General features: G+C 74.7%; 54 protein-coding genes, 1 tRNA gene and 2 pseudogenes (2 of these 57 only partly in view). 22 read left to right on the plus strand and 35 right to left on the minus strand.

What is annotated here, in order from left to right; translation table 11 throughout:
• The 3 genes from AC5WAM_RS07320 to AC5WAM_RS07330 form a co-directional block, all read right to left on the minus strand.
• Positions 1 to 12565, minus strand: partial view of a type I polyketide synthase gene (locus AC5WAM_RS07320; RefSeq protein ID WP_495522032.1) — the 5' portion only. It extends 2456 nt beyond the left edge of the window; the window shows 12565 of its 15021 coding nt (coding positions 1-12565); its start codon is at positions 12563 to 12565; the stop codon falls past the left edge of the window.
• A gap of 40 nt (positions 12566 to 12605) precedes the next feature.
• Entirely contained in the window at positions 12606 to 22289 is a 9684-nt protein-coding gene (locus AC5WAM_RS07325) for a type I polyketide synthase (protein ID WP_495522033.1), read from the minus strand.
• 124 nt (positions 22290 to 22413) lie between these two features.
• Entirely contained in the window at positions 22414 to 38058 is a 15645-nt protein-coding gene (locus AC5WAM_RS07330; protein ID WP_495523525.1) for a type I polyketide synthase, read from the minus strand.
• 326 nt (positions 38059 to 38384) lie between these two features.
• Here AC5WAM_RS07330 and AC5WAM_RS07335 point away from each other — a divergent pair, with 326 nt between their 5' ends.
• Both AC5WAM_RS07335 and AC5WAM_RS07340 read left to right on the plus strand, forming a co-directional pair.
• Positions 38385 to 39329, plus strand: a complete 945-nt coding sequence (locus AC5WAM_RS07335) for an ABC transporter ATP-binding protein (RefSeq protein ID WP_212767850.1) — start codon at positions 38385 to 38387, stop codon at positions 39327 to 39329.
• Positions 39326 to 40141: an ABC transporter permease gene (locus tag AC5WAM_RS07340; protein WP_172382403.1), complete on the plus strand. Its 816-nt coding sequence runs from the start codon at positions 39326 to 39328 to the stop codon at positions 40139 to 40141. Before AC5WAM_RS07335 ends, AC5WAM_RS07340 begins: the two co-directional genes overlap by 4 nt.
• A 112-nt stretch (positions 40142 to 40253) precedes the next feature.
• Here AC5WAM_RS07340 and AC5WAM_RS07345 read toward each other — a convergent pair whose 3' ends face one another.
• Positions 40254 to 41882, minus strand: a complete 1629-nt coding sequence (locus tag AC5WAM_RS07345) for a flavin monoamine oxidase family protein (RefSeq protein WP_495522034.1) — start codon at positions 41880 to 41882, stop codon at positions 40254 to 40256.
• A gap of 558 nt (positions 41883 to 42440) precedes the next feature.
• Between AC5WAM_RS07345 and AC5WAM_RS07350 the strand changes: the two genes are divergently transcribed.
• Positions 42441 to 43187: a P-loop NTPase family protein gene (locus tag AC5WAM_RS07350; protein WP_366790566.1), complete on the plus strand. Its 747-nt coding sequence runs from the start codon at positions 42441 to 42443 to the stop codon at positions 43185 to 43187.
• A 105-nt stretch (positions 43188 to 43292) separates the two neighbouring features.
• On the opposite strand, the gene AC5WAM_RS07355 is transcribed toward AC5WAM_RS07350, so the two are convergent.
• A complete protein-coding gene (locus AC5WAM_RS07355) occupies positions 43293 to 46142 on the minus strand; it encodes a helix-turn-helix transcriptional regulator (protein ID WP_366790567.1) in 2850 nt (949 codons plus the stop codon).
• A gap of 1263 nt (positions 46143 to 47405) precedes the next feature.
• On the opposite strand from AC5WAM_RS07355, the gene AC5WAM_RS07360 reads away from it, so the two are divergent.
• A complete protein-coding gene (locus AC5WAM_RS07360) occupies positions 47406 to 48683 on the plus strand; it encodes a glycosyltransferase (protein ID WP_495522035.1) in 1278 nt (425 codons plus the stop codon).
• The gene (locus tag AC5WAM_RS07365; protein ID WP_495522036.1) at positions 48680 to 49426 is read left to right on the plus strand and encodes a 4'-phosphopantetheinyl transferase family protein; all 747 of its coding nucleotides are present in this window, start codon (positions 48680 to 48682) and stop codon (positions 49424 to 49426) included. Before AC5WAM_RS07360 ends, AC5WAM_RS07365 begins: the two co-directional genes overlap by 4 nt.
• A gap of 198 nt (positions 49427 to 49624) precedes the next feature.
• Here AC5WAM_RS07365 and AC5WAM_RS07370 read toward each other — a convergent pair whose 3' ends face one another.
• Positions 49625 to 50194 carry a TetR/AcrR family transcriptional regulator gene (locus AC5WAM_RS07370; protein ID WP_495522037.1) on the minus strand — a complete coding sequence of 190 codons (570 nt, stop codon included), beginning with the start codon at positions 50192 to 50194 and terminating at the stop codon, positions 49625 to 49627.
• A gap of 173 nt (positions 50195 to 50367) precedes the next feature.
• Between AC5WAM_RS07370 and AC5WAM_RS07375 the strand changes: the two genes are divergently transcribed.
• Entirely contained in the window at positions 50368 to 50964 is a 597-nt protein-coding gene (locus tag AC5WAM_RS07375; RefSeq protein WP_495522038.1) for a dihydrofolate reductase family protein, read from the plus strand.
• Positions 50965 to 51039: 75 nt separating this feature from the next.
• Here AC5WAM_RS07375 and AC5WAM_RS07380 read toward each other — a convergent pair whose 3' ends face one another.
• Entirely contained in the window at positions 51040 to 52923 is a 1884-nt protein-coding gene (locus AC5WAM_RS07380) for an ABC transporter ATP-binding protein (RefSeq protein ID WP_495522039.1), read from the minus strand.
• Between the two features lie 166 nt (positions 52924 to 53089).
• Between AC5WAM_RS07380 and bglX the strand changes: the two genes are divergently transcribed.
• A complete protein-coding gene (gene bglX, locus AC5WAM_RS07385; RefSeq protein ID WP_495522040.1) occupies positions 53090 to 55366 on the plus strand; it encodes a beta-glucosidase BglX in 2277 nt (758 codons plus the stop codon).
• 12 nt (positions 55367 to 55378) lie between these two features.
• On the opposite strand, the gene AC5WAM_RS07390 is transcribed toward bglX, so the two are convergent.
• Positions 55379 to 56266, minus strand: coding sequence for a GNAT family N-acetyltransferase (locus AC5WAM_RS07390; RefSeq protein ID WP_366790574.1), 888 nt, complete (start codon positions 56264 to 56266; stop codon positions 55379 to 55381).
• Between the two features lie 190 nt (positions 56267 to 56456).
• Here AC5WAM_RS07390 and AC5WAM_RS07395 point away from each other — a divergent pair, with 190 nt between their 5' ends.
• Both AC5WAM_RS07395 and AC5WAM_RS07400 read left to right on the plus strand, forming a co-directional pair.
• A complete protein-coding gene (locus tag AC5WAM_RS07395; RefSeq protein WP_495522041.1) occupies positions 56457 to 57548 on the plus strand; it encodes a medium chain dehydrogenase/reductase family protein in 1092 nt (363 codons plus the stop codon).
• A 298-nt stretch (positions 57549 to 57846) separates the two neighbouring features.
• Complete coding sequence (locus tag AC5WAM_RS07400; RefSeq protein WP_366790576.1) at positions 57847 to 59808, plus strand: ABC transporter ATP-binding protein; 1962 nt, start codon at positions 57847 to 57849, stop codon at positions 59806 to 59808.
• Here AC5WAM_RS07400 and AC5WAM_RS07405 read toward each other — a convergent pair.
• From AC5WAM_RS07405 to AC5WAM_RS07420, 4 genes and pseudogenes are all read right to left on the minus strand, one after another.
• Positions 59789 to 61717, minus strand: coding sequence for a helix-turn-helix domain-containing protein (locus AC5WAM_RS07405; protein WP_495522042.1), 1929 nt, complete (start codon positions 61715 to 61717; stop codon positions 59789 to 59791). The genes AC5WAM_RS07400 and AC5WAM_RS07405 overlap by 20 nt on opposite strands.
• A gap of 304 nt (positions 61718 to 62021) precedes the next feature.
• Positions 62022 to 63339 (minus strand): annotated as a pseudogene (locus AC5WAM_RS07410) (MFS transporter); the annotation flags it as partial.
• Between the two features lie 92 nt (positions 63340 to 63431).
• Complete coding sequence (locus AC5WAM_RS07415) at positions 63432 to 64229, minus strand: 3-hydroxybutyrate dehydrogenase (RefSeq protein ID WP_366790579.1); 798 nt, start codon at positions 64227 to 64229, stop codon at positions 63432 to 63434.
• 113 nt (positions 64230 to 64342) lie between these two features.
• Positions 64343 to 65365, minus strand: coding sequence for an extracellular catalytic domain type 1 short-chain-length polyhydroxyalkanoate depolymerase (locus AC5WAM_RS07420; protein WP_495522043.1), 1023 nt, complete (start codon positions 65363 to 65365; stop codon positions 64343 to 64345).
• Between the two features lie 299 nt (positions 65366 to 65664).
• Between AC5WAM_RS07420 and AC5WAM_RS07425 the strand changes: the two genes are divergently transcribed.
• Positions 65665 to 66096: a VOC family protein gene (locus tag AC5WAM_RS07425; protein ID WP_366790581.1), complete on the plus strand. Its 432-nt coding sequence runs from the start codon at positions 65665 to 65667 to the stop codon at positions 66094 to 66096.
• Positions 66097 to 66218: 122 nt separating this feature from the next.
• Here the strand turns inward: AC5WAM_RS07425 and AC5WAM_RS07430 are convergent, their stop codons facing one another.
• Together AC5WAM_RS07430 and AC5WAM_RS07435 are read right to left on the minus strand one after the other, a co-directional pair.
• The gene (locus tag AC5WAM_RS07430) at positions 66219 to 67043 is read right to left on the minus strand and encodes a S1 family peptidase (protein ID WP_366790582.1); all 825 of its coding nucleotides are present in this window, start codon (positions 67041 to 67043) and stop codon (positions 66219 to 66221) included.
• A gap of 207 nt (positions 67044 to 67250) precedes the next feature.
• Positions 67251 to 68138 (minus strand): hypothetical protein, encoded by an 888-nt coding sequence (locus tag AC5WAM_RS07435; RefSeq protein WP_366790583.1) that lies wholly within the window; start codon positions 68136 to 68138, stop codon positions 67251 to 67253.
• Between the two features lie 193 nt (positions 68139 to 68331).
• On the opposite strand from AC5WAM_RS07435, the gene AC5WAM_RS07440 reads away from it, so the two are divergent.
• The 4 genes from AC5WAM_RS07440 to AC5WAM_RS07455 all read left to right on the plus strand — a co-directional run bounded on the left by AC5WAM_RS07440 (position 68332) and on the right by AC5WAM_RS07455 (position 72809).
• Positions 68332 to 69288 carry a metallophosphoesterase family protein gene (locus AC5WAM_RS07440; RefSeq protein WP_495522044.1) on the plus strand — a complete coding sequence of 319 codons (957 nt, stop codon included), beginning with the start codon at positions 68332 to 68334 and terminating at the stop codon, positions 69286 to 69288.
• 131 nt (positions 69289 to 69419) lie between these two features.
• On the plus strand, positions 69420 to 70667 hold the full coding sequence (locus tag AC5WAM_RS07445) for an MFS transporter (RefSeq protein ID WP_495522045.1): 1248 nt from the start codon (positions 69420 to 69422) through the stop codon (positions 70665 to 70667).
• The gene (locus tag AC5WAM_RS07450; RefSeq protein ID WP_495522046.1) at positions 70667 to 71665 is read left to right on the plus strand and encodes a TolB family protein; all 999 of its coding nucleotides are present in this window, start codon (positions 70667 to 70669) and stop codon (positions 71663 to 71665) included. The genes AC5WAM_RS07445 and AC5WAM_RS07450 overlap by 1 nt, the downstream gene beginning before the upstream one ends.
• 58 nt (positions 71666 to 71723) lie before the next feature.
• Positions 71724 to 72809, plus strand: a complete 1086-nt coding sequence (locus tag AC5WAM_RS07455) for a S1 family peptidase (protein ID WP_366790587.1) — start codon at positions 71724 to 71726, stop codon at positions 72807 to 72809.
• Positions 72810 to 72852: 43 nt separating this feature from the next.
• Here AC5WAM_RS07455 and AC5WAM_RS07460 read toward each other — a convergent pair whose 3' ends face one another.
• The gene (locus AC5WAM_RS07460; protein ID WP_495522047.1) at positions 72853 to 73317 is read right to left on the minus strand and encodes a hypothetical protein; all 465 of its coding nucleotides are present in this window, start codon (positions 73315 to 73317) and stop codon (positions 72853 to 72855) included.
• Positions 73318 to 73631: 314 nt separating this feature from the next.
• Here AC5WAM_RS07460 and AC5WAM_RS07465 point away from each other — a divergent pair, with 314 nt between their 5' ends.
• Positions 73632 to 74774, plus strand: a complete 1143-nt coding sequence (locus tag AC5WAM_RS07465) for an alpha/beta hydrolase family protein (RefSeq protein ID WP_495522048.1) — start codon at positions 73632 to 73634, stop codon at positions 74772 to 74774.
• A gap of 68 nt (positions 74775 to 74842) precedes the next feature.
• Here the strand turns inward: AC5WAM_RS07465 and AC5WAM_RS07470 are convergent, their stop codons facing one another.
• Complete coding sequence (locus tag AC5WAM_RS07470) at positions 74843 to 75328, minus strand: phospholipase (protein WP_495522049.1); 486 nt, start codon at positions 75326 to 75328, stop codon at positions 74843 to 74845.
• A gap of 376 nt (positions 75329 to 75704) precedes the next feature.
• Positions 75705 to 76244, minus strand: a complete 540-nt coding sequence (locus AC5WAM_RS07475) for a heme-binding beta-barrel domain-containing protein (protein ID WP_495522050.1) — start codon at positions 76242 to 76244, stop codon at positions 75705 to 75707.
• 376 nt (positions 76245 to 76620) lie between these two features.
• On the opposite strand from AC5WAM_RS07475, the gene AC5WAM_RS07480 reads away from it, so the two are divergent.
• The 3 genes from AC5WAM_RS07480 (at position 76621) to AC5WAM_RS07490 (ending at position 80838) form a co-directional block, all read left to right on the plus strand.
• On the plus strand, positions 76621 to 77046 hold the full coding sequence (locus tag AC5WAM_RS07480) for a nuclear transport factor 2 family protein (protein ID WP_495522051.1): 426 nt from the start codon (positions 76621 to 76623) through the stop codon (positions 77044 to 77046).
• 70 nt (positions 77047 to 77116) lie between these two features.
• The gene (locus tag AC5WAM_RS07485; protein WP_138963004.1) at positions 77117 to 77455 is read left to right on the plus strand and encodes a nuclear transport factor 2-like protein; all 339 of its coding nucleotides are present in this window, start codon (positions 77117 to 77119) and stop codon (positions 77453 to 77455) included.
• Between the two features lie 95 nt (positions 77456 to 77550).
• The gene (locus AC5WAM_RS07490; protein WP_495522052.1) at positions 77551 to 80838 is read left to right on the plus strand and encodes an AfsR/SARP family transcriptional regulator; all 3288 of its coding nucleotides are present in this window, start codon (positions 77551 to 77553) and stop codon (positions 80836 to 80838) included.
• Between the two features lie 35 nt (positions 80839 to 80873).
• On the opposite strand, the gene AC5WAM_RS07495 is transcribed toward AC5WAM_RS07490, so the two are convergent.
• Genes AC5WAM_RS07495 through AC5WAM_RS07520 form a run of 6 tightly spaced genes read right to left on the minus strand, consistent with a single transcriptional unit; the run spans position 80874 to position 85185 of the window.
• Positions 80874 to 81191, minus strand: a complete 318-nt coding sequence (locus tag AC5WAM_RS07495) for an AzlD domain-containing protein (protein ID WP_366790594.1) — start codon at positions 81189 to 81191, stop codon at positions 80874 to 80876.
• On the minus strand, positions 81188 to 81916 hold the full coding sequence (locus tag AC5WAM_RS07500; protein WP_366790595.1) for an AzlC family ABC transporter permease: 729 nt from the start codon (positions 81914 to 81916) through the stop codon (positions 81188 to 81190). The genes AC5WAM_RS07495 and AC5WAM_RS07500 overlap by 4 nt, the downstream gene beginning before the upstream one ends.
• Complete coding sequence (locus AC5WAM_RS07505; protein ID WP_495522053.1) at positions 81913 to 82842, minus strand: branched-chain amino acid transaminase; 930 nt, start codon at positions 82840 to 82842, stop codon at positions 81913 to 81915. Before AC5WAM_RS07505 ends, AC5WAM_RS07500 begins: the two co-directional genes overlap by 4 nt.
• A complete protein-coding gene (locus AC5WAM_RS07510; RefSeq protein WP_366790597.1) occupies positions 82839 to 83273 on the minus strand; it encodes a nuclear transport factor 2 family protein in 435 nt (144 codons plus the stop codon). Before AC5WAM_RS07510 ends, AC5WAM_RS07505 begins: the two co-directional genes overlap by 4 nt.
• Before the next feature lie 35 nt (positions 83274 to 83308).
• The gene (locus AC5WAM_RS07515; protein WP_495522054.1) at positions 83309 to 84607 is read right to left on the minus strand and encodes a DUF6421 family protein; all 1299 of its coding nucleotides are present in this window, start codon (positions 84605 to 84607) and stop codon (positions 83309 to 83311) included.
• Positions 84604 to 85185, minus strand: a complete 582-nt coding sequence (locus AC5WAM_RS07520) for a type 2 periplasmic-binding domain-containing protein (protein WP_495522055.1) — start codon at positions 85183 to 85185, stop codon at positions 84604 to 84606. Before AC5WAM_RS07520 ends, AC5WAM_RS07515 begins: the two co-directional genes overlap by 4 nt.
• Before the next feature lie 525 nt (positions 85186 to 85710).
• Between AC5WAM_RS07520 and AC5WAM_RS07525 the strand changes: the two genes are divergently transcribed.
• Positions 85711 to 86640 (plus strand): alpha/beta fold hydrolase, encoded by a 930-nt coding sequence (locus tag AC5WAM_RS07525; protein ID WP_495522056.1) that lies wholly within the window; start codon positions 85711 to 85713, stop codon positions 86638 to 86640.
• Between the two features lie 109 nt (positions 86641 to 86749).
• Here the strand turns inward: AC5WAM_RS07525 and AC5WAM_RS07530 are convergent, their stop codons facing one another.
• From AC5WAM_RS07530 to AC5WAM_RS07560, 7 genes are all read right to left on the minus strand, one after another.
• On the minus strand, positions 86750 to 88687 hold the full coding sequence (locus AC5WAM_RS07530) for a DUF2264 domain-containing protein (protein ID WP_495522057.1): 1938 nt from the start codon (positions 88685 to 88687) through the stop codon (positions 86750 to 86752).
• Positions 88684 to 89664 (minus strand): hydroxyacid dehydrogenase, encoded by a 981-nt coding sequence (locus AC5WAM_RS07535; RefSeq protein WP_495523526.1) that lies wholly within the window; start codon positions 89662 to 89664, stop codon positions 88684 to 88686. Before AC5WAM_RS07535 ends, AC5WAM_RS07530 begins: the two co-directional genes overlap by 4 nt.
• Before the next feature lie 23 nt (positions 89665 to 89687).
• A complete protein-coding gene (locus AC5WAM_RS07540; protein ID WP_495522058.1) occupies positions 89688 to 90566 on the minus strand; it encodes a carbohydrate ABC transporter permease in 879 nt (292 codons plus the stop codon).
• The gene (locus AC5WAM_RS07545; RefSeq protein ID WP_495522059.1) at positions 90563 to 91561 is read right to left on the minus strand and encodes a carbohydrate ABC transporter permease; all 999 of its coding nucleotides are present in this window, start codon (positions 91559 to 91561) and stop codon (positions 90563 to 90565) included. The genes AC5WAM_RS07540 and AC5WAM_RS07545 overlap by 4 nt, the downstream gene beginning before the upstream one ends.
• Positions 91562 to 91677: 116 nt before the next feature.
• On the minus strand, positions 91678 to 93033 hold the full coding sequence (locus AC5WAM_RS07550; protein ID WP_495522060.1) for an ABC transporter substrate-binding protein: 1356 nt from the start codon (positions 93031 to 93033) through the stop codon (positions 91678 to 91680).
• A gap of 257 nt (positions 93034 to 93290) precedes the next feature.
• A complete protein-coding gene (locus AC5WAM_RS07555; RefSeq protein WP_495522061.1) occupies positions 93291 to 94385 on the minus strand; it encodes a substrate-binding domain-containing protein in 1095 nt (364 codons plus the stop codon).
• A gap of 144 nt (positions 94386 to 94529) precedes the next feature.
• Positions 94530 to 94603 (minus strand) — tRNA-Pro (locus AC5WAM_RS07560).
• A gap of 137 nt (positions 94604 to 94740) precedes the next feature.
• Here AC5WAM_RS07560 and AC5WAM_RS07565 point away from each other — a divergent pair.
• The 3 genes from AC5WAM_RS07565 to AC5WAM_RS07575 all read left to right on the plus strand — a co-directional run bounded on the left by AC5WAM_RS07565 (position 94741) and on the right by AC5WAM_RS07575 (position 98201).
• A complete protein-coding gene (locus AC5WAM_RS07565; RefSeq protein ID WP_495522062.1) occupies positions 94741 to 95271 on the plus strand; it encodes a DUF309 domain-containing protein in 531 nt (176 codons plus the stop codon).
• A gap of 12 nt (positions 95272 to 95283) precedes the next feature.
• Positions 95284 to 96060 (plus strand): precorrin-6A synthase (deacetylating), encoded by a 777-nt coding sequence (gene cobF, locus AC5WAM_RS07570; protein ID WP_495522063.1) that lies wholly within the window; start codon positions 95284 to 95286, stop codon positions 96058 to 96060.
• 77 nt (positions 96061 to 96137) lie between these two features.
• Positions 96138 to 98201, plus strand: coding sequence for an MDR family MFS transporter (locus AC5WAM_RS07575; protein ID WP_495522064.1), 2064 nt, complete (start codon positions 96138 to 96140; stop codon positions 98199 to 98201).
• Positions 98202 to 98581: 380 nt separating this feature from the next.
• On the opposite strand, the gene AC5WAM_RS07580 is transcribed toward AC5WAM_RS07575, so the two are convergent.
• The 5 genes and pseudogenes from AC5WAM_RS07580 to AC5WAM_RS07600 all read right to left on the minus strand — a co-directional run.
• Positions 98582 to 99769, minus strand: coding sequence for a thiolase family protein (locus tag AC5WAM_RS07580; protein ID WP_495522065.1), 1188 nt, complete (start codon positions 99767 to 99769; stop codon positions 98582 to 98584).
• Positions 99770 to 99938: 169 nt separating this feature from the next.
• The gene (locus AC5WAM_RS07585) at positions 99939 to 100640 is read right to left on the minus strand and encodes a class I SAM-dependent methyltransferase (protein WP_366790611.1); all 702 of its coding nucleotides are present in this window, start codon (positions 100638 to 100640) and stop codon (positions 99939 to 99941) included.
• A gap of 57 nt (positions 100641 to 100697) precedes the next feature.
• Positions 100698 to 107534: pseudogene (locus AC5WAM_RS07590) on the minus strand (type I polyketide synthase); the annotation flags it as partial.
• A gap of 83 nt (positions 107535 to 107617) precedes the next feature.
• Entirely contained in the window at positions 107618 to 114199 is a 6582-nt protein-coding gene (locus AC5WAM_RS07595) for a type I polyketide synthase (RefSeq protein WP_495523527.1), read from the minus strand.
• A 19-nt stretch (positions 114200 to 114218) separates the two neighbouring features.
• Positions 114219 to 115343, minus strand: the 3' portion of a protein-coding gene (locus tag AC5WAM_RS07600) for a type I polyketide synthase (protein ID WP_495523528.1). It continues 9759 nt past the right edge of the window; only the last 1125 of its 10884 coding nucleotides appear in the window; the start codon falls outside the window, past its right edge; the stop codon is at positions 114219 to 114221.

Genomic DNA, 115343 nt, shown 5'->3' on the forward strand with positions numbered 1-115343 from the left:
TCAGTGCGTTGAGGCCGTCGTGGAAGCGCACCGCCTCGCGGATGTGGCGAACCCAGTACTCGGGGTCCTTCAGCTCGGCAGGATCCGCCAGTTCACCGGTGAGGTTGGAGACGACAGGGAGAGTCGGATCCTGGTACGTCAGCTTGGCCGCGACCTCGCGGAAGGCATCGAGGGCCGGATCCATCAGGGGCGAGTGGAAGGCGTGCGAGACCTTCAGCCACTTCACCTTCCGGTCGTCACCGCGCAGGATCTCCTCCAGGCCTTCGAGGGCACCGCGCTCGCCGGACAGCACGATCTGGGACGGGCCGTTCACGGCGGCCACGCCGACGCGGTCCGACAGGCCGTCGAGCAGCGACAGCACATCGGCTTCCGCAGCCTGCACCGCCAGCATCGCGCCACCCTCGGGCAGCGCCTGCATCAACCGGCCACGCGCAGCCACCAGTTGAGCCGCATCCTCAAGCGACCACAGCCCCGCCACATACGCCGCAGCCAGCTCACCGATCGAATGCCCGCCCACGATCTCCGGACGGACCCCGAAGGACTCGGCCAGGCGGTACAGCGCCACCTCGACGGCGAACAGGGCGGGCTGCGCATAGCCGGTCTGCTCAAGCAGCTCGGCGTCCGCACCGAACATCACGCTCTGGAGCGAACGTTCTATCCATGGATCGATATGGGCACACACCTCGTCCAACGCGTCCGCGAACACCGGGAACGCCTCGTACAGCTCACGGCCCATCCCGATCCGCTGGCTGCCCTGACCGGTGAAGACGATGCCGAGGCGGCCCTCGACGACCGAGCCCGTGACGGCCCCGCGCCCGCCGGACGCCAGGGTCTCGAGGCCCGCCAGGAGCTCCTCCCTGCTCCGGCCCAGGACCACGGCCCGGTGCTCCAGCGGCGACCGGCCCGACAGGAGGGACCAGCCCAGGTCCACGGCGTCCAGGGTGCTGTCGTCCGTGATGTGGTCCCGGAGGCGCTCGGCCTGCGCCCGCAGCGCCTCCGCGCTCCGCGCCGACACCAGCCACGGCACGTTCGTCACCGGTGCGACCGGCTCCCCGGGCTCCGCCGACTCCTCGACCGGCGCCTGCTCCACGATCACGTGGGCATTGGTGCCGCTCACGCCGAAGGACGAGACACCCGCGCGGCGCGGCGCGTCCCCGCGCTCGGCCCACTCACGGGCCTCCGTCAGCAGCTCGACGGCACCCGCCGACCAGTCCACATGCGTGCTCGGCTGATCCACGTGGAGCGTCTGCGGCAGGACGCCCTCCCGCATGGCGAGCACCATCTTGATGACACCGGCGACGCCTGAAGCGGCCTGGGTGTGGCCGATGTTGGACTTCACCGAGCCCAGCCACAGCGGCTGGTCCACCGGCCGGTCCTGGCCGTACGTGGCGAGCAGGGCCTGCGCCTCGATCGGGTCACCGAGAGTGGTGCCCGTGCCGTGGGCCTCGACCGCGTCCACATCACCCGCGGACAGCCCGGCGTTGGCGAGGGCCGCGCGGATCACCCGCTGCTGCGAGGGCCCGTTGGGAGCGGTCAGGCCGTTGGAGGCGCCGTCCTGGTTCACGGCGGAACCCTTGACCACCGCGAGGACCTCGTGGCCGTTGCGGCGCGCGTCGGACAGCCGCTCCAGGAGGAGCAGGCCGACGCCTTCACCCCAGCCGGTGCCGTCCGCGGCCTCGGCGAACGGCTTGCACCGGCCGTCGGCGGCGAGGCCCTGCTGCTTGCTGAACTCGTCGAAGGCGGTGGGCGTCGACATCACGGTGACGCCGCCCGCGAGGGCCATGTCGCACTCGCCCTGGCGCAGCGCCTGCGCCGCCAGGTGCAGGGCCACGAGCGAGGACGAGCAGGCGGTGTCGACCGTGACCGCCGGGCCTTCGAGCCCGAACGCGTACGACAGACGGCCGGAGACCACCGCTCCCGCGCTGCCGGTGAGCAGGTAGCCCTCGACACCCTCGGGCAGGTCCTGGACGCCCTCGCCGTAGCCCTGGTAGCCGGAGCCGATGAAGACGCCGGTCTGGTGGCCGCGTACGGAGGCGGGGGCGATGCCCGCGCGCTCGAACAGCTCCCACGACGCCTCCAGGAGGAGGCGCTGCTGGGGGTCGATGGAGAGGGCCTCGCGCGGCGAGATGCCGAAGAACGCGGCGTCGAACTCGGCGGCGTCGTAGAGGAAGCCGCCCTCCGCGCGGTATGCCGCCGCGCCGGTGGTCTCCCAGCCCCGGTCGGCGGGGAACACCGAGATCGCGTCCGTGCCCTCGGACACGAGCCGCCACAGCGCGTCCGGGCTGGTGGCGCCGCCCGGGTAGCGGCAGCTCATCGACACGATGGCGATCGGGTCGTCGGCGGGCGCGGGCGCGACGGCCCGCGTGCCGGTGGTGCCCGGCGCGTCACCGAGCGCCTCGCGGCGCAGATGGGCGGCGAGCAGCCGGGCGTTGGGGTAGTCGAAGACGAGGGTCGTGGGCAGCTTGAGGCCGGTCGCGGCGGTGAGCCGGTTGCGGACCTCGACGGCCGTCAGGGAGTCGAAGCCGAGCTCGCGGAAGGCGCGGTCGGGTTCGACGGCCTCCGCGCCCGCGTAGCCGAGCACGGCCGCGGCGTGTGCCCGTACCAGGTCGAGGGCCACCCGCTCGCGCTCCGGCACCGGCAGGTCGGCGAGCCGCTCGGCCCACTCGGAACCCGCGGCCGCGTGCGCCGCGGCGGGCGCGGCGGCCGTCTCCGGTCCTTCGAGGGCGCGCCGCACCTCGGGCAGTTCGGCGAGGAACGGGCTGGGCCGCACGGACGTGAAGGCGGGCGCGAACCGCTCCCAGTCCACGTCCGCGACGGCCACGAACGTCTCGTCGTACGCCACCGCCTGGGCGAGCGCGGCGACCGCGAGCCCCGGCTCCATGGCAGTGACGCCGACGCGCCGCAGCGCTTCCTCGGCCTCGGCACCAGCCATGCCGCTGCCGCCGCCCCACAGGCCCCACGCCACGGAGGTCGCGGTCAGGCCGCGGGCGCGGCGCTGCTCGGCGAGGGCGTCGAGGTGGGCGTTGGCGGCCGCGTAGGCGCCCTGGCTGCCGCTGCCCCACACCCCGGCGTTGGAGGAGAACAGCACGAACGCGTCCAGCGAACCGGTGTCGAGGAGCTCGTCGAGGTGGGCGGCGCCCGCGACCTTCGCCTCCAGGACGGCGGCGATGTCCGCCGTGGTCATCGTGTGCAGCGACTGCTCCTGACCGGCGCCCGCCGCGTGGAAGACGGAGCGCAGGGTGCGCCCGTCCGCGGCCAGCTCGTCGAGGAGTCCCGCGACCGCGTCCCAGTCGGCCACGTCGCAGGCCGCGACGGTGACCTCGGCACCCAGCTCCTCCAGTTCGGCCTTCAGTTCGGCCGCGCCCGGCGCCCGGAGGCCGCGGCGGCTCGTCAGGACGAGGTGCTCGACGCCCTCGCGGGCCAGCCAGCGCGCCACGTGCCCGCCGATCGCACCCGTGCCGCCGGTGATCAGGGCGGTGCCGCGCGGCGACCACTGGGGCTCCGCGCCCCGGTCCTCGGGCAGCGGGGCGTGCGCGAAGCGGCGCACGAAGACGCCCGTGCCGCGCACCGCGAGCTGGTCCTCGCCGCCGGGCCCCGCGAGCGCGGCGGCGAAGCGCGCGCCCGTACGGGTGTCGTACGACGGCGGGAGGTCGACCAGACCGCCCCAGCGGTCCGGGTGTTCCAGGGCCACGACCCGGCCGAGGCCCCACAGCTGCGCCTGGTCGGGGCTGACGGCACGGTCGCCGCGGCCGGTGGCGACGGCGCCGTGCGACACCGTCCACAGGCGCGCGCCGATCCCGGCGTCGCCGAGGGCCTGCACCAGTGCGACGGTCCCCGCGAGCCCGGTGAACACGGCCTCGTGCCCGTCGACGACGGTCTCGTCGAGACCGAGGAGCGAGACCACACCGGCGAGGTCCCCACCAGGGAGGTCCCCACCGGGGAGGTCCCCACCGGGAAGGTCACGCAGCCGCTCGGCCAGCGCCTCGCGCGTCAACTGGGCGGGGGTGAGCCACAGTTCGGCCACCTCCGCACCGGCCCGTGTCAGAGCCGCGACGGAGCCCGCGGCCCACGGGTGCTGCGCGGCGTTCTCGGGCAGCACCACCAGCCACCGGCCGGTGAGCCCGGACGTCGGCAGGGCGCTGCTCGCCAGCGGCTTCCAGGTCACGCGGTAGCGCAGGGCGTCCAGGGCCGACCGCTCGCGCCGCTGCCGCCGCCACGACGACAGGGCGGGCAGCACGGAGCCGAGCCCCGCGGCCGAGTCCTCCGCGATCTCCAGCTCCGCCGTCAGCTCCGCCAGGTCCTCGCGCTCCACGGCTTCCCAGAAGCGCGCCTCGACCTCGTCCACGGCGCGTACGTGCGCCGCGCCGGGCACCTCGTCCTCGGTCAGCCAGTAGTGCTGGCGCTGGAAGGCGTACGTGGGCAGGTCGACGACGGTTCCTGCGCCCGGGTAGAACGCCTTCCAGTCCAGCTCGGCACCGCGCGCGTGCGCCTCGGCGACCGAGGCGAGCAGCCGTGCCGCCCCGCCTTCGTCGCGCCGCAGCGACCCGAGGGCGACGGCCGCCCCTTCGCGCCCGGCGGCCTCGATGGTGGCCTGCACGGGGACCGTCAGGACCGGGTGCGGGCTCATCTCCAGGAACAGACCATGGCCCTCAGCGAGCAGGCCACGGGTGGCGTGCTCGAACAGGACCGTCTGACGCAGGTTGCGGTACCAGTAGCCGCCGTCCATGGGGACGTCCAGCCAAGCGCCGGTCAGCGTGGAGAACACCGGGACCTGAGCCTCCTGCGGGCTCACACCCTCAAGCGCCTCCAGGATCTGCGCCTCGATCTGCTCCACGTACGACGAATGCGACGCGTAGTCCACCGGAATCGTACGAGCACGGACGTCACGGGCCACGCACTGCGCGACCAGCTCCTCCAAAGCCTCCGGCTCGCCGGAAACCACCACCTGAGCCGGGCCGTTGACAGCCGCGACCTCGATCCGGCCCTCCCAGCCCACGATCAACTCACGAACCTCAGCCTCGGGCAGCGGCACCGACACCATGCCGCCCTTACCCGACAGCTCACGAATCGCCAGGCTCCGCAAGGCCACCACACGAGCCGCATCCCGCAGCGAGAGCGCACCCGCCACACACGCGGCAGCGATCTCACCCTGACTGTGACCCACCACAGCCGCAGGCTCCACACCCGCCGCCTGCCACACCGCAGCCAACGACACCATCACCGCGAACAACACCGGCTGAACCACATCCACCCGGTCGAACCGGTCGCCGCCCAGCTCCTCCAGCAAGTCCCAGTCCACGAACTCGGCGAGAGCGTCCGCGCATTCACGCATCCGCTCCGCGAAGACAGGGCTGGACTCCAGCAGGTCCACCGCCATCCCGGCCCACTGCGAACCCTGCCCCGGGAACACGAACACCGCACGACCCGCACCACTCACCGCACGACCCGTGACCACACCACCCGCCGCGGCATCGCCCTCAGCAAGCCGCTCAAGGGCCGCGAGGAGCTCCTCGCGGTCACGGCCCAGGACGACACCCCGGTGCTCGAACCGGGAGCGGGTCATCGTCAGGGACCAGCCGAGGTCCGTCAGGCCGATCTTCTCGGTGTCGTCGTGGTCCGCTTCGGCGAGCAGGCGCTCCCGGAGGCGGTCCGCTTGTGAGCGCAGAGCGTTCTCGCTCTTCGCCGACAGGGCCAGCGGGACGAGGCCGGGGACCACCGACGGTGCGGGGGTCGGTGCGGGCCCGTCGCCGGCGTCGGCGGGAAGTGCTTCCTCCACCGGTGCCTGCTCCACGATCACGTGCGCGTTGGTGCCGCTCATGCCGAAGGAGGAGACGCCCGCGCGCCGCGGCCGTCCCGTCTCCGGCGCGGTCCACTCGCGCTCCTCGGTCAACAGCTCGACGGCCCCTTCGGACCAGTCGACCTCGGTCGTCGGCGTCTCGGCGTGCAGCGTCTTCGGCAGGATGCCGTGCCGCATCGCCATGACCATCTTGATGACGCCCGCGACGCCCGCGGCCGCCTGGGCGTGCCCGATGTTGGACTTGACGGAGCCGAGCCACAGGGGCTCCCGGTCGCCCGGCCGGTCCTTTCCGTACGTGGCCATGAGGGCCTGGGCCTCGATGGGGTCGCCGAGCGACGTGCCCGTGCCGTGGGCCTCGACCGCGTCCACGTCGGCCGCGCCGAGCCGGGCGTTGGTGAGGGCGGCGCGGATGACGCGCTGCTGGGAGGGCCCGTTGGGGGCGGTGAGGCCGTTGCTGGCGCCGTCCTGGTTGATGGCGGAGCCGCGAACGACCGCGAGCACTTCGTGGCCGTTGCGGCGCGCGTCCGACAAGCGCTCCAGGACGAGCATGCCGACGCCCTCGCCGACGCCGAAGCCGTCGGCGCCCTCGGCGAACGGCTTGCAGCGGCCGTCCGCGGCCAGGCCGCGCTGGCGGCTGAACGCGACGAGGGTGTCAGGTGTCGACATGACCGTGGCGCCGCCCGCGAGGGCCAGTGAGCACTCGCCCTGGCGCAGCGCCTGCGCCGCGAGGTGCAGGGCCACGAGCGACGACGAGCAGGCCGTGTCGACGGTGACGGCCGGGCCTTCGAGGCCGAAGGAGTAGGCGAGGCGGCCGGAGATGACGCTGGTGGAGTTGCCGGTCATCAGGTGGCCTTCGAGGCCGTCGGGGACCTCCCGGAGGCTTTCGCCGTAGCCCTGCGACGAGGCGCCGACGAAGACGCCGCCCGCGCTGCCGCGCAGGGTCGCCGGGTCGATCCCGGCACGCTCGAACGCCTCCCACGCGGTCTCCAGGAGGAGCCGCTGCTGCGGGTCCATCGCCAGGGCCTCGCGCGGGGAGATCCCGAAGAACGCGGCGTCGAACTCGCCCGCCTCGTGCAGGAATCCGCCGCCGCGCGAGTACGTGGTGCCCTGGTGGTCGGGATCGGGGTCGTACAGGTTGGCGGTGTCCCAGCCGCGGCCCTCGGGCAGTCCGGAGGTGGCGTCGGCGCCCGCGCCGACGAGCCGCCACAGGTCCTCGGGGTTCGCCACGCCGCCGGGGAAGCGGCAGCTCATCGCGACGATGGCGATGGGTTCGTCGGTGTGCCCCTGGGTGGGCGCGGGCAGCGCCGCGCCCGTCGTCGTGGTGGCCGAGGCCTCGCCGTCGGTCAGTTCGGAGGCGAGGTGGCGGGCGAGGGCCAGGGGGTTGGCGTAGTCGAAGACGAGGGTCGCGGGCAGCCGCAGGCCGCTCGTCTCCTTCAGGCGGTTGCGCAGCTCCACGGCCGTCAGGGAGTCGAAGCCCAGGTCGCGGAAGGCGCGCTCGGCGTCCACGTCGTCGCCGGAGGCGTAGCCGAGGACGGCGGCGGCCTGGCCGCGCACGTGGTCGAGGAGCGCGCGCTCGCGCTCGTCCGCCGCGAGGCCGCGCAGGCCGCGGACCAGGGCGGGCGTGTCGCCGTCCGCGCCGCCCCGGTCGGCGACGGCGCGCCGGGCGGGGCCGTGGACGAGGCCGCCGAGCAGCGGCGGCAGGTGCGGGCCGTGCGCGGTGCGCAGCGCGGCGGTGTCGAGGCGCACCGGCACGAGGGCGGCGGCGCGGAGCCCGAGCGCGGCGTCCAACAGGCCGAGGCCCTGCTCGGTGGCGAGCGGGGCGATGCCGGAGCGGGTCATCCGGTCCAGGTCGTCGGCGGTGATCTGCCCGGCCATGCCGCCGCGTTCGGCCCACAGGCCCCAGGCGAGGGAGGTCGCGGGCACGCCCTGGCCGCGCAGGGCGTGCGCGTAGGCGTCGAGGAAGGTGTTGCCCGCCGCGTAGTTGCCCTGTCCCGCGCCGCCGAGGACGCCGGCGACGGAGGAGAAGAGGACGAACGCGTCGAGGTCGGCGGCCGCGGTGAGCGCCCGCAGGTTGACGGCGGCGTCGACCTTGGGCCGCAGGACGCGGTCCAGCTGCTCGGCGGTGAGCGAGGAGGTGATGCCGTCGTCGAAGACGCCCGCGGTGTGGACGACCGCGGTGAGCGGGTGCTCGTCCGGTACGCGGGCCAGGGCCGCCGCGAGGGCGTCCCGGTCCGCGGCGTCGCAGGCGACGATGTCGATGCCGACGCCCGACTCCGCCAGGTGCGCGGCGAGTTCGGCGGCGCCAGGGGCTTCGGGGCCACGGCGCCCGAGGAACAGCAGGTGCCGTACGCCGTGCACGGCGGCGAGGTGCCGGGCGACGAGGCCGCCGAGACCGCCGGGGGCGCCGGTGACCAGGGCGGTGCCGGACGGGTTCAAGGCGGCGTGGTCGTCGGCGGGTTCGCCGAGGTCGCGGGTGAGCCGGGGGACGAGCACGGCACCGGCGCGCACGGCGCACTCCGGCTCGCCGTGCGCGACCGCGGCGGGCAGCGCCCGCAGCGACTCGGGCGCGTCGTCCACGTCGGCGAGGACGAACCTGCCGGGCTCCTCGGACTGCGCGGAGCGCAGCAGACCGAGCACGGCGGTGTGGGCGAGGCCGGGCACCGGCTCGTCGGGGGTGACGGCGGCGGCGCCGCGCGTCAGGACGACCAGGCGCGCGTCGGCGAGGTGTGCGTCGGCGAGCCACGCCTGGACGAGGGCCAGCGCGTCGCCGGTGGTGGCGTGCACGGCGGCCGCGATGTCGTCGGCGGCCGTGGGGGCGCCCGGGGCCACGGTGTCGTCGGCGGTCGCCGTGAGGTCCGGGGCCGCGACCACGACGCCGGGCGCGGGCGCGGTGTCGTCGGCGACCGCCGCGGCCAGGTCGGCGAGGGCCGGGTACGCGGTGACGTCGGCGCCGTCCTCGCTCAGGGCGCGGGCCACACGCTCGGCGCCCGCGCCGAAGACGGCCCACGCGTCGGCCCGGACCGCGCCGCGGGCCTGCGCGGCCACCCAGTTGACGCGGTACAGGTGCGGTGCGCGGGTGCGCTGCGCGGCGAGGCTCCGGCGCGCGTCGACGGCACGGGACACCAGCGCCCCGATCCGTGCGACGGGCGCGCCGGATGCGTCGGCCAGCAGCACGGAGACGGTGTCGCCGTCGCTTCCGGAGCGGGTCAGGCGTACGCGCAGGGACTTCGCCCCGGTCGCGTACAGGGAGACGTCGCTCCAGGAGAACGGCAGCCGGGGCGCGGCGCCTTCGTCACCGTCCGGCCCGTCCGAGCCGCCCTGTGCCAGGTGTGCCGCCTGGAGGGCCGCGTCGAGGAGCACGGGGTGCAGGCCGAAGCGGCCCGCCTCGTCGCGCCGGTCCTCGGGGACGCTCACCTCGGCGAACACCTCGTCGCCGCGCCGCCAGGCGCCGCGCAGCCCCTGGAAGGCGGGGCCGTACTGGACGTCCGCCGCGGCGAACTCCTCGTAGAGGCCCTCGACGCCGACGGCCTCCGCGCCGTGCGGCGGCCACTGGGCCAGGTCGGATGTGCCGGGTGCCGCGTCCGCCGTGCTGACGGCCAGTACGCCGGTGGCGTGCCGGGCCCACGGCTCGGCCTCCGCGCCGCCCGCGTCGGACCTGGCCTCGGGCCGCGAGTGGAAGGCCAGCGACCGCCGCCCGGAGGCGTCGGCGGAGCCCACGGTCAACTGGAGCTGTACGCCGCCCGTTCCGGGGACGACGAGCGGTGTCTCCATGGTGAGTTCTTCGACCAGGTCGCAGCCGACCTGGTCACCCGCGCGCGTCGCCAGCTCCACGAACGCCGTCGCGGGCAGCAGCACGGCTCCCGCCACGGCGTGGTCGGCCAGCCAGGGGTGCGTGCGCAGCGAGAGCCGCCCGGTGAGCAGATGCCCGTCGCCGTCGGCCAGCGGCACCGCCGCACCCAGCAGCGGGTGCCCCGCATCATCGAGCCCCGCCGCGGTGACGTCACCGGCGCCGGAGTCGCCGCGCAGCCAGTAGTGCTGCCGCTGGAAGGCGTACGTGGGCAGGTCGACGGTCTTGCGCGCGCCGGGGAAGAGGGCCTTCCAGTCCAGCTCGGCACCGTGCACGTGGGCTTCGGCGAGCGAGGCCGCGAGGCGATCGGCGCCGCCCTCGTCACGACGGAGGGAGCCGAGCGTGGCGGCCTGGCTGTCGGTCGCGTCGATCGTCGCCTGCACCGGGACGGTGAGCACCGGGTGCGGGCTCATCTCCAGGAACAGGCCGTGCCCCTCGGCGAGGAGCCCGCGCGTGGCGTGCTCGAACAGGACCGTCTGACGCAGGTTGCGGTACCAGTAGCCCGCGTCCATCGGCGTCCCGTCCAGCCACGAGCCCGTCAGCGTCGAGTACACCGGGACCCCAGCGGCCTGTGGGCTCACACCCTCAAGAGCCTCCAGGATCTGCGCCTCGATCTCCTCCACGTACGAGGAGTGCGACGCGTAGTCCACCGGGATCGTACGAGCACGGACGTCACGGGCCACGCACTGCGCGACCAGCTCCTCCAACGCCTCCGGCTCACCGGAAACCACCACCTGAGCCGGGCCGTTGACAGCCGCGACCTCGATCCGGCCCTCCCAACCCGCAACCAGCTCCCGGACCTCGGCCTCGGGCAGCGGCACCGACACCATGCCACCCTTACCCGACAGCTCACGAATCGCCAGGCTCCGCAAGGCCACCACACGAGCCGCATCCCGCAGCGAGAGAGCTCCCGCAACGCACGCGGCAGCGATCTCACCCTGACTGTGACCCACCACAGCCGCAGGCTCCACACCCGCCGCACGCCACACCGCAGCCAACGACACCATCACCGCGAACAACACCGGCTGAACCACATCGACCCGGTCGAACCGGTCGCCGCTCAACTCCTCAAGCACGTCCCAGTCCACGAACTCAGCGAGCGCGTCCGCGCACTCGCGCATCCGCTCCGCGAACACCGGGGACTCGTCGAGCAGTTCGCGCGCCATCCCGGCCCACTGCGACCCCTGCCCCGGGAACACGAACACCGGACGGACCGTCCCGCCCAGTACGCGGCCCGTGACCACACCCTGAGCGGCGCCCTCGCCCCCGGCGAGGTGTTCGAGCCCGGCGAGGAGGCCGTCACGGTCGCGGCCGAGGACGACGCCCCGGTGCTCGAACCGCGAACGGGCCGTGGCGAGCGTCCAGGCCAGGTCGTCCGCGCCCACCTGGGTGTTCGCCAGCAGGTGCGCGTGCAGCCGGGCGGCCTGGGCCCGCAGGGCGTCGGGCGTCTTTCCGGACAGGGCGAGGGGCACCACACCCGGGACGACGGGCGTCGCGGAGGCCTCCTCGGCCGTCGGCTCCTCCGCGGGCGGCGCCTGCTCGACGATGACGTGGGCGTTGGTGCCGCTCATGCCGAAGGAGGAGACGCCCGCGCGGCGCGGGCCGCCGCCGTCCCGCTCGGCCCAGTCGCGGGCCTCGGTCAGGAGCTCGACGCTCCCGGTCGACCAGTCGACTTCGGAGGTCGGGGCGTCCACGTGCAGCGTCTTGGGCAGGACGCCGTGGCGCAGCGCCATGACCGTCTTGATGACGCCCGCGACGCCGGCGGCGGCCTGGGTGTGGCCGATGTTGGACTTCAGCGAGCCCAGCCACAGCGGCCGCTCGGCCGAGTGCTCCTTGCCGTACGTGGCGAGCAGCGCCTGCGCCTCGATCGGGTCGCCCAGCGTGGTGCCGGTGCCGTGGGCCTCCACGACGTCCACGTCGGCGGCGGTCACGCCCGCGTTGGCGAGGGCGGCGCGGATGACGCGGCGCTGGGACGGGCCGTTGGGGGCGGTGAGGCCGTTGCTCGCGCCGTCCTGGTTCACGGCGGAGCCCCGGACGACGGCCAGGACCTTGTGGCCGTTGCGGCGCGCGTCGGACAGGCGCTCGACGAGGAGCATGCCGACGCCCTCGCCCCAGCCCGTGCCGTCCGCGCCGTCGGCGAACGCCTTGCAGCGGCCGTCCACCGCGAGGCCGCGCTGACGGCTGAACTCCACGAACGTCTCGGGGGACGACATGACGGTCACACCGCCCGCCAGGGCCATGGTGCACTCGCCCTGGCGCAGCGCCTGCGCCGCCAGGTGCAGGGCCACGAGCGACGACGAGCACGCCGTGTCGACCGTGACCGCCGGGCCCTGGAGGCCGAGGACGTAGGAGAGGCGACCGGACATGACGCTGGTGGTGTTGCCGGTCAGCAGGTGGCCCTCGACGCCTTCGGGGGCCTGCCGGACGCCTTCGCCGTAGCCCTGGTAACCGGAGCCGACGAACACCCCGGCGCGGGTGCCGCGCAGCGTGGCCGGGTCGATCCCGGCGCGCTCGAAGGCCTCCCACGCCGTCTCCAGGAGGAGCCGCTGCTGCGGGTCCATCGCGAGGGCCTCGCGCGGCGAGATGCCGAAGAACGCGGCGTCGAACTCCCCGGCGTCGCGCAGGAATCCGCCCTGGCGGGCGTAGAAGGTGCCGCGCTTGTCGGGGTCGGGGTCGTAGAGCGCGTCGACGTCCCAGCCCCGGTCGTCGGGCAGGTCGCCGATGGCGTCGGCGCCGTCGGCGACGAGCCGCCACAGGTCCTCGGGGCTCGCCACGCCGCCGGGGAAGCGGCAGCTCATGCCGACGATCGCGATCGGCTCCCGGGAAGCCGCCGCCAGCTGCTGGTTCTGCCGTCGCAGCCGCTCGGTCTCCTTCAGAGACGCGCGCAGCGCATCGACGACCGTGTCCGAAGGCCTCGTCATGTCCGGCTCCACATTTCGTGCTGCGTCAGGAATCGCTGCATCAGGAATCACTGTTGTCCAAGGCCATCTGGATGAGGTTGGCCACGTCCATGGCGTCGATCGAGGCATCCGCGTCGTCGTCCGGCGCGGCGCCGGCCGGGGCCGCCGCCGGGTCCGGTGCGGCGAGCCGCAGCAGGGCGTCGAGCAGGCCCGCCTCGCGGATGCGGGCGACCGGGACGGCCGCCAGGGCCCTGCGGACTTCGGCGTCCGCGGGGTGGTCCGCCGCGCCGTCGGCGGCGTGGACGGCGTAGGCGTCGTCCGCGTCGCCGGGTGCGGCGTCCGGCAGGAGTTCGGCGAGGAGTTCGCGGGCGAGCTCCCCGGGGGTCGGGTGGTCGAAGACGAGCGTGCTGGGCAGGCTCAGACCGGTCGCGGTGTTCAGCCGGGTGCGCAGCTCGACGGCGGTCAGCGAGTCGAAGCCGAACTCCTTGAACGCGCGGTCCTCGCGCACCGCTGCCGTGCCGGTGTGTCCGAGGACGGCGGCGACCTCGGTGCGCACCAGTTCCAGGACGATCCGCTCGCGGTCGGCGGGCGGCGCGGCGGCGAGCCGGTCGCGCAGCGCGGTCGCGGCGTCGCCCTCGGCTGCCCCGCCGCCGGTGGCGTCCGGCGCGGCGGTGAGCGCGCGGCGCACCTCCGGCAGGTCGTCGAGCAGCGGGCTCGGGCGGCGCACGGTGAAGGCCGGGGCGAACCGCTCCCAGTCGACGTCGGCGACGGTCACCTGCGGCCCGGGCCCGTCGAGCGCGTGCCGCAGGGCGGCGACGGCCACGTCGGGCCGCATGACGGGCAGGCCCCGCTTGCGCAGGTGCGCGGCCGCCTCGTCGTCCCCGGCCATGCCGGAGCCCGCCCACGGGCCCCAGGCGATCGACGTCACGGGCCGTCCGCGGGCCGCGCGCCGCTCGGCGAGGCCGTCGAGGAAGGCGTTGGCGGCGGCGTAGGCGGCCTGGCCGCCGCTGCCCCACACTCCGGCGATGGACGAGAAGAGCACGAAGGCGTCCAGCGGCGTGTCGCCGAGCAGGTCGTCCAGGTGTGCCGCGCCCGCGGCCTTGGCCGTCACGACGGCGGCGAAGTCCCGGGGTCCGGTCTCGGCGATCATCAGGTCCTGGCCCACGCCCGCCGCGTGCACGACGGCGCTCAGCGGCGCGTCCGCGGGGATCGCGTCGAGGAGCCGGGCGACCGCGTCCCGGTCGGCCACGTCGCAGGCGGCGACGGTGACCTGGGCCCCCAACTCCGCCAGTTCGGCGCGGAGTTCGGCGGCGCCGGGCGCGTCGGGGCCGCGTCGGCTCGTCAGGACGAGGTGGGCGGCGCCGTGGCCCGCGAGCCACCGGGCCACGTGCGCGCCGAGGGCGCCGGTGCCGCCGGTGACGAGCACGGTGCCGCGCGGCTGCCAGCCCGCACCGCCCGCGGGGCCGCCGGGGGCCCGCGTGAGACGGCGTACGAGGACGCCGGACGCGCGGAGGGCGAGCTGGTCCTCGGTGAAGTCCTCGGCGCCCGCTCGGGAGAGGAGCGCGGCGAGGCGGGCCCGCACGGAACCCGGTCCTTCGACGGCCTGGTTGGCCTCGGTGGCCTCGGGCAGGTCGATGAGGCCGCCCCACACCTCCGGGTGCTCCAGGGCCACGACCCGGCCGAAGCCCCACACCTGCGACTGGGCCGCGGCGTGCAGCGGGTCGGTGGCTCCGACGGACACCGCGCCGGACGTCGCGACCCACAGCCGCCCGCCGGTCCCGGTGTCCACGACCGCCTGCGTGAGCGCGAGGGTCGCGGCCATGCCCCAGGTCAGAGCGGGGTCAGGGGTGTCGGTCTCCGGGTGGCGGTACGGTCGCTCGTCCAGGGCGAGCAGCGACAGCACGCCCGTGACGTCGGTCGGCTCGCCGGTCTCCCGCAGGATCCGCGCCATCGCCGTACGGTCGGCCGCCTCGTCGCCGACGACGACGGACCGGACCTGCGCACCGGCCTGGGCGAGCGCCTCCTCGGCGGCCGCGCGCCAGGGGTGTCCGGCCGCGTCGGCCGGGACGAGGAGCGCCCACGTGCCATGGAGGCCCGTTCCGGTGCCCGGCCCGGCCGCGGCGGCGAGCGGCGTCCACGTGACGCCGTACCGCAGGGCGTCCACCTCGTGCCGCTCCTGCTGCCGCCGGTGCCAGCCGACCAAGGCCGGGAGCACCGACTTCAGCGGGGCCTCCTGGTCGAGGTCCAGCGCCCCTGCGAGCCCGTCCAGGTCCTCCCGTCGTACGACGTCCCAGAACTCGGCGTCCACGGCCCCGGCCTCCGCCTCCGGCACACCGGTGTCCGTCGGCCGCGGCCAGTACGTCCGGCGCTGGAAGGCGTACGTCGGCAAGCCGACGCGGCGCCGGGACTCGACGGGGGCGTACAGCAGCGTCCAGTCGACCTCGGTGCCGCGTACGTGCAGCTGCGCCAGGGCCGTCAGGAGCGTGTCGGGCTCGGAGCGGTCCTTGCGGACGGCGGCGACCAGGCCCGCCTGCGCGGCGGGCTCGGTGAGCGTGTCGTGGGCCATGGCCGTCAGGACGGCGTCCGGACCCAGCTCAAGGAGCGTCGAGACGCCCTGCCCGGTGAGGGCGTTGAGGCCGTCGTGGAAGCGGACCGCCTCGCGGATGTGGCGGACCCAGTACTCGGGGTCCTGCAGCTCGGCGGGATCGGCCAGTGCTCCGGTGAGGTTGGAGACGACCGGCAGGCTCGGCTCCCGGTACTCCAGGCTCTCCGCGACCTTGCGGAAGTCCGCGAGGGCGGGCTCCATCAGGGGCGAGTGGAAGGCGTGGCTGACCTGCAACCACTTCACCTTCCGGCCCTGGTCGCGCAGGGTCTGCTCCAGGGCTTCGAGCGCCGCGCGCTCGCCGGAGAGCACCAGCTGCGCGGGGCCGTTCACGGCCGCCACACCCACACGGTCCGACAGGTCCGCCAGGAGGGGCAGCACGTCCGCTTCCGCAGCCTGCACCGCCAGCATGGCGCCACCCTCGGGCAGGGCCTGCATCAACCGGCCGCGCGCAGCGACCAGTTGAGCCGCGTCCTCCAAGGACCACAGCCCCGCCACGTACGCCGCAGCCAGCTCACCGATCGAATGACCGCCCACGATCTCCGGACGGATGCCGAAGGACTCCGCCAGCCGGTACAGGGCGACTTCCATCGCGAACAGCGCGGGCTGCGCGTAGCCCGTCTGCTCAAGGAGGTCGGCGTCCGTACCGAACATCACGCTCTGGAGCGAACGTTCTATCCACGGATCTATATGGACACACACCTCGTCCAGGGCGTCCGCGAAGACGACGAAGTTCTCGTACAGTTCGCGGCCCATGCCGGGGCGCTGGCTGCCCTGGCCGGTGAAGACGATGCCGAGGCGGCCGCCCGTCGCGGCACCGGACACCACGCCCGGACCGCCGGTCGCCAGCGCGTCGAGGCCGGTCAGGAACTCGTCCCGCTCCCGGCCGAAGACCACCGCCCGGTGCTCGTGCACGGCACGCCCCGACAGGAGCGACCAGCCCACGTCGACCGGGTCGAGCGCGTCGCGGTCGGCCACGTGCGCGCGCAGGCGCTCGGCCTGGGCGCGCAGGGCCTCCGGGCTCCGGGCCGACACGAGCCACGGCACGGCCGTGATCGGCGTGACCGGCTCCGCCGTCCCCGCGGACTCCTCGCGGTCGGGCAGCGGGGGCTGCTCGACGATCACGTGGGCGTTGGTGCCGCTGATGCCGAACGAGGACACGCCTCCCCGGCGCGGCTCCGCGTCCCGCTCGGGCCACGCGCGCGCCGCCGTGAGCAGCTCCACGGCGCCGGAAGCCCAGTCGACGTGCGTGCTCGGCCGGTCCACGTGCAGCGTCGGCGGCAGGACGCCCTCCCGCAGGGCCATCACCATCTTGATGACGCCCGCGACACCGGCGGCGGCCTGGGTGTGGCCGATGTTGGACTTGATGGAGCCCAGCCACAGCGGCCGCTCGGCCGGGCGGTCCTGGCCGTAGGTGGCGAGCAGGGCCTGCGCTTCGATGGGGTCGCCGAGGGCCGTGCCGGTGCCGTGGGCCTCGACGGCGTCGACGTCGCCCGGCTTGAGGCCCGCGTTCGCCAGGGCCGCGCGGATGACGCGCTGCTGGGCGGGGCCGTTGGGGGCGGTCAGGCCGTTGGAGGCGCCGTCCTGGTTCACGGCGGAACCCTTGACCACCGCGAGGACTTCGTGGCCGTTGCGGCGCGCGTCGGACAGCCGCTCCAGGAGGAGCAGGCCGACGCCCTCGCCCCAGCCCGTGCCGTCCGCCGCTTCCGCGAACGCCTTGCAGCGACCGTCCGCCGCCAGGCCGCGCTGACGGCTGAACTCGATGAAGGCGCTCGGCGTGGACATCACCGTGACGCCGCCCGCCAGGGCCAGGTCGCACTCGCCCTGGCGCAGGGCCTGCGCCGCCAGGTGCAGGGCCACGAGGGCCGAGGAACAGGCCGTGTCGACGGTCAGGGCGGGGCCTTCGAAGCCGAAGGCGTACGACAGGCGGCCGGAGACGACGCTCGCGGCGTTGCCGGTGCCGACATAGCCCTCGGCGCCGTCGGGCGCGTCCTTGAGGAGGTCGAGGTAGTCCTGACCATTGGTGCCCGCGAAGACACCGGTACGGCTGCCGCGCAGGGCCGCCGCGTCGATGCCCGCCCGCTCGAACAGCTCCCAGGAGGTCTCCAGGAGCAGCCGCTGCTGCGGGTCCATGGCGAGGGCCTCGCGCGGCGAGATCCCGAAGAAGTCCGCGTCGAACTCGCCCGCGTCCGGCAGGAATCCGCCCTGGCGGGCGTAGGTGGAGCCGGGGGTGGCCGGGTCCGGGTCGTACAGGGACGCCGTGTCCCAGCCGCGGCCCGCCGGGAACTCGCCCAGTGCGTCGACGCCGTCGGCGACGAGCCGCCACAGGTCTTCCGGGCCGCGTACGCCGCCGGGGAAGCGGCAGCTCATCGACACGATGGCGATGGGCTCGTCGGCCGCGCGGACGGCCGGCGCGGGCTCCGTCGCGGCGGCGGAGGGGTCGCCGCCGATGAGGAGGCCGGACAGGTAGTCGGCGACGGCGTGCGGCGAGGGGTGGTCGAAGACGAGGGTCGCCGGGAGGGTCAGACCGGTCGCGGCACCCAGGCGATTGCGGAACTCCACCGAGGTGAGCGAGTCGAACCCGAGCCCCTTGAACGCGCCGTCCGAGGGCACCGCGTCCACCCCGCCGTGCCCGAGCACCGTGGCGGCGTGGGTCCGTACGAGGTCGAGCAGCGCCCGCTCGGCGTCAGGACGCGGCAGGGCGGCCAACTGGCCCTTCAGATCGGGCTGTTCCGCATCGGTCGGCCCGGCGGGGCGGGCCGCGCGCAGGGCGGCCACCTCCGGCAGGTCGTCGAAGAGCGCGCTGTGCCGGGCGGCCGTGAACCCGTCGAGGAACCGGTCCCACACCACGTCGGCCACGACGAGCGCGGCCTGTCCGCCGTGGGCGGTCGCCAGGCGCAGGGCCTCGGTGGCCCGCGCCGGGTCCATGACGGGCAGGCCCGCCTGGCGCATGCGCTCCTCGGAGCCGTCGTCGGCGGCCATGCCGCTGCCGGCCCACGGTCCCCAGGCGAGCGACACCGCGGGCAGGCCCGCCGCGCGGCGCCGCTCGGCGAGCGCGTCGAGGAAGGCGTTCGCGGCGGCGTAGTTGCCCTGGCCGGGCCCGCCCACCGTACCGGTGAGGGACGCGAACAGGACGAAGGCCGTGAGGTGTTCGCTGTCGCGCGTCAGCTCGTGCAGGTTCAGGGCCGCCTGGACCTTCGGCCGGAAGACCGTCGCGAACCGCTCCGCCGTCAGACCGTCCAGAACACCGTCATCAAGAACACCCGCCGTGTGGAACACACCGGTCAGCGGCACACTCTCCGGAATCTCCGCGAGCAGCCGCGCCAACGCGTCACGATCAGCCACATCACACGCGGCGATCGTGACCTCGGCACCCAACCCCTCAAGCTCCGCCCGCAATTCGGCCGCGCCCGGGGCGTCCGCGCCCCGACGGCTCGTCAGGACGAGGTGCCGGGCGCCCGCGCGCGCCAGCCAGCGCGCCACGTGACCGCCGATGGCACCCGTGCCACCGGTCACGAGAACGCTGCCCTCGGGCGTCCACTCCCCCGCCGCGACGGCGTCGAGCGGTGCCCGCTCCAGGCGGCGCGCGAACACCCCGGAGCCGCGCACGGCCACCTGGTCCTCGCCCGCCGAGGCCGCGAGGACCTGGGCGAGGCGAGCCACGGCGCGCGTGTCCGCGCCCTCGGGGAGGTCGACGAGACCGCCCCAGCGCTCCGGGAGTTCGAGGGCCGCGACCCGGCCGAGGCCCCACACCGCCGCGGCGTCGGCGTCGGCCGTGCGATCGGAGGCGCCCACGCGGACCGCACCCCGCGTCGCCACCCACAGCGGCGCGTCCACGCGCTCGTCGCCCAGGGCCTGGACGAGGGCGAGCGTCAGCAGGACACCGGCCGGGACGTCCCCGGCCGTCGGCGCCCCGGCCGCCACGGGTGCGCAGGCCAGCAGGGACAGCACCCCGGCGACCGGCTCGCCCCGCCCTTCGCCCTCGCCGGGGTCGGTGAGGGCGTGGCTGAGCAGTTCCCGCAGCGTGTCGCGGTCGGCGTCCCGTGCCCCCACGCGCAGCACGCGGGCACGGGCCCCGCCCAGTTCCAGGGCCCGTACGGCCCCGTCGACCCAGGTCTCCTCGGGCGCTCCGGCACCGGCGACGACGAGCCAGGTGCCCGTCAGGCGGCCCGGTGCCGTCCTGCCGAGCGGCTTCCACGCGGTCCGGTAGCGCCAGCGGTCCAGCTCGGACCGCTCCTGCCGCTGCCGCCGCCACGCCGTGAGCGCGGGCAGCACCGACCGGAACGGTGCCTCCTCGTCGACCTCCAGCGCTCCCGTCAGCGCCCGCAGATCCTCGGCCTCCACGGCCTCCCAGAAGCCCGCGTCCACAGGGTCGGCCGCTTCGACGGGGCCCTCCGTCAGCGGGTTGAGCCAGAGCGTCTGGTGCTGGAAGGCGTACGTCGGCAGGTCGACGCGGCGCCGGGACTCGACCGGGGCGTACAGCGGCGCCCAGTCGACGGCGGTCCCGCGTACGTGCAGCTGCGCGAGGGCAGCGAGGAACGTGTCGGCCTCGGGGCGGTCCTTGCGCAGGGCGGCGACCAGGCCCGCCTGCGCGGCCGGTTCCGTGACCGTGTCGTGCGCCATCGCGGTCAGGACGGAGTCCGGGCCGAGTTCAAGCAGCGTGGCGGCACCGAAGCCGGTGAGGGCGTTGAGGCCGTCGTGGAAGCGGACGGCTTCACGGATGTGGCGAACCCAGTACTCGGGGTCCTTCAGCTCGGCGGCCTTCGCGAGCGCGCCGGTGAGGTTGGAGACGACGGGCAGGGTCGGCTCCTGGTACGTCAGCTTGGCCGCGACCTCACGGAAATCGTCCAGGGCCGGGTCCATCAGGGGCGAGTGGAAGGCGTGGCTGACCTTCAGCCACTTCACCTTCCGGCCCTGGTCACGCAGGATCTGCTCCAGGCCTTCGAGAGCCGCCCGATCACCGGAGAGCACCAGCTGCGCGGGACCGTTCACGGCAGCCACACCCACACGGCCCGACAGGCCGTCGAGCAGCGACAGCACGTCCGCTTCCGCAGCCTGCACCGCCAGCATCGCGCCACCCTCGGGCAGCGCCTGCATCAACCGGCCACGCGCAGCAACCAGTTGAGCCGCATCCTCCAAAGACCACAGCCCCGCCACATACGCCGCAGCCAGTTCACCGATCGAATGCCCGCCCACGATCTCCGGACGGACCCCGAAGGACTCGGCCAGCCGGAACAGGGCGACCTCCACAGCGAACAGGGCGGGCTGCGCATAGCCGGTCTGCTCAAGCAGCTCGGCATCCGCACCGAACATCACGCTCTGGAGCGAACGTTCCATCCACGGATCGATATGGGCACACACCTCGTCCAACGCGTCCGCGAACACCGGGAACGCCTCGTACAGCTCACGGCCCATCCCGATCCGCTGGCTGCCCTGACCGGTGAAGACGACGCCGAGGCGGCCCTCGACGACCGAGCCCGTGACGGCGGCCGGGCCGCCGGTGGCCAGCGACTCCAGGCCCGCGAGGAACTGCGAACGGTCCCGGCCGAACAGCACGGCCCGGTGTTCGTGCGCGGTACGGCTCGACAGCAGGGACCAGCCGACGTCGACCGGGTCGAGTCCGCCGCGCGCGGTCACGTGCGCGTGCAGCCGCTCGGCCTGCGCCCGCAGGGCTTCCTCAGTGCGACCGGACACCAGCCACGGCACGGCCGTGACCGGAGCGACCGGCTCCACGATCTCGGCGGGCTCCTCGACCGGCGCCTGCTCCACGATCACATGGGCGTTGGTGCCGCTGACGCCGAAGGAGGAGACGCCCGCGCGGCGCAGCCGGTCGGCCTCGGGCCAGGTCCGCTCGTCGGTGAGCAGTTCGACGGCTCCGGCTTCCCAGTCCACGAGGGAGTTCGGCCGGTCGACGTGCAGCGTGCGCGGGAGGGTCCCCTCGCGCATGGCCATGACCATCTTGATGACGCCCGCGACACCGGCGGCGGCCTGGGTGTGACCGATGTTGGACTTCACCGAACCCAGCCACAGGGGCCGGCCCTCCGGCCGGTCCTGGCCGTAGGTGGCGAGCAGGGCCTGCGCTTCGATGGGATCGCCCAGGGTGGTGCCGGTGCCGTGGGCCTCGACGGCGTCCACGTCGGCGGGTGCGAGACCGGCGTTGGCGAGGGCGGCGCGGATGACGCGCTGCTGGGCGGGCCCGTTGGGGGCGGTCAGGCCGCTGCTCGCGCCGTCCTGGTTCACGGCGGAGCCACGTACGACAGCAAGGATCTCGTGGCCGTTGCGCTGGGCGTCGGAGAGGCGCTCCAGAAGCAGCAGGCCCACGCCCTCGCCCCAGCCGGTGCCGTCCGCCGCCTCCGCGAACGCCTTGCAGCGGCCGTCGGCGGCCAGGCCGCGCTGACGGCTGAACTCCACGAAGGTGTCCGGCGTCGACATCACGGTCACGCCGCCCGCGAGCGCGAGGGAGCACTCGCCCTGCCGCAGGGCCTGCGCCGCGAGGTGCAGGGCGACGAGCGAGGACGAGCAGGCCGTGTCGATGGTGACGGCGGGGCCTTCGAGGCCGAAGGTGTAGGAGACGCGGCCGGACGCGATGCTGCCCGCGCTGCCGTTGCCGAGGTAGCCCTCGAACTCTTCGAGGCCCCGCGGGTTGCTGAGGATGCGGTTGCCGTAGTCGCCGTACATGACGCCGACGAAGACGCCGGTGCGGGAGCCGCGCACCGTCAGCGGGTCGACGCCCGCCCGCTCGAACGCCTCCCACGTGGCTTCGAGGAGGAGCCGCTGCTGCGGATCGATGGCGAGCGCCTCGCGCGGCGAGATGCCGAAGAACGCCGGGTCGAACTCGGCGGCCTCGTGCAGGAACCCGCCTTCGCGCGCATAGCTCTTGCCGGGGCGGCTGGGGTCGGGGTCGTGCAGGTCCGCGTCCCAGCCCCGGTCGTCGGGGAAGGAGGAGATCGCGTCCCCGCCCTCGGCGACGAGCTGCCACAGGTCTTCCGGGCCGGCTACGCCGCCGGGGTAGCGGCAGCTCATCGCCACGATGGCGATGGGCTCCCGGCTCACGGACTCGGCGTCCTGTAGACGCTGCCGGGTCTGGTGCAGATCCGCGGTAACTCGCTTGAGGTACTCGCGGAGTTTCTGCTCGTTCGCCATTTCGGTGCGACTCCTTCAACGCAGAGGGCCGAACCCATCACATCCGGGGGAGGGTAGGGCAACAACCCCTACCCTCCCCCTACGGACCCCTTTACGAATTGCCGCGCATTACCGCGAAGCGCGGTCAGGAAACGCCGAGTTCATTGTCGATGAAGTCGAACATGTCATCGTCGTCGGCGTCCTCCAGCTTCTCCGCGATGCCGGCCGCGGCGGCCTCGCCCGGCTCCCCGGCGTCCAGCTTGCCGAGCAGGGCCCGGAGCCTGCCGCGCACCTCCGTCCGCTGGTCGTCCGCCAGCGGGCCCGCTGCCAGGGCCGCTTCCAGGCCCGCGAGCTCGGCGGCGAGCCCGCCGGCGCGCGGCCCCTCGGCCCCGTCCGCCGTGCCGCCGTCGCGGGGCAGGGTCTCGTCCAGGTGGGCGGCGAGCGCCGCGGGCGACGGGTAGTCGAAGATGAGCGTCGCCGGGAGCCGCAGTCCGGAAAGGGAGTTCAGCCTATTCCGGAGTTCCACCGCGGTGAGCGAGTCGACCCCCAGTTCAAGGAATCCACGGGTGGCACCTATTGCCTCGGGCCCGGAATGCCCGAGCACTGTCGCCACATTACCGCGTACCGCGTCGAGCAGGGCCCGCTCCCGGTCCGCTCCGGAAAGTCCCGCCAATTCCCTGACGAGCGCGGGCCCGGTGCCGTTCGCCTCCGCCGTGCCGCCGGAGCGGGCGAGCGCCCTGCCGGCCCGGCGGGCCGGGGTGCGGACGAGGTCGGAGAACACGGGCTGTACGCCGTCGGGGCCCGCGGAGGCGCGCAGGGACGCGGTGTCCAGGTGCAGCGGCACGAGCACGGCGGGTGCGTCGGGCCCGGTCAGGGTGACGGCGGTGTCCAGGAGCGCCAGGCCCTGGCGCGTGGACAGGGGGGCGACGCCGCCGCGTGCCATGCGCCGGAGGTCCGCGTCGCCGAGGCCCTCCGTCATCTCGCTCTCCTGCGCCCATACGCCCCAGGCGAGTGAGGTCGCCGGGAGGCCCTGGGCGCGGCGTGCGACGGCCAGGGCGTCGAGGAAGCAGTTGGCGGCCGCGTAGTTGGCCTGGCCCGGGCTGCCGAGGACCCCGGCGGCGGAGGAGAACAGGACGAAGGCGCTCAGGTCCAGGCCCGCGGTCAGCTCGTGCAGGTGCAGCGCCGCGTCCGCCTTCGGCCGCAGCACGGCGTCCACGCGCTCGGGCGTCAGGGCGGTGACCACGCCGTCGTCCAGGACGCCCGCCACGTGCACGACGGCCGACAGGTCCGCGCCGTGCTCGTCGAGCAGCGCGGCCACGGCGCCCCGGTCGGCCACGTCGCACGCGGCGACCGTGACCTTCGTGCCGAGGGCCTGGAGTTCGTCGCGCAGTTCACCGGCACCGGCCGCCGTCTCTCCCCTGCGGGAGACCAGGAGCAGGTCACGTACGCCGTGGTGTTCGGCCAGGTGCCGGGCCACGAGGCGGCCGAGGCCGCCGAAGGCGCCCGTCACCAGGACGGAGCCCTCGCCCCACGGCGCGGTGTCGGCAGTGGCCGGGGCGGTGGTGGTCCTCGCCAGCCGGGGCACCCGTACCGAGCCGCCCCTGACCGCTGCTTCCGGTTCGCCCGACGCCAGTACGGCACCGAGCGTGGCCGCGTCGACTCCCCCTTCGGTGTCGCTGTCGGTGTCCACCAGGACGAAGCGCCCCGGGTGTTCGACCTGGGCGGACCGCACGAGACCCCACACGGCCGCGCCCGAGGGGTCGGGGACCTCCTCGGTGCCGTCGGCGGGGACCGCGCCCCGCGTCACGACGACGAGCCGCGCGGACTCGTACCGCTCGTCCGCCAGCCAGTCCTGCACCACGCCCAGCGCCTCGGCCAACCGCGCCGACACCGCCTCGGGCCGCGGCTGACCAGCGGGGACACCGCCGTGCCACACCACCGCCTCCGGCACGTCACCACCGGCGGCCACCGCCTCGTACGAGACGTACGGGACGGGGGCAGCGGACGGCGTCGGGATCTGCGGCTTCCACTCCACGTGGAACATCGAGTCGCTCACCGCCCCGCCGCCGAGCTGCTCGGCCGAGACCGGGCGCGACACCAGCGAGTCGACGGTGGCGACCACCTGGCCGCTCTGGTCCGCGAGGGTCAGGGACACGGCGTCCGTGCCCGCCGCGGCCAGCCGGACGCGGACCGTGGCGGCGCCCGCCCGGTGCAGCCGCACCCCGCTCCAGGCGAACGGCAGGCCGAGGCCCTGGCGCTCCTCGTCGAGCAGCAGGGTGGAGTGCAGGGCGGCGTCGAGGACGGCGGGGTGCAGGCCGAACGCCGTGGCGTCCGCCGCCTGCTCCTGCGGGAGCGCGACCTCGGCGAACACCTCGTCGCCGCGCCGCCAGGCGGCACGCAGCCCCTGGAACACCGGCCCGTAGCCGTACCCCGTCCCGGCGAGCCGGTCGTAGAGGGAGGCCGCGTCGTCGATCGGCTCCGCGTCGCGCGGCGGCCAGACGGTGAGGCCCTCGGGCTCCGCCGCGCCGTCCGTGGCGGCCAGGAAGCCGGACGCGTGCCGGGTCCAGGGCCCTTCGGGGTCCTGCGCGTCGCGGGAGTGCACGCTCACCGGGAAGCACCCGTCGGCGTCCGCGGCGCCCACACTGACCTGGAGCTGTACGGCACCACGCTCCGGCAGCACCAGGGGGGCCGCCAGCGTCAACTCTTCGAGGACCCCGCACCCGACCTCGTCACCGGCCCGCACGGCCAGCTCCACGAACGCCGTACCGGGCAACAGCACCCGGCCCGCCACCGCGTGATCCGCGAGCCACGGATGCGTCGCCAGCGAAAGCCGCCCGGCCAGCAGGTACCCGTCCCCCTCGGCCAGCGGCACCGCCGCCCCCAGGAGCGGGTGCCCCGCCGCGACCAGGCCGGTCGCCGCCATGTCCCCCGGCACGCCGACGGCCGCGCGCGGCCAGTACGTCCGGCGCTGGAAGGCGTACGTCGGCAGGGCGACCCGGCGGCGCGCCCCGGCCGGGGCGTACAGCGGCGCCCAGTCGACCTCGACGCCGCGCACGTGCAGCTGCGCCAGGGCGGCCAGGAACGTGTCCGGCTCCGCGCGGCCCTTGCGGACGGCCGCGACGAGCCCGGCCTGATCCTCCGGCTCGGTGACGGTGTCGTGCGCCATGGCCGTGAGCACCGCATCGGGGCCCAGCTCCAGGAGCGTCGAGACGCCTTGCCCGGTCAATGCCTTCACGCCGTCGTGGAAGCGCACCGCCTCGCGGATGTGACGGACCCAGTACTCGGGGTCCTTCAGCTCTGCGGGATCCGCCAGTTCACCGGTGAGGTTGGAGACGACAGGGAGAGTCGGCTCCTGGTACGTCAGCTTGGCCGCGACCTCACGGAAACCGTCGAGGGCCGGGTCCATCAGGGGCGAGTGGAAGGCGTGCGAGACCTTCAGCCACTTCACCTTCCGGCCCTCACCGCGCAGGATCTCCTCCAGGCCTTCGAGGGCACCGCGCTCGCCGGACAGCACGATCTGGGAGGGGCCGTTCACGGCGGCCACGCCGACGCGGTCCGACAGGCCGTCGAGCAGCGGCAGGATGTCCGCTTCCGCAGCCTGCACGGCCAGCATCGCGCCGCCCTCGGGCAGGGCCTGCATCAAACGCCCCCGGGCCGCGACCAGTTGAGCGGCATCTTCGAGGGACCACAGTCCGGCCACATACACGGCCGCCAGCTCACCGATCGAGTGGCCGCCGACAATCTCCGGGCGTACGCCGAAGGACTCGGCCAGGCGATAGAGCGCCACCTCGACGGCGAACAGCGCGGGCTGCGCGTAAGCGGTCTGCTCAAGGAGGTCGGCGTCCGTACCGAACATCACGCTCTGGAGCGAACGTTCTATCCACTGATCAATATGAGCGCACACCTCGTCCAACGCATCCGCGAACACCGGGAACGTCTCGTACAGCTCCTTGCCCATGCCGATGCGCTGGCTGCCCTGGCCGGTGAAGACCACACCGAGGCGGCCCTCGACGACCGAGCCGGGTACGAGCGCTTCGAGGCCGGTCAGGAACTCGTCCCGGTCCCGGCCGAAGACCACCGCCCGGTGCTCGTGCACGGTACGCCCCGACAGGAGCGACCAGCCCACGTCGACCGGGTCGAGGCCTTCGTCGCCCGCGACGTGGTCCCGGAGGCGCTCGGCCTGCGCCCGCAGCGCCTCCGCGCTGCGACCGGACACCAGCCACGGCACGGCCGTGACGGGCGCGACCGGCTCCACGGGCTCCGCCGACTCCTCGACGGGCGCCTGCTCCACGATCACGTGCGCGTTGGTGCCGCTCACGCCGAAGGACGACACACCCGCGCGGCGCGGCGCGTCCCCGCGCCCGGCCCACTCACGGGCCTCCGTCAGAAGCTCGACGGCACCCGCCGACCAGTCCACGTGCGAGCTGGGGCGGTCGACGTGGAGCGTCTGCGGCAGGACGCCCTCGCGCAGGGCGAGCACCATCTTGATGACGCCCGCGACGCCGGCGGCGGCCTGGGTGTGGCCGATGTTGGACTTGATGGAGCCCAGCCACAGCGGCCGCTCGGCCGAGCGGTCCTGGCCGTACGTGGCGAGCAGGGCCTGCGCCTCGATCGGGTCGCCGAGAGTGGTGCCCGTGCCGTGGGCCTCGACCGCGTCCACATCACCCGCGGACAGCCCGGCATTGGCGAGGGCCGCGCGGATCACCCGCTGCTGCGAAGGCCCGTTGGGGGCAGTCAGGCCGTTGGAGGCGCCGTCCTGGTTCACGGCGGAGCCACGGAAGACCGCGAGGACCTGGTGGCCCTTGCGGCGTGCGTCCGACAGGCGCTCAAGGAGCAGCAGGCCCACGCCTTCACCCCAGCCGGTGCCGTCCGCCGCCTCCGCGAACGCCTTGCAACGGCCGTCGGTCGCCAGGCCGCGCTGACGGCTGAACTCGATGAACGTGTCAGGCGTCGACATGACCGTGACGCCGCCCGCCAGAGCCAGGTCGCACTCGCCCTGGCGCAGCGCCTGCGCCGCAAGGTGCATGGCGACCAGGGAGGACGAGCACGCCGTGTCGACCGTGACCGCCGGGCCTTCGAGCCCGAACGCGTACGACAGACGGCCGGAGACGACGCTCGCCGCGTTGCCGGTGCCGAGATAGCCCTCGCCGCCGTCGGGGGCGGCGCGCAGGACGTGCTCGTAGTCCTGGCCGTTGGTGCCGGAGAAGACGCCGGTGCGGCTGCCGCGCAGGGTCGCCGGGTCGATGCCCGCCCGCTCGAACGCCTCCCACGCGGTCTCCAGGAGGAGCCGCTGCTGCGGGTCCATGGTGAGCGCCTCGCGCGGGGAGATGCCGAAGAAGTCCGCGTCGAACTCGGCCATGTCGTGGAGGAAGCCGCCCTCGCGGACGTAGCTGGTTCCGGGGTGGTCGGGGTCGGGGTGGTAGAGCTCCCCCACGTTCCAGCCGCGGTCGTCGGGCATGTCCCCCATGGCGTCCACGCCGTCGCGCAGCAGGCGCCACAGGTCCTCGGGGTTGCGGACGCCACCGGGGAAGCGGCAGCTCATCGACACGATCACGATCGGGTCCCCGTCGTCCGGGGTGCCCGTTCCCGCCGGGGCGGCGGCCGGGCGCTCGGCGTCCGCGGGCGCGAGGCCGCCGAGGAGTTCGCCGCGCAGGTACTGGGCGAGGGCGGCCGGGGTCGGGTGGTCGAAGATGAGCGTCGCCGGGAGGTGCAGTCCGCTGGCGGCGCCGACGAGGTTGCGCAGTTCGACCGCCGTGAGCGAGTCGAAGCCCAGGTCCTTGAAGGGGCGGGCGGCGTCCACGGTCTTGCCCGCCGGGTAGCCGAGGACGGTGGCCACGCGGTCGCGCACGAGGTCGAGGACCGCCCGCTCCCGCTCCGCCGCGGGGAGGGCCGCGAGCCGCTCCGCGAGCGGGGCTGTGGACGGGTCACCGGCCCGCTCCGGCCCTGCCGCCCGCTTCCCGGACGGGTCGGCCGGGTCGGCCGTTTCGGCGGGAAGGAGTTGGTCGAACAGGTGGCAGGGGCGCGCCGTCGCGTAGCCGGGCGCGTACTGCTCCCAGACGACGTCGGCGAGGGTGACCGCCGCGGCGCCGCCCGGCGCCGCCGCGTCCGCGAGCGCCGCGGCCATGGCGGCGACGGCGAGGCCGGGCTCCATCGCGGGCATGCCGCTGTCGCGTACGCGCTGCTCGACCACTCCGCCGTCGGCCGCCATGCCGCCGCCCGCCCACGGGCCCCAGGCCAGGGACAGGGCGGGCAGGCCGAGCTCGCGGCGGTGCGCGGCGAAGGCGTCCAGGAACGCGTTGGCCGCCGCGTAGTTGCCCTGTCCGCCGATGCCCATCGAGCCCGCGACGGACGCGAACAGGACGAAGGCCGTGAGGTGTTCGCTGTCGCGCGTCAGCTCGTGCAGGTTCAGGGCCGCCTGGACCTTCGGCCGGAAGACCGTCGCGAACCGCTCCGCCGTCAGACCATCGAGCACGCCGTCATCGAGGACACCCGCCGTGTGGAACACACCGGTCAGCGGCACGCTCTCCGGAATCTCCGCGAGAAGCCGCGCCAACGCGTCACGATCAGCCACATCACAGGCCGCGATCGTGACCTCGGCACCCAATTCCTCAAGTTCCGCCCGCAATTCGGCCGCGCCGGGCGCGTCCGCGCCCCGACGGCTCGTCAGGACGAGGTGCCGGGCACCCGCGCGCGCCAGCCAGCGCGCCACGTGACCGCCGATGGCACCCGTGCCACCGGTGATGAGGGCCGTGCCGCCCGGCGTCCACTCCCCCGCCGGGGCCTCACCGGCCACCGTGCGCACGAGGCGGCGCACGAACACTCCCGAGCCGCGCACCGCGAGCTGGTCCTCGCCCGTCGCCGCGCCGACGGCGTCGGCGAGCCGCAGCCGCGTCCGCTCGTCGGGGTGCGGCGGCAGGTCGACCAGACCGCCCCAGCGCTGCGGCTGCTCAAGTGCGGCGACCCGGCCCATGCCCCACACGGGCGCCTGGCGCGGCGCCGTCAGCCGGTCCGAGCGGCCGGTGGCCACCGCGCCGCACGTGGCGGCCCACAGCGGTGCCGCCACGTCGGCGTCGCCCAGGGCCTGGAGCAGGGCGAGCACCCCTTCGAGCCCGACGGAGACGGTCGGGTGGGCGGAACCCTCGCTGTCGTCGAGGGCGAGCAGCGACAGGACGCCCCGCGGCTGCGTCGACTCACCCTGCCCGCCGAGGAGTTCACGCAGCTTGTGGGCCAGCGCCTCACGGTCGGCCTCGTCCGGGGCGACCGCGACGCGGGTCACGCGCGCGCCGCGCTCCTCCAGACCGGCGACCGCCGCCGCCACCCAGGGGTACGCGTCCTCGTCGGCGGGCACGACCACCCACCACGCGCCGTCGAAGGCTGCCGGGGCGAGGCCCGCCACCGGCTTCCACGCCTCCTGGTACCGCCACCGTGCGACCGTGGAGGTCTCGCGGCGCTGCCGCCGCCACGACGACAGGACCGGAAGCACCTCACCAAGGGCACCGCCGTCGGCACCACCGCCCAGCTCGGCGCTCAACGACTCCAGGTCCTCGGCCTCCACGGCCTCCCAGAACCGCGCCTCCACCTCGTCAGCGGCGGCCCCGCCCGTTCCGGCGCCAGTGGCCGCGAACTCCGTGAGGTCCAGCCAGTAGTGATCGCGCTGGAAGGCGTAGGTGGGCAACTCGACACGGCGCCGGGACTCGACCGGGGCGTACACCGGGGTCCAGTCGACGGCGATGCCGCGTACGTGCAGCTGCGCCAGGGCCGTCAGGAAGGTGTCGGGCTCCGCGCGGTCCTTGCGGACGGCGGCGACCAGGCCCGCCTGGGCGGCGGGCTCGGTGAGCGTGTCGTGGGCCATCGCGGTGAGCACCGCGTCGGGGCCCAGCTCCAGGAGCGTCGAGACACCCTGCCCCGTCAGTGCCTTCAGACCGTCGAGGAAGCGCACCGCCTCACGGACGTGCCGCACCCAGTACTCCGGGTCCTTCAGCTCGGCAGGATCCGCCAGCTCACCCGTGAGGTTGGAGACCACCGGCAACGTCGGGTCCTGATACGTCAACTGCTGTGCCACACGCCGGAAGTCATCCAGGACGGGGTCCATCAGGGGCGAGTGGAAGGCGTGCGAGACCTTCAGCCACTTCACCTTCCGGCCCTGGTCACGCAGGGCCTGCTCCAGGCCTTCGAGCGCCGCCCGATCACCGGAGAGCACCAGCTGCGCGGGACCGTTCACAGCCGCCACACCCACACGGTCCGACAGGCCGTCGAGCAGCGACAGCACGTCCGCTTCCGCAGCCTGCACCGCCAGCATCGCACCGCCCTCGGGCAGCGCCTGCATCAACCGGCCACGCGCCGCCACCAGTTGAGCGGCATCTTCGAGGGACCACAGCCCCGCCACATACGCGGCCGCCAGCTCACCGATCGAATGCCCGCCCACGATCTCCGGACGGACCCCGAAGGACTCCGCCAGGCGGTACAGCGCCACCTCGACGGCGAACAACGCGGGCTGCGCGTAACCGGTCTGCTCAAGCAGCTCGGCATCCGCACCGAACATCACGCTCTGGAGCGAACGTTCTATCCACGGATCAATATGGGCACACACCTCGTCCAACGCATCCGCGAAGACCGGGAAGGCCTCGTACAGCTCCTTGCCCATCCCGATGCGCTGACTGCCCTGACCGGTGAACACCACACCGAGGCGGCCCTCGGCCACCGCGCCCGTGACGGCCCCGCGCCCGCCGGACGTCACCGCATCGAGGCCGGTGAGGAGTTCCTCCCGGCCGAGCCCCAGGACGACTGCCCGGTGCTCGTGCACGGCTCGGGCCGAGAGCAGCGACCAGCCGACATCGACCGGGTCGAGGCCTTCGTCGGCCAGGACGTGGTCCCGGAGGCGCTCGGCCTGCGCCCGCAGGGCCTCCGCGCTGCGACCGGACACCAGCCACGGCACGGCCGTGACGGGCGCGACCGGCTCGACGATCTCAGCGGGCTCCGCGACGGGCGCCTGCTCCACGATCACGTGCGCGTTCGTACCGCTCACGCCGAAGGACGACACACCCGCGCGGCGCGGCGCGTCCCCGCGCCCGGCCCACTCACGAGCCTCCGTCAACAGCTCGACAGCACCCGCCGACCAGTCCACATGTGTGCTCGGCCGGTCCACGTGCAGGGTCGGCGGAAGGACACCCTCGCGCATGGCCATGACCATCTTGATGACGCCCGCGACACCGGCGGCCGCCTGGGTGTGACCGATGTTGGACTTCACCGAGCCCAGCCACAGCGGTCGGTCCTCGGGGCGCTCCCGCCCGTAGGTGGCGAGGAGGGCCTGCGCCTCGATCGGGTCACCGAGAGTGGTGCCTGTGCCGTGGGCCTCGACCGCGTCCACGTCACCGGCGGACAGCCCGGCGTTGGCGAGGGCCGCGCGGATCACCCGCTGCTGCGAAGGGCCGTTGGGGGCGGTCAGGCCGTTGCTCGCGCCGTCCTGGTTCACGGCGGAGCCGCGTACGACAGCAAGGATCTCGTGGCCGTTGCGCTGGGCGTCGGAGAGGCGCTCCAGGAGCAGCAGGCCGACGCCCTCGCCCCAGCCGGTGCCGTCCGCCGCCTCCGCGAACGCCTTGCAGCGGCCGTCCGCGGCCAGGCCGCGCTGACGGCTGAACTGGACGAAGGTGTCCGGTGACGCCATCACCGTGACGCCGCCCGCGAGGGCCATGTCGCACTCGCCCTGGCGCAGGGCCTGCGCGGCCAGGTGCAGCGCGACCAGGGAGGCCGAGCAGGCCGTGTCGACCGTGACGGCCGGGCCTTCGAGCCCGAACGCGTACGACAGACGGCCCGACATGACGCTGACGGCGTTGCCGGTGAGGACGTGGCTCTCGATGTCCTGGGGGACGGCGGCCATGCGGGAGATGTAGTCGTCGCCGTTGGAGCCGACGAAGACGCCCGCGCGGGTGCCGCGCAGCGTCGTCGGGTCGATGCCCGCGCGCTCGAACAGTTCCCAGGAGGTCTCCAGGAGCTGGCGCTGCTGCGGGTCCATGGCGAGGGCCTCGCGTGGGGAGATGCCGAAGAAGTCCGCGTCGAACTCGCCCGCGTCCGGCAGGAATCCGCCCTCGCGGACGTAGCTCTTGCCCGCCCGGTCGGGGTCGGGGTCGTAGAGTTCCGCGAGGTCCCAGCCCCGGTCGGCGGGGAACTCGCCCATGGCGTCGCGGCCGTCGGCGACGAGCCGCCACAGGTCCTCGGGCGAGCGGACTTCGCCGGGGAAGCGGCAGCTCATCGAGACGATCGCGATGGGGTCGCCGTCCGTGTCGGCGGCGGTGGCCACCGGCGCGGGCGCGCCACCGGCCTCCGGCGCGGCCCCGAAGGCCTCCTCACCCAAGTAGGCGGCGAGGGAGGTGGAGTTGGGGTAGTCGAAGACCAGCGAGGCGGGCAGTCGCAGGCCGGTGGCGGCCTGGACGCGGTTGCGCAGCTCGACGGCGGTGAGCGAGTCGAAGCCGAGCTCGCGGAAGGCGCGGCCCGGGTCGACGGCCTCGGGTGAGGAGTGGCCGAGGACGGCGGCGGCCTGGGTGCGCACGAAGGCGAGGAGGGCGGTGCCGCGCTCGGCGCCGGGGAGCGGGGCGAGCCGCCGCATCCAGTCGGGGCCCGTGAGGGCGTGGTCCGCGCTCGCCTCCGCGGAAGCGGGGTCGGCGGACCGCCGGCGCACCTCGGGGAGGGTGTCGAAGAGCCGGTTGGGGCGGGCCGCGAGGAAGCCGGGCAGGAAGGTGTCCCAGTCGACGGCGGCGACGAGGACGGAGGCGTCGCCGCGTTCGACCGCGTCCCGCAGGGCGGCGACGGCCGGTGCGGGCGGCATCGGCGGCATGCCGTCGCGGCGCGAGCGGTCGGCGCGCACGGTCGTGTCGGCGAGCCCGGCGCCGTCCCAGGTGCCCCAGGCGACGGAGGTGGCGGGCAGGCCGTCGGCGCGGCGCTGCTCGGCGAGCGCGTCGAGGTAGGCGTTGGCGGCCGCGTAGTTGGCCTGGCCCGCGTTGCCGAGGGCTCCGGACGCCGAGGAGTAGAGGACGAACGCGTCCAGGTCCAGGTCGCGGGTGAGGTCGTGCAGGGCGGTGGCCGCCGGGGACTTGGGGCGCAGTACGCCGTCGAGGCGCTCGGGGGTGAGGGCGTCGACGACGCCGTCGTCGAGGACGCCCGCCGTGTGGATCACGGCCGTGAGGGGGGTGTCGGCGGGTATGCCGTCCAGGAGCCGGGCGAGCGCGTCGCGGTCGGCGACGTCGCAGGCCACGACGGTGACGCGGGCGCCCAACTCCTCGATTTCGGCGCTCAGTTCGGCGGCGCCGGGCGCGTCGGGGCCGCGACGGCTGGTGAGGACGAGGTGGTCGGCACCCTCGCGGGCGAGCCAGCGCGCCACGTGGCCGCCCAGGGCGCCCGTGCCGCCGGTGACGAGGACGGTGCCGCGCGGCGTCCAGCGGATGTCGCGGGTGAGGTCGGCGCCGGTCGCCTCGCCCCTGACGAGGCGGCGTGCGAAGACCCCGGAGCCGCGCACGGCGAGCTGGTCCTCCTCACCTCCGTCGCGGGCGGCGGCGAGGATCGCGGCGAGTCGGGTGCCCGCCCGCGCGTCGTGGTCGCGGGGCAGGTCGATGAGCCCGCCCCAGCGGTCGGGGTGCTCCAGGGCGACGACGCGGCCGAGGCCCCACAGGTGGGCCTGGAGGGGGTGGTCGAGGCGGTCGCTGCGCCCCGTCGAGACGGCTCCCCGCGTCAGGGCCCACAGCCGGGCCGTGGCGCCGGTGTCGCCGAGGGCCTGCACCAGGGCGAGGGTGCCCGCGACACCGGCGGGTACGGCCTCGTGCCCGTCGAGGGGGGACTCGTCCAGGCCGAGCAGCGAGACGACACCGGCGGGTTCGGCCGCGCCGCTGTCCGCCGCCCGGCGCAGCCGCTCCGCCAGGTGTGCGCGCGTCGCCTCGCCGGTGTCCAGGCTCAGGACGACGGGTTCGGCGCCGGCCGCCGTCAGCGCCTCGGTGACGCCGGTCGCCCAGGGGTGCGCGCGGGCGCTGTCGGGCAGGACGACGAGCCAGGGCCCGGTCAGGCGGGCGGGCGGCAGGGTGGCGCCTGGCAGGGGCTGCCAGGTGGCGCGGTAGCGCCAGGCGTCGATGGTGGAGCGTTCGCGGCGCCTGCGCCGCCATGCGGAGAGGCCGGGCAGGACCTCGCTGAGGGCGCCCTGCGCCACGTCGCCGAGGGTGGAGGACAGTTCGTCGACGTCCTCGCGCTCGACGGCCTCCCAGAAGAGGGCCTCGGCCTCGTCCGTGGCGGCGGCGAGCGGCGTGCCGCCGTCGGTCCGCTCCTCGGTCAGCCAGTAGTGGCGGCGCTGGAAGGGGTACGTGGGCAGGTCCACGACGGTGCGCTCGCCGGGCAGGAGGGCCTGCCAGTCGAGTTCGGCGCCATGGACGTGGGCTTCGGCGAGCGAGGCGGCGAGGCGGTCGGCGCCGCCCTCGTCGCGTCGGAGAGAGCCGAGGGTGGCGGCCTGGCTGTCGGTCGCGTCGATGGTGGCCTGCACGGGGACGGTGAGCACCGGGTGGGGGCTCATCTCCAGGAACAGGCCGTGCCCCTCGGCGAGGAGACCTCGGGTGGCGTGCTCGAAGAGAACGGTCTGACGCAGGTTGCGGTACCAGTAGCCCGCGTCCATCAGGGTGTCGTCGGTCAGCCAGCCACCGGTGAGGGTGGAGTACAGCGGCACGTCGGGCGTGCGGGGCGCGACCGGGGCGAGGACCCGCTCCAGGTGCTCCTCGATGGCTTCGACGTGTGCGGAGTGCGAGGCGTAGTCGACGGGGATGGTGCGGGCGCGGATGTCGCGGGCCACGCACTGCGCGACCAGCTCCTCCAGGGCCGCCGCGGCACCGGAGACCACGACGTGCGCGGGACCGTTGACCGCCGCCACGGACAGGTCGTCGCCCCACTGGGTGAGGATCTCGCGCACCCGCGGCTCGGGCAGCGGTACGGAGACCATGCCGCCGAGGCCGGAGAGTTCGACGATGGCCTGGCTGCGCAGGGCCACCACCCAGGCCGCGTCCTCCAGGGACAGCGCGCCCGCGACGCACGCGGCGGCGATCTCGCCCTGGCTGTGGCCGACCACGGCGGCGGGCTCGACCCCCGCCGCACGCCACACGGCGGCGAGGGACACCATCACGGCGAACAGGACGGGCTGGACGACGTCGACGCGGTCGAAGTTGCCGCCGTCCAGCTCGTCGAAGAGGTCCCAGTCCACGAACGGGCCCAGGGCGTCGGCGCACTCCTGCATGCGCGCGGCGAACACCGGTGATTCGTCGAGGAGTTCACGGGCCATGCCGGCCCACTGGGAGCCCTGCCCGGGGAAGACGAACACGGGACGTGCCGCCCCGGGGACAGTGCGGCCGGTGACCGCGCCCCCGGCCACGAGGTCCCCGTCCGCAAGGCGTTCGAGCCCCGCGAGGAGCTCGTCGCGGTCGCGTCCGAGCACGACGCCGCGGCGCTCGAACCGCGAGCGGGTGACGGCGAGGGACCAGGCCACGTCGAGCGGTTCGAGGCCGGGCCGCACGAGCAGGCGCTCGCGCAGCCGGGCCGCCTGCGCCCGCAGCGCGTCCTCGGACTTCGCCGACAGGGCCAGCGGCACGCGGCCGGATATCACCGAAGGCAGACCGGAGCCCCCGACCGGACCGGTCCCGCCCGACGCGCCGACCTCGTCCGGCAGACCGGACCCGCCCAGCTGCCCGAGCCCGTCCGACAGGCCGAAGCCGTCAGACGGACCGACCCCGTCCAGCTGGCCGAACCCGCCCGAGGGGCCCACCCCGTCCGACGGGCCCACCCCGTCCGGCAGACCGGACCCGCCAGCCGTACCAGCCCCGTCCAGCCGCCCGAACGCATCCGGCTGGCCGGTCCCGTCCGCCCGGCCGAGCGCTCCCGGCTCACCGGCCGCATCCGGCCGCCCCGCCCCGTCCGGGCGACCGGACACCTCCTCCTGGGCGGTCACGTCCGACAGGACGGCCGCGCCCGGCCCGCCGGGCCCGTCCAGCCGGCAGCCCGCCTCGGCGGACGACGGCGCCTGCTCCAGGATCAGGTGCGCGTTCGTGCCGCTCATGCCGAACGACGAGACGCCCGCGCGCCGCGGCCCGTCCGCGCGCTCGGGCCACTCCCGGGCCTCGGTGAGGAGTTCGACGGCGCCCGCCGACCAGTCCACGTGGCTGCTCGGCTCGTCGACGTGCAGGGTCTTCGGCAGGACGCCCTGGTGCATGGCCTGCACCATCTTGATGACTCCGGCGACACCGGCGGCGGCCTGCGTGTGGCCCACGTTGGACTTCAGCGAGCCCAGCCACAGCGGCCGGTCCTGCGGCCGGTCCTTGCCGTACGTGGCGATGAGGGCCTGGGCCTCGATGGGATCGCCCAGGGTGGTGCCCGTGCCGTGGGCCTCGACCGCGTCCACGTCGGCGGCCGCGAGGCCCGCGTCGGCGAGGGCGGCACGGATGACGCGCTGCTGCGCGGGCCCGTTGGGGGCGGTCAGGCCGTTGCTCGCGCCGTCCTGGTTCACGGCGGAACCACGGACGACGGCCAGGACCTTGTGGCCGTTGCGGCGCGCGTCCGAGAGCCGCTCCAGGACGAGCATGCCGACGCCCTCGCCCCACGCCGTGCCGTCCGCGCCCTGGGCGAACGGCTTGCAGCGGCCGTCGGGCGCCAGGCCGCGCTGGCGGCTGAAGGCCAGGAAGGAGCCGGGCGACGCCATGACCACGACGCCGCCCGCCAGGGCGAGCGCGCACTCGCCCTGGCGCAGCGCCTGGACGGCCAGGTGCAGCGCGACCAGGGAGGAGGAGCAGGCGGTGTCGACCGTCATGGTCGGGCCCTGGAGGCCGAGGGTGTAGGCGATGCGGCCGGAGGCGACGCTGGCGGCGGTGCCGGTGACGAGATAGCCCTCCAGGCCGTCACCGGCGTCGCTGAGGCGAGGCCCGTACTCCTGGGTCTCGGCGCCGACGAACACGCCGGTGCCGGAGTCGCGCAGCGACGCGGGGTCGATGCCCGCGCGCTCCAGGGCCTCCCAGGACGCTTCGAGCAGCAGGCGCTGCTGCGGGTCCGTGGCGAGGGCCTCGCGGGGCGAGAGGCCGAAGAAGTCGGCGTCGAACTCGCCCGCGTCGTGCAGGAAGCCGCCCTCGCGGACGTACGACGTGCCGGGCCGGTCGGGGTCGGTGTCGTACAGGGCGGAGAGGTCCCAGCCGCGGTCGGCGGGGAAGCCGGAGATGGCGTCCACCTCGTCGGCGACGAGCTGCCAGAGCTCTTCGGGGGTCTCGACGCCGCCGGGCAGGCGGCAGCTCATGGCGACGATGGCGATGGGCTCGTCGTCGGCGCGGCGGGCCGCGGGGACGTAGCTGTCGTCGGCGCTGTCGAACAGCTCGGCGCGCAGATGGCGGGCGAGCGCGTCGGCGGTGGGGTAGTCGAAGACGGCGGTGACGGGCAGCTTGAGGCCGGTGGCCCGCTGGAGGCGGCGGTGCAGCTCCACCGCGGTCAGCGAGTCGAGGCCCAGGTCGAGGAAGGGGCGGGACAGATCGCCGGAGAGGCGATCGCCGTCGGCGCCGCCGAGGACCGCCGCGACCTCGCCGGTGACGACGGCGCGCAGCCGCCGCTCCTGCTCCGCGCGCGGGCGGCCTTCGAGGGCGGCGCGCAGATCCGTTGCCGGGGCGGGGGCCGCCGGGTCAGAGGCCGAAGGGTCAGAGGCCGAAGGGTGGGGGCCGTCGTCCGCGGCGGGGGCCGCCGCGCGGGAAGCGCCTTCCGGGTGCGGCCGGGCCTCCGGGTGAGAATGGGCTGCGATTTCCTCGAAGTCGCTCATTGTTCCACTCCGTAGCACCGGCCGTGATGGCTTTCAGAATTGCCTGACTGTAGGCCGGGGCATACCCCCGGCCGTGTACTCGGGGAAAATTCGAGGAGTGCGCTCAGGAAATGAATCTCCGTATTCCTGACCGTACTTCAGATAAATTTGCCCACAATACCGTTGCACGGTAACAGCGCGCATCCGCGAGCCCCACCCCTAATAACCCCCTACCGGGCCGTGGGGCCGGGCAGATACAGGGGTGTTCGGGATTCCCGCCCGCCTCTAGGGTCAGCAGCGTGGAATACGCTGTCCGGGTTGAGAATCTGGTGAAACAGTACGCGGCCAACGCACGCCGCGTGGTCGACGGTCTGAGCTTCGAGGTGCACCGGGGTGAGGTCTTCGGCCTGCTCGGTCCCAACGGCGCGGGCAAGAGCACGACGGTGGGCATGATGACCACCCGGGTGCGGCCCACGTCGGGCGAGGTCCTGATCGACGGCGTGGACGTCGTCGCACGGCCGAGAGAGGCGAAGCGGGTGCTCGCGGTGGTGCCGCAGCGCAACAACCTCGACCGCTCGCTCTCGGTGCGGCAGAACCTGCTCTTCCACGCCACCTACCACGGCATCCCGCGGGCCGAGCGGCGGCGCAGGGCCGATGAGCTCCTGGAGCAGATGGGCCTCGCCGACTACCGCAAGTCGAAGGTCGACGACATGTCCGGCGGACAGGTGCAGCGCGTGATGATCGCGCGGGCGCTGATCCACCGGCCGAGCGTGCTGTTCCTGGACGAGCCCGCGACCGGACTCGACCCGCAGGCGCGCCTGTTCGTGCACGAGCGGGTCGCCGAACTCGCCGAGCGCGGCGTGACGGTGGTCGTCACCACCCACGACATGGACGAGGCCGCGAAGCTCTGCGACCGCGTCGGCATCGTGGACCGGGGCACCCTGCTCGCCCTCGACACCCCCGAGGGCCTGGGCACGCTGCTGCCCGCGCACTCGACGCTCGCCCTGACGGTGCGCTCCGCGCAGGGCCCGGCGCCGGTGGCCAAGCTGCTCGCCGATCTGCCGGGGGTGCGCCAGGTCGACGAGGTCGACCCGGAGGCACCGCCCGCGGACGCCTGCCGGTTCCGCATCTACACCGACACCGAGCCGGTCGAGGCGCTGCAGCCGGCGCTCGCCGCGCTCACCGAACGGGACTACCGGGTCACGGATGTCGGCATCGGAAAGGTCTCCCTGGAAGACGTTTTCCTCCACCTCACCGGAAAGAATCTGCGATGACTGCGACGACTGCGACAGCTTCGGCGACTCAGGCTTCGCGGCCCTCGCGCCAGATACACACCTTCCGCGCCATCATGTGGCGCGATGTGTTCGTCGCCCTGCGCCAGTTCCCCACGTTCATCGGCCAGGCCATCATCCAGCCGTTCTTCACGCTGTTCGTGTTCGGCGTGCTGCTGAGCGACGCGGGGTATGTGGACGGCGACTACAGCTCCGTGCTGCTGCCCGGCGTCCTCGCCCTGAACGGATTCCTCGGCGGCATGCAGAACACGGCGCTGCCGCTCGTCGTGGACTTCTCGTACACGCGTGAGATCGAGGACCGGCTCCTTTCGCCCATCTCGTTGCGCCTGGTGGCCGTGGAGAAGATCCTTTTCGGTGCGCTGTACGGATTCGTGGCGTCGCTGATGATGACGCCGGTCGGCATGGTGCTCCTTGATCTGTCGTGGCCGATCAGCCGGACGGTGCCCGCCCTCGGGATCGCCGCGCTCGGCGCGCTCGCCGGGGCGTCGATCGGCCTGTGCCTGGGGACGTCCGTGAACAGCGACAAGGTGGACGTGATGTTCACGCTCGTCCTGATGCCGCTGCTGTTCACGGGCTCGACGCAGTTCCCGCTCGTGGCGCTCGACGAGGTCCGCTGGTTCCAGGTGATCTGCGGCGCCAACCCGCTGTCGTACGCCAGTGAGGGCATGCGGGCGGTGACGTCGCCGAACGTGGAGCACGTGCCGCTGCCGATCACGCTGATCGTGCTCGTCGGCTCGATCGCGTTGTTCGCGGCGATCGGCATCCGCGGCTTCCTGCGACGCGCGCAGTCATGAGCGGAACGCCCCGAGCAGAACGCCCTTGAGCGAAACGGCTTGAGCACACCCAGCGGAAGGGCCCCGGAGCACCTGCTCCGGGGCCCTTCGCGTGCCGTGCCGGCCGCGGCCGTCAGTCCTCGGGCAGGTCGATCGGCGCGAGCGAGGCGAACAGGTCGCCGGGGCCGGGGTTGAGCGGCTGGGTGGCGCCGCCGAGGTGGCGAAGGACGCCCCAGTAGGCGTTGAGGCCGGTCGTGACGGCGCCCTCGGCGAAGCCCGCGGTCCAGGAGACGTCGTCGCCCGCGAGGAAGAAGCCGCGCTGGTCCCGGGCGAGGCCGTCCTGCATGAAGTGGGTGAACAGGCGCCGCTGGTAGCGGTAGTGGCCCGGCAGGTTCGCCTTGAAGGCGCCCTGGAAGTGGGGGTCGGTCTCCCAGGTCACCGTGCGGGGCGGCGCGATGACGCGGGAGCGGATGTCGACGTCCGGATAGATGGCGGCGAGGGCGTCCAGGACGCCCTCCAGGCGCTCCTCGGCGGTCAGCGGGGCCATCTTCAGGGAGTCGTCGTTCCAGGTGTACGACAGGCACATGACGCCGGGGCGCTCGGGTCCCTCGTCGAAGAGGTAGACGCCCCGGGGCATGCGGTCGGTGAGGGTCGTGCTCATCACCTCGCGGCCGGTGCGCGGGTCGCGCTCGCGCCAGAAGGGGCGGTCGACGAGGACGAAGAGCTTGGACGAGCCCATGTAGTGGCTGCGCTCCACGGCCGTCCACACGGGGGTGGGCAGCAGCGCGGGGTCACAGCGGACGTTGGTGACCAGGGTCCGCTTCTGCGGGGTGAAGACGGCCGCCGGGAAGGTGTGGGCGGAGCCGTCGTGCCCGTGGACGGTGATACCGCGCGGGCCGCGCTCCAGGCGGGCCACGCCGCCGCGGGGGCCGCCGCGGTGCAGGGACTCCAGGGAGGTGCCGGCCGGCCAGTGCGCGAGGTCGTCGGGGGCGTGCGACCACAGGCGCAGCGGCAGCTGCTGGGAGCCGCCGACGACGAGCTGGTGGTCGTCCTCCGCGCCGGTGTAGACGACGCGCAGGATCTCCAGGATGGAGTTGGGGAAGTCGGTGTCCCAGCCGCCCGCGCCGAAGCCGACCTGACCGAATATCTCGCGGTACTTGAAGGACTGGAAAGCGGGCGAGCGGGCGATGAAGCCGTAGAAGGACTCGTCGTCCAGGGCGCGTACCAGCGGGTTCCAGATGGCTTTGATGGCGGCGGTGTCACGGCGGCGGATCGCGTCGTCCATGGCGAACAGCTCGGCGTGCTCCTGAAGGGCCTTGTCCCAGGCCATGCCGACTTCCTGGTAGACGTCGGGGAGCTCGCCCGCGTGCCGCGCGTAGTGCCGGTCGTCGCCGAGGGCGACGACGGTGGACCCGCTGGCTTCGGTGAGCGGGTTGGGGAAGGGCCGGGTGCGCAGGCCGACGAGGTCCATGTAGTGGCGCAGGGCGGTCGCCGACGCGGGGAAGCGCATGGCGCCGAGTTCGGCCACGGCGTCCGGGCGGCTCTCGAAGGCGGCGGAGCGCATGCGCCCGCCGACCGGGCCCGCCTCGTGGACGACGGGCCTCAGCCCGAGACGCATCAGCTCGTACGCGGTGACGAGGCCCGATATCCCCGCCCCGATCACAGCGACGGGCGTGCCGAACTCCGCTGCCGGAATTTCGCCGAGGCCGTGCGGACTCGCCAGCCATTCGTCGTACGCGAAGGGAAAGTCCGGGCCCAGCATGGTGAGGGAATCTGCTGTTCCGAGACACGAACTACCGTTGAGGGCAACCAACGGATACTCCTCTGACCGTGGTGGAGGCCGGCCCGGCGGACGTTCCAGACGGCCGCGGGGGGAGCCGGGCTGCGGCAGCAGGAGGAAGGTCCGCGATCAGCACGGCCCGTGACCCTGCCCCACGGGGGCCGGTCGGGCCCGCGAATCGCCTCCGATACACGGCACGTCTGACGGTGCCCTTGATTATCTCGGTGCCTTCGGGGGACGGAGAAACCCCTCAACATCCCCTTACGGCTCCTAGAGGCACGTGGTCGGCACACCCGGAACCGCACACGGTCACTGTTGCGTTCACTCCCGGAGCACAGTAACGCGCTCCCGAACGGGGGTTCTCAAGGGGCACGAAATGTTGCACGGGACGCAATGAGTACTTTAGTAGCGCGGCTTCGATCCTGAAGACTGTACGAAACTCAGGAGCTGCCTTGAAATGATCTATGGTGGCCGCACCACACGACCGGATCAGTTCCCGCGTGCCGAATTGTTCAACAATCACTATCCAGAGGAGGCCTCATGCATCCAGGGCCGGACAGCCGAAGGTTCGCGGTGCACGACCACCGTCCGGGCGCCGCGCCCGATGGAGCCCGGCTGGAGCCGATGGCCCTGGAGGTGCGGCGCGCGGACGGCGCCGGGACACCCTCGCACGAAGGGGCGCCCGGCCACGAGAGCCTGCTGCGCGTCGAGCGCCACGCGTGCCTCGCGGTCGTCTCGGACGACGGCTCGGCGGACCGTTTCCTGGACCGGCTGCTCGACGACGGCGGTCCGGACCGCCGCGTCACCGTGCACGGCGTGGACGCCCGGACCGATCCCGATGCCCTGCGACACCTCGTCGGGGTGGTCCCCGCGGGCATGCCGTTGCCCGAAGTGCCCGTCCACGATGCCCTGATGGCCGCCGGTCTGCGCCGAGGTCTGCCCCCGGAGACCGCCGCCGGGCGCGCCACGGACTTAGCACAAGCCCTGGGCCTGCGGGCCGTGGAGCGCACGCCGGTGGCCCGGCTCACGCCGGGCCAGCGCGCGCGCACCGCTGTCGGCTGCGCGCTGCTGCACGTGCCGAAGCTGCTGTTGCTGTGCCGCCCGCTGGACGACGTGGACGAGGTGTCGGAGACGATCCTCCACCGGGTGCTGCGTCGCTACGCGGCGTCGACCGGGACCGTGGTGTTCTCCTCCGGTTCCAGGGAGGTGGCCCGGCGCATGACGGACCGTCTGTTCATGGTCTGCGACGGGCAGGTGCGCTGCGGCTGTCTGCCGACCGCCCGCTGACGGAGCTCCGCACCCTCGCGCCCGCAGGGGCGACGACCGCGGCCGCCACCCCCCACTGGTGGTCATCAGCGGTCAGCACAACGTTGTCAGAACGCCACGGACGGCTCAGCACGCCGTGTCCGCCAGCAGATCGTGCGGGAGATCCTTGCGGCGGGAGACGTTCAACTTCCGGTAGACCCGCGTCAGATGCTGTTCGACCGTACTGACGGTGATGAACAGCTTGCGCGCTATCTCGCGGTTGCTGTGCCCGAACGACGCCAGGGACGCCACGCGCCGCTCCGCGTCGGTCAGTTCCTCCGCCGGGCAGGCCTCGTCGCCCCGCGCCGGGCGCTCCGCCGCGCCCGCCTCGCCGTCGCCGTACGGCAGCAGCTGTTCGCACAGCGTCTCCGCCCGCGCGTCGCGCGCGATGCGCCACGCCCGCCGCGCCATCATCCGCGCCTGACCCAGGTCGCCCAGGGCGTGATGGGAACGGCTCAGCGCCCCCAGGGCCCGGACCAGTTCGAGCCGGTCCTCGCACTTCTCCAGTTCCTCGATCGCCTCGTGCAGCGCGTGGTGGTGCCGCCGCAGGCCCGACACCTCGGCGAGCACGCGCAGCGTCTGGGCGCGGGTGCGGGACTGCCCCGGGCCGCACTTGGCCAGCTGCTCCCTGACGAGCCGGTCGGCCTCGGCCTCGCCGCCCGTGCGCAGGTGCATCTCCGCGGCCGCCGACCGCCACGGCACCAGCGCCGGCTGGTCGATGCCCCAGCGGGTCATCAGCTCGCCGCAGGTGAGGAAGTCGTCGAGGGCCGGACGCACCCGCCCCATGGCGGCGTAGAGCTGGCCGCGCGCGTAGCTGAGCTCCAGGCCGTAGCGGGTCTCCGGGAGGCCCTCCGGGATGTGGTGGTCCAGATAGGCCATGGCCTGCTCGTACTGGCCCATCGCGGTGTGCGCCGAGACCAGGGTGGCCAGGATCGAGCCGATGCCGACGCCCCAGCCCTGGGGCGAGATCCACGACAGGGCGGTGAGCGCGTACCGCACGGCGTCCGGCGCGCTGCCCTGGCGCAGGGCGATGGTCGCCCTGATCGCGGACAGCGGCGCCTGCCAGCCCGGCCCGCCGAGCCGGGTGGCCTCGCGAAGGAGCGCGTCGCACCAGTGCGCGGCCCGGCCGAGACGGTCGCAGTAGATGAGGACCGACAGGGCGGCGGTGAGCGTCTCCAAAGTGGCGTCGCTCAGCCGGGTGCCCTGCAGGACGGTCTCGGCGAGGTCGGCGGCGTGCGGGTCCACGCCGCGGGACAGGACAGCGTTCAGGGCGGCGCCGACGCGGCCGCGGGCGTCGCAGCCCGGTGTCGTCAGGACGTCCCAGGTGCTGTGCGGCGCGGGCCAGTTGTCGGCGCCGATGCGCTCGCGCAGCGTCGGGTAGGTGGTGCGCACCGCGCCGGACGCCAGGTAGCCGCTGACGGCGGATGCGCCCTCGTAGGCGACCTGGCCCTTGCGGGCGACCTCGGCGGCCTCGTCGAACCTGCCCTGCCACAGCAGGCCCGAGATGAGCACGGGCACGGCCTGCTCGGCGAGCCAGCCCTCGTCGAAGGCGGCGCGCAGCGCGCCCAGGTGCGGCCCGAGGGTCGAGGGGCGCACCCGCCAGGCGAGGCGGGCCAGTTCGGCGAGGATCTCGCTGCGCCGCTCCCCGCGCGGGCAGCTCTCGTCGGCCAGGTGGAGGCAGGCGATGGCGAGCGAGACGTCCTCGTCGCGCCGGGCGCGGGTGGCCGTCTCCCACAGCACGTCGAGGGACTCGGCGCCCTCGACCTCGCCGGTGGCGACGATGTGCCGGGCCACGACGGGCGGTTCGGCGCCGTGGCGGCGCAGCAGCACGGCCGCGCGCCGGTGCAGCCCGATGCGGTCCTCGCGCGCCAGGTCGTCGAGCACGGCGGTCCGTGCCAGGGGGTGGCGGAAGGCGCCCTCGTCGGTGAGCCCGGCCGCCGCGAGCGTGCGCAGGCTGCGCGCGACGGTCTCGCGGTCGAGGTCGAGCAGGTCGGCGAGCGTCGCCTCGGACGCGGCGTCGTCCAGGACCGCGAGGCCGCGGGCGACGGCGAGGACGGCGTCCTCGCCCCGGTGCAGGCAGCTGAGCACGGACTGCCGGTAGGCGTCGCCCGCGGGCACGGTGCGCCCGGTGGGCAGGGCGTTGTCGGCGCCGGACCCGGTGGCCCGCTGGTCGTGGTCGAGCGGCCCGTGGGCGAGCAGGTCGTGGATCAGGGCCCGCACCAGGAGGGGGTTGCCGCCGCTGAGCCGGTGGACGTCGGGCGCGAGGCCGTGTGCCGCGGCCTCGTCGAGGTGCGCGCGCACCAGCTCCGCCGTGCCGGACTCGCCGAGGGTGGTGAGCCGCAGCTGGGTCAGGCGGGGGTGGCGCAGCAGTTCCGCGCTGAACATGGGCCGTTCGGCGTGCGGCCCGGTCCGCAGGCCGAGGACGATCACGACGGGCTTGGCCCGCAGCTCCCGCATGGCGTACTGCAGGCACTGGAGGGACGGGATGTCGGCGTACTGGACGTCATCCACGAGGACGGCCAGCGGTCCGCCGCGGGCCAGGGACCGCAGGGCCATGGTCAGGGACCGCATCACATGGGCGCGTACGTGCTCCTCGCGCTCGCTGTCGGGATCGCGGAGCATGGCGGTGAACTTGGCGTCGTCGAGCAGCCGCGCCACGCGCGCGGTCGCTCCGGCGTCCTGCTCCGCCACCTGGTCGGCGTGGAGGAGCAGTTGCCCGAAGACCGCCATGGGCGTGGTGCGCTCGGCTCGTAAACCCGTCGCCTTGAGCACGGTCAGGCCTCGCGCCTCCGCCTCGTCGGCGACGCTGTTCAGCAACTCGCTCTTGCCGGTGGCCACCGGCCCTCTTATCAACACAACACGGGAAGGCCGCTCCGCGCTGTTCGCCAGAACGTCCTCCAAGAGAGCCCACTCATCGACTCGCTCGACCAGGCTCATAGTGCGGTTTCCTCCCCGTAAGAAATTATCGCAAACTGCACTGGGCGCCTTATTCGCATATCGCACTCATCAAGTTGCCTCAGGAGCCTGAAGCAGGATACCAGGGCATATTCCAAATATCTCCGCCGGGGCTCTCGGGGCACTCAGTCAACAACACAACTATGACTGAAACTTGACGGCGAGGTAGCCCCGAAAGAAGTGAGCCCACCCCCCAAATCCACGATGACTCGCAACGTTCAGCCCTCCCCACTCCGACCATGTCTGTGATATAGGCCCGGACGATCGGCCCGACACATGCGGAACACCAAACTCCAATTGTGAGAAAGGAGAAGGCTCAACTGGCCATGACACCATGACCCAGCGCCCATCGCGCCACGCTGTCCGGAAACATGCCTGGCCACAGCCCACATGGGGATCCGATCCCGACAAGCCCGGCAGACCCGGCACTACCCCCCGGGGGCTTCAGTCCGCAGGCTGCCGCCCCGTGATCCCCCGCTGCCCCGGCTACCCAAAGAGCGGCGGCACACACAGATTTGACGGCCCATCGGCGGTCGGCCATCCGCGCGCCCGCCGCGGCAGGCGTTAAGAACGCGTTAGGCAAACGAGTCCGCGGGCGCGCCAACGGGACCCCTCCCGAATGGAAACCAAAAACAATCCTGCGGCAATCCGACGGCAAAATTCCCTGTGAAAATTCCCGGGACGCGACCGGCCCGCCCGACGTCGCGGCCGAGTTACCGGCGGAAGCCCCGCGGCGCGGCCGGGAGCGTCGGCGCACCGGCGGGCCGGCCGCGCCCCATTGTTACGCCCACGTTTCCGGACCGCCGCACGCTTTGGCGGCGCGAACGGGAGGGGCAACTCGCCCCCGGCACATGCGAACTCGGCCGAACGCCCCGGCCGCCGCCACAAAGCATTTTCTGTGCGCTGGGCCACACTCCCGGCTTCACCGCCGCGCGCGCCGGGCCCGCCGCTAGGGGACGGATAGGGGTGGAGGGCACCACGGGCCACGGCTAGCCTCCGGCGGGAGGAATCACCGGTACGACAGTGGCGCCGGCGGTCGTCGGCGGCCCCGCCCTCCCCGGGCCCGACGTGCCCCGCAGAGCCACGACCCCACGGGCGGTCACCCGTGATCCTCCCGGAAACGCCTGCCGGCCAGGGCACGCCGATGTGACGCGCTCGCGTGGGACGCACGCGCGCAGACCCGTAGAGGACGACGATGGCGAAGAAGCAGACACCGAGCGCGCTCCGACCCGGGAGCGTGCCCCGATGACCGCGCCCGGCGCCTGCCCCGGCTCCGACGCCGAACGAGCCGCCGACGCGGCGGTGTCCGAAGGCCTCGGTCACCTCGCTCCGGACGGGGTGCGGACCACCGTCACCGTGATCATCCCGACGTTCAACGAGGCCGACAACGTCGAGGAGTTGCTGACGCGGCTCGCGGCCGCCCTGCCCGGGCACCTGGACTGCGAGGCCCTGTTCGTCGACGACAGCACCGACGACACCCCGGCCGCGATCGAGCGCGCCGCCCTCACCTGCCCGTTCCCCGTGAACGTCATCCACAGGGAAACCCCGACGGGCGGCCTGAGCGGGGCCGTGGTGGAAGGCATGAAGGCCGCCGCTTCGGAGTGGCTCGTGGTCATGGACGCCGACCTCCAGCACCCGCCGTCGCTGATGCCCGAACTGGTCGAGACGGGGCGCCGCACGGGGGCCGAACTCGTCGTCGCCAGCCGGTACGCGGGCGGCGGCAGCCACGCCGGGCTCTCCGGCCGCTACCGCGTCGCGGTCTCGCGCACCTCGACCCTGGTGACCAAGTCCCTCTTCCCCTCCGCGCTGCGCGGCATCAGCGACCCGATGAGCGGGTTCTTCGCGATCCGCCGCGCCACCGTGCACGCCCAGGCCGACATCCTCAAGCCGCTGGGCTACAAGATCCTGCTGGAGCTGGCGATCCGCTGCCGCCCGCGCACGGTCGCCGAGGTGCCGTTCTCCTTCCAGGAGCGGTACGCGGGCGAGTCGAAGTCGACCGTGCGCGAGGGCCTGCGCTTCCTGAACCACCTGGTGTCCCTGCGCACCGCGACCCCCGTGGCCCGCATCGTCGCCTTCGGCGCCATCGGCCTGACCGGCTTCGTGCCCAACCTCCTCGGCCTCGCCGGGCTCACCGCGATGGGGCTGCACTACCTCCCGGCCGAGATCGTGGCCAACCAGTTCGGCGTGCTGTGGAACTTCGTCCTCATCGACCTGCTGCTCTTCCGCGGCCGCCGCGAGCACCGCCACTGGGCCGACCGCCTCGGCCGCTTCGCGCTGCTCGCCAACGCCGACCTGCTGCTGCGCATCCCCCTCATCGCGCTGCTCGTCGACGGCGCGGACATGGCGGTCCTGCCCGCCACCGCGATCGCCCTCCTGACGACGTTCGTCGTGCGCTTCGTCGCCACCGAACTGCTCGTCTACCTGCCCGCACGCGGCCGGACCAAGCAGCCGGACAGCTCGCCCGCCCAGGAGGAGAGGGAGGGCCGGGAAGACCAGGACCGCGAGAAGGAAGGCACGCCGTGAACGCCGGCGCACCACGGGCCGGTACGGGCCACGGCCGTGCGCAGGACACCGCTGGGCCCGGGGCGCCGCTGCCGCTCCTCGCGCGGATCGTCCCCGAGGACGTCCTCTGCCGCGAGTGCACTCATGACCCTGAAGGCGTGGTCCTGCACCCCGACGAAGAGGCCCTGATCGCACGGTCGGTGGAGGCACGGCGGCGGGAGTTCACCACGGGCCGCCACTGCGCGCACCGCGCGCTCCGGGACCTGGGGCGGCCCGCCGCGGCCATCCTGCCCGACGTCAAGGGCTCGCCGCGCTGGCCCGCCGGTGTCGTCGGCAGCATCACGCACTGCGCGGGCTACCGCGGCGCCGCCGTCGCCGCGGCCGCGCGCGTCCGCTCGGTCGGCATCGACGCGACGCCCGGCGAGCCGCTGCCCGAGGGGGTCCTGGAGGCCGTGGCGCTGCCCGCGGAACAGGCGCGCGTACGGGCGCATCTGGCGCGGTGGCCCGCGGTGCGCTGGGACCGGGTCCTGTTCAGCGCCAAGGAGAGCATCTACAAGACCTGGTATCCGCTCACGCGCAGGCCGCTGGGGTTCGAGGAGGCCGACGTCACCTTCCACCGGTCCGCGGAGCCGGGGGCGGGCGAGTTCACCGCGCGGATCCTGCCGCCCGCAGGGGACGTCGGCTTTCCCCAGGAGCTCATGGGCCGCTGGCTGGCGTGCGACGGCCTGGTCCTCACCGCGATCACGCTGCGCCCCGGGGGCTGAGCGGCGGACGGGCGGCACACCGGCCCGGAGCGACGGGTCCTTCCATGGGGGAAATGCAAGGAGTCGCCGCTCCGGGAACCGGCTCCGGCCGAAAGAGCCCCGCGGCACGGCAAGCGGCTCTTCCGCTTGCCACAGTAGGGCGGCGCACCGGCGCCCGAGTACCCCTAGCCGCCCCTTACCAGGGCCCCTCGCACGCGGTCAGCGCAGCAGCCGTCGGGGCAGCTCCTCGAGGAGCGTGTCGACCGAGAACGGCGTGAGCAGCTCGGGCACCGTCAGGTCGTCGACGATCAGGCCGAGCACGGCGAGGTAGAGCAGGACGACGCCGGTGCGGTCGCCGGGCAGGCCCGCGTCCAGGTGGAAGCCGATGTTGCCCTCCAGCTGGTCGGCCATGAACCGGCTGAGCTCGGCGTGCAGTTCGGGGCGGCGGGTGGCTTCCAGGCGCATTTCGAGCAGGGCCAGATGGCTGCTGCGGTCGGCCCGCATCCGCTCGACGAGCTGCTTGAGGAGCGTGCTCACCAGCTCCGTGGACGGCTGCTCGCGCATCGTGTCGGCGAGCGCGTCCTCCGCGGGCAGCAGGCGCTCCTGGATGCGCCGCATGGCCTGGGCGAGGAGCTGCGCGCGGTCGGTGAAGTAGTTGCTCGCGGTGCCCTTGGGGACCTCCGCCTCCGCGTCGAGCGCGCGCAGTGTGAGGCCGCGGGAGCCTTCGCGCGCGAGCACCTCGATCGCGGCGTCCAGGAGGGCGGTACGGCGGGCGGGGTTCTGCCTCATGACGTCTTCTCGATTCCCTTGACACCACTTCAAGTGAAGTACTATGTTCTAACCACTGCAAGCAGAGTACATCACTCGATGTGCTTTGGGTGCATCGCGTGCGCTCCACCCGGGGCCGTCCGCAGTCCGTCCGAGGTCGTGGCCAACGACCCCTTCACACCTCCGGAGCCCGTATGCGCAAGCTCACCTACTTCATCGCGATGTCCCTCGACGGCCACATCGCCGGACCCGACGGCTCCGACCCCACCGGGCCCGACGGATTCTGGCCCGTGGGCGAGGACTACGTGCGGCTGCTCGCCGGGAAGTACCCCGAGACGCTTCCCGTCCACGCCAGGGCAGCGCTCGGCATCACCGCCGAGGGCTCCCACTTCGACACGATGCTCGAGGGCCGCCACACGTATCAGAACGGCCTGGACGCCGGATTCACCGACTGCTATCCGCACCTGCGGCACCTCGTCTTCAGCCGGACCCTCACCGAGAGCCCCGACCCGAACGTCGAGCTGGTCGCCACCGACCCGGCCGAGCGGGTCCGCGCCCTCAAGCGCGAGCCCGGCAAGGGCCTGTGGCTCGTGGGCGGCGGCGAACTCGCGGGCGCCCTGTACGCCGAGATCGACCGCCTCGTCCTCAAGCTCGCCCCCCTCACGGTGGGCACGGGCATCCCCCTGTTCGGCGAGAAGGCCGCCTTCGACCCCGCCCTGTGGGAGCGCACCGAGGTGGACGCCCTGGACAGCGGCACCGTGTTCCTGACGTACGAGAAGAAGACCGCGTAGTCCCCTACCTTCACGAACCCCGCGGACCCGCTCCCGAGAGGGGCGGGTCCGCGGGGTTCGTGGAGGTGGCGGGGGCTATGCCGGCACGCCCATGTCGTCCCCGGCGAGGAACTGCGTCCGGTACAGCTCCGCGTAGCGGCCGTCCACCGCGAGCAGCTCCTCGTGCGTGCCCCGCTCCACGATCCGCCCCTCCTCGACCACGAGGATCTGGTCGGCCGAGCGGATGGTCGACAGGCGGTGGGCGATGACCACGGCGGTGCGCCCGGACAGGGCCTCGGCGAGGGCCTCCTGGACGGCCGCCTCGGAGGTGTTGTCCAGGTGCGCGGTCGCCTCGTCGAGGATGACGACCCGCTGCCGGGCGAGCAGCAGGCGCGCGATGGTCATGCGCTGCCGCTCGCCGCCCGAGAGCCGGTAGCCGCGCTCGCCGACGACGGTGTCGAGCCCGTCGGGCAGCGACCGCACGAGGTCGTCGAGGCGGGCCCGCCGCAGCACGTCCCACAGGTCGTCCTCGGTGGCGCCGGGCCGCGCGAGCAGCAGGTTCGCGCGGACGGACTCGTGGAAGAGGTGGCCGTCCTGGGTGACCATGCCGATGGTGTCGCGCAGCGAGTCGGCGGACAGGTCGCGCACGTCCACGCCCCCGACGCGCACGGTGCCCGCGTCGGCGTCGTACAGGCGCGGCAGGAGCTGCGCGATCGTGGACTTGCCCGCGCCGGAGGAGCCGACGAGCGCGACCGTCCGGCCGGGCTCGGCGCGGAAGGACAGGCCGTGCAGGACCTCGGCGCCGCCGCGCCCGTCGAGGGACGCGACCTCCTCGAGGGAGGCGAGGGAGACCTTGTCGGCGGCGGGGTAGCCGAAGCGGACGTCGTCGAACTCGACGGCGACGGGCCCCTCGGGCACCCGCTCCGGGTCCGGCTTCTCGGCGATGAGCGGTTTCAGGTCGAGCACTTCGAAGACGCGCTCGAAGCTGACGAGGGCGCTCATCACCTCGACGCGGGCGCCCGCCAGGGCCGTCAGCGGCGCGTACAGCCGGGTCAGGAGCAGGGCGAGCGCGACGACGGCGCCCGCCTCCAGGGAGCCTTCGAGCGCGAAGTACCCGCCGAGGCCGTAGACGAGGGCGAGCGCGAGGGCCGACACCAGGGTGAGGGCGGTGATGAACGCCGACTGGGCCATGGCCGTGCGCACCCCGATGTCGCGCACCCGGGCGGCCCGCTCGGCGAACTCCGCGGACTCGTCGGCGGGCCGCCCGAAGAGCTTGATGAGGGTGGCGCCGGGCGCCGAGAAGCGCTCGGTCATCCGGGTGCCCATGGCGGCGTTGTGGTGGGCGGCCTCGCGCTGGAGCCGGGCCATGCGGGTGCCCATGCGCCGCGCGGGCAGGACGAACACCGGCAGCAGGACGAGGGCGAGCAGTGTGATCTGCCAGGAGAGGGCGAGCATCACGCCGAGGGTCAGCAGCAGCGTGACGACGTTGGCGACGACACCCGAAAGAGTGTTGCTGAAGGCGCGTTGCGCCCCGATCACGTCGTTGTTGAGGCGGCTGACGAGCGCCCCGGTCCGGGTCCGGGTGAAGAACGCGACCGGCATGCGCTGCACGTGGTCGAAGACGGCCGTGCGCAGGTCGAGGATCAGGCCCTCGCCGAGCGTCGCCGACAGCCAGCGGCTGAGGATGCCGAGGGCCGCCTCGGCGATCGCGATCGCGGCGATGAACAGGGCGTACCGGACGACGAGCGAGGAGTCGGCGCCGGAGACGATGGCGTCCACGACGTGCCCGGCGAGGATCGGAGTCGCCACGGCGAGCACCGCGGTGACGACGCTCAGGAGCACGAACTGCGTGATGCGGCGGCGGTGCGGGCGGGCGAAGGCGGCGATGCGGCGCAGTGTCGCGCGAGCGAAGGGGCGGCGTTCCTGCTGGGCGTTCATGACGCTGTACATCTGCGTCCACGCCGTGGTTTCCATGCTCATGGGAGAAACCGTAGGACCTCAACCAATATTGAGGTCAAGGGCGTGCGGAAGCACTCGACTGCCCCAGCTGCCTCCCTTGACCCTCCTGTACCCGCCACGTACTTTCGCTTCAATTCTTGTGGCCACTCCCCCGCTTGCCCCCACCGCGACGTGAGAAGGCGAACACATGCGAGAGCTACGAAGGCGCACGCTGCTGTCCGGACTGTCCGTGGTGAGTGGTGCGGCCGTCGCGGGTGGGGCCCTGAGCGGCACGGTCGCCGAAGCGGTGCCCCGGCCCGGCCGCCGCGGCCGCGAGGTCGAGGAGCTGCTCGGCCGTATGACGGTCGAAGAGAAGCTGGGGCAGCTCCAGCAGCTCGCGTGGGCCTGGGACACCGGGCCCGGCGGCGGCGCGACCAAGGACGTCGAGGACGCGGCGCGCGCGGGCCGCCTGGGGTCCGTCCTCTCCGTCTTCGGCGCGAAGACCACCAACGCGTTGCAGCGCATCGCCGTCGAGGAGTCCCGGCTCGGCGTTCCGCTGCTCTTCGGGCTCGACGTCATCCACGGCTTCTGGACGACGTTCCCGATCCCGCTGGCGCAGGCGGCGAGCTTCGACCCCTCGGTGGCGCGCACCGACGCGGAGGTCTCCGCCCGGGAGGCCCGTTCGAACGGCGTGCACTGGACGTTCTCGCCGATGATGGACGTCACGCACGAGCCGCGGTGGGGCCGCATCGCCGAGAGCTGCGGCGAGGACCCCCACCTCACGGCCGAGTTCGCCGCCGCCAAGGTGAGGGGCTACCAGGGCCGCGACTACGCGGCGAAGGACCGGCTCGCCGCCTGCGCCAAGCACTTCGTCGCGTACGGCGGCGCCGAGGGCGGCCGCGACTACAACACGGTGGACGTGTCCGAGTCGCGGCTGCGCAATCTGTATCTGCCGCCGTTCAAGGCCGCCCTGGACGCGGGCGTGGCCACCGTCATGGCCTCCTTCAACACCGTCGGGGGCGTCCCCGCGCACGGCAACGCGCACACGCTCACGGACGTGCTCAGGAAGGAGTGGGGCTTCGCCGGGTTCGTCGTCAGCGACTGGACCGGCGTGCAGGAGCTGATCGCGCACGGCTTCGCCGAGGACGGCGCGGCGGCGGCCCGGCTCGCGCTCACCGCGGGCGTCGACATGGAGATGGTCAGCACCACCCTGCGCGAGCACGGCAGGCAGCTGCTGCGCGAGGGCGGGATCAGTGAACAGCGCCTGGACGACGCGGTGGCGCGCGTCCTGCGCCTGAAGTTCGCCCTCGGCCTCTTCGACGACCCTTACGTCGACGAAGCCGAGGGCGCGGCCGCCGCCGGGCCGACCCCCGCGACGCGCGAGGCGGCGCGGGCGACGGCCGCCCGCTGCCTGGTGCTCCTGAAGAACGACGGGGCGACGCTGCCGCTGAAGAGCTCGGTGACGTCCCTGGCCGTGGTCGGGCCGTTCGCCGACTCCGGCGACCTGCTCGGCACCTGGGCGGTCCCGGCAGCGGCGAAGAAGTACCCGTCGGTGAGGGTCCTCGACGCACTCCGGCGGGCGGCGCCCGGCGCGAAGGTGACGTACGCCCTCGGGGTCGACGCCGAGGGTGAGGACACCGGCGGCATCCCGGCGGCGGTCGCGGCCGCGCGGGGCGCCGACGTGACGGTCGTCGTCGTGGGCGAGCCGCCCGCCCTGAGCGGGGAGGCCGCGGCGCGCGCCGACATCTCTCTGCCCGGCGCCCAGGAGAAGCTGATCGAGGCCGTGGCGGCGACGGGCAAGCCGTTCGTGGTGGTGCTCGTGAACGGCCGCCCGCTGACCGTCGGCGGCTGGCTGCAGAGCGCGCCCGCCGTCCTGGAGGCCTGGCATCCGGGCCTGGAGGCGGGGAACGCCATCGCCGACGTCCTGTTCGGGAAGGTCAATCCGGGCGGCAAGCTGCCCGTCTCGTTCCCCCGCGCGGTCGGACAGATCCCGGTCCACTACAACCACGAGTCGACGGGCCGTCCGTACGCCGCCGACAACAAGTACACCTCCACGTACCTGGACCTGCCGCCGGGCCCGCAGTTCGCGTTCGGCCACGGGCTGAGCTACACGACCTTCGCGATCGGCGAGCCGCGGCTCAGCCGCGCCGACGTGCCGGCCCGCGCGCTGGCCGCGGGCGACACCGTCGAGGTGTCCGTCACGGTCACCAACACCGGGGCGCGCGAGGGCGACGAGGTGGTGCAGCTGTACGTCCACGACCTCGCGGCGAGCATCGCGCAGCCGGTGCGCAGGCTGCGGGGCTTTCGCCGGGTGACGCTCGCCGCGGGCGCGTCACGGACCGTGCGCTTCCGGCTCGGCGCCCGCGACCTGGGATTCTGGACGAACGACCCGCGCGGCGAATTCCTCGTCGAGCGGGGCGCGTTCGACGTCCACGTGGGCAACAGCTCCACGGCCGACGCCAAGCGCCGACTCACGGTGACCTGAGCCCCGCGCCCGTCAGCCCAGCTCCAGGGTGGTGATCCCGAACACCTTCTCCCGCGCGAACTCCCGTACCGGACCGGTGTACATGCGGGCCGTCGCGAACGTCGGCCTCATGCCGCGGGCCTCGGCGAGGGCGACCGCGGGCGCGTGGGACTCGGGCACGTCGATCGAGACGAGCGCCCCGTCGAGACCGGCGGTCAGCGCGTCCAGGAGCGCTTCGGCGTCCGCGCGGCTGTCGGCGAACAGCGGCCCGATCCGCACGCCGTCACGCGCCGGGCGCGCCACCCCGTACCCGGTGACGCGGCCGCCGTCGACGCGGGCGAGCGCGCGGTGTCCGGGCGTGCCCAGCCAGGAGGCGAGGAACCTCGGCCGGTCCGCGGGGCAGCAGGAGCTGTCGTACGCCAGCAGGGCCTCGTGCCCGACCTCGGCGGCGGGGCGCACGCGTGCGGGCACCGGTCCTCCGGCCGCCGCCGGGCCGACGTAGCGCAGGGTGTCGTGGCGGTGTGCGAAGCCGGAGCGGCGGTAGTTGTCCTGCTGCGCCGGTACGCCGTCCAGGCCGATCGTGCGCTCCCCGGCGTGCGCGAGCGCGGCGCGCCAGGTGGCGATGCCGTGCCCCTGGCCGCGGGCGTCGGGGCGGACGAGGTAGAAGCCGAGGAACGCGTACGCCGGGCCGTAGTTGACCACGGAGATGGCCGACACCGGCTCGCCGTCGACGCGGCCGATGAAGAAGCCCTCCGGGTCCTGGGCGAAGAAGGACTCGGCGTCCCGCAGCCCGGGGTTCCAGCCCTCGTCCGCCGCCCAGCCGGTGACGACGCGCCAGTCGTCGGGCGTGGCGGTGGCGAGCGCGAGCCGGCCGGGGGCGTGCCGTTCGGGGGTGAGCTGACCGGGGGCCGGGTTCTCCATCGCCGCACCTTCCTTGGACGGGTCGCACGCGGTACGCGTGCGCGCAGCTCTCCCATCCTGCCCCGCGCGGACCCCGCGGATCAGCCCGGTGGGCGTCGCCCTCCTTGACGGACTTCCAGATAGAGGTGCATGCTTACGTTAGAGCTTATAACTACAGCGTGAACGCCACCCCTTCAGAAGAGGCTCACTCATGGTCAAGACCACCGCACCCACCGCCACCGCCGTGGCCACGGCCACCGAGGTCGTCCTCCCCGGCGTCGTCGAGCCCGACGGGCTCACCGTGCGCCACCGGCCCGCCCCGGCCCCGGGACCGGGCCAGGCGCTGCTCGCGATGGAGGCCACCGGCGTCTCCTTCGCCGAGCAGCAGATGCGCCGCGGCAAGTACTTCGACCAGCCGCCGTTCCCCTTCGTGCCGGGCTACGACCTGGTGGGGCGGGTGGTGGCCACCGGGCCCGGCGTCGACCCGGCGCTCGTCGGGGACCGGGTCGCGGCGCTGACCAAGACCGGCGGCTGGGCGAGCCACGTCGCGGTGGCCGCCGCCGACCTCGTGCCCGTACCGGAGTCCGTCGCGTCCGCGGACGCCGAGACGCTCGTGGTGAACGGCGTCACCGCCTGGCAGATGCTGCACCGCACCGCGAAGGTCCGGGCGGGCGACACCGTCGTGGTGCTCGGCGCGAACGGCGGCGTCGGCTCCACGCTCGCGCAGCTCGCCCGGATCGCGGGCGCCCGCGTCCTCGGCACCGCCTCGCCCCGCCACCACGACGCGCTGCGCCGGCTCGGCGTCACGCCCGTCGACTACCGCGACCCCGAGCTGTACGAACGCCTGCGCGCGCTCGCGCCGGACGGGGTGCGGGCGGTCTTCGACCACGTGGGCGGCGAGGGGATCGTGGAGTCGTTCCGGCTGCTCGCGCCCGGCGGCACCCTCGTGTCGTACGGCACGGCGTCCACCCGTGACGTGGCGGGGTCGTCCAAGGCCCCGGTCCTGAAGCTGTTCGCGCGCCTCGCGCTGTGGCAGGCGCTGCCGAACTCCCGCCGCGCGCACTTCTACAACATCTGGGCCGGGCGGCGCCGCGCCGAAGCCTTCCGCGCGCGCCTGCGCACGGACCTGGAGCAGGTCTTCGCACTCCTTGCCGACGGCAGCCTGACCGCCCAGGTCGCCGCGCGCGTGCCGCTGTCCCGGGCGGCCGACGCCCTGCGCCTGGCCGAGTCCGGCACCGTCACCGGCAAGGTCGTCCTGGTCCCGGACGCGGCCGTGCCGCGGGGCGATGCCTCCGGCACATGACCGCCGCACGAGCGCACTTCGGGCCCCACCACCGCCATTCCAGGCCGATTTCACCCCATCCCGCGCAGATTGCGCCCGCAGTACCCCGCCGGGGCCGCTCCCCGGGGAAGGTGGTCCCAGCACCCAACGGGACCACGGACACCGGGGAGGCAATGTGCGGCAGCACCATCCAGCGCGAGCCCGCGCACGGAAGCGGCGGCGCGGCCGGGAGGGCGAGGGCCTCACCCCGCCGCCCGCGCACGCACCGCCCGAACAGCTCCTCTTCGGGGGGCGGTTGCGCAGTGCGTGGGGATGGACCGTGCACGAGGGTGCGCAGCTGAGGACGTCGTTCTTCACCATCCTGCGGCAGATCCCCACGCTCATCGGGCACACCGCCGTCCTCGGCTGGCGGGCCGATCCGCTCGCCCTGGTGGTGGTCGCGGTGGCACAGCTGGGCCAGGCCGCCGCCACCGCGTTCGGCCTGCTGGCCACCAACCGCGTCCTGGTGTCCCTGTTCGCGGCGGGCCCGACGGCCGACCGGGTGCAGGACGCGCTGCCGTCCCTGCTGGGGGTCGCCGCCGCCAGCGCCCTCGCGGCGACGCTGCGGGCCGTGTCCTTCGCGGCCTCGGGCAGACTCGGGCCCAAGGTGGAGCGCATCGCGGCCCTGTCCATGCTCAAGCACGTCATCCGGGTCGAGATGGAGCACATGGAGCGCGCCGACTTCCACGCGGCCCTCGACTCCGGGCAGCACGGCCAGACCGCGGCGCGCCGCCTCATCGAGCACACCCTCGGCATCGTCGAGGCCGCGATGGCGCTCCTCGCCGTCAGCGGAGTCCTCGCCGTGCTGCACCCGGCGCTGCTTCCGCTGCTCGTCGCCGTGGTCGTGCCGAAGGCGTGGGGCACGGTCCGGGCGGCGCGCCGGACGTACGAGTCGGTGCAGGTGTGGCTGGAGCACGTGCGGCAACTGGGCGCCCTGCGCAGGCTGCTGATCTCGCAGGACGCGGCGCCCGAGCTCCGGGTGCACGGCGCGGGGCCCTTCCTCCTCGACCAGTTCGACCAGATGGCGGCCCAGGCCTCGGACGAGCAGACGCGCCTGGCGCAGCTGGAGGCCAGGACCGACCTCGGCACGTCGGCCCTGTCCGGACTGACGGCGGCGACGACGTACGCCCTGCTCGCCTGGCTCCTGACGCACGGCCACATGCCCCTCGCCTCGGGGGCGACGGCCGTGCTCGCGCTGACCAGCGGCACGGCGGGGCTGCGGCGCCTGGTGACGAACATCCATCACCTCTACGAGCAGAGCCTGTTCATGACGGACCTCATCCGGGCCCGCGAGGAGGCCAGGCGGCGGGCCATCCCGGCCACGGGCGCCGCGGTGCCCGAGCCGCCCGCCGAGATCACCTTCGACCGGGTGACGTTCCGCTACCCCGGCCGTGAGCGGAACGCCCTCGACGGCGTGTCCCTCACCGTCCGCAGGGGCCAGGTGATCGCCCTGGTCGGGGCGAACGGCTCCGGCAAGACGACCCTGAGCAAGCTCCTCGCGGGCCTGTACCTGCCGTCCGCGGGCACCGTCTCGTGGGACGGCACCGATCTGCGCGCACTGGCGCGCGACGACGTGTTCGGGCACGTGGCGCTGGTGCCGCAGGACTTCCAGCGGTGGCCGTTCACGGCCCGCGCGAACGTGGCGATCAGCCGCCCGGCCGAGTTCCACGACTCCGGCCGCCTGGACGCGGCGGCCGCGTACGCCGACGCGCACCGCGTCCTCGACGAACTCCCGCACGGCTGGGACACCTTGTGCGAGAAGGGCTACGAGGGCGGCGTCGACCTCTCCGGCGGGCAGTGGCAGCGCATCGCCCTGGCCCGCGCCTACTTCCGGGACGCGGCCGTCCTCATCTGCGACGAGCCCACCAGCAGCATGGACCCGGCCGCGGAGATCGACGCGTTCGACAAGATCCGCGCCCTGGCCTCGGCGGACCAGACGATCGTCCTGGTCACGCACCGGCTGCACAGCGTCAAAGAGGCCGACGTCATCTTCGTCCTGGCCGAGGGCAGACTCGTCGAGCACGGCGACTTCGCCACGCTCATGGCCACCGAGGGGCCGGGCGTCTTCCGGCGGCTGTTCGAGCTCCAGTCGCACCAGTACCGCACGGACCCCGTCGGCACCGGCCCGGGGTGCCCGGAGGAACCGCTGCCCGCGGGCACCCTGGACGGCGTGCCCGCGCAGCCGCGCAGGGACCGCGCGGCCAGGCCGGACGGGGCCCCGGCTAGCGGCTCAGGCGGTTGAGGCGCAGGGCGAGTTGGAGCTCCAGGGCGCGGGCGGGGGTGTTCCAGTCGGCGCCGAGGAGCCGGGCGGTGCGCTCCAGGCGCTGCACGACGGTGTTCACGTGGACGTGCAGCACGTCCTTGGCGCGGGCCGGGCTCCCGCCCTGGTCGAAGTAGGCCTCCAGGGTGCGGACGAGGTCGGTGCCGCGCCGGGCGTCGTAGGCGAGGACGGGCCCGAGGACGCGCTCCACGTATCCGGCGACGTCCGTACGGTCGCCGAGCAGCACCCCGACGAAGCCGAGGTCCGGCAGGCTCGCGCCCTCGCCCGCGCGGCCGAGGACGGTCAGGGCCCGCAGACAGCGCCGGGCCTCCGCGTGGGCGGCGGGCAGCTGCGCGGGTCCGGTGGCGGGGCCCGCGGCGCCGACGGTCACCGGGGCGCCGAGCGCCTCGCCGAGTTCGGCGGCGAGGCGCTCGGCGAGCGGGCCCGGCGCGGCGGTGGGGGCGAGCAGCACGACGTGACCGCCCTGCGGGCCCGCGAGGCCGCGCAGGGCGCGGGCGTGGCGTATCGCGCGGGCGGCCAGGCGGCCGCGCAGGTCCGGTTCGCCGCGCAGGACGAGCACGGCGGTGGGCTCGGTGAGGTCCACGCCGAGGCGGCGGGCGCGCAGGGCGAGCCGTTCGGCGCGGCGCGGGTCACTGGTGTGCGCGGCGGTGAGCAGGTCGTCGAGGAGTTCGCCGCGCACCCGGTCCTCGGCCTCGGCCACCGTGCGGCGCAGCAGGAGCAGCAGCGCCGTGTCGAGGCTGGCGCGCTCGAACAGGCGCCGGTCGCTGTCGGTCAGGTCGGGGCGGCCGCCGAGCGCGATGCTGCCGAGGAGTTCGGGCCCGGCGAGCACGGCGGAGACCCAGACCCCGTCGACGTGCACGGCCCGGCCGCCGGAGCGGGACGCGGCGACGCCGCGCCCGGGCGGGCACGGCGCGTCGGCGCCCACGCGGGCCAGTTCGGTGCCGTCGGCGTCCTGGATGACCAGGCCGCCGTCGAGGAGCGCGGCGATCTCTTCGGCGACGTCGGCCACGTCGCCGCCGCGCAGCACGATGTCGGTGAGCCGGTCGTGGGTCTCGGCGGCGCGGCGCAGCGCCTCGCTCTGCGCGTGCGCGGTGGCCGTCGCGGTGTTCAGCTCCACGAGCGCGGCGCGGGTCTCCTCCAGGAGGCGGGCGCCGTCGATGGCCACGGCGGCGTGGTCGGCGAGCGAGGCGAGCAGCGCGATCTGGTCGGGGGCGAAGTCGCGGGGGCTGCGGTCGGCGGCGTACAGGACGCCGATGACGCGGCTGCCCACGCGCAGCGGCACGCCGAGGATGCCGCGCAGGCCCTCCTCGCCGACGCCCGTGTCGATGGCGCGGGTGTGCTGGAAGCGGGTGTCGACGCGGTAGTCGGCGCTGGCGTAGGGCCGGGCGGTCTGGGCGACGAGCCCGCCGAGGCCCTCGCCCATGCCGAGCCGCAGCTGCTGGAAGGTCGCGGAGGCGCAGCCGTCGGTGACGCGCATGAACGTGTCGCCCGCGGCGGGGTCGTTGAGGGTCAGATACGCGACGTCGGTGCCCAGCAGCAGCCGGGCCCTGCGCACGATGGCGCGGAGCACCGCGTCCAGGTCGGTGAGGGCGGCCAGGTCGCCCGCGGTGTCGAAGAGCGCGGACAGCTCGGCCTCGCGGCGGCGGTGCTGGTCGAGGGTGCGGCGGACGGCGAGGGCCGCGTCGGCGGCCTCCTCGATCAGGGCGAGCTGCGCCCGGTCCGCCCCGGCCGCCCGGGCCGCGGCCGCCGGGCGGGCGAACTGCTCGGCCGGGGCGTGCCGGCCGAGCAGGTCGATGAGTTCCCGCAGGGCCGCGGCGGCGTCCGGGGCGGGGGCGGTGCGGGTGCCGGGGCGGGCGTGGGCGGATGCCATGGGGCGGCTGCCTTCCGACGTGCGGTGGGTCTCCACGACCTCGGCGGCGGGTCGCTTCAGGAGGGGTCGCCGGAGCGTACCGGCGTGGGGGCGCCCGCGGCCTGCCCGCGCGCGTCCGGCTCCGCCCGCGCGCCCGGCCGCCCGGACCCGTCCGGCTCTCCCGGCGCCTTCGACTCTCCCGGTCCGTCCGGCTCTCCTTGCCGGTCCGGCTCTCCTTGCCCGTCCGCCTCGCCTCGTACGTCCGCCTCGCCTCGTACATCCGGCCCTCCTCGTACGTCCGGCTCCGCCTGCGCGTCCGTCTCCGCGCGGCCGAGGTCCCGTCCCCGGGTCTCGCGGGCGAGGGCCACCGTCACGGTGGTGACCACGGCGGCCAGGCACAGGTACAGCGCGACGGGCGCCGACGAGTCGTACTCCTTCAGGAGTTCCACCGCGATGATCGGCGCGAGCGCGCCCGCGACGATGGAGGCGAGCTGCGAGCCCATCGAGGCGCCGGAGTAGCGCACCCTGGTGTCGAACATCTCGGAGATGAACGCGGCCTGCGGCCCGTACATGGCGCCGTGCAGGAGCAGCCCCACGGTCACGGCCGCCGCGATCACGGCGAACGACGCGGAGTCGACGAGCGCGAAGAAGGCGAAGGCCCACAGCGCCATGCCCACCGACCCGATGAGCGTCACCGGCCGCCGCCCGATCCGGTCGGACAGCGCGCCCCAGGCGGGGATGGCGGCGAAGTGCACGGCGGAGCCGATGAGGACGGCGTTCAGGGCGGTGGACTTGGGCAGGTCCAGGTGCTTGGTGACGTAGACGAGCACGAAGGAGGTGAGGACGTAGTACGAGATGTTCTCGCCGAAGCGGGTGCCGATGGCGGTGAGGACCTGCCGCCAGTTGGTGCGGAACACCTCGACGACGGGCGTGTCCTCCTTGGCCCCGCGCGCGGCGGCGGCCTCGGCCTTGGCGCGCGCTTCGAGGAACAGCGGTGACTCGCTGACGGAGATCCGGATCCACAGGCCGACCATCACCAGGACGCCCGACAGCAGGAACGGGATGCGCCAGCCCCAGGAGGTGAAGGCGGCCTCGGACTGCACGGCGGCGAGCAGCGCGAGCACCCCGGTGGCGAGCAGATTGCCGCCGGGGGCGCCCGACTGCGGCCAGGCCGCCCAGAACCCGCGGTGCGCGGCGCCCCCGTGCTCGGAGACGAGCAGGACGGCGCCGCCCCACTCGCCGCCGAGCGCGAAGCCCTGGACGAGCCGCAACACGGTGAGCAGGACGGGGGCGCCGACCCCGATGGCCGAGTACGTGGGCAGCAGGCCCATGGCGAAGGTGGCGCCGCCCATCAGGAGCAGGCTCAGGACGAGCAGCTTCTTGCGCCCCACCTTGTCGCCGAAGTGCCCGAACACGACGCCGCCGAGCGGCCGGGCGAGGAAGCCGATGGCGTACGTGATGAAGGCGAGGAGGGTGCCGGTGAGCGGGTCGGTGGTGGGAAAGAACAGGTCGTTGAACACGAGCGCGGCGGCGGAGCCGTAGAGGAAGAAGTCGTACCACTCGATGGTGGTGCCGACCAGGCTCGCGGCGACGACGCGGGGCAGGCTCGTGCGCGGGGGCGGGGTGCTGGGCAGGGAGGCCATGGCGCCACTTCCAGGTGTGCGACGGGGACGTGTCCGGGTGGGTCGTGCGGGGCGCTGGGGTGCGGGGAGCCCGCGGAGTGCGGGGCGTTCGGTCAGGTCGCGGTCCAGCCGCCGTCCAGCGGCAGGGAGGTCCCGGTGACGAAGCCGGAGTGCGGGCCGCACAGCCACAGGACGGCCGCGGCGACCTCCTCGGGCTCGATGAGCCGCTTCATCGGGGAGCGGGCCAGGAGCACGTCGCTGACCACGGCGTCGTCGCTGACGCGGTGGGCGGCGGCCTGGTCCTGGATCTGGCCCTCGACGAGGGGGGTGCGGACGTAGCCGGGGCTGACGCAGTTGCTGGTGACGCCGTACGGGGCGCCCTCGACGGCGGCGACCTTGCTGAGGCCTTCGAGGCCGTGCTTGGCGGCGACGTAGGCGCTCTTGAAGGCGCTCGCGCGCCGGCCGTGGACGCTGGAGATGTGGACGGCGCGGCCCCAGCGCCGCGCGTACATGTGCGGCAGGGTCTGCCGCAGGAGCAGGAACGGGGCGGTGACCATGACCTGTTGGACGAGCGTGAACCGCGCGGGCGGGAACTCGGTGAGCGGGGCGACGTGCTGGAGCCCGGCGCTGTTCACGAGGATGTCCACGGCGGTGGGCAGCGCCGCGATCGCCTCCGCGTCGGCGAGGTCCGCGGTGTGCGCGTGGCCGCCGACGGCGTCGGCGACGGCCTTCGCGGCCGCCGCGTCGATGTCCACGACGTGCGTGTCGGCGCCCGCCGCCGCGAGGGCCGTCGCGCAGGCGCGGCCGATGCCGCTGCCGCCGCCGGTGACCAGGGCGGTGCGGCCGCGCAGGTCCACGGCCGCCGAAGCGGCCCGGCGGGCGGCGGAGTCTGGGTGAGGTCCGCTGTTCATAGCCGGAAACCTAGGGTCGGCGCGGAGGCTCGCCCATGGGGTCGACCACCACAGTCCCCACCGGCCCTGTGGTGGCTGACCCCATGACTCCGCCCGCGGCCGCGGGGACCGGGTCAGGTGTCGAGGCCCCAGGCGCGGCCGAGGCGGTGGGCCGCGCAGAGGCCGACGTCCAGGAGGTTGGCCCCGGCCGTGCCGCACTGCTCGCTGCCCGTGCCGGGGTCGACGGGCTGGCCGTGCCCCATGCCGGTGATGCTGTACGTCTCCACGGCGGGGGCGCCGTCCGGCCCGCGGAAGACCTGGTGCGGATAGCCCGCGACGGTGTCGCTGACGTCGGCCGTCCGGTCGGCCCCGTGCACGTCGGTCCACTGCTCCACGAGGTCGGTCATGTTGACGGCGTTCACCTTCTGGTCGGCGGTGCCGTGCAGCACGGTGAGCGCGGGCCAGGGGCCGCCGTAGCCGGGCCGCGCGGCCCGTACGCGGTCGCCCCACTGCTTCGGGCCGAGCCCGCCGCCGGAGCTCATGCACACCCAGGGCGAGGCGGCGGCCTGGGCGCAGCCGTAGGGGAGACCCGCGACGACGCCGCCCGCCGCGAACCGCTCCGGGTACGCGGCCATCATCACCGCGGTCATCGCGCCGCCCGCGGAGAGCCCGGTGACGTACACGCGCCGGGAGTCGCCCGCGACGTCGGCGAGGTGCCGGTCGACCATCTGCGCGACGGACGCGGCCTCGCCCTGGCCGCGCGCGATGTCGGGGGCCTGGAACCAGTTGAAGCACGAGGAGAGGTTGTTCACGGGCTGCTGCTGCGGCAGCACGAGGGAGAACCCCCACCGGTCGGCGAGCTCGGTCCAGCCGCTGCCGGTGCCGTACCCGGCGGCGTTCTGGGTGCACCCGTGCAGCACGACGACCACGGGCCGTCCTGCGGGCAGCCCGTCGGGGACGTAGCGGAACATCCGCAACAGGCCCGGGTTGGTGCCGAACCCGGTGACTTCCTTGAGGGCCGCGGCACCGCTGCGCTGCGGCGCGGCGACGGCGGGTGGGACACCCGGCAGCAGGGCCAGGACGAGGAGGAGGGCGGCGGTCAGGGCGGCTGCGGCGGCCCTGCGGCGGTCGTGCGGTGCGGCTCGGGTCTCGGTCATACGCGCGGACTGTAGGAGCGGGAGGGGGCCCGGCCCATGGGGCGCGGGACCACAACTCGTGCGCGGTGGGTGGGGGTTGGCGCGGGGGTGGGGTGGAGGTCGGCACGGGGCGGGGGTTCGCAGGCGCGCTCGGCCGGGGGGCGCAGACGCGCTCGGCGGGGGGCATGCTCGGCGGGGGGCGCAGGCGCACTCGGCGCGGGCGCAGGCACGCTCGGCGGGGGGTTCGCAGGCGCGCTCCTGGGAAGGAAGTGTCCCAGCGTCAGCCCCGTAACACCGGAACACTCCTGAAGGGCAGCCCCATGACCGACCTCGACTCCCCCGTCCCGCGGTTCCACCTGGCCATGCCGGTCGACGACTTGGAGGCCGCCAGGCGCTTCTACGGCGGCGTGCTCGGTCTGGAGCAGGGCCGCAGCTCGGACACCTGGGTCGACTGGAACCTGCACGGGCACCAGTTCGTCACGCACCTCGCGCCGGAGCGCGCGCCGCGCATACACAACCCGGTCGACGGCCACGCCGTGCCGGTGCCGCACTTCGGCCTGCTCCTGAGCGTCCCGGCGTTCCACGCGCTGGCCGAGCGGCTGCGCGCGGCGGGCACCGACTTCGTGGTCGAGCCCTACGTCCGCTTCGCGGGGCAGAAGGGCGAGCAGTGGACGATGTTCCTGCTGGACCCGGCCGGGAACGCCCTGGAGTTCAAGGCGTTCGCGGACGACGCGCAGGTCTTCGCCGTGTGACGGGCCGCGGCGGGCGCCGGATCCCGTCGCGCGCCGCGTCGGCTGCCCCGGATCAGCCGTTCCGGAGCAGCCGTGGCGGATCAGCGGTGACCGATCAGCTCTCGTGGATCAGCCGTTGCGGATCAGCCGTTGCGGCCCATCGCCTTGTGGATCCAGCCCGCGTAGGCGGGTGCGCTGGTGTAGAGCCCCGGGCCCTCGCTGCACGGCACGCCCGGGGCGCCGGGGCCCGAGGTGACGCCGATGAGCTCCCAGCGTCCCTTGCGGTCCCGCTGGAGCTGCGGGCCGCCGGAGTCGCCGTTGCACGCCATGGCCTTCGGCACCTGGCTGATCGTGCACAGACGGGTCTTGTCCGCGTAACCCGGCGCGCACTCGGAGACCGCTCCCCGGCGCGTGTCGAGCTCCTGGAGCCGGTTCGGGAAGACCCACTTGGTGGGGTCGGGGGATTCGACGACGGTGCCGAAGCCCAGGAGCCGCGTCGGGGTACCGGGCTTCCCCGGCTTGTCGGCGATGCGGATCGGCTTCTCCGCGACCGAGCGGTCCAGGCGGATCAGGGCGACGTCGTTGCGGTTGGGCCCCGCGCCCTCGCCGTTCTTGTAGCCCGGGTGGGACACCGTCTTCACGACGTTGCGGACCGTGCCTCCGGACTTCTTCCACTCGCTGCCGACCCGGACGGTGCCGTCCAGGGTCACCAGCGTCGGGTCCACGCAGTGGGCGGCCGTGAGCACCCACTTCGAGTCGATCAGGGATCCCCCGCAGACGCCCTTGAAGGTGGGGTCGTCCACGCCCGTCACCGGGATCGACACCATGGCCGGGTAACGCTGGGTGGAGTCCTTGCCGTTGACGATGGCTTCGGCGCTGCCGGACATCATGGCGGCGCACGCCGCTCCGGCCAGGGCCACCGCTGCGGTGCGCGCCACGGTGCGGCGCGAGGACTTGAGGCTGAACACAGGGTCTCCTAGTGGTCGAACATCACGAACTGCGGTCGAGATGCCGCGGCGTTCGGTCGAACAGTGCGACGTGCTCAGCCTCCGCGATCAAGTGGAACTGATCCATCCGGCCAGCGGGCCCATATCGGGTCGGGCCACCGGGTCCCCGCGGGCTCGGGCCACCCGGCCGACATGAGGTAGGGAGAACCCCCCCTACGGCGCGTTCCGCTATTCCCAGAGAATTCCGTAGATTCCCGGCGTCGGATTGAATTCGATGTACTGGAAGTGCCCCTGGGCCTCGCCGCCGGACAGCTCGCGCAGGATCTTCTGCGCGGAGCTCTCGGATTCCTGGAAGAAGGCCCGGCAGCGCGCCGGTCGGTATCCGTCGTCGAAGACGGCCTCCAGGACCACGTCCCGCGTACCCCGATGGGCGCGAATCTTGGTGAATCGGTCCGTCTGCCGCGGTGGAAAGGCGATGCCGAACTCCGTCAGGGCCAGGCCCCCCGCGCGCAGCGGCGGGTCGAGCAGGAACTCGAAGGCGCTCACGCCCGACTCCGGGTCCCCGCGGAACCGGCCCAGGCGACAGCCCCGGGTCAGCCGGACGCGCGGGGCCTGCGGCAGCCGGGCGTAGCGCGTCACGTAGATCATCCGGGTCGCGCCCGCGGAGCCCCCGGCCAGGACGCGACTGACGTGCATCACCAGCTCCTGGCCCTCGGCCCCGATGTGCGTGCGGACGCGGTACGACAGCGGCCGGGGCACGGCCAGGTCGATCCAGTCGGCGTCGAGCTTGGTCAGGGCGCGCAGCACGGCGTCGGCCTGGTCGCCCCACTGGCCGCGCAGGGCGGCCGCCGTCTCGGCCGCCACCGGGGGCCGCCCGCGCGGCCTGCGCGGGGGCAGCGCGGCGCGCAGCCGCCCGGGCGGCAGGGCGAGGACCTCTTCCAGGACCGTGACGGCGGCGAGCGAGGCGGCCCTTTCGGGGCGGCTCTGCCCGGTCTGCCACGCGCTGAGCGTGCTGGTGCTGACCGGTGTTCCCCGCGTCCGCAATTCCCTGGCGAGCTGGTCCAGACTAAGCCCGCGCGCGGCGAGGGCATTCCCGAGAGTCCGGCTGAATTCCATGGCGCCGCATGCTATCCCCGGCCCGTCCGGAGTTATCCAGTCCGGTGCGGGATATTCCTGGGCGCTTTCCGGCGGCCGTGGTTCCTTACCGGGCAGCGGCTTCTTCCGGAGCCTCTTCCCCCACCTGTCCCGAGCTTCCTCGCGGGCGTCATCGGCGCAGCGAGCCCGCGCATCCCCCACGGAGGGACCTCTGATGAACCACGTGAAACCCGGCAGCAGAGCCGTCTGGAGCACCGTGTTCGGCGTCGTCGCGGTGGCCGGGCTCGGCGGCGGCCTCGCCGTCTCGGCCCCGCTCCACCCCGACGGCGAGGGCGCGGGGCGCGAGACGTCCGGCGCCGTCACCGTCGCGGTGGCGGGCGACATCTGCGGCTCCGCCTGCGACCAGACCGCACCGCTGATCACGAAGATGAACCCGCGGGCGCTGCTGACCGCGGGCGACAACGCGTACGACGCCGGATCGGCCTCGGACTACCGCCAGCGCTACGCCCCCTACTGGGGCGGGTTCAACGCGATCGTGCACCCGTCGCCCGGCAACCACGAGTACAAGACCAGTGGCGCCAAGGGCTACTTCGACTACTTCAGCGGCAACGGCGTCACGGTCGGCGAGCGCGGCAAGGGCTACTACAGCTTCGACGTCGGCGACTGGCACCTGGTCGCGCTCAACTCCAACCTCGGCTCGTCCGCCGACACCGCCCAGCGCCAGTGGCTGGACAGGGACCTGTCCGCCTCCACCAAGCCGTGCACGCTGGCCTACTGGCACCACCCCCGGTTCTCCTCCGGCGACCACGGCGACCAGAGCCGGATGTCGAGCCACTACAAGATCCTCACGGACCACCGGGCGGACGTGGTGGTGAACGGGCACGACCACCACTACGAGCGGTTCGCGCCCGCGATGGCCGACGGCAGGAAGGACGAGGCGAACGGCCTGCGCCAGTTCGTCATCGGCACCGGCGGCCGCGCCCTGTACGCGAAGACCAGCACGTCGAAGGGCCCCTCCGAGGTCTTCCACAACCGCACCTTCGGCGTGGGGCAGTTCGACCTGTCGGCGACCGGCTACACCTTCACCTTCCGCCCCGTCGACGGGCGCACCTTCACCGACTCCGTGTCCGGCACGTGCCACCCCAAGGGACCGTCGGGAGCGGCGCGCTGACGTCGCCGTCCCCGACCGGGCGGATCCGGCGGCTCCGGTCCGCCCTGCCGAGGGGCGCGGTCACCCCCACGCCACCGCGCCCCTCCGCTCCCCCGAGCTCTTGGCGTGTGCGGAGTGTGAGGAGTGTGTCCATGTATCTCGCACAGACACGGGCGGCCGACGGCGCCCGCCCCCGGGCCGACCTGCCGCGGGCGCACGGCGCGCGGGCCCGGGTGCCCCCCACCGTGCTCACGCTCGGCGCGGTCAGCCTCGTCACCGACGCGTCGGCCGAGATGGTCACCGCGGTCCTGCCGCTGTACCTGATGTACGGCATCGGCGTCGGCTATCTCCAACTCGGCGCCCTGGACGGGCTCTACACCGGCGCCACCGCCCTGCTCCGGCTCGTCGGCGGCTACGCGGCGGACCGGCTCGGCCGTCCCAAGGCCGTCGCCGCCGTCGGCTACGGCCTGTCCGCCCTCACCAAGCTCGGCCTGCCCTGGCTCGGCACGTCGGCGGGCGGCGTCGGGCTGCTGCTCGCCGCCGACCGCACCGGCAAGGGCCTGCGGACCGCGCCCCGTGACGCGCTCATCACCGGCGCCACGCCCGAGGAGCACCTGGGCCGCGCGTTCGGCGCGCACCGGGCGATGGACGCGACGGGTGCCCTCCTCGGCCCGCTCCTCGCCTTCGCCGTGCTGCTCGCCGTCCCCGGCGACTACGACGCGGTCTTCGTGGTGGGCTTCTTCCTCGCCCTGGCCGGGGTGGTGCTCCTGGGCGTCTGCGTGCGGCCCGACCGCGTGCCGTCCGCTCCGGACAGGGCACGGGTCACGCGCGCGTGCCTGACGGCGCTCGGCGCCCGGGACGTCCGCGGGGCGGTCCTCACCTCGGGGCTCCTGGGCCTGCTGACCGCCGGTGACATGTTCCTGTATGTCGCCCTCCAGCAGCGGATGGACCTGCCCGCGCGGGCGCTGCCGCTGCTTCCGGTGGCGACGGCGCTGGTGTTCACGGTGGCGGCGGTGCCGCTGGGGCGGCTCGCCGACCGCGTCGGCCGTCGGCGGCTCTTCCTCGCCGGGCACGGGGGGCTGCTCGTCGCCTATGGATGCGTGGCCGCGGCACCGGCCGCCGCGGCGACGGCCGTCGTGGTCCTCGCCTTGTACGGGCTGTTCTACGCCGCCACCGACGGCGTGCTGATCGCGCACGTCGGGCCCCGGCTCCCGGCGCGGACGCGGACGACCGGGCTCGCGGTCGTCCAGACCTCCCAGGCGCTCGCGCGGGCGGGCGGCGCGGTGGCCTTCGGGGCGGTGGCGGCGACCGCGGGCCTGTCCGCAGCCTTCGCCGCCTTCGCGGTATCCCTGCTGGTCGTCGTGGCGGTGGCCGTGGCCCTGCCCGGAAGGAGGACGTGATGACGCGCGCACGGACCGTGCTCGGCTTCCTGCTCACCGGCGTGCTGCTGGTGACGGCCACCGCGTACGTCCTGGGGCGGCGCGGCGAGGGGGCGGCCGCTCCGGACGGGCTGCGCCTGCGCCTGGACCGCCACGGGACCGTGGTGTACGTCGACCGCGACCGGGTCCGGCAGCTGACGCCGCGCGGCGCGGCGGTCGGCGACGGCCCCACCTGCCAGCGCGCGGCCACCGCCCGGTCCACCCTGATCTGCGTGCGCACCCGGCCCGGGCCGCTGTCCGCGCAGTCCGCGCAGGTCCGCGTGTACACCGGCGGCGCGCGCGGGCCCGAGGTCACGCTGCCCGTGTGGGGCGCCCCGAGCAGGGCCCGCGTCTCGCCGTCCGGGCAGCTGGTGACCTGGACCGTGTTCCGCACCGGCGACTCGTACGCCGTGCCCGGCCGGTTCTCCACCACGGCGGGCATCTACGACCTGCGCGACGGCCACCACTACGGCTCCCTGGAGGACTTCGAGCCGTTCGTCGACGGCGAGCGCTACCGGGAGCAGGACGTCAACTTCTGGGGCGTCACCTTCGCCGCCGACGACCGCACCTTCTACGCGACGATGGCCTCCCAGGGCCGCACCTGGCTGATGCGGGGCGACCTCGTCCGGCGCACCCTGACCGCGGTCCGCCGCAACGTCGAGTGCCCGTCCCTCTCGCCGGACGGCCGACGCATCGCGTACAAGAAGCGCACGAAGGACGGGCGTTGGCGTCTGCACGTGCTCCGGCTCGGCGGCGGCGCGGCCGCGCGCGGGTCCGGGGACGGCCCGGGCGTGCGCGAGGACGTCGCGCTCGCGGAGACCGCGCACGTGGACGACCAGCCCGCGTGGCTGGACGACGCCACCCTCGCCTATGCGCGTCCGGTCGACGGCACGCCCACGCTCTTCACCGTTCCCGCCGACGGCTCCGGCCGCCCGCGCCGGCTCGCCGCGGGCTCGTCCCCGACCCCGGCCACCGGCTGACCCCTCAGTCCCCCACCGTCCTTGCCCTGCCACTCCCACCCCCACGCGGAGGATTGTCATGTTCAGATCTATTCGACCGTTCCGGCGCGCGGTGATCGCCGGGTTCGGCGCCGCCGCCCTGCTCGGCACCGCGATGGCGGTGCCGCACGCGACGGCCTCGCCGCGGGCGGGCGCGAACGCGCCTCGGCGGCTCGCCGCCCCGGCGGCCGCGGAACTCGCCGGGGCCCTGCGGGACGAACTCGGTCCGCGCTCGGCGGGCAGCTACTACGACGCCGCGCACCGCGCCCTCGTCGTCGACGTCCTCGACCGGGCGGCCGCCCGGCAGGCCGAGGAGCACGGCGCCCGGGCCCGCGTCGTGCGCCACTCGCTGCGGGAACTGGGCGCCGCCCGGCGCGTTTTGGAGCGGCGGGCCACGATCGCGGGCACCGCGTGGTCGATCGACCCCCGGAGCAACCGGGTCGAGGTCGTCGCCGACCGCACGGTCAGGGGCGCCGCGCTCGCCCGCCTCCGCGCCGTGGTGGACGGGCTCGGCGACCGGGCCTCGCTGCGCCGCGTTCCGGGCGAGCTCGCGCCGAGCCTCGCGGGCGGGGACGGCATCCGGCGCAGCGGCGGCGGCTGCTCGCTCGGCTTCAACGTCGTCAAGGACGGCAAGCCGTACTTCCTCACCGCGGGCCACTGCGGCAGGGCGGGCTCCACCTGGTCCCCGACGAGCGGTTCGGCCGTGGGCACCATGGAGGACTCGCGCTTCCCCGGCGACGACTTCGCCCTGGTGCGCTACACCGCGAACACCGCCCACCCCAGCGAGGTCAACCTCTACAACGGCACCGCCCAGCCCATCACCAAGGCGGGCGAGGCGATCGTCGGCCAGAAGATCCAGCGCAGCGGCAGGACCACGCGGCTGCGCGACGGCGAGGTGACGGCGCTCGACGCCACCGTGAACTTCCAGCAGGGCACGGTCAAGGGCCTCATCAAGGCCGCGGTCTGCGCGGACCGGGGCGACAGCGGCGGCTCGATGTTCGCGGGCGACACCGCGCTCGGCCTGACCTCGGGCGGCACCATAGGGTGCGGCGGCGGCCGCAAGGGGCCGATGTACTTCCAGCCCGTCACCGAGGCCCTCACCGCGTACGGCGCGGGCATCCGCTGACGGGGGGGGCGGGGCCCGCGGATCACCGCGGGCCCCGGCCGGGCTACTTCCAGTCGCCGCACCACACGTAGGCGCCCGCGCTGTTGACGGAACACGCCCTGATCTTGAGGTCCTTGATCTTCACGCGCGGGTCGGTGTGCAGATTCGTGTGCACCCCGCTGTCGCTCGTGTCCTTGACGCTGTTGAGGGTGCGGACGACCGGCTTCCAGGTGCCGCCGCTCAGGACGGAGTAACCGGCCTCGATGCGGGAGTCGTTGCCGTCCCGCATGATGTCCCACAGGTTGCCGTAGACGGCGCCCTTGCCCGCCTCCCAGTCCACGCGGGCCACGATCCGCGCGCCCTCGGTGCCGTAGTTCGGGGTGATCACCTGCCGGGAGTTGGCGTACTGGACCTCCCCCGCCACCCAGTGCTCGGGCGCGGCCGCCGCGGGCGACACCAGGGTCACGGCCGCGAGCGCGGCTCCGGCCGACGGCGCGAGGACGCGCGCGGACACCTTGGCGAACTTCATGGAACCCCCTTCTCCGCCCCGGATCGCGGGGCCTGTGGTGCACGGGCGGCCCACCCAAACACGCGGTCACCAGGCTTGTCATCGGCTCTAGGGGGTTACGCACCTGTCACCGTGCCGATCGAGCCACCTAGGGGTCGGGCAGGGGGTCGGGGCCCGAACCGCGGGGCGTCACCCCCGGCTGTAGCCCCACGGGTGTACCCGGGCACCGGGAGTGTCCGCCGGGGGCCGATGGCCGCTCGCCCGCCCGTGCCTAGCGTGAGGGCAGCGCTTCACGACGCTCCTGTCGCGAAGGGACACCGGTCGAAAGGTCCTCCATGAGACGCATGCTCCTCGCCGCCTGCGCGGTCCTCGCCGCCGCGCTCACCGTCTCCGTCCCCGCGGCGGCGGCCCGCGCCGAAGCCCCGGCGCCACCGCCGCGCGCGGCCGCGCCGGAGCTGCCCGCGCCCACGGGAAAGCTGCCGGTCGGGATGGCCGCGGTGCACCTCAAGGACGCGGACCGGGCGGACCCGTGGGTGCCCGGGCAGCGACGGGAGCTGATGGTCTCCGTCTGGTACCCGGCCGCGAAGCCCTCGGGCACGCGCGCCCCGTACATGACGGCCGACGAGTCGAGGACGTACCTCGAAGCCGGCGCGGAGGACCTTCCGCCCCAGGTGCCGAGGGACGTCCTGAGCACGGTGGTGACCCATGCCGGCGTCCGGGCCGCGCCGGTGCGGGCGCGCGGCGGTCTGCCCCTGGTCGTGCTCTCGCCGGGCTTCGGCATGCCCCGGGCCACCCTGACGGGCCTCGCCGAGGAGCTGGCGAGCCGCGGCTACGCCGTCGCCGCGATCGGGCACAACTACGAGGCCGACGGCATCTCCTTCCCAGACGGGCCCACGACGACCTGCGTGGCGTGCGCGCACCGGGACTACCCCAAGGTGGGCGCGGTGCGGGCCGCCGACGTCTCCTTCGTCCTCGACGAACTCACCGGCGGGCGCCCGGCGTGGCGCGGCGGCCCGCGCCTGGACCCCGGCCGCGTCGCCATGGTCGGGCACTCGGCGGGCGGCTTCAGCACGGTTCCCGCCATGCTGCGCGACGCCCGCGTACGGGCCGCGGTCGACATGGACGGCTCCTTCCACTTCCCCAACGACACGCCCCTCGACCGGCCGCTGCTGATGCTGGGCAAGCCGAGCCGCGTCCCCGGCGGCCCGGACCGGACCTGGGACGAGACCTGGACCGAACTCACCGGCTGGAAGCGCTGGTTGACCGTGGACGGCACCGAGCACCTCTCGTTCACCGACCTGGCGCCGCTGGGCGAGCGGCTCGGCCTGCCGCAGCAGCGCCTGGACGGCGACCGCGCCGACGCCGTCACGCGCGCGTACGTCACCGCGTTCGTCGACACCCACCTGCGGGGGCGGGACGCACCCCTGCTCGCCGGGCCCTCGGCCCGCTTCCCCGAGGTGCGGTTCCACCGGCCCTAGGGGGCGGGGCGGGGGCCGCCCGCCCGGGGCGGGGGCCGATCTCGCGGCCCCCGCCCCTCACCCGCGGGTCAGGCGGCCGACTTGGTGTGCGTCGGCGCGACGCTGCCGAGCTTGTCGACGGCCTGGTAGTACGTCCAGGCCGTCGCGTCGCAGGTGGTCTTCTTCGCGCCGCTGTAGTTCGCGCAGACTCTCTTCAGGTCGGCGTAGAAGGCGCTGTCGATCCGTGCCTTGTTGGCGCTGAAGGTGCCCATCTCCTTGTAGTTGCGGTAGCCGAAGTCGTGCCGGGCACAGGACGTCTGGAAGGGGAAGCCGAAGGGGTTGTCCGGGGACGAGGAGCAGTAGTCCGTGGACCAGTTGAACTGGTAGGCGCTCCACGCGCCCTGGTTGGCGCGGGCCGCGGCCCAGGCGTTGTAGCTGCCCGCGTCGGTCTGTGTCCAGCTGCTGAGCACCTGCGCCTTGTCCGCCGGGACGGCGGAGGCGGGGGCGGCCGCGAGGCCCGCCCCCAGCGTGAGGGCGGCGGCGCTCACGGCCAGGGTGGCAAGTCGACGACGCATGGGGGGTCCTCCTCTGTGCGGGCCCGTGGCGGGCCTCTTGTGGGGGGCGTGCCACGGCACCGCGCCCCGAGCGCGCGGTGCCGCCTGCTCATTGACGGCCCCTGACCTGACGGCCAGGGGTCGTCCGCACCGCGCGGGCCTTGCGACCTGATGGCCGAATGGCTGCGTCGGCATCTGAGCTATGCGACACGGGAGTTGGCTTGAAACCTCGAATCCGCCCGCGCGCGGCACGACCGCGCGCACACCGCGCGCACGCCCCCACCACCGCTCCGAGCACGGCGTCTCGTCGGCCAGGACAGCGGCGGCCACCGCCTCCCGGGCCGCCGTCGGCCGCCGCCGGCCGTCCGGTCCACGGTGGCCGCCGTGTCCTCGGCGGCTAGCGGGCGCGGCGCAGCGTGGCCGAGAGGTGGTGCTGGAGCGGCTGGCCGACCGCCGCGAGGTCGTGGGTGAACGTGAGCGCGCCGTCGTCGGCCAGGGCGTAGCGGCGGCGGGTGGCGTCGACCCGTTTGGCGGTGGGCGTGAGGGCCACCTGATGGGTGGAGACGTCGACGGTGCGGTCGGCCGCGACGCCGGTCGCGATCTCCACGATGCCGGTGGGCTGGGAGATGACCGCCTCGACGTGGCCGTCGGCCTGGAGCCGCCACCAGCCGCTCTCCCGGGCCGCAGGGCGCAGCGGCGCCCCGTCGGCGTCGAGGATCCAGGCCCGGGCCTCGTAGCGCAGGAAGGGCCGGCCGTCGTGGCGGAAGGTGACTTCCTGCGCGTACGCGAAGTCCCCGTCGAGCGTGGGGTATCCGCCGTCGCCCAGGCCGTGCCAGGTGCCGAGCAGCTCCGTCACGGGCGCGAGCAGCGGGTGCGGCGCGGGGGCGTCGTCCGGTCGGTGGGCGTCGGGGAACGGAAGGTCCGGTACGGGCTGCATGGCAGGGTGCGCTCCAAGGTCGGTACGAGGGCCGGTGCGGGGGCCGGTGCGAGGTCGGGACCACAGGCTAGGGCGTCGCGCCCGCGATCCCCGTCAGCCCGTCCGCCGGTGCGGCGGCCCGTCGGCCGCGCGCCGGGCGGGCCCCGCCGACCGCCCGGCGCGGCACCCCCGGACGGGGGTACCCCCCTGCCCCCGGCCCCCTCCGTCACCTGCTGACACGCGGGGCCACCCACGGTGCACCGCCAACTCATGGCGCGAAACCGGCGACTGCCTTACGCTCCCCGCCACAGGCGCACCACACTGGGACTCCACGACCAGCAGCGGGGCCGGCCGTGCGGCCGGTCCTGCCGTCAGCGACAGACGAGGAGTTGGTGAGATGTCGACGCACTCCCCCGAGCCGTCCGCACGGGCCACCAGAGAAGTGATCGACGCCTATCTGGCCCGGCTCGCGGACCGGGACCTGGACGGTGCGGTGCGGCTGTTCGCCGAGTCGGCGGAGTTCCTCGCCCCCGGCTCCCCCGCGGTGCCGTGGTCGGGGCACCACACCGGACACAAGGGCGTGACGCACTTCTTCACCACGCTCCACGAGTATTTGCAACCGGAGGAGTTCACCGTCACGCACATCCTCGTCGACGGCGAGCACGGCGTGATCATCGGCCATCTGCGGGACACCGTCAAAGCCACCGGCAAGCCGCTGACCACGCCGTTCGCCGCGCACCTCACGGTCGTCGACGGCCGGGTCGCGCGCTACCACCTGTTCGAGGACACCCACGCCCTGCACCGGGCCGTCACCGACGGCTGACCGGCCACCCCGCGGCACCACGGCAGGACCCGGTCGGGCACCACCAGGAACCACCAGGAGAGCACCGGAGATGACCTCCTCCAGCGGCAGGCCTTCCCACCCGGCGGTACGCGCCTTCGTCGACGCGGTCAACGCCCAGGACCAGCAAGCCCTCTGGACCGTCCTCGCCGAGGACGCCACCGTGATCGACGTCGGCACCGAGCGCGACCTCCACGCGTGGGTGGAGCGGGAGCTGTTCTCCTCGCACGCGCGGATGGAGGTCGTGCGCGAGTCGCCCGACGGCCTGTCCGTGAGCGCCCGCTTCCACAACGACATCTGGAACGACATCGACACCGCCTGGGAGTTCACGGTGTCGGACGGCGTGATCCGGCGCTTCGTCACCGGCCCCGACGAGTCCGGATCCGGTTGAGCCGGAACACGATCAGGGCCGCGGCGGCAACCGGACGGGGGCGGAAAAGCGACCACAAGAGCAGGGACCGCCAACCGGGAAGCAGAGGGAGTCGAGTGAGCCGCATCTCGGAGCCCCAGGAGGCGCAGGCGCCGAAGGAGTCGGTGCGCATCCGGCTCCTGGGCCCGGTGAGCGTGGAGGTCCAGGGCCGCCACGTGGGCCTCGGACCACAGCAGCGCGCCCTCCTCGCGGCCCTGGCGCTCGCCCGCGGCCCGGTCAGCACCTCGCGCCTGGCCGAGCTGCTGTGGGAGGGCGAGATCCCCGACGGCGCGGTCAGTTCGCTGCGCACCCACGTCCTGCACCTGCGCCGCATCCTGGAGCCCGGCCGGCGGGCCACCTCCGGCTTCGAGGTCCTGGTCAGCGCGGGCGCCCGCAGCAACACCAGCTACACGCTCCAGGTGGCCGACGAACAGGTCGACGCGCTGCGCTTCGTCCACCTCACCGACCGGGCCCGCAAGGCGGCGGCCGACGGCGACGCCGCCGCCGTGGTCGCCCTCCTCGACGAGGCCCTGGGCCTGTGGACGGGGCCCGCGCTCGAAGGGGTCAGCGACCGCAGCTTCGCCCTCGCCGAGACCGACCGCCTCGAAGAGCTGCGCCTGGTGGCCCGCGAGGACCGCGTCGACGCGCTCATCGAACTCGGCCGCTACGAGGCGTCGATGGCCGAACTGACCCCGCTCGTCCGGGAGTTCCCGCTGCGCGAGCGGCTGCGCCGCCAGCTGATGCTGGCCCTGTACCGCTCGGGCCGCCAGGCCGACGCCCTCGCCGCGTACCGGGAGTTCTACCAGCTCCTCGACGACGAGGTGGGCATCGAACCGGGCCGCCAGCTCAAGGAGCTGCACCAGCGCGTCCTCGTCGGCGACCCCGCCCTCGCCCCCGAGCGCTCCCCGGCCCCCGCCGCCCCGCCCCCCGCACGTCCGGTCCCCCGCCAGCTGCCGCCCGACGTGGCCAGCTTCACCGGCCGCGCCGACCAGCTGCGGGAGCTCGACACCCTGCTCGCGCGCTACGACACGGGCCCGGGGCAGACCCTGGTGATCTCCTCCGTCTCCGGCATGGCCGGCGTCGGCAAGACCGCCCTGGCCGTGCACTGGATGCACCGGGTGGCCGACCGCTTCCCCGACGGCCAGCTCTACGCGAACCTGCGCGGCCACGCCGCCGAACCCCCGACCACGGCCGACGAGGCCCTCGGCCAGCTCCTGCGCGCGCTCGGCGTCGGCACCGGGCACCTGCCGGAGAGCACCGACGAGAAGGCCGCGCTGTACCGCTCGCTCCTGGCGGGCAAGCGCGTCCTGATCCTGCTCGACGACGCGGCGGGGCTCGAACAGGTGCGGCCGCTGCTGCCCGGCTCGCCGACCTGCTTCGTCGTCGTCACCAGCCGCAACGACCTGCGGGGCCTGACCGCCTTCCACGACGCCCACCGGGTGAGCCTCGCGGTCTTCGCCGAGGACGAGGCGCTCGCGCTGCTCGGCCGCGTCATCGGCGCGGACCGGGTGCGGGGCGAGCCGGAGGCCGCCGCCGAGGCCGTCCGGCTCTGCGGCCTGCTGCCGCTGGCCGTACGGATCGTCGCGGCCCACCTCATCGGCGACCGGCACCTGCCGATCGCCCGGATCGTCGGCCAGCTGCGCGCCGACCGCCTGGGCGAACTCGCCCTCGACCAGGAGCGGCACACCGGTGTGCGCAGCGTCCTCGCGCTGTCCTACCGCTCCCTGCCCGCCCCGGAGCGCGAGGCCCTGCGGCTGCTCGCGCTCGCCCCGGGCCCCGAGGTGTCCGTCCCCGCGGCGGCCGCCCTGACCGGCACGGCGGTGCCCGCGACCACCCGTCTCCTCGACCAGCTGACCGCCCGCAGCCTGCTGGAGACGCACCGGCCCGGCCGGTTCCATCTGCACGCCCTGGTGCGCCTGTTCGCCGGGGAGCGGGCCGCCGCCGAGGACGCCCCGGCCGTGCGCGACGACGCCGTGGGCCGCCTGCTCACCTGGTACCTGGGCACCGCCGAGCAGGCCGCCTGCCGCCTGTACGGCACCTTCTACTCCTGGTACGCCGCCCGGCCGCCGGAGCCCGACGGCTCCCCCACCGCGCCCCTGGCCTTCAGGAGCGACGCCGCGGCCCGGGCCTGGCTCGACGACGAGCGGCCCGCGCTGCTCGCCTGCGCGCAGCACGCGGTGCGCCACGGGCCCCGCCCGTTCGCCTGGAAGTCCGCCCTGGCCGTGCACGGGCACCTGATGGAGCACGGCAGACGCACCGACTGGCTGCGGGCCGCGCACGCGGGCCTCAAGGCGGCCGAGGCCGAGCACGACGACCACGCGCGGGCGGTGATGCACTGGAGCCTGTGCTACGTCCTGTGGGAGCTGGCCCGGCACGAGGAGGCGCTGGAGCACAGCGCCGCCGCGGACGAGCTGTTCGCGCGGGCCGGGCAGCCCGTGGAGCGGGCGGGCGCGGTCCTCGGGCTCGCCGCGTCCCACCGCGAGCGGGGCGCCCTGGAGCAGGCGGTCCGCGACGCCGAACGGGCCCTGGCCCTCTACCGCGAGGGCGCCCAGCCCGCCGGGGAGGCCTGGGCCCTGTTCCTGCTCGGCTGCGCCCGGCTCGACCAGGGCCGCCTGGACGCCGCGCGCGGGCACTTCGCCGAGGCCGGGGCGTGCGCCGAGGCCTCCGCGGACCAGCACACCGTCATGCTGTCGCTGTGGGGCCGCGCGAGCGTGCAGCACGCGCTCGGCTCCCTGGAGGAGGCGCAGCGCCTGCTCACCCGGGCGCTCGCGGTGGACGGCAGGCTGCTCGCCACGTACGCGGCGGAGGGCGCCCTCAACGCGCTCGCGGTGGTCTGCCGCGACCTCGGCGACCCGCGGCTCGCGCTCAAGTACGCCATCGACGCGCTCGGCGTCACCCACCGCACCCGCCGCCGCCTGGTCGAGCCGGACGCCCTCAACACGATCGGCACGGTGCTGCTGCGCCTGGACGACGTGCCCAGCGCCCTCGACCACCACCGGCGCGCCCTGGACGCGGCCCGCGCGGCGTGCTGCCGCAGGGCCGAGGCCGAGGCGTGCCTGGGCCTCGCCGCCGTGCACCGGCAGCTGGGCGAGAGCCGCGAGGCCCTGGCGTGCACCAGGCGGGCGCTGAGCACGGCCCGGCAGGCGGGGCTCGGGCTCGCCGAGGGCGCGGCCCTCACCGAGCTCGCACGTGTCCACCTGGCCCTCGGCCAGCACACCAAGGCCGCCCGGGCCGTCGAACGCTCCGCGCGCCTGCACCGGGCCACCGGGTACAGGGCCGGTCTCGCCGAGGCCCTGGAGGTCGCCGCGGCCGTGGAGCGCGCCGGGGCTGCGGCGGCGGACCCCCCGGAGGCCGGAGCGGGCTGAGCGCGAGCCCGGGGGCGCCACGGCCCCGCAGAGCCTCACCCGAGCGCGCGTACGCCCGCCGTGACCGCGGCGGCCACCAGGACGACGAGCGGTACGGGCGCCTTGAGCCGCCAGGCCACCAGGGCTCCGGCGAACCCGGCGAGGCGGGCGTCGAAGGTCATGCCGTGCGCGCCCGCCGAGCCCACGAGCTGGGTGACCACCAGGACGGCGAGCAGCGCGGGCGTGAGGTACTCCACGAACCGCGGGAACCAGGCGGGCAGTTCGCGGTCGCCGAGGACCAGGGAACCGGCTCCCTTGATGAGGAACGTGGTCACCACCAGGGCGCCCACGACGATCCACGGGTCGTTGCTCACGGCTTCCTCCCGGCCCGCCAGGTCCACCCGACGGCGACGAGGCAGGCCACGGCGATGGCGGAGTCGGGCACCGCGACGGCGGTGAGGACGGCGGCGGCCACCGCCGCCGTCGCGGCCGCCGACCGCTTGCGGGCGGTGCCCAGATGGGGGGCGAGCAGCAGGAAGAAGAGGACCGGGGACACCGCGTCCAGGCCGTAGTTGAGGACGTCCACCGCCCGGAAGGGCCCGATGGCGCCCGCCAGGGTGCCCAGGACCCAGCCGAGCCAGAGCACCACGCCGGAGGACAGCAGCCGCACCCGGTCGAACCGTCCGTCGGCGTCGCTGGCGATGGCCCAGGACTCCTCGATCACCAGCTGGGACTCGACGGCGCGGCGCGCCCGGCCGCCGCGCAGGGCGGGCAGGATCGCGAAGCCCATCACCAGGTACCGCAGGTTCAGGAGCGTCCCCGCGACGGCCGCGGCCGCCCAGCCGCCGCCGTTGACGATCACGGAGACCGCCGCGAACTGCGAGGAGCCCACGAAGACGAGGCCGGACATCGAGGTCGCGGCGAGCGCGGAGAAGCCCGCGCCCTTGGCGAGGACCCCGAAGGACACGCCGAAGGCGAAGATCGCCACGGTGAAGGGCACGGCGGCCCGTGCCCCCTCGGCCCAGGCGGCCCGCCGCCCGCCGGCCGTGCCGGGGTCGCGGGCGGGCCGGGGGGACCCGGTGGAACCGGAACCGGTCATCCGGTGTCGCTCGGCACGGCCGCCGGGTCCGGGCGCGGCGCCCGGTCGCCCGCCCCGGCCCGGACGGCGCGCGCGTACGCCTCGGTGAGGGCCCTGCCGACCTCGCCGAGCGGGAAGGTCCTGTCGTCGATGCCGGTCACCGGCTGGACCTCGTACGCCGTGCCGGTCAGGAACACCTCCTCGGCGCGGTCGAGTTCGGCCGGGTCCAGGTGGCGCTCGACGACCGGGAGGCCGAGGCCGCGGGCGAGGCCGATGACGGTGCGCCGGGTGATGCCGTCCAGGACGCACTCGGGCGGCGGGGTGTGCAGCTGCCCGCCGCGCACCAGGAAGAGGTTGGCGCCGGTGGACTCGGCGAGGCGGCCCCGGTGGTCCAGGAGCAGCGCGTCGTCGAAGCCCGCCGCCTCCGCCTCCTGCCCGGCCAGGGCGCCGACGGCGTACAGGGCGGCCGCCTTGGCGCGGATCGGCGCGGTGTCGGGTGCGGGGCGCCGCCAGCGCGAGGTGCCGAGGCGGATGCCGCGCGGCCCGTCGGTGAAGATCCGCGGCCAGGGCCAGGCGGCGACGGCGAGGTGGACGCGGTTGTCCCGGGCGACCAGGCGCAGGGTGTCGGCGCCCCGCCAGGCGACGGGGCGCACATAGCCGTCGGTGAGGCCGGCGGCGGCGACGACCTCGCGCGTGACGGCGTCGATCTCGTCGGCCGTCCAGGGCAGTTCGTAGCCCAGGTGCCGGGCGGAGGCGACGAGCCGGGCGCTGTGGTCGTGGAGCGCGAAGACCCGGCCGTCGTAGACCCGTTCGCCCTCGAAGACGCTGCCGCCGTAGTGCAGGCCGTGGCTGAGGACGTGGAGGCGGGCCGCGCGCCAGGGCACGAGGGCGCCGTCGACCCAGAGGACGCCGTCCCGGTCGTCGAGCGGCGGGGCGGCGCCGGTCACGTGGCGAACCCGCGGTCGGCGTAGGGGAACCCCTCCAGCTCGTTCGCGGCCCGGGTGTCGTCGCGCGCCGAGGCGTAGTAGATGCGGACCTCGTCGATCAGGCCGGAGTCGTCGAAGCGGTAGACCTCCGCGCCGCGCAGGACCTTGCCGAGGCGCGGTTTGAAGGCGGTCCACTCGCAGACGGCCGTGCGGGTGTGCTCGTCGGCGTAGACGGCGTCGACGGCCCAGTGCGAGTCGTTGGCCCGCACGTCGGCGCCCCAGCGCTCCACGATCGGGTCGATGCCGTGCACGGGCCCCGCCATGCCGTGGGCCAGATAGTGCACGACGTCCTCGGACAGACACGCGGCGAACAGGTCGCGGTCGACCTTGTTGCACGCCTCGAAGTACTGCCGCACCGCGGCCTCCATCGCGGCCCGGTCCAGGTTCCCCATGGCGGTACGCCCTTTCGTGGCTCGGCTCGTCCCGTTCACAGCGCGGCCGGCGCGAAGCGCAGGGGCGGCAGCGCGGCGAGCCGCTCCCGCGCCCGCAGGAGCGCCCGCTGGTCGTCGGTGAAGGCGTACCGGTCGCCCTCGGCGCCCTCGCGCAGCCGGGTCCGTACGAGCGCCTTGGCGGCCGCGCGGTACTCCGCGGGGGTGCTGACGGCCGCTTCCATACCCTCGATGGCGTCGACCAACTCCCGCAGCCCCTCGATCACCCGGTCGTGGTCCAGGTGGAGGAGCCCCGCGCGGCCGGTGGCGAGGGCGCGGCGCTCGCGCAGCCAGGAGTAGAGGAACACGCCGGTGCCCGCGTCGAAGTTGCGCACGGCGTGGGCGTCCAGCGGGTACCGGAACATCCGCTCCAGGAGGATCATGGCGATCTGCTCGTCGGCGTACGGCACCGCGGGATCGGCGTGACAGGCGAGCGCGGTCCTGGCGTCGACCTTCAGCTCCTCCAGGAGGCCGACGAACCAGTTCATCTTGAGTTTGATGTGCTGGTCGAGCGGCCACCGCCCCTGGTGGTGGAAGTAGTCGTGCAGATATCCCCACACGGCCCGGGCCTGGTAGCAGGCTTCGGGGTCCATTCCGGTGGAGGCGCGGGGCACGGACCCGGGGGTGAGGACAGCGCGTGCGGACGGCACGGCGTACGTCTCGTGAATCCGGCGGAACTTGCTGAAGAAGAAGATCGCGTAGGCCTGTTCGACGACCTTGTCGCGGGCCGCGACGTTCTCCGGGAAGAACACGATGCAGTTGCCGTCGGCCACTCCTTCGCTGCCCGCGACGAGCACGGTGGCCTGGCAGTTGTTCTTCGGGTGCGGATAGTGCTCGGCGAGGCCGGGCAGCGCGTCGGGCTCTTTGCGGCGGACGAGGAAGAACTCCAGGCGCTTGCCGACGGGCGGGACGCTGTTGGTCGTCTGGACGGGGGCGAGGAACGCTGCCCAGTCCCCGTCGGCCGGGGCGGTGAGCGCGTCGCGGCTGCGGGCGAAGTGCGGCGGCGTGTCGAGCCCGGCGGCCAGCCAGTCCTCGACGTCGGCGGCCAGGGCGTCGGCCTGCGCGGCCCTGCCGTGCCCGGCGAAGAAGCGGGTGGCCTCGTCCTTGACGGCGAGCAGGGCGCGGCGGTCCGCGGCGTCCGGGGCGGGCACGGTGCCGTCGTCGCGCTGACGGCGTCGGAAGGCGTTGACGCGCGGCAGGAGGTCGCTGCCGAGCCGCGCGGCCTCCCCCAGGAGCTCGTCGTGGAGGTGGTGGGTGCCGCTCGCCGGGCCGAGCACCCCGTTCGGCACACCGCTCACCGGGCGGCCTCCCGCACCTGGTGGACGGTGTAGACCATCGGGACCTCGCCGAAGCTGCGGACGATCCGCAGGCCGTGGGCCCGCGCCGCGACGACGGTGGTGACGCACCCCTCGGCCTTGCCGTCGGCGCAGTCGATGGCCGCCTGGGCGTTGCTGGTCACCAGCTGCCGGTCGCTGACGGGCGCCACGAGCCCGGCCGGGGCCGGGTGGGTGGCCACGGTGCGGGGCTCGCCGTGCGTGCCGGGCGCGGCGGCGAGCACCATCTCGTAGGTGGGCCACAGGAAGCAGTCGACCATGCGGCAGGTGTGGAGGTTGCCGAAGACGAGCGTGTGCAGCTCGGGGTAGACGGCGCAGGCCACCAGGGCGTGGGCGCCGGTCCTCGGCACGCTCGCCATGGCGTCCTCCAGGGAGGGGTGCAGGACGACCCGCCCCTCGTCCTCAAGTCCGTGGCGCTGGAACCAGAGATGGGCCGCCGACTCCAGATTGGTGCCGGCCGGGCCGAGCGTGTGCAGATAGCGGATGTCGCCGATCGACGCCGCCGGGAGCGTGTCGACGCATGTCTGTTCCCCCGTCATCATTCCACTCTCCTGGGTTTCCTGAATTTCCCCCGCGCAGAGCCCGTGCGGCTCCCCTGCGTATGCCGTGCCGTTTCGCGCGGCCGGGGCGCTTACCGGTCGCGCATATGTCGATGGCGCCGGCATTCGCCGGGGTGTTTCCCGGGTGCCGACCGGCGCGGCACGCGGTGTGCGCACCGCGCCTACTGGCCCGCGTCGGCGATCCTAAGCAGCCCCGGCCCGGCGCGGCCAGCGCGCTGGTGACGTACCGACGGGATTTCCACACCCTGGCCATTTCGGCCCGCCCGGCTGTCCCGAAATCCCGCGACAAACGCTGCTGTTGGGGGTGACACATGCCGTGCTTTCATCCACGCTTCGGGGTTCCGGCGCACGCATCGCGTCACACCGGGGCGGCCGGGAGGCCCCGGTCACCGGCCGGTCCCCCGCCCGCCCCGTCAAGTTCACGCTCCGTCCGCGATGAGATTCGCCGGGTCCGGCCGTCTTATGGGGAGAGCGGCCGAGCCGGCCGCAGAGACCCGAGGAGACACCATGACCACGAAGCCCGAGAGCCACACCCTGGACGCGCCCGGCGCGACCCTCGCGTACGACGTGCGGGGCGAGCTGCGGGACGCGGACGAAGGCCGCCCCGTCCTGCTCCTGATCGGTTCGCCGATGGACGCCGTCGGGTTCACGACGCTCGCCTCGTACCTCACCGACCGGGTCGTCGTCACCTACGACCCGCGCGGGACCGGGCGCAGCGTGCGGACCGATGCCGAGGGGGCCGAGGGGGCCGAGGGGGCCGAGGGGGCCGAGGGGGAGCTGACGCCGGACCGGCACGCCGAGGACCTGCGGCAGCTGATCGAGGCGCTCGGCGTCGGGGCGGTGGACGTGTTCGCCAGCAGCGGCGGCGCGGTGAACGCCCTGGCGCTGGTGGCCCGCCACCCCGGCCTGGTGCGCACGCTCGTGGCGCACGAGCCGCCGGCGGTGCGGACCGTGCCGGACCACGAGCAGGCGTGGGCCGCCGTCCAGGGCATCCACCGGACGTACCAGAGCCAGGGCATGGGGCCCGCGATGGCCAAGTTCATCGCGCTGACGATGCAGAAGGGGCCGCTGCCGGACGGCTACGCGGACGCGCCGGGCCCCGACCCGGCCGACTTCGGCCTCCCGACCGAGGACGACGGCTCCCGCGACGACGCCCTCCTGGGGCAGAACCTCCTCGGCTGCTGCGGCTACCGGCCGGACTTCGACGCCCTCGCCGCCGCGCCGACGCGGATCGTCATCGCGGTCGGCAAGGAGTCGGAGGGCGAGCTGGCGTCCCGCGCGGGCGTCGCGATCGCCGAGCGCCTCGGCACCTCTCCCGAGGTCTTCCCCAGCCACCACGGGGGCTTCCTGGGCGGCGAGTACGGCCAGCACGGCGAGCCCGAGGCCTTCGCCACGAAGCTCCGCGAGGTCCTCACACCCAGCCCGTCCGGCGTTTGAGGACGAGGGCGCAGCGCGACGACCACGAACCGGCGCGACACCCGGAGAACGAGTCGCAGCACACCCATCAGCCCGTCCGGCGCCTGAGGACGAGCGCGCAGCGCGATGATCAAGCACGTCCGGCGTTTGAGGACGAGGCCGAAGGCCGATCGACCGCCGATCCGCCGTGGCGCACCCGCGGCGGATCGAAGCCGACCTGGGTCCACTCCCCCTCCGCCCACCCCACGAGCACCTCACTCCCGGAAAGGACGACCTCACCTACGGCGGAAGCGAGCGGCAGCGGCTCCGCGCCCAGCGCGGCCAGGGCCACGAACACCCGGGTGCCCTCGGCGGCGGCCGAGAGCCGGGGCATCCGCACACACGGCTCGTAGGCCGTGCCCGCGGGAGCCAGGACCTCGTCCGGGCCGTCCGCGGAGTCCGGCCCGCCCCAGCCGTACAGCCCGACGAGCTGCGAGCGCAGCGCCCCCGTGGCCCAGCCGGTGAGCGTCACCCGCGCTCCGGGCGGCGCACCGACCACCCGGTGCACGCGCAGCTCGTACCGCCCGCGTGCCACGGTCACGCTCTCGACGCGCAGTCCGGGCACCATCGGCGGCCCGGACCCGAACACCGGCCGGTGCCAGGAGGCGGCCCAGCCCCATCCGTCGCCGTGCCCCGCGCCCAGCGGCCGGATGCGGCGCCGCACGCTGGCGACGCCGTCGACCACCACCGCCAGGTGGTTGTCGGCGGCGTCGGCGGGCGCGGTGGGGCCGGTGTGCGTGGAGTAGGCGAGCCGCCCGTAGTGCGGGTCGTCCTCGGCGGCGGCCTCGCCCTCGTGCGGCCGGACGTGGTCGCTGCCGTGGTTGTGCAGCCGCACGATCCCGTCCGCGCGGGTCGACTGCACGAGGAGGCCCGGCGCGGGCAGCGCGAGCACCCGGTCCGCGACCTCGCTCGGCGCGGGCTCCTCTGGCGCCGTCCACAGCGGGGCGTCGGCGGGGGCGAGCAGCGCCACGAAGGCCTTCGCCGCCCAGTACGGGGACGCCGGGCCCGAGTAGGGCTGGAGCGTGGCGGGGTGCGGCCCGTGCCAGCCGAGGCTCAGCAGCCCGTCGGCGGTGAGCGCGCCGCGGTCGAGGAAGTGGCGCAGGGCCCCGCTGGCGATGCGGCGCGAGGTGCCCGGCGCGAGCGGGGTGTGGCCGGTGACCGCGCCCATGCCGACGGCCGCTGCGGCCGCAAAACGGTAGGTGAGGGAGCGCCCGAAGTGGACCGGCGCGCCGTCGCCGCCGAAGAGGAGCGCGTAGCCCTCCAGATGCGTGCGCAGCCGGGGCCCGAGCCGGTCGGCGAGGCCCGTGTCGCCCGTCAGGTGCGCGTGCAGCAGCGGATACAGGTGCAGGGCCCAGCCGTTGTAGTGGTCGAAGGCCCGCCCGTCGCCGTCGGCGTACCAGCCGTCGCCCCGGTACCACGTCTCCAGGAGCCCGAGCGCGCGCTCCGTGGCGCGGGCGGTCGCCGCGTCGCCCCGGCCGACGGACTCCAGGAAGGACGCCACCATGAAGGGGAACAGGTACCAGTTGTTGGGCGCGGGCACATGGGTGAGCGCGGCGCGCAGCCAGCGCTCCGCGCGGTCCTGCACGTCGCCTTCGAGGCGGTCCCACAGCCACGGCCGGGTCAGCGCGAGGCCGAGCGCGACGGACGCCGACTCGACCATGGGCTGGCCCCGCACGTGGTGGTCGAGGATCAGGGGCCACGACTCGGTGTCGTCCCGGCCGGGCGCGCGGGTGCCCGCGGCGAGGCCCCGCGCGTACCGGTCCAGCCAGCCGTGCGGGTCCGCGCCGCCCGCTCCCGCGACCCGGAAGCCCGCCGCGAGGAACGTACGGGCGTAGCCCTCCAGGCCGTCCGAGCGGACGCCGGACGCGGAGGGGCGGCCCGGCAGGCCGAGCAGGGCGCCTTGCGGGGTGGCCCAGCGCCACGCGGCGGCGAGCAGCCCGTCGGCGACGGCTTCCCAGTGCGCGCGGGTGTACCCGGTGTGCGGGCTCACGCCCCGGTCCTCCGCGGGCAGCTCGAAGGGGATGCTCATGCCAGATACGCCAGCCTTTCGCGTCGTACGGGATGGGCGAGGCCCTCGCCCGCGGCCCAGCGGGCCACCTCGCCGACGGCGGTGTCGGCGAGGCGCTGCCACTCGCTGCCCTGGGACCCCGCGAGGTGCGGGGTGATCAGGGCGTTCGGGCAGTCCCACAACGGGTGGGCGGCGGGCAGGACTTCGGGGTCCGTCACGTCGAGCACCGCCCGGATCCGGCCCGCCCGCACCACGTCGGTGAGCGCGTCCTGGTCGACGACGGCGCCGCGCGAGGTGTTGATCAGGGTGGCTCCCTGCCGCATCGAGCCGAGCAGTTCCCGGCCGACCAGACCGCGTGTCGCGGGCAGCAGCGGCGTGTGCACGCTCACCAGGTCGCCGCGCGCGAAGAGGGCGGGCAGGGTCACCCGCTCCGCGCCCAGCTCGGCGGCCTGCGCCGCGGTGACGTACGGGTCGTGCAGGAGCACCTCGAAGTCGAAGGGGCGCAGCAGCTCGATGACCCGGCGGCCGATCAGGGAGGCGGACAGGATGCCCACGGTGCGGCGGTAGTTGCCGACGTGGTGGGGGGTGAGCAGCCAGTCGCCGCGCTCGCGGGCGCGGCGGTAGTCGCGGGCCCGCTCCAGGACGTGCTTGCCGTGCAGCAGGATCATCGCGAGGGTGTACTCGGCGACCGGCAGCGCGTTGACGGCGGCGGCCGACGACACCGCGAGGCCCCGTTCCCAGCAGGCGTCGGTGACGTGCCCGCGCACCGAACCCGCGGCGTGCACCACCGCCTTGAGGCGCGGCGCCGCCGCGAGCACGTCGGCGTCGAGCGGCGGGCAGCCCCAGCCGGTCACCAGGACCTCGACGTCGGCGAGCACGGCCCGGGCGCGGGCGGTCGTCAGGTCGTCGAGCGCGGGCGGCGGCGCCAGGTCGCACACCTCGGCGAGCGCGGCGAGCGCGCGCGGGGCGAAGACGGCCGCCGCGGCCCGCGACGACATGGCGAGCGCGGTGCGCGGCCCGGTCACTTGACCGCCCCCGCCGTGAGCCCCGAGCGCCAGAACCGCTGGAGGAGGGCGAAGGCGAGGACGAGCGGGACGACCGCGAGCAGCGAGCCGGTGATCACCACCGGGTAGTACTCGGGCGAGACGGTGGCCTGGCTGTTCCACTGGTAGAGGCCGAGGCTCACCGGGTACAGGTCCTGGTCCGACAGCATCACCATGGGCAGGAAGAAGTTGTTCCAGATCGCGGTGAGCTGGAAGAGGAACACCGTGACGAGGCCGGGGCCGAGCATGCGCAGCGAGACGCGGACGTACGTCGTCAGCTCGCCCGCGCCGTCGACGCGCGCCGCCTCCAGGACCTCGTCGGGCACATAGCCCTGGCTGAAGATCCGCCCCAGGTACACGCCGAACGGGTTGAAGAGGACGGGGATGAAGACCGCCCAGAAGGTGTTCACCAGACCGGCCTCGGACGCCAGCAGGTACAGCGGCAGGGCGAGGACCGTCTGCGGCACCATGACCGCCGCGAGGACCAGGCCGAACAGCTTCTCCTTGTGCCGGAAGCGGTACTTGTCGAAGGCGTATCCGCAGGCCACGCTGATCAGCGCGCCGAGGGCCGCGCCCAGGACGGCGTAGAGCAGGCTGTTGCCGTACCAGCGCCCGTACAGGCCGCCGTCCATCGCGAACACGTCCTTGACGTTCCGGGCCGGGGAGAAGTCGCCGAAGGACAGCAGGCTGCTGCTGAACAGGGCGTCGCGGGTCTTCGTCGCGGCGAGCACCAGCCACAGGACGGGCAGGAGCGTGTAGAGGACGAAGAGCCCGACGACCGCGTTGACCGTCGCCCGGCCGAGCAGGCGCGGGCGCGGCGGGACGGAGGGCGACGGGACGGAGGGCGACGCGTTCATCGGGCGGCCCCCTCGGTCCGGTCGGTCCGGCCGGTCCGGTCGGTCCGGCTCGTCCAGCGGGTGACGCCGTAGGACACGGCGACGGTGAGGGCGAGGAGGATCACCGAGGCGGCGGCCGCGAGGGAGTAGTTGTTGCGGGTGAAGGCGGCGTCGTAGATGTACATGCTGGGCGAGAAGCGGGAGTTGATCATCTGTGAGGACTGGCTGAGCAGCATCGGCTCGGTGAACAGCTGGAGCGCCCAGATCAGCGTGAACATCGCGACCACCACGATCGAGGAGCGCACGAGCGGCGTCTTCACCTGGAGCGCGGTGCGCACGGGCCCCGCCCCGTCCACGACCGACGCCTCGACGACCTCGCGCGGGACCGCCTGCAGGGCGGCGTAGAAGACGACCATGTTGTAGCCGAGGTTGCTCCACAGGGCGATGTTCACGATCGACGGCAGCGTGGTGTGCAGACCGAGGAAGTCCACCGTGATGTCGGCCTTGTCGAGGACGGCGATGACCGGGCTGATGCCGGGCGTGTACAGGTACAGCCAGATCAGGGCGGCGATGATGCCGGGCACCGCGTGCGGCAGGAACAGGCCGAGCTGGGCCCAGGCGCGCAGCCGTACGACGCCGGAGTCGAGGAGCAGCGCGAGGGCGAGCGAGCCGAGCACCATCAGCGGGATGTAGAGCAGGCAGTACAGCGCGACCGTGGCGAGCCCGGACAGGAACGTCGGGTCGCCGAGCACGGCGGCGTAGGAACGCGCGCCCACGAAGACCGTGCGCTCGGGGCCGAAGCCCAGGCCCGGCTGGTCGTCGCTGAAGAAGCTCAGCCACACCGCGGTCCCGACGGGGACGAGGAAGACGACGGCGAGCAGGAGGAAGAAGGGCGCCATCAGGACGCCCGCCGCGGTGCGTCTGCGGCGCGCGGCCACGCGCCGCGCCTTCTGCCCGGGCCGTTCGGCGGCCCGCTGCGGGGCGGTCGCGGCGGGGGCGTGGGCTGTCGCGGTCATGGGTGTCACCTGCCTTTCGGGGTGCGGGCGTGCACGTGGAGGGGGGTGCGGGCGTTCACGTGCAGGAGGGTCACGTGCAGGAGGGTGCGGGCGTTCGTGGAGCGGGATGGGGGCGTTCACGTGGAGTGCTGGGTGGTGGCCAGGCCGAGGGCCTTGAGGTCGGGCATCGTGCCGTCCTGCGCGGCGCGCACGGATGACAGGACGGTGCCGGAGCCGCCTCCGGCGCGGGCGAAGGCGTCCTGCATGACCTTGCTGGTGGCGGTCATCCGGGGGCCCCACACCCAGCCGTCGCGGATCTTGCGGGCCTCCTCGTCGAAGAGCGCGTAGACGTCCTGTCCGCCGTAGTAGCCGCGGTCGAAGGCCGCGCGGCCGACCGCCACCAGGCCGGTGGCGGCCGGGTACTGGCTGCTCGCGCCGCTGGCGAGCCGGGCCTTGAGGGCGTCGGGGTGGGAGACCTGCCACTCGATGAACTCCATGGCGGCCTCGGGGTTCCTCGCGTCCTTCGTCACGGCGAACGTGGAGCCGCCGTGGGTGCCGATGGCGGGCCGGTCGGGGTCCCACTGGGGCAGCGGCGCGATGCGCCACAGGCCCTTCTGCGCCGGGCGCGCGTTCATCTGCGCGCCCGCTTCCCAGGCACCGCTGAACCGGGTCAGGACCTGGCCGCCCGCGACTTGGGCGTCGAAGAGGCGGCTCTCGACGGCGTTGACGTGGACGAGGTCCTCGTCGATGAGCCGCTGCCAGTACGCCGCGACGCGCCGGGTCGGGGCGTCCGCGAGGGACACGTTCCAGGCGCCCTCGGAGGTGTCGAACCACTGGGCGCCCGCCTGCCAGGCCCAGGCCGCGAAGTGCATCGCGCCGTCCGTGGCGAAGACCGCCGCCCTGCGGCCCTCGCCGCGGCCGGGCACCCTCCGGGCGAGCTCGGCGAACTCCTCCCAGGTGGCGGGGACGTCGAAGCCGTACTTCTCGAAGAGGTCCTGGCGGTAGTGCAGCACCATCGGCTCGACGTCGAGCGGCACGCTGTACGTGCGCCGCTCGAACGTGGTCAGGCCGAGCGCCTGGGGCAGCAGCTTGGCCCGCAGTCCGGCGCCGAGCAGCGGCGTGATGTCTCGGGCGACCCCGTCTATCGCGAAGCCCGGCACCTGGGGGTACTCGATCGTGGCGACGTCGGGGGCGTTGCCCGCGCGTGCCGCGTTGCTCAGCTTCGCGTAGCCGCCGTGGTTGCCGGACGGCACCTGCTCGAAGTCGACCTGGATGTGGTCGTGCGTCCGGTTGAACGCGTCCACCACCTCCTGGCTGCCGCGCAGCGCGGACCAGAAGGTGAGGGTGGTGACGCCCTTGACGCCCTTGGCGCCCTTGGCTCCTTCGGCCCGCGGCTCGCCCCCGCCGCAGGCACCGAGGGCACCGGTGAGCGGCAGCGCGGTGGCCGCGGCGAGTACTCCCCGACGGCTGGGGCGGCTGTGTCGACCAGGCATGGGCGCCTCCCGAGGCTCCTGCGTGTCCGAGTCACGGGAATACTGATCGGCTGAGCGGACCTGGTCAATAGATCGCTCAGAAGAAGATGAACCGATCAAACGCTCATCATGGTGCGGCAGTTGAAGCTTCTGAGTCCGGCAGCGCCCCCGAAGGGGCGCGGGGCTGTGCCCATCTGCGGCTCCGCCGCGCGGGCGCGACCAGCAACAGCGCACCCGCAGCCGAAGGACAGCCCGCCACGGCAGTCCCCACGAACGGCTCAAGCCCCGCGCAGCGGTCGGGTCGAGCCACGGACCTTCAGCTCGGGCAGCAGCTCAAGGCGCCGCACGGGCTCGGCGCCCCGCGCGAGGCGGCGCAGCAGCAGCTCGGCCGCCGCCCGGCCGATGTCCGTCTTGGGCGGGGACACGGCCGTGAGGGGGGTGCTGCCGAGCGCCGCGACCACGTCGTCGTACGCGATCACGGAGCAGTCCTCGGGCACCCGCACCCCGCTGTCGCGCAGCGCCTGCACCAGCATCAGCGCGTCCACGTCGCCGTGCAGGACGGCGGCGGTCGCGCCCGTCCCGCGGAGCAGCCCCGGCAGGTCGACCGGCTGCTCGGCACTCGGCGCCGCCGGGTCGGGCACCGCTCCGGGGGAGCTGAGGGCGAGCGCCCACTCCTGCACGCCCGGGTGGTCCGCCGCGATCTCGGTGAACGCCGAGCGCAGGGCGCGGGCCGTCGGGCTGTCGTCGCGCGCGGCGAGCACGATGCGCCGGTGCCCGAGCCCCGTGAGGTGCTCGACGGCGAGGTGGACGCCGTACCAGTGGTCCGTGCACACCGCGTCGACGGCGTGCAGCGCGCTGCCGCGACGGGGCCTGCGCTCCATCACGACCAGCGGTACGGGCACGCGCGCGAGCCAGGCGTAGTCGGCCTCCTCGGTGGCCCGGTCGCGCCAGCGCGGCGCGATCAGCAGGCCTCGCGCTCCGTCCGCCAACGCCCCCTCCACCAGCGGCTGTTCGGCGCCCGGTGCGGCCGGGGCGATGTGCAGCGCGATGCGGACGCCCGCCTCCTCGAAGGCGGCACGGGCGCCGTGCAGCGTCTCGTGCAGATACGAGTGGCGCTCGGGCACGACGACCGCGACCGGGCCGCCGTCACCCGCGGGCCCGGCGGGCGCGGGCCGCTCGGCCTCGTCCGTGACCGGCCGGGCCACCCCGTGGCCGCGGCGCAGCTTGCCCTCGCGGGCGAGCTCCTCCACGTCGCGCCTGAGGGTCACGACCGACACCGCGAGCTCCGCCGCGAGATCGCTGACCCGGGTCGCACCGCGCGACCGCACCGCGGCGAGGATCCGCTGCCGCCTGAGGTCCACCGGTTCGCGCATGCTGCTGCCCCCTCGCCACGGCCGTTCGTTTGAGCGCTTTCCCTGAGCGCTTCGCACGGCGGCAGCATAACCAGCGTGCGCGAACGACCGAGGGGCCGTTCCAGATCTCTCTGAAACGGCCCCTCGACTCGCGACTTCGCAAAGTCGGGACGACAGGATTTGAACCTGCGACCCCTTGACCCCCAGTCAAGTGCGCTACCAAGCTGCGCCACGTCCCGGTGCGTTCCTCGCGGTGGGTGTTCCGCGTGATCACGCAGGTAGAACTCTACCCCACGTACGGGGGTGGTCCTGGCCGCCCCCGTCGCAGGTCACCGCCCGGCGGCGGGGTGCGGGCCCGGGGCGGGAGAATCGCCGCATGACGAGCGCACTTGGACCAGGTGGCCGGGACCGGGACACGGAGGGCCGGGCGCGCAGCGCGCGGCCGCGCGACGGGCTGGGGCGGCCGCTGCCGTACGGGGCCGAGGGCGTGGCGCGCCAGCCGGAGGGCGTGACCCGCACGCCCGCCCGGACCCTCGCCGAGGCGCAGGCGCTGCTCGACGCCGGGCGTCCCTTCCACGCGCACGAGGTCTTCGAGGACGCCTGGAAGTCGGGGCCCGAGCGGGAGCGCGGCCTGTGGCAGGGGCTCGCGCAGCTCGCCGTCGGCCTGACCCACGCGGCGCGCGGCAACGCGACGGGCGGGGCGCAGCTGCTGCGCAGGGGCGCGGGCGCCGTCGCGGAGTGGAGCGCTGCCGGGCCGGGGCGCGAGCGGCCGTACGGGATCGGCGTGGCGGAACTGGTGACGTGGGCGCGGGGGTTGGCCGCGCGGGTCGAGGAGGGCGAGGTGCCCCTGGACGCGGCGGCGGCCGCGCCGACGCTGGCCCCCGGAACGCCGCGCGGGGACGGGTGACAGACTCCTGACGTGCGAAGGATTCATGTCATCGGGATCGGCGCGGGCGACCCGGACCAGCTCACCCTGCGGGCCGTCAAGGCGATGGAGGACACCGACGTGTTCTTCGTCCTCGACAAGGGCGAGGGCAAGGAGGACCTCATCGCGCTGCGCCGGGGCATGCTCGACGCGCACCGCCCGGACGGGGCGTACCGCGTCGTCGAGGCCCGCGATCCGCGGCGCGCGCAGGAGGCGGACCGCGTCGCCTACGCCGGCGCGGTCGACGACTGGCGCGGCCGCCGCGCCGACCTCTACGAGCGTCTGATCGCCGAGGAGCTGGGCGCGCAGGACACCGGCGCCTTCCTGGTGTGGGGCGACCCCGCCCTGTACGACAGCACGATCGCGATCCTGGAGGAGGTCGTCGGGCGCGGCGCCGTCGCCTTCTCCTACGACGTGGTGCCCGGGGTCAGCAGCGTGTCGGCGCTGGCCGCCCGGCACCGGGTGGGCCTGAACCGCGTGGGGCGCCCCTTCCAGGTCACCACGGGCCGCCGCCTGACCGACGAGGGCTTCCCCGAGGGCGTGGACGACGTGGTGGTGATGCTGGACGCCCGGCAGGCCTTCCAGCGGTACGCCGACCGGGACGACCTCGACATCTACTGGGGCGCCTACCTCGGCACGCCCGACGAGATCCTCGTCTCCGGGGCGCTGCCCGAGGCGGCCGGGCGGATCGCGCGGCTGCGGGCCGAGGCCCGCGCGCGCAAGGGCTGGATCATGGACACATATCTGCTGCGGCGGCGCCCGCGGGACTGAGCCCGCCGCCGGACGGGCCGTCACCGGACCGGACGGCCCGGCATGCACACGCCCGGTACCGGTGTGAGGGTGTGCCTGTGACCGTCACCGAGCACGCCGAGGCCGCGCGGGTACCGGAGCAGGGCCCGCCGGTCCTGGACCGGCGCCGCCGCAATGTCGTCTTCGTCACGATCATGCTGGGCGTCCTGCTCGCCGCCCTCGACCAGACGATCGTCGGCACGGCCCTGCCGACGATCGTGTCGGACCTGGGCGGCGCCGCGCACATGTCGTGGGTGGTGACGTCGTACCTGCTCGCGGAGACCGTCGCGACGGTCCTCGTCGGCAAGTTCGGCGACCTGTTCGGCCGCAAGGTCGTCTTCCAGGTGTCGGCGGTCGTCTTCATCACCGGCTCGTTCCTGTGCGGCCTCGCCACGAACATGTCGCTGCTCATCGCCTGGCGGGCGATGCAGGGCATCGGCGCGGGCGGTCTGATGGTCACGTCGATGGCGCTGATCGCCGATGTGATCCCGCTGCGGGAGCGCGGCAAGTACCAGGGCGCGATCGGTGCCGTCTTCGGCGTCTCCACGGTCATCGGCCCGCTGCTCGGCGGTCTGTTCACCGACCATCTGAGCTGGCGCTGGGCCTTCTACGTCAACGTGCCCATCGCGGTCCTGGTCGTCGTGGCCGCCGCCCGCACCATTCCGTCGGTGAAGTCGGCGGCGCGGCCCGTCATCGACTACCTGGGCATCGCGCTCGTCGCGATCGGCTCCAGCGCGCTGATCCTCGCGACCAGCTGGGGCGGCAACGAGTACGCGTGGGGTTCGGGCGTCATCATCGGCCTGTTCGCGGGCGGGCTCGCCGCGCTCGCGGGCTTCTGCTGGGCGGAGACGCGCGCGGCCGAGCCGATGCTGCCGATGCGCCTGTTCGCCAACCCGGTGTTCACGGTCTGCTCGGTCCTCAGCTTCATCGTGGGCTTCGCGATGCTCGGCGCGATGACGTTCCTGCCGACGTACCTCCAGTACGTCGACGGGGACTCGGCCACGATCTCCGGCGTGCGGACCCTGCCCATGGTCGTCGGCCTCCTCATCGCCTCGATCTTCAGCGGCAACGTGGTCAGCAGGACGGGCACGTACCGGATCTTCCCGATCGTGGGCGCCCTGGTGATGGCGCTCGGTCTGTTCCTGATGTCCCTGATGGGCAGCGCGACCAGCGCGTGGCTGGAGTCGCTGTACATGTTCGTGCTCGGCGTCGGCATCGGCCTGTGCATGCAGGTCCTCACCATCGCCGTGCAGAACACCGTCGCCTACGCGGACCTGGGCACCGCGACGTCCGGCGTCACGTTCTTCCGCACGCTCGGCAGCTCCTTCGGCACGGCCGTGTTCGGCACCATCTACGCCAACACGCTGGCCCCGAACCTCCGGGACGGCATCGCCGAGGCGGCGCGGACCGGGGCCGCGCCGCAGGAGGCGATCGCGAAGGCGTCGCAGAGCCCGGAGGGGCTGCACGAGCTGCCGGGCGCGGCGGCGGCGCCGCTCGTCGAGGCGTACGCGGACACGCTCCAGACGGTGTTCCTGTGGACGGTGCCGGTCGCCGCCGTCGGGTTCGTCGTGGCGCTGTTCCTCAAGCAGGTGGAGCTGCGCGACAGCGCGCGGATGAGCTCCAACGACATGGGCGAGGGGTTCGCCTCGCCGTCGTCCGCGGGCGACTCGGCCCGGCTCCTGGAGCTGGCCGTGGGGAACATCCTGCGCCGCAAGGGCGTCGGCACCGCGCGCACCGTCATCAGCCGGTCCGACACGCGCCTCGATCCGGCGGGCGCCTGGGCGGTGATGCAGGTGGCGCTCTTCACCCGTCTGGTGGGACACGCGAACCTGAACCTCATCGCGGCCCGGCGGCGGCTGCCCCCCGAGGTCCTGGTGCCGGTCTTCGACCGCATGGTCGAGGAGGGCTACCTCAGCCGCAGCGGCACCCTGTTCCAGCACACTCCCGCGGGCGAGCGGGAGGCCGGGGTCATCGGCAAGGAGTGGGCGCGCTGGCTCGCCGAGGAGCTGGAGAAGGACGGCAGGCGCCCCGAGAGCGGTGCGGTCGAGGACGACGCCCGGCTGATGGCGGCGGTCGACGCGATCGCCAAGCGGCTGCTCGCGGAGGACCTGAGCACCCCGTAGGCGCGGGGCGCGCCCGGCCGCGACGAAGCCGCGGACAACCGAAGAACCCTTCCCGCACATCGCTCACGCCAAACGTTTCCGCGCGGGGCGTCCGCCTTATCCGTGGTATCAGAACGGCCTGATTGACCCCGCCGTGGCCACGGCGCGGGGCGGAGCGTTGGGTGGGCATGGAGACCGACGGCGCAATCCACCAGGTACACGCCCGGCTCGTCGGGGCGTACTGGCTCGACTCCCCCTACCTCCGGCATCCGCGGTGCTGTTGTTGCGCCCCGGCCCGCCCCGCACGGCCGTGGGGCGTGACGGCGGTGGGCCTCGCCTGTCTGGCGCTGGCGCTCACCGTGGCCGTCACGCTCATGTAGCGGTGCGGACGCGGCCCGGGGTCAGTCGCGCTCGACGAGCACGGCGCTGCCCTGCCCCACGCCGACGCACATCGTGGCGAGGCCGCGGGTGGCGCCCGTGCGGCCCATGCGGTGCAGGAGCGTGGTGAGGATGCGGGCGCCGGAGCAGCCCAGGGGGTGGCCCAGGGCGATGGCGCCGCCGTCCGGGTTGACCAGGTCCGGGTCGATGCCGAGCGTGTCCACGGAGGCGATCGCCTGGGCCGCGAAGGCCTCGTTGACCTCGGCCTCCTGCACGTCCGCGACGGACCAGCCGAGCCGCGCCAGGGCCTTGCGCGTCGCGGGCACGGGGCCGATGCCCATCACGTCCGGGTGCACGCCCGCGCTGGCCCCGGCCGCGTACCGGCCGAGCGAGGTGAGGCCGAGGTCGCGCAGCGCCTCCTCGCTGACGAGCAGCAGCCCCGCGGCGCCGTCGTTCATCGGCGACGCGTTGCCCGCGGTGACGCTGCCGCCGTCGCGGAACACCGGGCGCAGCTTGCTGAGCTTCTCGTACGAGGTGTCCTCGCGGATGCCCTCGTCGGCGTCGACGACCGTGCCGTCCGGGGTGGTGACGGGCAGCAGCTCGGCGTCGAAGCGGCCGTCCTTGCGGGCGGCCGCGGCGCGCTGGTGGCTGCGCAGCGCGAAGGCGTCCTGGCGCTCGCGGGAGACCCCGTGGCGCTCGGCCACCTCCTCCGCGGTCTCCCCCATGGACAGCAGGCCGTGCAGCTCCCACATCCGCGGGTTGACCAGGCGCCAGCCGAGGCGGGTGTCGACGGCCTCCATGCGGTGCGGCAGCGCCTCGTCGGGGCGCGGGAGGACGAACGGGGCACGGCTCATGGACTCCGAGCCGCCCGCGACGACGACGTCCGCCTCACCGGCGGCGATGGCGCGGGCCGCCGTCGTGACGGCTTCCAGGCCCGAGGCGCACAGCCGGTTCACGGTGGCTCCGGGCACGGACTCCGGCAGGCCCGCGAGCAGCGCGGCCATGCGGGCCACGTTGCGGTTGTCCTCGCCCGCCTGGTTGGCGGCGCCCCAGTAGACGTCGTCGACGCGGGCCGGGTCGAGGTCCGGCACGCCGTCGAGCAGGCCGCGCACGACGGTGGCGGCGAGGTCGTCGGGGCGGACGGAGGACAAGGCCCCGCGGAGCCTCCCGATGGGGGTGCGGCGGGCGGCGGCGAAGTGAACGGTGCGCACGGCGACTCCGGAGCGTGTACGGCCGACAAGCGGTTAATTAGCGCTGCTAGTTTCGGAGTGTACGTGGCACCCGGGTCCGGGGGAAGCGCGGACGGCCGTCCCGGCACGGCCGCTCCCCCGGGGCCCGCGCGGGCGACCCCCGGAAGCCGGTCCCGCCGCGCCACCGGCCTCAGGCGGGCGTCCAGGCGCGGAAGATGCCGACGCACCCCCGCACGGTCAGGTCGAAGTGGTCGAAGTGCTCGTCGAGCTGCGCGCGCAGGTCGTCGAGGTGGTCGTCCTCGTTGTGGAAGGCGCCCCGCTTGTTCAGCGTCCGCAGGGCCCGGCGGGCGGCGCGGGTCACCGGGACGCCGCCGGTGAGCACCGTGGTGCCGAAGACGACCCCTCCGGGGCGGACGACGGCCCCGGCGTGCGCGAGGGCGATCCCCTTCTCGCGCAGGCTCCCCGGGACGCAGTGCAGCAGATAGCTCATGCCGACCGAGTCGTGGGACCGCTCCGGCACGGGCAGGGGCTCCAGGACGTTGGCGCGGACCGTGGAGACCTCGTAGCGCCGCAGCCGGTTGGCGGTGTGCGCGAGGGAGTTGGGGTTGAGGTCGACCAGGGTGATCCGGGGGTCGGGCACGGGGAACCGGGCGTGGTGCAGCAGATAGCCGCTGCCCACGCCGATGTCCATGTGGCGCGCGCCGACCTCGGTGTCGTACAGCTTCCGGGAGACCGCGGGCGGGCACCGCCACAGGAGGGGGGCGGTGCCCCGGTAGACCGTGAGGTCGTAGAGGTTGAGGAACGGCTTCGAATACCCCGACTGCCCGTCGATGACGGCCTGGTCGAGGTCGTCGATGGGCTTGCTGCCGCCGGTGCCGTGGGACGTCATCATGCTCCTAGGGTGGTCGGGTGCCGTGCCTCAGTGAAGGCCGCCGAGCCAGTCCCGCACCGCGCGCAGGGCGGGCTCGCTGTGCTCGCGGATGATCGAGAAGTGGGTGCCCGGCGTGTCGACGGCGGTGTGCGGCAGGTGCCAGCGCGGCCGCCAGTCGTCGGGGGCCTCGGCGGGGGCCTGGCCGTCCGTGGCCGGTGCGTCGAAGGCCGGTTCCACGGCGCGGACGAGCAGGGTGGGGGCGTCGATCTCGCGCGGGCGCCACGTCTCGAAGAGCTGTGCGTAGTGCGCCAGGGCGGTGAGATACGCGTCGTCCCCGGTGTCCTCCGTCCACAGCACGCCCGGCGCACCGGTGGCGCGGGCCCGGTCGATCCGGGCGTGCAGCCGCGGGATCATCGGGCTGCCGGGCCAGTAGCTGTCCAGGAGGACCACGGCGGCCGGGCCCGCCCCGCGCTCCTCGAGGACGGCGGCGGTGGCGTGGGCGATCCAGCCGCCCGCCGAGTACCCGAGCAGCACGGCCGGGCCGCCGTCGGCGCGAGCGCCGACCCCGTCGGCCAGGAGGTGCGCCAGGACGTCCACGGACGCGGGCAGCGGCTCCCGCCAGTCGAAGCCCGGGACGGGCTGGGCCCATACGTCGTGCTCGCCCTCGGCCGCCGCGGCGAGGCGCGCGTACTGGGGCGCGCCCGCGCCGACGGCGAACGTCGGGAAGCAGACCAGGTCCGGTCCCGCGGTGGCGGAGCCGCGTGCGAGGCGGACGCGCGCCGGGCGCAGCCGCTCGTCGGGCGCGTCGAAGGTGGGGCGGAACCGGGCGACGCCGCGCACCAGTTCGTGGAACTCGTCGGTGCGGCCGAGCTCGCCCGCGCGGGCGAGCAGCGGGCCCAGGGTGAACCGCGCCCCGGCGGCGGGCGCCGCGTCGGCCGCGCCCTCGGGGCCCGCCGTCTCCGCCTGCTCCGCCAGGAAGCGGGCCACGTCGGGGACGGTCGGGTGCTGGAAGACCAGGGCGGGCGGCAGGCGGAGCCCGGTGGCCGCGCCGAGCCGGTTGCGCAGGTCCACCGCGGTCAGCGAGTCGAAGCCCAGCTCCGGCAGGTTCCTGTCGTCGGCGACCCCGGCCGCGTCGGCCAGCTTGAGCACGGCCGCGACCTGGGTGCGGACGAGGTCGGCGAGCAGCTCCCGCCGCTCGTCCTCGGTGGCCGCGGCGGCCAGGAGCGCACGGAACTCCCGCCCCCGCTCGGCGCGTTCGGAGCCGCGCCCGGGGCCGGAGGCGCCGAGCGGCGAGCCGGCCGGCTCGGGCCAGTACCGCTCGTGCTGGAACGCGTACGTGGGCAGCTCCACGAGGGTCGCGCCGACGTCGGAGAGCATCGTGTCCCAGTCCACGGCCGCGCCGCCGACGTGCAGCCGGGCCAGGGCGGCCAGGAGCGCGCTCACCGTGGCGCCGTCACGGTCCGCCTCCACGTGGTCGCGCACGCCCTGGGCGTCGAGCCACCGCACCGCCTCGTCGGCCGTGCCCGTCTCGCGGGAGAGGCGGGACCAGTGCTCCGGGGTGGAGAGCTCCTCGTACGGGACCGGGCGGCCGGTCCGGCCGGAGACGACGGGGATCACCGGCGGGCGGAACGTCAGCTCCTTGGCGACGCGGTGGACGCCGTCGGCCTCCTGGTCGAGGGCGAGGGCGAGCGCCACCGCGTCGGCCAGGGACAGGGCGCCCGCGCAGTGCGCCGCCGTCACCTCGCCGGCCGCGTGGCCGAGGAGGTGGTCGGGGGTGACGCCCCAGTGTTCAAGGAGGCGGAACAGCGCGACGCCCTCGGCGAAGCGGGCCAGGGCCCGGGACGCGCCGGGCGCGGGTGCGTCGGGGTGCGCGGCGCACGCGGCGGCGACCTCCGCCAGGGCGGCCGCGTGGACCGGGAGGTGCGCGTAGGCCGGGTCGGCGGGGCGGGTCGGGGCGGCGGCCTCGCCGGAGGGGGTGGCTCCGGCTGAGGGGGCGGCCCCGGCTGAGGGGGCGGCCCCGCTCATGTGCGTGTCCCCGCCGGAGAAGTGGAGGGCCAGCCTGCCGCGGGCGCGGGCCGCGCCCCGGAGAACGCGTCGGGCGTCCGGCCCGCTCTCCCCGGCCTCCGCGTCCTGCCCGCCCTCCGCGAGCAGTGCGAGGCCCGCCAGGAGCGACGCGCGGTCCTCGCCGAGGACGACGGCCCGGTGGTCCAGGGCGGCCCGGGTGCTCGCCAGGGAGCGCGCGACGTCGGCCGGGGCGAGGTCGGGGCGCTCGGCCGTGAACTGCCGCAGCCGCTCGGCCTGTTGGCGTACGGCCTGCTCCGTCTTGCCGGAGAGGATCCAGGGCAGGGCGGGCAGCGCGGCGACCGGCCGCGGCACCTCGGCGAGCGCGAGGTCCTCGGTGGGCGCGAGGCCCTCGGCGGGCGCGAGGCCCTCGGCGGGCGTGCGGGGCTCGGTGGGCGTCCGGGGCTGCGTGGGCGTGTGGGGCTCCGTGGGCGCCTGCTCCAGGATCACGTGCGCGTTGGTGCCGCTGATCCCGAACGACGAGACGCCCGCGCGCCGCGCCCGGCCCGTGTCCGGCCACGGCCTGGCCTCCGTCAGCAGCTCCACGGCGCCCGACGACCAGTCCACGTGCCGGGTGGGGTCGTCCACGTGCAGGGTGGGCGGCAGGACGCCCCGGCGCAGCGCCATCACCGTCTTGATGACGCCGCCCACGCCCGCCGCGCCCGCCGTGTGCCCGACGTTGGACTTCAGCGACCCCAGCCACAGGGGCGACCGGGCGGGCCGCCCCTGGCCGTACGTGGCCAGGAGGGCCTCCGCCTCGATGGGGTCGCCGAGGGTGGTGCCGGTCCCGTGCGCCTCGACGGCGTCGACGTCCCGGGGCTCCAGCCCCGCCTGCGCCAGGGCCTGGCGGATCACGCGCTGCTGGGCGAGGCCGTTGGGCGCGGACAGGCCGTTGCTGGCCCCGTCCTGGTTGATCGCGGAGCCGCGGATCACGGCGAGGACCTCGTGGCCCTCGCGCCGGGCCTTCGACAGGGGCTCCACCAGGAGCACGCCGACGCCCTCGCCCCAGCCGGTGCCGTCGGCCGCCGCGGCGAACGCCTTGCACCGGCCGTCGGGGGCCAGCGCGCCCTGCGCGCTGAACTCCACGAAGGCGCCCGGCGTGGACAGGACCGTGACGCCCGCCACCAGGGCGGCCGTGCAGTCGCCCTGCCGCAGCGCCTGCACCGCCAGGTGGAGGGCGACCAGGGACGACGAGCACGCGGTGTCCACGGTGACGGCGGGCCCTTCGAGACCGAAGGTGTAGGCGAGCCGCCCCGAGGCGACGCTCGTCGACGTGCCGGTCATCAGGTGCCCCGCGCTCTCGTCGGGGTCGGCGGTGAGCAGCGGCAGATAGTCCTGGCCGCTGAGGCCCACGAACACGCCGGTGCGGCTGCCGCGCACCGCGTCGGGCGCCAGCTTCGCCCGCTCGAACGTCTCCCACGCCACCTCCAGGAGGAGGCGCTGCTGCGGGTCCATGGCCAGGGCCTCGCGGGGGCTGATCCCGAACAGGAGCGGGTCGAACCGGTCGGCGTCGTGCAGGAAGCCGCCGCGGCGGACGTAGGTGCGCCCCGGCGTGCCCGGAGTGGGGTCGTACAGGTCCGCGACGTCCCAGCCGCGGTGGGCGGGGAACGACGAGGTCGCGTCCCGCCCCGAGGCGACCAGCTCCCACAGCTGGTCGGGTGACGCCACGTCACCGGGGAACCGGCAGCCCATGGCGACGATCGCGACCGGCTCGTCGGCGACGGGCCCGGCCGGCACCGGGGCCGCGGCACCTTCTTGACCGCCCGTCAGGAGCGTACGGAGGTGGGCGGCGAGCCGCTCGGCCGTGGGGTGGTCGAAGACGGCCGCCGGGGAGACGCGGACGCCGGTCGCGGTGGCGAGCCGGTTGCGCAGCTCCATGGCCGTCATGGAGACGAAGCCGAGGTCGGTGAAGGCCCGGGTGGGGTCGAGGTCCGCCGGGTCCTGGTGGAGCACGGCGGCGGCGTGCTCGCACACCGTCTCCAGGACGAGGCGTTCCCCGGCGCCGTCGGGCAGTTCGGCCAGGCGCCGACGGAAACCGGCGGCCGCGCTGTCGTCGCCTTCCCGGGCCCGCACGGCGGCCTGTGCCCCGTCCGGCCAGTAGCGGCGGCGCTGGAAGGCGTGCGTCGGCAGGTCCACCAGGCGCGCCCTTGGCCCGATGCGGCCCGACCAGTCCACGCGTACGCCCTGGACGTGCGCCTCGGCCAGGGAGGTGGCCACGCGCCGGGCGTCGCCCTCGCCGCGCCGCAGCGAGGTGAGGACGGTGCCTTCGGCGGCGGCGCTCTCAAGGATCTCGTGCACGGAGACCGCGAGCACCGGGTGCGGGCTCACCTCCACGTACGTGCGGTGGCCCGCCGCGAGGAGGCCGCGTACGGTCGCGTCGAAGCGGACCGTCCGCCGCAGGTTCCGGTACCAGTAGGCGGGGTCGAGCCCTTCGGTGTCGAGGAGGCCGCCGGTGACCGTCGAGAAGAACGGGATCGCGGCCGGGCGGGGCGTGATGCCGGCGAGCACGGCGAGGAGTTCGGCCTCCAGGGTCTCGACCTGCGCCGAGTGCGACGCGTAGTCCACGGCGACGCGGATCGCCCGTACGCCCTCCTGCTCGGCGGCCGCCAGGAGTTCGTCGAGGGCCTCGGCGTCGCCCGACACCACCACGGAGGAGGGGCTGTTGGCCGCGGCGACGGCGAGGCGCGTGCCCCACGCGGCGAGCCGCTCGCGCGCCCGGTCCTGCGGCAGCGCGAGGAACGCCATGCCCCCGCTGCCCGCCAGGCGTTCGGCGACGAGGCGGGACCGCAGCGCGACGATCCTCGCCCCGTCCTGAAGGGTCAGCGCGCCCGCCACGCACGCGGCGGCGATCTCGCCCTGGGAGTGGCCCACCACGGCGCCCGGCTCGACGCCGTGGGAGCGCCACAGCTCGGCCAGGGAGACCATCATGGCCCACAGCGCGGGCTGCACCACGTCCACGCGGTCGAGCGGGGCGGCGCCCTCGGCCCCGCACACGACGTCGACGAGCGAGAAGTCGACGTGCGGGGCGACGGCGGCGGCGCACGCGTGCAGCCGGTCGCGGAAGACCGGGGAGTCGCGGTACAGGTCCGCGGCCATGCCCTCCCACTGGGCGCCCTGGCCGGGGAAGACGAACACCGGCTTCCCCGGCTCCCGGGCGACGCCCGCCACCACGTCGGGCGCGCTGCGGCCCTCGGCCACGGCGTCGAGCCCGGCGAGGTAGCCGTCGCGGTCGTCGGCCAGCACGATCGCGCGGTGGTCGAAGGCGGTGCGCGAGGCGAGGAGCGCGTGGCCGACGTCGGCCGGGGCCGGCTCGGGGCGCTCCCGTACGTGGTCGCGCAGCAGGGCCGCCTGCTCCCGCAGGCCCCGCTCGCTGCGCGCGCTGACCAGCCAGGGCAGGGGGCCCTGGGCTCCGGCGGTCGCGTCGGCCGCCGCCGGGTCCGCGGGGTCCGCCGCCGGGGCCGGGAAGCCGTCGTGGTCCGCCTGCTCCAGGATGACGTGGGCGTTGGTGCCGCTGATGCCGAAGGAGGAGACGCCCGCGCGGCGCGGGCGCCCGGTCTCGGGCCAGGCGCGGCCCTCGGTGAGGACGCGTACCGTGCCCGGGGACCAGTCGACGTGCGGGGTCGGCTCGTCGACGTGCAGGGTGGGCGGCAGGACGCCCCGGCGCAGCGCCATCACCGTCTTGATGACGCCGCCGACGCCCGCCGCGGCCTGGGTGTGGCCGATGTTCGACTTCAACGACCCGAGCCACAGGGGCCGTTCCCGGTCCCGTTCCTGCCCGTACGTGGCGAGGAGGGCCTGGGCCTCGATGGGGTCGCCGAGCGCGGTGCCGGTGCCGTGCGCCTCGACGGCGTCCACGTCGGACAGGGAGAGCCGGGCGTTGGCGAGGGCCGCACGGATGACGCGCTGCTGGGAGGGGCCGTTGGGCGCGGTCAGACCGTTGGAGGCACCGTCCTGGTTCACGGCGGAACCCCGTACGACAGCGAGCACCGGATGACCGTTGCGCCGGGCCTCCGACAGCCGCTCCAGAAGGACCAGGCCCACGCCCTCGCCCCAGCCGGTACCGTCCGCCGCCGCCGCGAACGCCTTGCACCGCCCGTCCGGCGCAAGACCCCGCTGCCTGCTGAACTCCACGAACATGCTCGGCGTCGGCATCACCGCCGCGCCGCCCACCAGCGCGGTGGCGCACTCGCGCTGCCGCAGCGACTGCACGGCCAGGTGCAGGGCCACCAGCGAGGCGGAGCACGCGGTGTCCACGGTGATCGCCGGGCCTTCGAGGCCGAACGTATAGGCCAGGCGCCCCGAGAGGACGCTGGCGAGGAACCCCGTCGAGTAGCCCTCGAAGTTCTCCTCGGCGCCCTGGAGCAGCATCGCGTACTCCTGGCTGCTGGTGCCGACGAAGACGCCGGTCCTGCTGCCCCGCAGGGCGGCCGGGGTGATGCCCGCGCGCTCGAAGGTCTCCCAGGCCACCTCCAGGAGGAGGCGCTGCTGGGGGTCGAGGGTGAGGGCCTCGCGCGGGGTCACGCCGAACAGGCCCGCGTCGAAGGACGCAACGTCGTCGAGGAAGCCGCCCTCGCGCGCGACGCTCGTGCCGAACCGGTCCGGGTCCGGGTCGTAGAGCCCCTCGACGTCCCAGCCGCGGTCGTCGGGGAAGGGCGCGACCGCGTCCCGCCCGGTGGCGACCAGGTCCCACAGGTCCTCCGGGGAGCGGACGCCGCCCGGGTAGCGGCAGCCCATCGCCACGACGGCGATCGGCTCCCCCGCCGCCTCCTCGACGTCGCGCAGGCGCTCCCGCGTCTCGTGCAGATCGGCGGTCACCCGCTTGAGGAAGTACCGGATCTTGTCTTCCGTCACCATCTGAAACCCACCTCGTCGAGACGTCACCGATGTCCGCTCGCGCCCGGGACGCGCCGCGGTGTCCGCCAGGGCCGTGTCCGCCGTCAGGAGATGCCGAGCTCCTTGCTGATGAAGTCGATGACTTCGTCGTCGCTCGCTTGGTCCAGGCCGGCCGCGACGGCCGTGCGACCGGGCTCCTCGGCCCTGTCGCGCGCCCCCTCGCCCCAGCGCCGGGCGAGGGCCCGCAGGCGTGCCGCGACCCGCTCCCGCTCGTCGTCGTCGAGCCCGTCGCCGTCGAGGGACGCCGCCCAGTCGTCGAGCCGGGACAGGAGGGAGTCGACCCGCGAGCCGAGGCCGGGCAGCAGCTCGGCCCCGATGTGGTCGCCCAGGGCGGCCGGGGTCGGATGGTCGAAGACGAGCGTGGTCGGCAGGGTCAGGCCGGTCGCGGCGCCCAGGCGGTTGCGCAGCTCCACGGCGGTGAGCGAGTCGAACCCGAGGTCCTGGAAGGGGCGTTGCGGATCCACGCTCTCGGGGGTCAGATGCCCGAGGACCAGGGCGATCTGGGCGCGCACCAGGTCGAGGACGGCCGCGCTGCGCTCCTCGGGCGCGAGCGGCCCGAGGCGTTCCCGCAGCGCGTCCCCGGCGCCCGCCTCCGGGAGCGCGGCGGGGGCGCGGGCCAGGCCGCGCAGCGCCGCGGGCAGGTCCCCGGCCGCGGCGGCGGTGCCCAGGGCCGCGGTGTCGAGCCGTACCGGGACGAGGCCCGCCGCGCCGGTGGCGAGCGCGAGGTCGAGCAGCGCGAGGCCGTCCTCGGTGGACAGCTCGCCGACGCCGGAGCGGCCCGTGCGGTCCCGGTCCCGCTGCGCCAGGGCGGCCGCCATGCCGCCGCCCGCCCACGGGCCCCAGGCCAGGGACGTGCCCGGCAGGCCGGTGTCGTGGCGGTGCCGGGCGAGGGCGTCGAGGAAGGCGTTGGCCGCGGCGTAGTTGGCCTGGCCGCGGGTGCCGACGGTGGCCGTCGCGGACGAGAAGAGGACGAACGCGGCCAGGTCGGCGTCCCGCGTGAGCTCGTGCAGGTGCCAGGCGCCGTCGGCCTTGGGTGCGAACACCGTGCCGAGGCGCTCGGGCGTCAGGGACTGAAGGACGCCGTCGTCGACCACGCCCGCGGCGTGCACGACGGCGGTCAGCGGATGCTCGTCCGGCACCGTCGCGAGCATCCGTGCCACCGCGTCCCGGTCGGCCACGTCGCAGGCGACGGCCCGGACGGTCGTCGCGCCCGCCGGGGCGGAGCCGGTCAGCTCGGCCACGAGGTCCGCCATGCCGTCCGCGTCGGCTCCCCGGCGGCCCGCGAGCAGCAGGTGCCGGGCGCCGTGGGCGTGGACCAGGTGGCGGGCGACCGCGCCGCCGAGCGCGCCGGACGCGCCGGTGACCAGGACGGTGCCCTCGGGGTCCCAGGCGGCGGGCAGGGTGAGGACGATCTTGCCCACGTGCCGGGCCTGGGCGAGGAAGCGGAAGGCCGCGGGCGCTTCGCGCACGTCCCAGGTGGTCACCGGGAGGTGGCGCAGGCTGCCGTCGCCGAACAGCTCGACGATCGCGGCGAGCATCGCGCCGACCCGCTCGATCCCGGCGTCCATCAGGTCGAACGCGCGGTAGGCGACGCCCTCGTGGCGCTCGGCGACCTCGGCGGGGTCGCGGACGTCGGTCTTGCCCATCTCGACGAACCGGCCGCCGGGCCGCACCAGGCGCAGCGACGCGTCGAGGAGGTCGCGCGCCAGGGAGTTGAGGACGACGTCCACGCCGCCGCCGCTCGCCGTGGCGAAGCGCTCCTCGAACGCGTCGGTGCGGGAGGAGGCGAGGTGCGCGTCGTCGACGCCGAGGGCGCGCACGGCGTCCCACTTGGCGGGGCTCGCCGTCGCGTACACCTCGGCGCCGAGGTGCCGGGCGAGCTGCACGGCGGCCATGCCGACGCCGCCCGCCGCGGCGTGCACGAGCACCTTCTCCCCCGGCCGTACGTCCGCGAGGTCCACCAGGCCCTCGTAGGCGGTGAGGAACGCGACGGGCACGGCCGCGGCCTCGGTGAACGACCAGCCGCGGGGCATCCGGGCGATCAGACGGCGGTCGACGACGGCCGCCGGGCCGAGACAGCCGTCGGCGAGCCCGAACACCGGGTCGCCGGGGGCGAAGTCCGTGACGTCGGAGCCCACTTCGCTGACGACGCCCGCGATCTCGCCGCCCAGGGCCCGCTGGTCGGCGACCATGCCCAGGGCCATGACGACGTCGCGGAAGTTGAGTCCGGCCGCGCGCACCGCGACCCGGACCTGGCCCGGCGCGAGGGGCGCGGCGGCCGCCGGGCTCGGGGCGAGGGCCAGGTCGTCGGCCGCGCCCCCCTCGGTGAGGTCGACGCGCCACTGCGGTGCGCCGGGCGGGGGCACGAGGGTGCCCGCCGGTACGCCGCGGGCGAGGCGCGGCACGAGCGTCCGGCCCGCCCGGAGCGCGACGTCCGGTTCGTCCCCGGCGAGCGCGGTGCGCAGCGCCTCGGTCGACGCGGGCGTCCCGTCCACGTCGGCCAGGGCGAACCGTCCGGGGTGCTCCGCCCGCGCGGAGCGCACCAGGCCCCAGAGCGCGGCGGCGGCCAGGTCGGTGACGCGTTCGTCGGCCGTGGCCGCCACGGCGCCGCGGGTCACGACGGCGAGGCGGGCGGACGCGAGCCGGGGCTCGGTCACCCAGGTGCGGAGCACGGCGAGCACGGACGAGGCGAGGGCGCGGGCGGCGCCCGACTGGTCGCCGGTCCCGGAGGCTTGCGCGCCTCCGGGGGTCCCGCCGTGGCTCGGCAGGAGCACCAGGTCCGGGGCCTGCGCGCCGGCGTCGAGCGCGGCCAGGAGCGCCGCGGCGTCGGCGTGCGCGGGCACGCCGAGTCCGGCGGCGAGCCGGTCGTCGCCCAGGACGACGCAGTGCGGGGCCGGTTCGGCCGTGGCGTCCGGCGTCGGGAGCCAGCCGACGTGGAAGAGGGTGTCGTGGGTGCGGGTCGCGCGCAGTTCCTCGGCGGAGACGGTCCGGGTGACCAGGGCGCCGACCGACGCCACCGGGGTGCCCCGCTCGTCCCACAGGGACAGGCTCACCGTGTCGGTGCCCGCCGGGGCGAGACGCGCCCGCAGGGTCGGTGCGCCCGGGCCGTGGAAGGACACCTCCTGCCAGGAGAACGGCACCCGGACGCGGCCGCTCGGCCCCGCCGCGCCGTCGCGGACGAGGGCCGCGTGGAGTGCGGCGTCGAGCTGGGCCGGGTGGAGGCCGTACCCGCCGGTGGCGGGCCGCGCACCGGCGGGGAGCGCGATCTCCGCGTACAGCTCGTCGTCCTTGCGCCAGGCCCGCGCGAGGCCGCGGAAGGCGGGGCCGTACGCGAAGCCCGCGTCGGCCAGGCCGTCGTAGAAGCCGTCGAGCGCGACGGGTTCGGCTCCGGCGGGCGGCCAGGTCCGCCCGGGGCCCGGCGGCGCGGGGGCGGCGTCGGGGGCGAGGCCGCCGCGCGCGTGGCACACCCAGGGTTCGTCCGGCGCGGCGTCCTCGGGCCGCCCGTACACACCGACCGTACGGCGGCCCCGCTCGCCCTGCGCGCCGACGCGCACCTGGAGGTGGACGGCGCCCCGCTCGGGCAGGACCAGCGGGGCCTCCTGCGTCAGCTCGGCCAGGCGGTGGCAGCCCGCCTCGGCCCCGGCGCGCAGGGCCATCTCGACGACGGCGGTGCCGGGGACGAGCACGGAGCCCAGCATGACGTGGTCGGCGAGCCAGGGCTCCGTACGCCGGGACACGGTGCCGGTGAGGACGAGGCCCTGGGCGTCGGCGAGCTCCAAGGAGGCGCCGAGCAGCGGGTGTTCGAGCCCGGTGAGCCCGGCCGCGGTCACGTCGGCGGAGGGGCCGGAACCGGTCCAGGGGAAGCTCCGGCGCTGGAAGGGGTAGGTGGGCAGGTCCACGGTGCGGGCCCCGGTGAGGAACCGGGTCCAGTCGACCCGTGCGCCGTGCGCGTAGGCCGTGGCGAGGGCCGTGCGCACGGTGTCGGGCTCGGGCCTGCGGGAGCGGGCCGTGGGGATCACCACGGCGCCGGTGGCCGCGGGCTGCCCGGCGAGGCAGTCCTGGGCCATGGCGGTGAGCGTCGCGGAGGGGCCCACCTCCACGAAGGTGCGGGCGCCCGCCGCCACGAGCCGGCGCATCCCGTCGTCGAAGCGCACGGCCTCCCGGGCGTGGCGCACCCAGTACTCGGGCGAGCACAGCTGGTCCGCGCCCGCGATGTCGCCGGTGACGTCCGAGACGACGGGGATGCCCGGCGGATGGAAGGTGAGCTTCCGCGCGACCTGCCCGAACTCGTCGAGCATCGCGTCCATCTGGGGCGAGTGGAAGGCGTGGCTGACGCGCAGCCTGCGCGTTCTGCGGCCCTCGCCCTCGAAGTGCCCGGCGAGGGCGAGCACGGCGCTCTCGGTGCCGGACACGACCACCGACGACGGTCCGTTGACGGCGGCGAGGGCCAGGTCGTGCGGGTGGTCCGCGAGCCACGGCGCGATCTCGGCCTCGGTGGCCCGCACCGCGACCATCGCGCCGGTGCCGGGCAGGTCCTGCATCAGCCTGCCGCGCGCGGCGACGAGGGTGCACGCGTCCTCCAGGGAGAGGACCCCGCTGACGTGTGCGGCGGCCAGCTCGCCGATCGAGTGGCCGAGCAGCAGGCCGGGGGTGAGGCCCCCGTGCGTGAGCAGCCGGTACAGCGCCACTTCGTACGCGAACAGGGCGGGCTGGGTGTACGCGGTCCGTTCGAGGAGCGCGGCCTCCGGGGTGCCCTCGGCGGCGAACAGGACGTCCCGCAGCGGCCGTTCGAGGTGCGGATCCAGCTGCTCCGCCACCTCGTCGAGCGCCCGGGCGAACTCCGGGAAGGCGGCGGCCAGTTCGCGGCCCATGCCCGGGCGCTGGCTGCCCTGGCCGGAGAAGAGGAACGCCGTCTCGCCGTCGGCCGCGGTGCCCCGCACCAGGCCCGGCGCGGGCCGGTCCTCGGCCAGGGCCGCGAGCGCGGTGAGCAGCTCTTCCCGGTCGGCGGCCCACACCACGGCCCGCTGGTCGAGGGCGGCGCGGGTGGTCGCCAGGGAAAGGCCGAGGTCCACGGGCCGGACCTCGGTCCTGGCGCGCACGTGTGCGGCGAGGCGTTCGGCCTGGTCCCGCAGGGCCTGATCGCCCCGGGCGGAGACCACCAGCGGCACGGGTCCGGCGGGGGGCGTGGCCGCGTCGTCCGTGGTGGGAGCCGGGGCCGCCTCGTCGGTGCCGGGGGCCGGGGTCGTTGTCCGCGCGGGTTCCGCTGCGGCGTCCTGGGGGGCCTGTTCCAGGATGACGTGGGCGTTGGTGCCGCTGATGCCGAAGGAGGAGACGCCCGCGCGGCGCGGGCGCCCGGTCTCGGGCCAGGCGCGGTTCTCGGTGAGCAGCCGCACCGTGCCCGCCGACCAGTCGACGTGCGGGGTGGGCGCGTCCACGTGCAGGGTCCTGGGGAGCACGCCGTGCCGCATCGCCATGACCATCTTGATCAGCCCGGCGATGCCCGCGGCGCCCTGGGTGTGACCCAGGTTCGACTTGACGGAGCCCAGCCACAGGGGCCGTCCCGCCTCGCGCTCCCGGCCGTACGTGGCGATGAGCGACTGCGCCTCGATGGGGTCGCCCAGGGTGGTGCCGGTGCCGTGTCCCTCGACGGCGTCCACGAAGTCGGCGGAGAGGCGGGCCGTGGCCAGGGCGCGGCGGATGACGCGTTGCTGGGAGGGGCCGTTGGGCGCGGTCAGACCGTTGGAGGCACCGTCCTGGTTCACGGCGGAACCCCGTACGACAGCGAGCACCGGATGACCGTTGCGCCGGGCCTCCGACAGCCGCTCCAGAAGGACCAGGCCCACGCCCTCGCCCCAGCCGGTACCGTCCGCCGCCGCCGCGAACGCCTTGCACCGCCCGTCCGGCGCAAGACCCCGCTGCCTGCTGAACTCCACGAAGATGCCCGGGGTCGTCAGCACGGCGGCTCCCCCGGCCAGGGCCAGGTCGCACTCGCGCTGGCGCAGCGACTGGGCCGCCAGGTGGACCGCCGCGAGCGAGGCCGAGCAGGCGGTGTCGACGGTCATGGCCGGGCCTTCGAGGCCGAACGCGTAGGCCAGGCGCCCCGAGAGGACGCTGGCGGCGCCGCCGGTGACCTGGTGCCCCTCGCTGCCCTCGGTGGCCGGGGCGCCGTTGCCGACGGTCATCAGGACCGAGCCGACGAACGTGCCGACGGGCTCGCCGCGCAGCGCGCCGGGGCTGATGCCCGCCCGTTCGAAGGTCTCCCACGCGGTCTCCAGGAGGAGCCGCTGCTGGGGGTCCATGGCGGCGGCCTCGCGCGGACTGATGCCGAACAGGTCCGCGTCGAAGTCACCGGCGCCGTCGACGAAGCCGCCTTCGAGGGCGTACGTCCGGCCGGGCCGGTCGGGGTCGGGGTCGTACAGCGCGTCGGTGTCCCAGCCCCGGTCGGCGGGGAAGGGCGACATGGCGTCGGTGCCGGACTCCACCAGGCGCCACAGGTCCTCCGGGGAGCGGACGCCGCCCGGGTAACGGCAGCCCATCGCCACGACGGCGATCGGCTCCCGGGCCGCGGCGGCCAGTTCCCGGTTGCGGGCGCGCAGCGTCTCGACCTCCTTGAGGGAGGCCCGCAGCGCCTCGACGAACCGCTCGTCACCAGGGGGCATCGTGGTCCTCCGTGTTCGCGTGCGCTCCGTTGTCCAGGGCCATGGCGAGGAGCCCCTCCGAGTCCAAGTGGTCGATCGAGCCCGGCTCGTCCGGTTCCCGCGGCGGCTCCGCGGGCCCGGCCGGGCGGCCCGCGAGCTCCAGGAGGGCGTCGAGGAGGCCCGCGTCGCGCAGCCGGGGCAGCGGGATCGCGGCCAGGGCCGCGCGCACCGCGGCCTCGGTGTCGCGCCGGGCCTCGTCCGCGCCGTCCGGTGGGGCGAGTTCGGCGGCCAGGCGCGCGGCGAGCGCGGCGGGCGTGGGGTGGTCGAAGACCAGCGTGGCGGGCAGCCGCAGGCCGGTCGCCGCGGTGAGCCGGTTGCGCAGCTCCACGGCGGTCAGGGAGTCGAACCCGAGGTCCTTGAAGGCCCGGTCGCGCCCCACCGCCTCCGGCGACGGGTGGCCGAGCACGGTGGCGGTCTCGGCCCGCACCAGGTCGATCAGGTGCAGGTCGCGCTCCGCCGGGGGCAGCGCGGCCAGGCGGCGGCGCAGCGCCGCGGCCCCCGCGGCCCGGGTCGCGCCGCCGCGCCGGTCCGTGGCCCGGACGAGGCCGCGCAGGACCGGTGGCAGGGCGTCGCCGCGCGCCCGCAGCGCGGCCGTGTCCAGGCGCAGGGGCAGCGGCAGCGCCTCGGTGCCCGCCAGGGCCGCGTCGAGGAGGGCCAGCCCCTCGTCGGTGGCCAGCTCCTTCAGGCCCGAGCGCGCCAGGCGGGCCCGGCCCGCCCGGTCGAGCCCGGCCGTCATGGCGCTGGTGTCGGCCCACAGGCCCCAGCCCAACGACCAGGCGGGCAGGCCCTGTCGGCGGCGGCGCAGGACGAGGGCGTCCAGGAAGGCGTTGGCCGCCGCGTAGTTCCCCTGGCCCGCGCTGCCCAGGGTGGCGGCGGCGGAGGAGAACGCGACGAACGCCACGGGCCGTGCCGTGCGGGTCAGCTCGTCGAGGTGGAGCGCGGCGTCCGCCTTGGGCCGGAACACCCGGTCGATGCGGTCCGGGGTCAGTGCCGGGATCACCCCGTCGTCCAGGACGCCCGCGGCGTGCACGACGGCGGTCAAGGGGTGTGCGGCGGGCACCGCGCCGAGCAC

It is taken from the genome of Streptomyces sp. JLYT201, assembly GCF_059448825.1.

Coding starts and splice junctions, on each gene's coding strand:
- AC5WAM_RS07435 (WP_366790583.1), bottom strand. CDS start 68,138: ATGGAATTCAGCCGGACTCTCGGGAATGCCCTCGCCGCGCGCGGGCTT.
- AC5WAM_RS07360 (WP_495522035.1), top strand. CDS start 47,406: ATGACCGCGCCCGGCGCCTGCCCCGGCTCCGACGCCGAACGAGCCGCC.
- AC5WAM_RS07450 (WP_495522046.1), top strand. CDS start 70,667: ATGACGCGCGCACGGACCGTGCTCGGCTTCCTGCTCACCGGCGTGCTG.
- AC5WAM_RS07485 (WP_138963004.1), top strand. CDS start 77,117: ATGACCTCCTCCAGCGGCAGGCCTTCCCACCCGGCGGTACGCGCCTTC.
- AC5WAM_RS07425 (WP_366790581.1), top strand. CDS start 65,665: ATGACCGACCTCGACTCCCCCGTCCCGCGGTTCCACCTGGCCATGCCG.
- AC5WAM_RS07555 (WP_495522061.1), bottom strand. CDS start 94,385: ATGCGCGAACCGGTGGACCTCAGGCGGCAGCGGATCCTCGCCGCGGTG.
- AC5WAM_RS07465 (WP_495522048.1), top strand. CDS start 73,632: ATGAGACGCATGCTCCTCGCCGCCTGCGCGGTCCTCGCCGCCGCGCTC.
- AC5WAM_RS07530 (WP_495522057.1), bottom strand. CDS start 88,687: ATGAGCATCCCCTTCGAGCTGCCCGCGGAGGACCGGGGCGTGAGCCCG.
- AC5WAM_RS07325 (WP_495522033.1), bottom strand. CDS start 22,289: ATGGCGAACGAGCAGAAACTCCGCGAGTACCTCAAGCGAGTTACCGCG.
- AC5WAM_RS07380 (WP_495522039.1), bottom strand. CDS start 52,923: ATGAGCATGGAAACCACGGCGTGGACGCAGATGTACAGCGTCATGAAC.
- AC5WAM_RS07475 (WP_495522050.1), bottom strand. CDS start 76,244: ATGCAGCCCGTACCGGACCTTCCGTTCCCCGACGCCCACCGACCGGAC.
- AC5WAM_RS07395 (WP_495522041.1), top strand. CDS start 56,457: ATGGTCAAGACCACCGCACCCACCGCCACCGCCGTGGCCACGGCCACC.
- AC5WAM_RS07340 (WP_172382403.1), top strand. CDS start 39,326: ATGACTGCGACGACTGCGACAGCTTCGGCGACTCAGGCTTCGCGGCCC.
- AC5WAM_RS07585 (WP_366790611.1), bottom strand. CDS start 100,640: ATGATGACGTCCCACGGCACCGGCGGCAGCAAGCCCATCGACGACCTC.
- AC5WAM_RS07355 (WP_366790567.1), bottom strand. CDS start 46,142: ATGAGCCTGGTCGAGCGAGTCGATGAGTGGGCTCTCTTGGAGGACGTT.
- AC5WAM_RS07460 (WP_495522047.1), bottom strand. CDS start 73,317: ATGAAGTTCGCCAAGGTGTCCGCGCGCGTCCTCGCGCCGTCGGCCGGA.
- AC5WAM_RS07565 (WP_495522062.1), top strand. CDS start 94,741: ATGACGAGCGCACTTGGACCAGGTGGCCGGGACCGGGACACGGAGGGC.
- AC5WAM_RS07350 (WP_366790566.1), top strand. CDS start 42,441: ATGCATCCAGGGCCGGACAGCCGAAGGTTCGCGGTGCACGACCACCGT.
- AC5WAM_RS07345 (WP_495522034.1), bottom strand. CDS start 41,882: ATGCTGGGCCCGGACTTTCCCTTCGCGTACGACGAATGGCTGGCGAGT.
- AC5WAM_RS07445 (WP_495522045.1), top strand. CDS start 69,420: ATGTATCTCGCACAGACACGGGCGGCCGACGGCGCCCGCCCCCGGGCC.
- AC5WAM_RS07510 (WP_366790597.1), bottom strand. CDS start 83,273: ATGGGGAACCTGGACCGGGCCGCGATGGAGGCCGCGGTGCGGCAGTAC.
- AC5WAM_RS07390 (WP_366790574.1), bottom strand. CDS start 56,266: ATGGAGAACCCGGCCCCCGGTCAGCTCACCCCCGAACGGCACGCCCCC.
- AC5WAM_RS07370 (WP_495522037.1), bottom strand. CDS start 50,194: ATGAGGCAGAACCCCGCCCGCCGTACCGCCCTCCTGGACGCCGCGATC.
- AC5WAM_RS07405 (WP_495522042.1), bottom strand. CDS start 61,717: ATGGCATCCGCCCACGCCCGCCCCGGCACCCGCACCGCCCCCGCCCCG.
- AC5WAM_RS07540 (WP_495522058.1), bottom strand. CDS start 90,566: ATGAACGCGTCGCCCTCCGTCCCGTCGCCCTCCGTCCCGCCGCGCCCG.
- AC5WAM_RS07420 (WP_495522043.1), bottom strand. CDS start 65,365: ATGACCGAGACCCGAGCCGCACCGCACGACCGCCGCAGGGCCGCCGCA.
- AC5WAM_RS07415 (WP_366790579.1), bottom strand. CDS start 64,229: ATGAACAGCGGACCTCACCCAGACTCCGCCGCCCGCCGGGCCGCTTCG.
- AC5WAM_RS07535 (WP_495523526.1), bottom strand. CDS start 89,664: ATGTCGTCGCGGGCCGCGGCGGCCGTCTTCGCCCCGCGCGCGCTCGCC.
- AC5WAM_RS07500 (WP_366790595.1), bottom strand. CDS start 81,916: ATGACCGGTTCCGGTTCCACCGGGTCCCCCCGGCCCGCCCGCGACCCC.
- AC5WAM_RS07480 (WP_495522051.1), top strand. CDS start 76,621: ATGTCGACGCACTCCCCCGAGCCGTCCGCACGGGCCACCAGAGAAGTG.
- AC5WAM_RS07520 (WP_495522055.1), bottom strand. CDS start 85,185: ATGATGACGGGGGAACAGACATGCGTCGACACGCTCCCGGCGGCGTCG.
- AC5WAM_RS07375 (WP_495522038.1), top strand. CDS start 50,368: ATGCGCAAGCTCACCTACTTCATCGCGATGTCCCTCGACGGCCACATC.
- AC5WAM_RS07440 (WP_495522044.1), top strand. CDS start 68,332: ATGAACCACGTGAAACCCGGCAGCAGAGCCGTCTGGAGCACCGTGTTC.
- AC5WAM_RS07455 (WP_366790587.1), top strand. CDS start 71,724: ATGTTCAGATCTATTCGACCGTTCCGGCGCGCGGTGATCGCCGGGTTC.
- AC5WAM_RS07470 (WP_495522049.1), bottom strand. CDS start 75,328: ATGCGTCGTCGACTTGCCACCCTGGCCGTGAGCGCCGCCGCCCTCACG.
- AC5WAM_RS07525 (WP_495522056.1), top strand. CDS start 85,711: ATGACCACGAAGCCCGAGAGCCACACCCTGGACGCGCCCGGCGCGACC.
- AC5WAM_RS07545 (WP_495522059.1), bottom strand. CDS start 91,561: ATGACCGCGACAGCCCACGCCCCCGCCGCGACCGCCCCGCAGCGGGCC.
- AC5WAM_RS07550 (WP_495522060.1), bottom strand. CDS start 93,033: ATGCCTGGTCGACACAGCCGCCCCAGCCGTCGGGGAGTACTCGCCGCG.
- bglX (WP_495522040.1), top strand. CDS start 53,090: ATGCGAGAGCTACGAAGGCGCACGCTGCTGTCCGGACTGTCCGTGGTG.